General features: G+C 67.2%; 101 protein-coding genes and 1 pseudogene (1 of these 102 running past the window's edge). 70 read left to right on the top strand and 32 right to left on the bottom strand.

Translation table 11 applies throughout. The annotated features are described in order from the left end of the window. On the bottom strand, positions 1-590 hold the 5' portion of the coding sequence (locus tag WS89_RS21765; protein WP_059793475.1) for a sulfite exporter TauE/SafE family protein. 148 nt of this gene lie to the left of the window's left edge; only the first 590 of its 738 coding nucleotides appear in the window; the start codon lies at positions 588-590; its stop codon lies off the left edge, out of view. Between the two features lie 1136 nt (positions 591-1726). Between WS89_RS21765 and adhA the strand changes: the two genes are divergently transcribed. The 4 genes from adhA to WS89_RS21745 all read left to right on the top strand — a co-directional run bounded on the left by adhA (position 1727) and on the right by WS89_RS21745 (position 15690). Further along, positions 1727-10381 (top strand): cable pilus-associated adhesin AdhA, encoded by an 8655-nt coding sequence (gene adhA, locus WS89_RS21760; RefSeq protein ID WP_059793409.1) that lies wholly within the window; start codon positions 1727-1729, stop codon positions 10379-10381. Between the two features lie 143 nt (positions 10382-10524). After that, a complete protein-coding gene (locus tag WS89_RS21755) occupies positions 10525-12327 on the top strand; it encodes a TolC family protein (protein WP_156440597.1) in 1803 nt (600 codons plus the stop codon). Next, a complete protein-coding gene (locus tag WS89_RS21750) occupies positions 12320-14521 on the top strand; it encodes a type I secretion system permease/ATPase (protein ID WP_059793407.1) in 2202 nt (733 codons plus the stop codon). The genes WS89_RS21755 and WS89_RS21750 overlap by 8 nt, the downstream gene beginning before the upstream one ends. Beyond that, on the top strand, positions 14518-15690 hold the full coding sequence (locus WS89_RS21745) for an HlyD family efflux transporter periplasmic adaptor subunit (RefSeq protein ID WP_059502527.1): 1173 nt from the start codon (positions 14518-14520) through the stop codon (positions 15688-15690). Before WS89_RS21750 ends, WS89_RS21745 begins: the two co-directional genes overlap by 4 nt. Before the next feature lie 18 nt (positions 15691-15708). On the opposite strand, the gene WS89_RS21740 is transcribed toward WS89_RS21745, so the two are convergent. Further along, positions 15709-16269 (bottom strand): DUF488 domain-containing protein, encoded by a 561-nt coding sequence (locus tag WS89_RS21740; protein WP_059793405.1) that lies wholly within the window; start codon positions 16267-16269, stop codon positions 15709-15711. Further along, on the bottom strand, positions 16266-16493 hold the full coding sequence (locus WS89_RS21735; RefSeq protein WP_059502531.1) for a DUF2945 domain-containing protein: 228 nt from the start codon (positions 16491-16493) through the stop codon (positions 16266-16268). The genes WS89_RS21740 and WS89_RS21735 overlap by 4 nt, the downstream gene beginning before the upstream one ends. Before the next feature lie 271 nt (positions 16494-16764). Here WS89_RS21735 and WS89_RS21730 point away from each other — a divergent pair, with 271 nt between their 5' ends. From WS89_RS21730 to WS89_RS21720, 3 genes are all read left to right on the top strand, one after another. After that, on the top strand, positions 16765-18054 hold the full coding sequence (locus WS89_RS21730) for an NAD(P)/FAD-dependent oxidoreductase (protein WP_059793402.1): 1290 nt from the start codon (positions 16765-16767) through the stop codon (positions 18052-18054). Positions 18055-18071: 17 nt separating this feature from the next. Beyond that, positions 18072-18629 (top strand): helix-turn-helix domain-containing protein, encoded by a 558-nt coding sequence (locus tag WS89_RS21725; RefSeq protein WP_059793400.1) that lies wholly within the window; start codon positions 18072-18074, stop codon positions 18627-18629. A 145-nt stretch (positions 18630-18774) separates the two neighbouring features. Further along, positions 18775-20121, top strand: coding sequence for a glutamine synthetase family protein (locus WS89_RS21720; RefSeq protein WP_059793398.1), 1347 nt, complete (start codon positions 18775-18777; stop codon positions 20119-20121). A 25-nt stretch (positions 20122-20146) separates the two neighbouring features. On the opposite strand, the gene WS89_RS21715 is transcribed toward WS89_RS21720, so the two are convergent. The 4 genes from WS89_RS21715 to WS89_RS21700 form a co-directional block, all read right to left on the bottom strand. Next, positions 20147-20674 carry a GNAT family N-acetyltransferase gene (locus WS89_RS21715; protein WP_059502552.1) on the bottom strand — a complete coding sequence of 176 codons (528 nt, stop codon included), beginning with the start codon at positions 20672-20674 and terminating at the stop codon, positions 20147-20149. A 47-nt stretch (positions 20675-20721) separates the two neighbouring features. Beyond that, on the bottom strand, positions 20722-21108 hold the full coding sequence (locus tag WS89_RS21710) for a lysozyme inhibitor LprI family protein (protein WP_059793397.1): 387 nt from the start codon (positions 21106-21108) through the stop codon (positions 20722-20724). 54 nt (positions 21109-21162) lie between these two features. Then, positions 21163-21927, bottom strand: a complete 765-nt coding sequence (locus WS89_RS21705) for an N-acetylmuramoyl-L-alanine amidase family protein (protein ID WP_059793395.1) — start codon at positions 21925-21927, stop codon at positions 21163-21165. 243 nt (positions 21928-22170) lie between these two features. Then, positions 22171-22623 (bottom strand): type II toxin-antitoxin system RatA family toxin, encoded by a 453-nt coding sequence (locus tag WS89_RS21700; protein WP_059793394.1) that lies wholly within the window; start codon positions 22621-22623, stop codon positions 22171-22173. Positions 22624-22814: 191 nt separating this feature from the next. Here WS89_RS21700 and WS89_RS21695 point away from each other — a divergent pair, with 191 nt between their 5' ends. Together WS89_RS21695 and WS89_RS21690 are read left to right on the top strand one after the other, a co-directional pair. Then, entirely contained in the window at positions 22815-23855 is a 1041-nt protein-coding gene (locus WS89_RS21695) for a bifunctional nicotinamide-nucleotide adenylyltransferase/Nudix hydroxylase (RefSeq protein WP_059793393.1), read from the top strand. Positions 23856-23928: 73 nt separating this feature from the next. Further along, positions 23929-25362, top strand: coding sequence for a nicotinate phosphoribosyltransferase (locus WS89_RS21690; RefSeq protein WP_059793391.1), 1434 nt, complete (start codon positions 23929-23931; stop codon positions 25360-25362). Positions 25363-25404: 42 nt separating this feature from the next. Here the strand turns inward: WS89_RS21690 and WS89_RS21685 are convergent, their stop codons facing one another. Beyond that, positions 25405-26880: an aminotransferase-like domain-containing protein gene (locus WS89_RS21685; RefSeq protein ID WP_059793389.1), complete on the bottom strand. Its 1476-nt coding sequence runs from the start codon at positions 26878-26880 to the stop codon at positions 25405-25407. Between the two features lie 124 nt (positions 26881-27004). Between WS89_RS21685 and WS89_RS21680 the strand changes: the two genes are divergently transcribed. Beyond that, on the top strand, positions 27005-27892 hold the full coding sequence (locus tag WS89_RS21680) for a DMT family transporter (protein ID WP_059793472.1): 888 nt from the start codon (positions 27005-27007) through the stop codon (positions 27890-27892). Between the two features lie 174 nt (positions 27893-28066). On the opposite strand, the gene lysA is transcribed toward WS89_RS21680, so the two are convergent. Continuing rightward, complete coding sequence (gene lysA / locus WS89_RS21675) at positions 28067-29305, bottom strand: diaminopimelate decarboxylase (protein WP_059502564.1); 1239 nt, start codon at positions 29303-29305, stop codon at positions 28067-28069. Between the two features lie 108 nt (positions 29306-29413). On the opposite strand from lysA, the gene WS89_RS21670 reads away from it, so the two are divergent. Both WS89_RS21670 and WS89_RS21665 read left to right on the top strand, forming a co-directional pair. Then, positions 29414-30328 carry a LysR family transcriptional regulator gene (locus WS89_RS21670; RefSeq protein WP_059502566.1) on the top strand — a complete coding sequence of 305 codons (915 nt, stop codon included), beginning with the start codon at positions 29414-29416 and terminating at the stop codon, positions 30326-30328. 59 nt (positions 30329-30387) lie between these two features. Then, complete coding sequence (locus tag WS89_RS21665; protein WP_059793387.1) at positions 30388-30987, top strand: GNAT family N-acetyltransferase; 600 nt, start codon at positions 30388-30390, stop codon at positions 30985-30987. Between the two features lie 107 nt (positions 30988-31094). Here WS89_RS21665 and WS89_RS21660 read toward each other — a convergent pair whose 3' ends face one another. Together WS89_RS21660 and WS89_RS21655 are read right to left on the bottom strand one after the other, a co-directional pair. Continuing rightward, a complete protein-coding gene (locus tag WS89_RS21660) occupies positions 31095-31673 on the bottom strand; it encodes a DUF4142 domain-containing protein (protein WP_027781136.1) in 579 nt (192 codons plus the stop codon). Positions 31674-32087: 414 nt separating this feature from the next. Further along, complete coding sequence (locus tag WS89_RS21655) at positions 32088-32711, bottom strand: HAD hydrolase-like protein (RefSeq protein WP_059793386.1); 624 nt, start codon at positions 32709-32711, stop codon at positions 32088-32090. A 160-nt stretch (positions 32712-32871) separates the two neighbouring features. Between WS89_RS21655 and WS89_RS21650 the strand changes: the two genes are divergently transcribed. Both WS89_RS21650 and WS89_RS21645 read left to right on the top strand, forming a co-directional pair. Continuing rightward, entirely contained in the window at positions 32872-33315 is a 444-nt protein-coding gene (locus tag WS89_RS21650; RefSeq protein ID WP_059793384.1) for a GNAT family N-acetyltransferase, read from the top strand. Positions 33316-33371: 56 nt separating this feature from the next. Then, positions 33372-33590 (top strand): DUF1653 domain-containing protein, encoded by a 219-nt coding sequence (locus WS89_RS21645; protein ID WP_006480837.1) that lies wholly within the window; start codon positions 33372-33374, stop codon positions 33588-33590. 61 nt (positions 33591-33651) lie between these two features. On the opposite strand, the gene WS89_RS21640 is transcribed toward WS89_RS21645, so the two are convergent. Both WS89_RS21640 and WS89_RS21635 read right to left on the bottom strand, forming a co-directional pair. Then, positions 33652-34863, bottom strand: coding sequence for a winged helix-turn-helix domain-containing protein (locus tag WS89_RS21640; RefSeq protein WP_059793382.1), 1212 nt, complete (start codon positions 34861-34863; stop codon positions 33652-33654). A 368-nt stretch (positions 34864-35231) separates the two neighbouring features. After that, positions 35232-36620, bottom strand: coding sequence for an MFS transporter (locus WS89_RS21635; RefSeq protein WP_059502578.1), 1389 nt, complete (start codon positions 36618-36620; stop codon positions 35232-35234). A 405-nt stretch (positions 36621-37025) separates the two neighbouring features. Between WS89_RS21635 and WS89_RS21630 the strand changes: the two genes are divergently transcribed. Both WS89_RS21630 and treA read left to right on the top strand, forming a co-directional pair. After that, a complete protein-coding gene (locus tag WS89_RS21630) occupies positions 37026-37655 on the top strand; it encodes a TetR/AcrR family transcriptional regulator (protein ID WP_059793380.1) in 630 nt (209 codons plus the stop codon). 136 nt (positions 37656-37791) lie between these two features. Continuing rightward, the gene (gene treA, locus WS89_RS21625) at positions 37792-39510 is read left to right on the top strand and encodes an alpha,alpha-trehalase TreA (protein ID WP_059793378.1); all 1719 of its coding nucleotides are present in this window, start codon (positions 37792-37794) and stop codon (positions 39508-39510) included. A 109-nt stretch (positions 39511-39619) separates the two neighbouring features. Here treA and WS89_RS21620 read toward each other — a convergent pair whose 3' ends face one another. Together WS89_RS21620 and WS89_RS21615 are read right to left on the bottom strand one after the other, a co-directional pair. Continuing rightward, positions 39620-41104 carry a carbohydrate porin gene (locus WS89_RS21620; RefSeq protein ID WP_059793376.1) on the bottom strand — a complete coding sequence of 495 codons (1485 nt, stop codon included), beginning with the start codon at positions 41102-41104 and terminating at the stop codon, positions 39620-39622. Positions 41105-41195: 91 nt separating this feature from the next. Continuing rightward, positions 41196-41459 carry a hypothetical protein gene (locus WS89_RS21615; protein WP_059793374.1) on the bottom strand — a complete coding sequence of 88 codons (264 nt, stop codon included), beginning with the start codon at positions 41457-41459 and terminating at the stop codon, positions 41196-41198. 1081 nt (positions 41460-42540) lie between these two features. On the opposite strand from WS89_RS21615, the gene WS89_RS34285 reads away from it, so the two are divergent. Together WS89_RS34285 and WS89_RS21610 are read left to right on the top strand one after the other, a co-directional pair. Next, positions 42541-42678 (top strand): hypothetical protein, encoded by a 138-nt coding sequence (locus tag WS89_RS34285; protein ID WP_179949692.1) that lies wholly within the window; start codon positions 42541-42543, stop codon positions 42676-42678. A 117-nt stretch (positions 42679-42795) separates the two neighbouring features. Continuing rightward, the gene (locus WS89_RS21610; RefSeq protein ID WP_059502588.1) at positions 42796-44442 is read left to right on the top strand and encodes an Nramp family divalent metal transporter; all 1647 of its coding nucleotides are present in this window, start codon (positions 42796-42798) and stop codon (positions 44440-44442) included. Positions 44443-44572: 130 nt separating this feature from the next. On the opposite strand, the gene WS89_RS21605 is transcribed toward WS89_RS21610, so the two are convergent. After that, positions 44573-45481 (bottom strand): helix-turn-helix transcriptional regulator, encoded by a 909-nt coding sequence (locus WS89_RS21605; protein WP_059502801.1) that lies wholly within the window; start codon positions 45479-45481, stop codon positions 44573-44575. 284 nt (positions 45482-45765) lie between these two features. Here WS89_RS21605 and WS89_RS21600 point away from each other — a divergent pair, with 284 nt between their 5' ends. The 15 genes from WS89_RS21600 (at position 45766) to asnB (ending at position 62078) form a co-directional block, all read left to right on the top strand. After that, positions 45766-46599 (top strand): helix-turn-helix transcriptional regulator, encoded by an 834-nt coding sequence (locus WS89_RS21600; protein ID WP_059502591.1) that lies wholly within the window; start codon positions 45766-45768, stop codon positions 46597-46599. Positions 46600-46848: 249 nt separating this feature from the next. Next, complete coding sequence (gene sctV, locus WS89_RS21595) at positions 46849-49056, top strand: type III secretion system export apparatus subunit SctV (protein ID WP_059502593.1); 2208 nt, start codon at positions 46849-46851, stop codon at positions 49054-49056. Then, positions 49053-49331, top strand: a complete 279-nt coding sequence (gene sctS, locus WS89_RS21590; protein ID WP_006480854.1) for a type III secretion system export apparatus subunit SctS — start codon at positions 49053-49055, stop codon at positions 49329-49331. Before sctV ends, sctS begins: the two co-directional genes overlap by 4 nt. After that, entirely contained in the window at positions 49331-51367 is a 2037-nt protein-coding gene (sctC, locus tag WS89_RS21585) for a type III secretion system outer membrane ring subunit SctC (RefSeq protein WP_059793372.1), read from the top strand. Before sctS ends, sctC begins: the two co-directional genes overlap by 1 nt. Next, positions 51348-52706: a type III secretion system inner membrane ring subunit SctD gene (gene sctD / locus WS89_RS21580; protein WP_059793370.1), complete on the top strand. Its 1359-nt coding sequence runs from the start codon at positions 51348-51350 to the stop codon at positions 52704-52706. Before sctC ends, sctD begins: the two co-directional genes overlap by 20 nt. Positions 52707-52846: 140 nt before the next feature. Then, positions 52847-53059: a hypothetical protein gene (locus WS89_RS21575; RefSeq protein ID WP_006480857.1), complete on the top strand. Its 213-nt coding sequence runs from the start codon at positions 52847-52849 to the stop codon at positions 53057-53059. Between the two features lie 124 nt (positions 53060-53183). Further along, the gene (locus WS89_RS21570; protein ID WP_059793368.1) at positions 53184-53660 is read left to right on the top strand and encodes a hypothetical protein; all 477 of its coding nucleotides are present in this window, start codon (positions 53184-53186) and stop codon (positions 53658-53660) included. 50 nt (positions 53661-53710) lie between these two features. Then, complete coding sequence (sctJ, locus tag WS89_RS21565) at positions 53711-54598, top strand: type III secretion system inner membrane ring lipoprotein SctJ (RefSeq protein ID WP_034204428.1); 888 nt, start codon at positions 53711-53713, stop codon at positions 54596-54598. Then, positions 54595-55335, top strand: coding sequence for a SctK family type III secretion system sorting platform protein (locus tag WS89_RS21560; protein ID WP_059793365.1), 741 nt, complete (start codon positions 54595-54597; stop codon positions 55333-55335). Before sctJ ends, WS89_RS21560 begins: the two co-directional genes overlap by 4 nt. Continuing rightward, positions 55317-55946, top strand: coding sequence for a type III secretion system stator protein SctL (sctL, locus tag WS89_RS21555; RefSeq protein WP_059502604.1), 630 nt, complete (start codon positions 55317-55319; stop codon positions 55944-55946). Before WS89_RS21560 ends, sctL begins: the two co-directional genes overlap by 19 nt. Further along, complete coding sequence (gene sctN, locus WS89_RS21550) at positions 55943-57325, top strand: type III secretion system ATPase SctN (RefSeq protein WP_059793363.1); 1383 nt, start codon at positions 55943-55945, stop codon at positions 57323-57325. The genes sctL and sctN overlap by 4 nt, the downstream gene beginning before the upstream one ends. Continuing rightward, entirely contained in the window at positions 57318-57992 is a 675-nt protein-coding gene (locus WS89_RS21545) for a hypothetical protein (protein WP_059793362.1), read from the top strand. Before sctN ends, WS89_RS21545 begins: the two co-directional genes overlap by 8 nt. Further along, the gene (gene sctT / locus WS89_RS21540) at positions 57986-58795 is read left to right on the top strand and encodes a type III secretion system export apparatus subunit SctT (RefSeq protein ID WP_059502609.1); all 810 of its coding nucleotides are present in this window, start codon (positions 57986-57988) and stop codon (positions 58793-58795) included. The genes WS89_RS21545 and sctT overlap by 7 nt, the downstream gene beginning before the upstream one ends. 16 nt (positions 58796-58811) lie before the next feature. Then, positions 58812-59843 carry an EscU/YscU/HrcU family type III secretion system export apparatus switch protein gene (locus tag WS89_RS21535; RefSeq protein ID WP_059502611.1) on the top strand — a complete coding sequence of 344 codons (1032 nt, stop codon included), beginning with the start codon at positions 58812-58814 and terminating at the stop codon, positions 59841-59843. A 264-nt stretch (positions 59844-60107) separates the two neighbouring features. Next, positions 60108-62078: an asparagine synthase (glutamine-hydrolyzing) gene (asnB, locus tag WS89_RS21530; protein ID WP_059793360.1), complete on the top strand. Its 1971-nt coding sequence runs from the start codon at positions 60108-60110 to the stop codon at positions 62076-62078. A 45-nt stretch (positions 62079-62123) separates the two neighbouring features. Here asnB and WS89_RS34280 read toward each other — a convergent pair whose 3' ends face one another. The 5 genes from WS89_RS34280 to WS89_RS21505 form a co-directional block, all read right to left on the bottom strand. Further along, positions 62124-73517 (bottom strand): LWXIA domain-containing protein, encoded by an 11394-nt coding sequence (locus WS89_RS34280; protein WP_059793358.1) that lies wholly within the window; start codon positions 73515-73517, stop codon positions 62124-62126. Positions 73518-73712: 195 nt separating this feature from the next. Next, the gene (locus tag WS89_RS21520) at positions 73713-74501 is read right to left on the bottom strand and encodes a lytic transglycosylase domain-containing protein (RefSeq protein WP_059793356.1); all 789 of its coding nucleotides are present in this window, start codon (positions 74499-74501) and stop codon (positions 73713-73715) included. Continuing rightward, positions 74498-75172: a type III secretion system export apparatus subunit SctR gene (sctR, locus tag WS89_RS21515; RefSeq protein WP_006480865.1), complete on the bottom strand. Its 675-nt coding sequence runs from the start codon at positions 75170-75172 to the stop codon at positions 74498-74500. Before sctR ends, WS89_RS21520 begins: the two co-directional genes overlap by 4 nt. Before the next feature lie 3 nt (positions 75173-75175). Continuing rightward, positions 75176-76327, bottom strand: a complete 1152-nt coding sequence (gene sctQ / locus WS89_RS21510; RefSeq protein WP_059793354.1) for a type III secretion system cytoplasmic ring protein SctQ — start codon at positions 76325-76327, stop codon at positions 75176-75178. Positions 76328-76731: 404 nt separating this feature from the next. Beyond that, positions 76732-77130 (bottom strand): winged helix-turn-helix domain-containing protein, encoded by a 399-nt coding sequence (locus WS89_RS21505; protein ID WP_059793352.1) that lies wholly within the window; start codon positions 77128-77130, stop codon positions 76732-76734. Between the two features lie 411 nt (positions 77131-77541). On the opposite strand from WS89_RS21505, the gene WS89_RS21500 reads away from it, so the two are divergent. Continuing rightward, the gene (locus WS89_RS21500; RefSeq protein WP_059793350.1) at positions 77542-77727 is read left to right on the top strand and encodes a hypothetical protein; all 186 of its coding nucleotides are present in this window, start codon (positions 77542-77544) and stop codon (positions 77725-77727) included. A gap of 137 nt (positions 77728-77864) precedes the next feature. On the opposite strand, the gene WS89_RS21495 is transcribed toward WS89_RS21500, so the two are convergent. Together WS89_RS21495 and WS89_RS21490 are read right to left on the bottom strand one after the other, a co-directional pair. Next, on the bottom strand, positions 77865-80075 hold the full coding sequence (locus tag WS89_RS21495; RefSeq protein WP_059793348.1) for a xanthine dehydrogenase family protein molybdopterin-binding subunit: 2211 nt from the start codon (positions 80073-80075) through the stop codon (positions 77865-77867). Positions 80076-80077: 2 nt separating this feature from the next. Then, positions 80078-80539, bottom strand: a complete 462-nt coding sequence (locus WS89_RS21490; RefSeq protein ID WP_006480868.1) for a (2Fe-2S)-binding protein — start codon at positions 80537-80539, stop codon at positions 80078-80080. 180 nt (positions 80540-80719) lie between these two features. Here WS89_RS21490 and WS89_RS21485 point away from each other — a divergent pair, with 180 nt between their 5' ends. The 9 genes from WS89_RS21485 to WS89_RS21455 all read left to right on the top strand — a co-directional run bounded on the left by WS89_RS21485 (position 80720) and on the right by WS89_RS21455 (position 89440). Then, complete coding sequence (locus WS89_RS21485; protein ID WP_034204444.1) at positions 80720-81643, top strand: AraC family transcriptional regulator; 924 nt, start codon at positions 80720-80722, stop codon at positions 81641-81643. A 300-nt stretch (positions 81644-81943) separates the two neighbouring features. Then, a complete protein-coding gene (locus WS89_RS32915; protein ID WP_156440594.1) occupies positions 81944-82270 on the top strand; it encodes a hypothetical protein in 327 nt (108 codons plus the stop codon). Positions 82271-83488: 1218 nt separating this feature from the next. Then, the gene (locus WS89_RS21480; RefSeq protein WP_059793470.1) at positions 83489-83812 is read left to right on the top strand and encodes a hypothetical protein; all 324 of its coding nucleotides are present in this window, start codon (positions 83489-83491) and stop codon (positions 83810-83812) included. A gap of 111 nt (positions 83813-83923) precedes the next feature. Then, positions 83924-84514 carry a hypothetical protein gene (locus WS89_RS21475; protein ID WP_059793346.1) on the top strand — a complete coding sequence of 197 codons (591 nt, stop codon included), beginning with the start codon at positions 83924-83926 and terminating at the stop codon, positions 84512-84514. Between the two features lie 72 nt (positions 84515-84586). Further along, positions 84587-84868, top strand: a complete 282-nt coding sequence (locus WS89_RS32905; protein WP_060034697.1) for a hypothetical protein — start codon at positions 84587-84589, stop codon at positions 84866-84868. 44 nt (positions 84869-84912) lie between these two features. Next, positions 84913-86535 (top strand): hypothetical protein, encoded by a 1623-nt coding sequence (locus WS89_RS21470; protein ID WP_059793344.1) that lies wholly within the window; start codon positions 84913-84915, stop codon positions 86533-86535. A 155-nt stretch (positions 86536-86690) separates the two neighbouring features. After that, positions 86691-87275, top strand: coding sequence for a hypothetical protein (locus WS89_RS21465; protein WP_059793342.1), 585 nt, complete (start codon positions 86691-86693; stop codon positions 87273-87275). A 130-nt stretch (positions 87276-87405) separates the two neighbouring features. Further along, complete coding sequence (locus WS89_RS21460) at positions 87406-88803, top strand: sigma-54 dependent transcriptional regulator (protein WP_059793338.1); 1398 nt, start codon at positions 87406-87408, stop codon at positions 88801-88803. Between the two features lie 130 nt (positions 88804-88933). Then, positions 88934-89440, top strand: a complete 507-nt coding sequence (locus WS89_RS21455) for a hypothetical protein (RefSeq protein WP_059793336.1) — start codon at positions 88934-88936, stop codon at positions 89438-89440. An 8-nt stretch (positions 89441-89448) separates the two neighbouring features. Here WS89_RS21455 and WS89_RS21450 read toward each other — a convergent pair whose 3' ends face one another. Further along, positions 89449-89940, bottom strand: coding sequence for a hypothetical protein (locus tag WS89_RS21450; RefSeq protein WP_027781097.1), 492 nt, complete (start codon positions 89938-89940; stop codon positions 89449-89451). Between the two features lie 365 nt (positions 89941-90305). On the opposite strand from WS89_RS21450, the gene WS89_RS21445 reads away from it, so the two are divergent. Further along, a complete protein-coding gene (locus WS89_RS21445; RefSeq protein ID WP_059502805.1) occupies positions 90306-90983 on the top strand; it encodes a response regulator transcription factor in 678 nt (225 codons plus the stop codon). Positions 90984-91001: 18 nt separating this feature from the next. Here WS89_RS21445 and WS89_RS21440 read toward each other — a convergent pair whose 3' ends face one another. Continuing rightward, positions 91002-92555 (bottom strand): methyl-accepting chemotaxis protein, encoded by a 1554-nt coding sequence (locus tag WS89_RS21440; RefSeq protein WP_059793334.1) that lies wholly within the window; start codon positions 92553-92555, stop codon positions 91002-91004. A 250-nt stretch (positions 92556-92805) separates the two neighbouring features. Here WS89_RS21440 and panE point away from each other — a divergent pair, with 250 nt between their 5' ends. The 8 genes from panE (at position 92806) to WS89_RS21400 (ending at position 102074) form a co-directional block, all read left to right on the top strand. Then, entirely contained in the window at positions 92806-93753 is a 948-nt protein-coding gene (gene panE, locus WS89_RS21435; RefSeq protein ID WP_059793332.1) for a 2-dehydropantoate 2-reductase, read from the top strand. A 254-nt stretch (positions 93754-94007) separates the two neighbouring features. Further along, positions 94008-94967: an AraC family transcriptional regulator gene (locus tag WS89_RS21430; RefSeq protein WP_059793330.1), complete on the top strand. Its 960-nt coding sequence runs from the start codon at positions 94008-94010 to the stop codon at positions 94965-94967. A gap of 121 nt (positions 94968-95088) precedes the next feature. Then, on the top strand, positions 95089-96030 hold the full coding sequence (locus WS89_RS21425) for a substrate-binding domain-containing protein (protein WP_059502651.1): 942 nt from the start codon (positions 95089-95091) through the stop codon (positions 96028-96030). Continuing rightward, positions 95949-97613, top strand: a complete 1665-nt coding sequence (locus WS89_RS21420; RefSeq protein WP_373558394.1) for a sugar ABC transporter ATP-binding protein — start codon at positions 95949-95951, stop codon at positions 97611-97613. Before WS89_RS21425 ends, WS89_RS21420 begins: the two co-directional genes overlap by 82 nt. Beyond that, complete coding sequence (locus tag WS89_RS21415) at positions 97600-98607, top strand: ABC transporter permease (RefSeq protein WP_059793329.1); 1008 nt, start codon at positions 97600-97602, stop codon at positions 98605-98607. The genes WS89_RS21420 and WS89_RS21415 overlap by 14 nt, the downstream gene beginning before the upstream one ends. A gap of 46 nt (positions 98608-98653) precedes the next feature. Further along, complete coding sequence (locus WS89_RS21410; protein WP_059793326.1) at positions 98654-99742, top strand: alcohol dehydrogenase catalytic domain-containing protein; 1089 nt, start codon at positions 98654-98656, stop codon at positions 99740-99742. A 29-nt stretch (positions 99743-99771) separates the two neighbouring features. Next, positions 99772-101319 (top strand): FGGY-family carbohydrate kinase, encoded by a 1548-nt coding sequence (locus WS89_RS21405; RefSeq protein WP_059793324.1) that lies wholly within the window; start codon positions 99772-99774, stop codon positions 101317-101319. Next, a complete protein-coding gene (locus WS89_RS21400) occupies positions 101316-102074 on the top strand; it encodes an SDR family oxidoreductase (protein WP_059793323.1) in 759 nt (252 codons plus the stop codon). Before WS89_RS21405 ends, WS89_RS21400 begins: the two co-directional genes overlap by 4 nt. Before the next feature lie 48 nt (positions 102075-102122). On the opposite strand, the gene WS89_RS34275 is transcribed toward WS89_RS21400, so the two are convergent. The 5 genes and pseudogenes from WS89_RS34275 to WS89_RS21375 all read right to left on the bottom strand — a co-directional run. Then, positions 102123-102263 (bottom strand): hypothetical protein, encoded by a 141-nt coding sequence (locus tag WS89_RS34275; RefSeq protein ID WP_175888605.1) that lies wholly within the window; start codon positions 102261-102263, stop codon positions 102123-102125. A gap of 172 nt (positions 102264-102435) precedes the next feature. Continuing rightward, on the bottom strand, positions 102436-103020 hold the full coding sequence (locus tag WS89_RS21395) for a nucleotidyltransferase family protein (RefSeq protein ID WP_059793321.1): 585 nt from the start codon (positions 103018-103020) through the stop codon (positions 102436-102438). Positions 103021-103435: 415 nt separating this feature from the next. Then, positions 103436-103831 carry a type II toxin-antitoxin system VapC family toxin gene (locus tag WS89_RS21385; RefSeq protein WP_034206140.1) on the bottom strand — a complete coding sequence of 132 codons (396 nt, stop codon included), beginning with the start codon at positions 103829-103831 and terminating at the stop codon, positions 103436-103438. Further along, the gene (locus tag WS89_RS21380) at positions 103828-104067 is read right to left on the bottom strand and encodes a type II toxin-antitoxin system Phd/YefM family antitoxin (RefSeq protein WP_034204466.1); all 240 of its coding nucleotides are present in this window, start codon (positions 104065-104067) and stop codon (positions 103828-103830) included. Before WS89_RS21380 ends, WS89_RS21385 begins: the two co-directional genes overlap by 4 nt. Before the next feature lie 83 nt (positions 104068-104150). Beyond that, a pseudogene (locus WS89_RS21375) lies at positions 104151-104423 on the bottom strand (PKHD-type hydroxylase); the annotation flags it as partial. 121 nt (positions 104424-104544) lie between these two features. On the opposite strand from WS89_RS21375, the gene WS89_RS21370 reads away from it, so the two are divergent. After that, complete coding sequence (locus WS89_RS21370) at positions 104545-105024, top strand: hypothetical protein (RefSeq protein ID WP_156440593.1); 480 nt, start codon at positions 104545-104547, stop codon at positions 105022-105024. 470 nt (positions 105025-105494) lie between these two features. After that, a complete protein-coding gene (locus WS89_RS32895) occupies positions 105495-106721 on the top strand; it encodes a DUF6402 family protein (RefSeq protein WP_179949879.1) in 1227 nt (408 codons plus the stop codon). A 397-nt stretch (positions 106722-107118) separates the two neighbouring features. Here the strand turns inward: WS89_RS32895 and WS89_RS33920 are convergent, their stop codons facing one another. Continuing rightward, positions 107119-107409: a hypothetical protein gene (locus WS89_RS33920; RefSeq protein WP_156440592.1), complete on the bottom strand. Its 291-nt coding sequence runs from the start codon at positions 107407-107409 to the stop codon at positions 107119-107121. A 274-nt stretch (positions 107410-107683) separates the two neighbouring features. On the opposite strand from WS89_RS33920, the gene WS89_RS21360 reads away from it, so the two are divergent. The 16 genes from WS89_RS21360 to WS89_RS21285 all read left to right on the top strand — a co-directional run bounded on the left by WS89_RS21360 (position 107684) and on the right by WS89_RS21285 (position 114699). Next, positions 107684-108772 (top strand): hypothetical protein, encoded by a 1089-nt coding sequence (locus WS89_RS21360; RefSeq protein WP_156440591.1) that lies wholly within the window; start codon positions 107684-107686, stop codon positions 108770-108772. Between the two features lie 306 nt (positions 108773-109078). Continuing rightward, positions 109079-109729, top strand: coding sequence for a hypothetical protein (locus tag WS89_RS21355; protein WP_059793313.1), 651 nt, complete (start codon positions 109079-109081; stop codon positions 109727-109729). After that, positions 109726-110007: a hypothetical protein gene (locus WS89_RS21350; protein WP_059793312.1), complete on the top strand. Its 282-nt coding sequence runs from the start codon at positions 109726-109728 to the stop codon at positions 110005-110007. Before WS89_RS21355 ends, WS89_RS21350 begins: the two co-directional genes overlap by 4 nt. Further along, positions 110004-110243 carry a hypothetical protein gene (locus WS89_RS21345; protein ID WP_059793309.1) on the top strand — a complete coding sequence of 80 codons (240 nt, stop codon included), beginning with the start codon at positions 110004-110006 and terminating at the stop codon, positions 110241-110243. Before WS89_RS21350 ends, WS89_RS21345 begins: the two co-directional genes overlap by 4 nt. A gap of 254 nt (positions 110244-110497) precedes the next feature. Beyond that, entirely contained in the window at positions 110498-110908 is a 411-nt protein-coding gene (locus tag WS89_RS33915) for a hypothetical protein (RefSeq protein ID WP_156440590.1), read from the top strand. Between the two features lie 12 nt (positions 110909-110920). Then, positions 110921-111247 carry a hypothetical protein gene (locus tag WS89_RS21335; RefSeq protein ID WP_059793305.1) on the top strand — a complete coding sequence of 109 codons (327 nt, stop codon included), beginning with the start codon at positions 110921-110923 and terminating at the stop codon, positions 111245-111247. After that, complete coding sequence (locus tag WS89_RS21330; protein WP_059793303.1) at positions 111247-111609, top strand: hypothetical protein; 363 nt, start codon at positions 111247-111249, stop codon at positions 111607-111609. Before WS89_RS21335 ends, WS89_RS21330 begins: the two co-directional genes overlap by 1 nt. A 1-nt stretch (position 111610) precedes the next feature. Continuing rightward, positions 111611-111832, top strand: coding sequence for a hypothetical protein (locus WS89_RS21325; protein ID WP_059793301.1), 222 nt, complete (start codon positions 111611-111613; stop codon positions 111830-111832). Continuing rightward, positions 111823-112284 (top strand): hypothetical protein, encoded by a 462-nt coding sequence (locus tag WS89_RS21320; RefSeq protein ID WP_156440589.1) that lies wholly within the window; start codon positions 111823-111825, stop codon positions 112282-112284. The genes WS89_RS21325 and WS89_RS21320 overlap by 10 nt, the downstream gene beginning before the upstream one ends. Continuing rightward, positions 112265-112633, top strand: coding sequence for a hypothetical protein (locus WS89_RS33910; RefSeq protein ID WP_156440588.1), 369 nt, complete (start codon positions 112265-112267; stop codon positions 112631-112633). Before WS89_RS21320 ends, WS89_RS33910 begins: the two co-directional genes overlap by 20 nt. A gap of 28 nt (positions 112634-112661) precedes the next feature. Next, a complete protein-coding gene (locus WS89_RS21310) occupies positions 112662-112961 on the top strand; it encodes a hypothetical protein (RefSeq protein WP_156440587.1) in 300 nt (99 codons plus the stop codon). Next, positions 112958-113377 (top strand): hypothetical protein, encoded by a 420-nt coding sequence (locus tag WS89_RS21305; RefSeq protein WP_059793292.1) that lies wholly within the window; start codon positions 112958-112960, stop codon positions 113375-113377. The genes WS89_RS21310 and WS89_RS21305 overlap by 4 nt, the downstream gene beginning before the upstream one ends. 22 nt (positions 113378-113399) lie before the next feature. After that, positions 113400-113693 (top strand): hypothetical protein, encoded by a 294-nt coding sequence (locus WS89_RS21300; RefSeq protein ID WP_059793291.1) that lies wholly within the window; start codon positions 113400-113402, stop codon positions 113691-113693. 71 nt (positions 113694-113764) lie between these two features. Next, positions 113765-114025 carry a hypothetical protein gene (locus WS89_RS21295; protein WP_059793289.1) on the top strand — a complete coding sequence of 87 codons (261 nt, stop codon included), beginning with the start codon at positions 113765-113767 and terminating at the stop codon, positions 114023-114025. A gap of 3 nt (positions 114026-114028) precedes the next feature. Then, on the top strand, positions 114029-114310 hold the full coding sequence (locus WS89_RS21290) for a hypothetical protein (RefSeq protein ID WP_059793286.1): 282 nt from the start codon (positions 114029-114031) through the stop codon (positions 114308-114310). Next, a complete protein-coding gene (locus WS89_RS21285; protein ID WP_059793284.1) occupies positions 114307-114699 on the top strand; it encodes a hypothetical protein in 393 nt (130 codons plus the stop codon). The genes WS89_RS21290 and WS89_RS21285 overlap by 4 nt, the downstream gene beginning before the upstream one ends. 110 nt (positions 114700-114809) lie before the next feature. On the opposite strand, the gene WS89_RS21280 is transcribed toward WS89_RS21285, so the two are convergent. Beyond that, positions 114810-115235 carry a F0F1 ATP synthase subunit epsilon gene (locus WS89_RS21280; protein WP_059793281.1) on the bottom strand — a complete coding sequence of 142 codons (426 nt, stop codon included), beginning with the start codon at positions 115233-115235 and terminating at the stop codon, positions 114810-114812. Positions 115236-115343 lie beyond the last annotated feature (108 nt).

Below are 115343 nucleotides of genomic sequence, written 5' to 3'. Positions count from 1 at the left end.
CGCCAGTGCAGGTGCGGCGACGTGACGAACAGGACGACCGCCGACGCGTTCATCACGCCCGCCAGCGCGTTCTTGGTCGACGTCGCACGACGTGGCGGCAGGCCGGCCATCGTCAGCGCGGCCATCATCAGGAACCCGATGCCGCCGCCGAAGTAGCCGCCGTAGACCGCGATCAGGAACTGCGCGACCCCGGTCGCGACGGGGCCGAGATGTTGCGCGCCAGCGTCCGGTTTGCGGAAGAAACTGCCCCATGCGAACACGACCGTCGCGAACAGCACGAGCCACGGCACCAGCTGCGAGAAGATCGACGACGGCGTTTTCAGCAGCAGCAGGCCGCCGAGCGCGCCGCCGGCCACGCTGATCGCGAACAGTGCGCGAAACGGCAGCTTGCCCACGCCGCTCACCATGTTCCGGCTTGCCCAGCCCGTCGTGACCTGGCCGGGGAACAGTGCGACCGTCGACGTGATGTTGGCCGCGAGCGGCGACATTCCCGACACGATCAACGCGGGCAGCGTGACGAACGAACCGCCGCCCGCGAGGGCGTTCTGGAGGCCGGCCCACAGGCCGGCGACGATGATGAGAGCGAGCACGATCGATTGATCCGGGATATCCGACCTTGAACCGCCGACGGCCAAGCCCGCCGCGTGAGGATGCACGATGGTAATTCAGGACCGCCGTCCACGCACGCGTGTCCGCGCCATGCCGGCGATGGCCGGTGCGCGGACCGCATGCGCGTCGATTATTTGTATCGAGGATTCAATTCCGCCAAAACCCCATTATTTGTTTCCTTTTCGGATTCGCCGAATCGGTTCGGGGAGGCCGGTTTTCGATGTGAATGAATATCGTTACGACGAAGACTGAATTGGATGCCAGGGGCTCGGCAGAAATAGGTGTCGGGTTCGGAGGCGCCGTGGATGTATACGGGTTTTCCTGAAAATCCTTTTTGCCGACGAGGTTTATAGCTGGATGCGATGCGTCGGGATGCGCGATCTCAATACAGTTGCATACCGAAATCTGCTCTCGCGTTCATTCCGCTGAAGTCGACGCGGACCCAAGCGGGCCGGGCTTTTCGAGATAACCCTGTCGCGATGAATCATTGTCTTGGCAACGAATTCGTCGAATCAATCCTGAAAATTGTTCATCTTTTTATGGTGAGAGAAAAATATATGCACGAAAGACTGAAAATATTTGTAAAAGCTTCAGCGGAGTGCAATCATGTACGTGAAAGACCGGTGTAATCTAAATGCAGGCACGAGCGGTAACATAAAAGAGAGTGATGGTGCACCGCGACAATTCGCTCTGATCAAGCGAATCGTTGGTTATTCGCGATAAAAGGAAATAACTAATATGGCGAGGGCGGTAGAGATGCAGATCCAATATCAAACAAAAAATCGCCGTACGGAAAAAATCCGCGGCACGAGGGCCATCAAACACCTCCGTCCGGCGGGGTGGCGCACTGTGTCGGGCCGTTGCCTGGCCCGCAGGGCGAACGGCTGTTCCGGCCGTCTGGACTCGCCCCTGATTCCATAGCAGCCCCGGCTCCTTTCTTCCTTTTCCGTTATAGACCGCCTCGGGTGGGCTAGCGGCTCGTTGCGTCCCGCGTGAGCCGGATACCCGATTTGCAGCGGCGCGAAATCGCGTCGTGCCCCGTCGCGCCCGGTTGGTTGAACGTTTGCCCGTCAGCGACGGGCCAGGTTTGTCATCCCTATCTACAAGGAGTCGGGCAATGGTTTCCTCGTCGGTATTGAGCAATCACGTCGATGTTCCGGTCGCCAATGGTTCGCAGGTCGTCGCGTCGCCCGGTGGTCCAGCCAATTTCCTGCTGTCGGCTCACAAGGAGGACGTGGCCAACTACGCGCGTTCCGGGAACGACCTTATCGTCGAATTCAAGGACGGCCGAACGGTGCGCGTGCAGGCGTTCTTCGAAAACGGCGCGGATTATCACAATCTCGTCTTCGTCCAGGATGACGGGCGGTTTCTGGTGCAGTTCGGCCCCGGATTGCAGGCGACCGGCGACGGAATCGTCGATGCGGCGCTCGTCTATGCGCCGATCGGCGACGGGTTGTCGACCGGTGCCCTGCTCGGCATACTCGGCGGCGTCGCCGCGGCCGGCGGCATTGCGGCAGCCGCGGCCAGCGGCGGCGGCGGGGATGGTGGCGGTAGCGGCGGCGGAACGCCGACCGGATCGGCGCGACTGACGATCGATGGGCAGCCGATTGGCGGCAACGGCAATATCGTCACGGGTCGCACGTCGCCGACGATCGCGGGTTCGGGTGCTCAGCCGAACGCGACGGTGACGATCCAGGTCGATGGTCAGACGGTCGGTACGGTGACCGCGGACGCGAACGGGCACTGGTCGTACACGCCCGGTACGTTGCCCGACGGCGCCCATCAGATCACGGTGACGCAGACCGACAGTAGCGGCAATACGAGCGAACTGGGCACGGTCGGGATCGTGGTGGATACGGTCGTGCCGGAAGCGCCTGCGATTACGGCCGTCAACGACGATGCGCAACATCCGGTTGCGATCGGCGGTGCGACGAACGATACGACTCCGACGTTGAGCGGTACAGCGGAAGCGGGTAGCAGGGTGAGCGTCTATGACGGCACGACGTTGCTGGGCACGACGACGGCGGATTCGTCCGGGAAGTGGACCTTCACGCCGAGTTCGGGTTTGGGAGAGGGCGCGCACTCGATCACGGTGACTGCAACGGACACGGCGGGCAACGTGAGTGCGCCGAGTGCGGCATTCGGCTTGACGATCGATACGACGGCGCCGGCGGTGCCGACGGTGAACGCGACGGACGGTACGTCGTTGTCGGGTACGGCGGAAGCGGGCGCGACGGTCAACATCGATACGAACGGCGACGGTACGCCGGATGCAACCGTGACGGCCGACCCGAGTGGCGCGTGGACGTACACCCCCTCGACCCCGCTGCCGGTTGGCACGGTGATCGGCGTGACGGTCACCGACGCAGCAGGCAATACGGGGCCGTCTGCATCGGTAACGGTGTCGGGTGACACGACGGCGCCCGCGGTGCCGATCATCGGCACCGTGACGGACGACGTGGGCTCCGTTGTTGGTGCGATCGTTTCAGGCGGCAGTACGGATGATGCGACACCGACACTGAGCGGTACTGCGGAAGCAGGTAGCACGATCAATGTGTACGACGGCACGACGCTGCTGGGCACCACGACGGCAGATTCGTCCGGAAACTGGACATTCACGCCGCCGACGGCGCTGGGGGAAGGCGCACACAGCCTGACCGTCACCGCAACCGATGCCGCAGGCAACGTAAGCACGCCAAGCACGGCATTCAACCTGACGATCGATACGACGGCGCCTGCACTGCCGACGGTGAACGCGACGGATGGTACGTCGCTGTCGGGTACAGCCGAAGCGGGTGCAACGGTCAACATCGATACCAACGGCGACGGCACGCCGGACGCCACTGTGACGGCCGACCCGAGCGGCGCATGGACGTATACGCCGTCGACCCCGCTGCCAGTTGGCACGGTGATTGGCGTGACGGTCACCGATGCAGCAGGCAATACGGGGCCGTCTGCCTCGGTAACGGTGTCGGGGGATACGACGGCGCCGGCGGCCCCGGTCGTTGTTAGCGTCACGGATGACGTCGGTTCGATCGCCGGCGTGCTGACGATTGGCGCAACGACGGATGACACGACGCCGACGCTTGCCGGTACGGCGGAAGCAGGCAGCACGGTGAGCGTCTATGACGGCGCGACGTTGCTCGGCACGACGACGGCGGACCCGTCCGGAAACTGGACGTTCACGCCGCCGACGGCGCTGGGTGAAGGCGCACATAGCCTGACCGTCACTGCAACCGATGCCGCAGGCAACGTAAGCACGCCAAGCACGGCATTTAACCTGACGATCGATACGACGGCTCCTGCATTGCCGACGGTGAACGCGACGGACGGTACATCGCTGTCGGGTACAGCCGAAGCTGGCGCAACGGTCAACATCGATACCAACGGCGACGGCACGCCGGACGCAACCGTGACGGCGGACCCCAGTGGCGCATGGACGTATACGCCGTCGACCCCGCTGCCGGTTGGCACGGTGATTGGCGTGACGGTCACCGATGCAGCAGGCAATACGGGGCCGTCCGCCTCGGTGACGGTGACGGGCGATACGACGGCGCCTGCGGCACCGATCATCGGCACCGTGACGGACGACGTGGGCTCGGTTGTTGGAGCGATTACTTCTGGTGGTGCTACTGATGACGCAACGCCTACTCTTGCTGGCACGGCAGAAGCGGGCAGCACGGTGAGCGTCTACGACGGTACGACGCTGCTGGGTACCACGACAGCGGACCCGTCCGGAAACTGGACGTTCACGCCGAGCACGGCACTGGGTGAAGGCGCGCACAGCTTGACCGTCACTGCAACGGACACCGCGGGCAACGTCAGCGCACCGAGCGCGTCGTTCGCGATCACGATCGATACGACGGCGCCGGCGGTGCCGACGGTGAACGCGACAGACGGTACGTCGCTGTCGGGCACGGCGGAAGCGGGCGCAACGGTCAACATCGACACGAATGGCGACGGTACACCGGATGCAACCGTGACGGCGGACCCGAGTGGCGCGTGGACGTATACGCCATCAACCCCACTGCCGGTTGGCACGGTGATCGGCGTGACGGTCACCGATGCGGCGGGCAATACGGGTCCGTCTGCTTCGGTGACGGTGACGGGCGATACGACGGCACCGGCCGCACCGATCATCGGCACCGTGACGGACGACGTGGGCTCGGTTGTTAGAGCGATTACTTCTGGTGGTGCTACTGATGACGCAACGCCTACTCTTGCTGGCACGGCGGAAGCGGGCAGCACGGTGAGCGTCTACGACGGTACGACGCTGCTGGGTACCACGACAGCAGACCCATCCGGAAACTGGACGTTCACGCCGACCACGGCGCTGGGTGAAGGCGCGCACAGCTTGACCGTCACTGCAACGGACACCGCGGGCAACGTCAGCGCACCGAGCGCGTCGTTCGCGATCACGATCGATACGACGGCGCCGGCGGTGCCGACGGTGAACGCGACAGACGGTACGTCGCTGTCGGGCACGGCGGAAGCGGGTGCAACGGTCAACATCGACACGAATGGCGACGGCACGCCGGATGCCACCGTGACGGCGGACCCGAGTGGCGCATGGACGTATACGCCGTCGACCCCGCTGCCGGTTGGCACGGTGATCGGCGTGACGGTCACCGATGCGGCAGGCAATACGGGTCCGTCTGCCTCGGTGACGGTGACGGGCGATACGACGGCACCGGCCGCACCGATCATCGGCACCGTGACGGATGACGTGGGCTCCATTGTTGGTGCGATCGTTTCTGGTGGTGCTACTGATGATGCAACGCCGACATTGAGCGGTACTGCGGAAGCGGGTAGCACGATCAATGTTTACGACGGCACGACGCTGCTGGGCACGACGACGGCAGACCCGTCCGGAAACTGGACGTTCACGCCGACCACGGCGCTAGGTGAAGGCGCGCACAGCTTGACCGTCACCGCAACGGACACCGCGGGCAACGTCAGCGCACCGAGCGCATCGTTCGCGATCACGATCGATACGACGGCGCCTGCATTGCCGACGGTGAACGCGACGGACGGTACGTCGCTGTCGGGCACGGCGGAAGCGGGTGCAACGGTCAACATCGATACGAACGGCGACGGTACGCCGGACGCCACTGTGACGGCCGATCCGAGCGGCGCGTGGACGTACACCCCCTCGACCCCGCTGCCGATCGGCACGGTGATCGGTGTGACGGTCACCGATGCGGCAGGCAATACGGGGCCGTCTGCTTCGGTAACGGTGTCGGGGGATACGACGGCGCCTGCCGCACCGGTCGTTGTTAGCGTCACGGACGACGTGGGTTCCGTTGTTGGCGCGATCACTTCTGGTGGTGCTACTGATGATGCAACGCCGACATTGAGCGGTACTGCGGAAGCAGGTAGCACGATCAATGTGTACGACGGCACGACGCTGCTGGGTACCACGACGGCAGATCCGTCTGGAAACTGGACGTTCACGCCGACCACGGCACTGGGTGAAGGTGCACACAGCCTGACCGTCACCGCAACCGACACCGCAGGCAACGTCAGCGCACCGAGCGCATCGTTCGCGATCACGATCGATACGACGGCTCCGGCGGTGCCGACGGTGAACGCGACGGACGGTACATCGCTGTCGGGTACGGCCGAAGCGGGCGCAACAGTCAACATCGACACGAATGGCGACGGTACGCCGGATGCAACCGTGACCGCTGATCCGAGCGGCGCGTGGACGTACACCCCATCGACTCCGCTGCCGGCCGGCACGGTGATCGGTGTGACGGCCACCGACGCGGCAGGCAACACGGGGCCGTCGGCTTCGGTAACGGTGACGGGTGACACGACGGCACCGGCCGCACCGATCATCGGCACCGTGACGGACGACGTGGGTTCCGTTGTTGGCGCGATCGTTTCCGGCGGCAGTACGGATGACGCAACGCCTACTCTTGCTGGCACGGCAGAAGCAGGTAGCACGGTGAGCGTCTATGACGGCACGACGCTGCTGGGTACCACGACGGCAGACCCGTCCGGAAACTGGACCTTCACGCCGACCACCGCGCTGGGTGAAGGCGCACACAGCCTGACCGTCACTGCAACGGACACTGCGGGCAACGTCAGTGCACCGAGCGCGTCGTTCGCGATCACGGTTGATACGACGGCGCCGGCGATTCCGACGGTGAACGCGACGGACGGTACATCGCTGTCGGGAACGGCGGAGGCAGGGGCAACAATCAATATCGACACGAATGGCGACGGTACACCGGATGCAACCGTGACGGCGGACCCGAGCGGCGCGTGGACGTACACGCCATCGACCCCGTTGCCGATCGGCACGGTGATCGGCGTGACCGCCACGGACGCAGCAGGCAATACGGGTCCGTCTGCCTCGGTAACGGTGACGGGCGACACGACGGCACCTGCCGCACCGGTCGTTGTTAGCGTCACGGATGACGTGGGTTCCGTTGTCGGCGCGATCGTTTCCGGCGGCAGTACTGATGACGCAACGCCTACTCTTGCTGGCACGGCAGAAGCGGGCAGCACGGTGAGCGTCTATGACGGCACGACGCTGCTGGGCACGACGACGGCAGACCCCTCCGGAAACTGGACGTTCACGCCGAGCATGGCACTGGGTGAAGGCGCACATAGCCTGACCGTCACCGCAACGGACACCGCAGGCAACGTAAGCACGCCGAGCACGGCATTCAACCTGACGGTCGACACGACGGCGCCGGCGATTCCGACGGTGAACGCGACGGACGGTACGTCGTTGTCGGGCACGGCGGAAGCGGGTGCAACAGTCAACATCGATACGAATGGCGACGGTACGCCGGATGCCACTGTGACGGCGGACCCGAGCGGCGCATGGACATATACGCCGTCGACCCCGCTGCCGGTTGGCACGGTGATTGGTGTGACGGCCACCGACGCAGCAGGCAATACGGGTCCGTCTGCATCGGTAACGGTGACGGGCGACACGACAGCGCCTGCGGCACCGATCATCGGTACCGTGACGGACGATGTGGGTTCTGTTGTTGGCGCGGTCGTTTCCGGCGGCAGTACGGATGACGCAACGCCTACTTTTGCTGGCACGGCGGAAGCAGGCAGCACGGTGAGCGTCTACGACGGCACGACGCTGCTGGGTACCACGACGGCAGACCCGTCCGGAAACTGGACCTTCACGCCGACCACCGCGCTGGGTGAAGGCGCACACAGCCTGACCGTCACTGCAACGGACACTGCGGGCAACGTCAGTGCACCGAGCGCATCGTTCGCGATCACAGTCGATACGACAGCCCCGGCGATTCCGACGGTGAACGCGACGGACGGTACGTCGCTGTCAGGCACGGCGGAAGCGGGTGCAACGGTCAACATCGACACGAATGGCGACGGTACCCCGGACGCCACCGTGACGGCGGACCCGAGCGGCGCATGGACGTACACGCCATCGACCCCGCTGCCGGTCGGCACGGTGATCGGTGTGACGGCTACCGACGCGGCAGGCAATACGGGGCCGTCGGCTTCGGTCACGGTAACGGGCGACACGACGGCACCTTCGGCACCGATCGTCGTTAGCGTGACGGACGACGTGGGTTCGATTGCCGGCCTGCTGACGACTGGTGCAACGACGGACGACACGACGCCGACACTCGCTGGCACGGCAGAAGCGGGTAGTACGATCAATGTGTACGACGGCACGACATTGCTGGGTACCACAACGGCAGACCCCTCCGGAAACTGGACGTTCACGCCGAGCACGGCACTGGGTGAAGGCGCACACAGCCTGACCGTCACCGCAACGGACACCGCAGGCAACGTCAGCGCGCCGAGCACGGCATTCAACCTGACGGTCGACACGACGGCGCCGGCGATTCCGACGGTGAATGCGACGGACGGTACATCGCTGTCGGGCACTGCCGAAGCGGGCGCAACGGTCAACATCGACACGAACGGCGACGGCACCCCGGACGCCACTGTGACGGCCGACCCGAGTGGCGCGTGGACATACACGCCATCGACCCCGCTGCCGATCGGCACGGTGATCGGCGTGACCGCCACGGACGCGGCAGGTAACACCGGCCCGTCCGCATCGGTAACGGTTGCAGACCTGACGGCACCGGCCGCGCCGATCATCGCCACCATCACGGACGACGTCGGTTCGATCGTCGGCCTGCTGACGACCGGTGCAACGACCGACGACACGACCCCGACGCTTGCCGGTACGGCCGAAGCGGGCAGCACGGTGAGCGTCTACGACGGCACGACGCTGCTGGGCACCACGACGGCAGACCCATCCGGAAACTGGACGTTCACGCCGACTACGGGTTTGGGAGAGGGCGCACACGCAATCACGGTGACCGCAACGGACACGGCAGGCAACGTCAGCGCACCGAGCGCGTCGTTCGCGATCACGGTCGATACGATCGCCCCGACCGCGACGGCCACGCTCACGACCCTGACCGACAACACCGGCGTGCCCAACGACTGGATCACCGGCGACACGACCCCGACTCTGGGCGGCACGCTGAACGTGGCGCTCGGCGCGGGCGAGGTCGTCCAGGTCAGCCTCGACGGCGGCGCACACTGGACCAACGCGACCGTCAACGGCACGAACTGGACGTGGTATGCACCGGGCGTGTTGTCCGCGGCCGACTACACGGCGACGGTGCGCGTCGTCGATGCGGCGGGCAACCTCGGCCCGACGACCTCGCAGCTTTTCACGATCGATCCGAATGTCGCCCCGGTCGTATCGGCGCAGTCGTCGGGGAACCTGCTCGGGATCATCGGCGCGAATCTGCTCAACCTGATCGATTTCAGCACGCAGCAGGCGTTCGCTGCATCGGACTACAACAACAACCTCGATCACGTGACGCTGCACTACGGCGGATTGATCGGCCTCGGGGCGCTGCAGTTCAACGCGAACCAAGCGCTGGCGAACGAGTTGGGGCTGCACTTCAACGTCGTCAACAACCCCGGGATCCTCGGCTTGATCGGGCCGTCGTCCGACCTGACGATCACGGCGGCCGACGGCGGCACGATCGACAACCTGAAGCTCAACGAGTTTCTCGGTTCGATCACGCTGAACGGCGGGCTGATCAGCATCAGCGCGCTCGACAGCGTGACGATCTCCGCGACCGACAAGACGGGCCTGTCGGCGTCGGCCACGGCCGGTCAGTTGCTGAATGCGAACCTGCTCGGCTCGACGCAGTCGGCGTCGATCATCGAGGGTACGTCGGGCAGCGACACCGTCACCGGCACGTCGGGCAACGACCGCCTGTACGGCTACGGCGGCGACGACGTGCTGAACGGCGGCGACGGCAACGACCTGCTGCGCGGCGGTGCCGGCAACGACACGCTCAACGGCGGCAACGGCAACGACATCCTGATCGGCGGCGCCGGCAACGACACGTTGACGGGCGGCGCCGGCACCGACGTGTTCCTGTGGGAAGTCGTCGGCGCGGACAACACCGGCGGCAACGGCCAGGACGTCATCACCGACTTCCAACTGGCCAGCGGCCCGAACGATACGAGCGGCGACAAGATCGATCTGTCGAAGCTGCTGGTCGGTTACACGGCCGATGCGGACGGCCCCGCGCACAACGTGGACGGCGTGCCCACGATCGACGCGGGCGACACGATCGGGCAGTTCCTGTCGGTGACGAACGTCGGCGCCGATACGGTGATCAGTATCGACCGCGACGGCGCCGGGACGGCGTTCGGTTCCGAAACCCTCGTCACGCTGAACAACGTGACGACCAACCTGGAGACCCTGCTCGCGAACCAGCAGATCATCGTCTGACCGCAGCGCAACGGGGAGGCCGGCCTGCCTCTCCGACACGGCGAGCCCCGTCGCATCGCGACGCGGGCTTGCCCGACGCATATCCATCCCCGCGGCAAGCGGGGGTTTGCTTTGCCGGACGGCTCGCCGCCGGCGTCCCGATGATGCTCAAGACAACCGCTCGTTCCAGATACACCGTGCGTCGCGCCGTTTGCGCGGCGCGCGCCGTTTTCCATCCAGGCCATGTGTTGTTCGCGATCGCGCTGCTCGACACCGCAGCGGCGGCGTTCGCGTCGTCGTCGCCGCTGCCGAGCGGCCGACTGACCGATTCGTTCGAGACCGCGGCGCGCGTGCCGGCTGACGCGGTCCACGCGGCCGCGGCGCCGTCAGCGCATTCATCGCCGCCCGTGCCACCCGCTCCTCCCAGGCCGGCCGCTCCGCCAGTGCAGACGGCGATGGCGACGGCGTCGTTCGTGCCGCTGCCTGCCGGCATGCCCGTTGCCGCACCGCGCCGGCACGTGGCGCCGCCGTTGCCGCCCGCGGACCCGGCGCGGCGCATCGTCCTCGCGAACCTGTCCCGCGCGATGGCGCCGATCGATCCGCAAGCACCGGTTTCGCCGCTGCATGACGGGATGGCGACAGGGGTGACGACGATCACGCCGGACAGACCGGACGCGTTCGATGTCCCCGCTGCCGGCCGCGCCGAGGATGCCGAGGATGCCGCCGGCGACTCGGGCGAAACGCTGCGCATCGCGCTCGATCGTCTGACGCTGCGCGACGCGGTCGGTGTCGCGATCGCGCGCCATCCGGACATCGGCCGCGCCCATGCGGAAGTGGCGCAAAGCGTGTCGGAGGTCGAGGTCGCGAAGGCGGCCTGGTACCCGAAGATCGACTACGGCGTGCGTCCCGGCTATGGCGGCAGCTTCGGCAGCAACGGCAACCGTACCGGCACGCGCGCATCGATCGGCGTGTCGCAGTTGCTGTACGACTTCGGCCGCACGTCGGGCCGGATTTCCGCGGCGGACGCGACGCGCAGCCAGAAGCAGTACCAGCTGGCCGACACGATCGAGACGGTCGCGTACCAGACGGCGTCGACGTTCGTCGAACTGGCCGCCAGCCAGGACGTCGTCGCCGCCGCGCGGCGCCAGGTCGCCGCGCTGAGCGACACGCGCACGAAGATCCTCGATCGCGTGCGGGCCGGACTGTCGGTTTCGTCGGACCGCAATCTGGTCGAGCTGGCGATCCTGCATGCGCAGGCGGAAGTGCTGAAGGCCAATACGCGTTTCGACGTCGCCGCCGCGAAGCTCACCGAACTGATCGGCGCGCGCCCGCGGCGCGTGGCGAATCTCGGCGGCACGGTGGATTTCGTCGGCGATCTCGGGTATGCCGGCGGCGACATCGAGCGAACGCCGTCGGTGCTTGCCGCGGCGGCGGCCGTCGATGCGGCCGATGCGCGCGTGCGGGTCGCGCAGTCGGAGCGCTTCCCGTCGATCGGGATCGGCGCGAGCCGGTCGATATCGAGCGGCCGCCCCAACGCCACCAACGACACGTGGATCGGTTTCGCGGTGAGCGGCAATTACTCGCTGGGCGGCCTGGCGAAACACCAGATCGCGGCCGCCGAAGCCGAGCTGCGCGCGAACCGCGAAAGCCTCGAGAACCGGCGGCTCGTCACGCGCAGCGCGCTCAAGTCGGCGGAGATCGAAGCGTCGGGCGCCGCGGCGCGCCTGAACAGCTACGAGAAGGTGACCGCGCTGTCGCGGGCGTCGCGCGACCTGTACTGGCAGGAATACATCCTGAACAAGCGTACGTTGACCGATGTCGTGAATCCGGAGCGCGACATCTTCGAATCGGAAGTCGAGTCGATCAACGCGCTGGCCGACGGCGCGATTGCACGCATCAAGGCATACGTGGCAGTCGGCAAGTTCGTCGAATTGCTGCGCGAACACGAGGGGAGTCGTCATGAATGATGCGTTTCGCGCCGGCCGCGATGCCGGCGCCGACATCGCGCGCTGGGCCGACCCGCTGATTTTCGCGGCGCGGCATCTCGGCCTGGCCGTTTCGCCGGAGCAGGTGCGCGGTGCGGCATCGTGGGCGAGCGTCGCGGACCCGGACGCGGCCGTCGTCGAAGTCGCCGCGTCCGCAGGCCTGGCCGCGCAGTTCGTCGCATTGCCGCCGGCGCGGCTCACGCCGGCGATGCTGCCGGCGCTCGCCGTGTTCGACGATGCGCATGTCGGTGTGATCGTGTCGGTTGCGGCGGGGCGTGCGGTCGTTCAGTTCGTTTTCGACGGCAAGCCGCTCGAACGCGCGATCGATCTGGACGCGCCGGCGCCGGCGTGGCCGGCCCGCGTACTGATCGTCCACGAGCGGGTCGCGCGGCGTGACGAGCGCGTCGACGGCTACCTGTCCGCCAGACCCGACACCTGGCTGCACGATCTGTTCTCGGCGCAATGGAAGGTGTTGCTCGATCTCGGCGCCGGCTCGCTGTTTGGCAATCTGCTCGCGATCGCGACGTCGCTGTTCGCGATGCAGGTGTGGGACCGCGTGGTCCCGGCGCGGGCGACGCATACGCTGTGGGTGCTGGCGTCGGGTGTCGTGCTCGCGCTCGCGCTGGAACTGCTGCTGCGTACCGCGCGCGTGTCGATTGCCGATCATTTCGGCAAGCAGGCGGACCTCAAGCTGTCCGCGATGTTCTTCGCGCGCGTGCTCGACATCCGCAACGACGCGCGGCCGCGCTCGCCGGGCACGCTGGTCGCCCAGCTTCGGGACCTCGAACAGCTGCGCGAGCTGCTGACGTCGAGCACGATGGGCGTGCTGATCGACATCCCGTTCGTGGTCACGTTCCTGTTCATCATCTGGCTGCTCGGCGGGCCGCTCGCGTTCGTGCCGCTCGCGGCGATCCCGCTGCTGATCCTGCCGGGCGTGCTTGCACAGATCCCGCTGGCGAAGCTGTCGAACCGGGGGCTCGAGGAATCGGCGCTGCGCAACGCGATCCTGATGGAAGCCATCTATCGCGCCGAAGACATCAAGGCGTTGCAGGCGGAGCCGCGATTCCGGCAGCTGTGGGCGCATACGAATCGCGTGAATGCCGATATCGGCTTGCAGCAGCGCCGGCTGGCGGGCCTGCTGGTCAATCTCGCGCAGACGGTGCAGCAGCTTGCCTACGCCGGCGTGCTGGTCGCCGGCGTGTACGGCATCCTGGACTCGAGCCTGTCGTTCGGCGCCGTGCTCGCCTGTTCGATCCTGACGAGCCGCACGATCGCGCCGCTGGGGCAGATTCCCGCCGTGCTGTCGCGCATCCAGAACGTACGGGCGGGCAAGAAGGGGCTCGACAACCTGCTCGCGCTGCCGGTCGACCACGATCCGGCGGTCGATGCGTATCACAAGCCGGCGCTCGTCGGCCGATATCGCTTCGAGCAGGTCGGATACAGCTTCGATCCGCAGGAAAAGCCGGTGCTCAGTATTCCGAATCTGTCGATCGAGCCCGGCGAGCGGGTTGCGATTCTCGGCCGGGTCGGCGCGGGAAAGTCGACGCTGCTGAGGCTGTTCGGCGGGCTCGCGACGCCGGTGCAGGGGCGCATCCTGTTCAACGACACGCCGATGCCGCTGATCGACGTCGCCGATGTCCGCCGCGACGTCGGGATGCTGCTGCAGGAATCGAGCCTCTTCTACGGCACGCTGCGAGAGAACCTGCTGATCGCGAATCCGCTCGCCAGCGACGACGCGATGCTTGCCGCGATGAAGGTCGCGTGCGCGGACCAGTTGCTGCTGCGGCAGCCGCACGGCCTCGACATGAAGCTTCGCGAAAGCGGCCTTGGCCTGTCCGGCGGCCAGAAGCAGGCGCTGATGCTGGCCCGCGTGATTCTGCGCTCGCCGAACGTGTTGCTGCTCGACGAGCCGACCGCCTCGCTCGACGAGGCGACCGAGCGGGCAATCGTCGAGCGCCTGCAGCAATGGCTGGGCAATCGCACGTTGATCGTGGCGACGCATCGTTATCCGGTGCTGTCGATCGTCGATCGCATCATCGTGCTCGATGGCGGGCGCGTGGTGCGCGACGGTCCGAAAGACGAGGTGCTGGCCGCGTTGCGCGGCACCGGCACGCCGGCGCCGGCGGCCGGCGGCTCGCGTCCGTTGCCGGCACGGATGGCGGGAGAGATGCAATGAGCGATTTTCCGTGGTCGGCGCACCGCGTGCGCGAAGCGGCACCCGCCCGGCGGATGCTGTGGCTGATCGTCGCCGCGCTGGCGATCTTCCTGGTGTGGTCCGTGTTCGCGAACCTCGACGAAGTCGCGGTCGGCGAAGCCAAGGTCACGCCGGCATCGAAAGGGCAGGTCATCCAGAGTCTCGAAGGCGGCATCCTGCTGGAGCTGGCGGTGCGCGAGGGCGACGTCGTCGACGCGGGCCAGCGGCTCGCGACGCTCGATCCGGTGCTCGCGCGCGCGTCGATGGAGGAAACGCTGGAGCGGATCACCGCATTGCAGGGCCGCGCCGCGCGGCTGTATGCGGAGATGAACGACCTGCCCGGCATCGACTTCCCGGCGGAACTCGCGAACGAGAAGGCCGTGACCGCGCGCGAGCGTCAGCTGTTCGTCGCCAACCGGCGCGCGTTTCGCGAGAACGTCGCCAACCTGCGCGAACAGTTGCGACTCGCCGAGGACGAGCTCCGGATTGCGTTGCCGCTGCTGAAAACCGGCGCGACCAACGAGGTGGAGGTGCTCCGGCTGCGGCAGAAGGCCGCCGAATTCTCGACGAAGCTCGCGGCGGCGCAGAGCGAGTACTACGTCGCGCTGAAAGCCGACTACTCGAAGACGATGGCCGATCTCGAACCGCTGCTCAAGGTTCGCGAAGGCCGTGCCGATCAATTGCGACGAACCGTGATTCGCGCGCCGGCGCGCGGCATCGTGAAGGACATCCGCGTGTCGACGGTCGGCGGCGTGATTCCGCCGGGCGGCATGCTGATGGAAATCGTGCCGCTCGACGATCAGTTGCTGATCGAGGCGCGCCTCAGCCCTCGCGACATCGCGTTCGTTCATCCGGGGCAGGACGCGACCGTGAAGATCACGGCGTTCGAATCGTCGATCTACGGCTCGCTGCCGGCGAAGGTCGAGCGGATTTCGCCCGACACGATCGAAGACCAGGTCGATCGGCGCGTGTACTACTACCGCGTCTACGTGCTCACGCAGCATGCGTATCTGGAAACCCGCGACGGCAAGCGGCATCCGATCCTGCCGGGCATGGTCGCGACCGCCGAGATCCGCACCGGACGCCGCACCGTGTTCGACTACCTCGTCAAGCCGCTGAACCGGGCCGCCGAGGCGTTGCGCGAACGCTAGTGCGCCGGCGCGGCACGATCATGCGTGCGGTGCCGAATCGCCGCGTTCGGCATCCGGATAGACGATCGTGCCGTCGTCCCGGATCACGGCGCCGGCCGTGAGCCGCGCGGGTTCCACGCGGTTGCGGCCCATGATGTGCAGCACCGTTTCGCCGCGCGCGATCAGGTAGTCGGACACGATTCGCCGATGGCAGCGCCACCACACGGCTTCCGAGCACATGATCGCGCAGCGCTGCGCGTGCCCCCGTGCGATCAACCGGTCGAGGCCCGCTCGAAACTCCGGCGACAGCGCGTAATCCGCGTAGCGGTGAAAGCTGCGGTTCGTCCAGAAATCGTTGACGTCGTCGGGCACGCCGCGCGACTTGCCGCGCAGGCCGCCGAGTTCGGCTATGTGTTCGTACGCGATGTCGGCGGCGGCGAGTGCGTCTGGCAGCGTCGCTTCGTTGAATTGCGGATGAGTGCGCGAGCGGGGCATCTTGCGGATATCCGCGAGCAGCGCGATCTCGACCGCGTCGAGCAGGTCGACGAATTCGTCGAGCGTGCGGTTCGAATGGCCGATCGTGTAGAACGGGAGCGTCATGCGTCGTCCCTGCCGGCGATGCGTTCGAGCACGCGGCCGCGATGCGCGGCGACGTGGTCGGTGCGGTCGCTCTTGATCTCGTACTGCGGATCGTCGGGCGACGCGCGATGGCGATGGCCCTTGTAGTCGAAGTCGGCGGTGTGGATCGCGACGATCGTGCCGGTCACGTAGCCGGCCTCGGAATTCCAGCGGACGTGGTCGCCCAGTCTGAATGGGGTGGTCATGCCGCGGTACCTCCTTGTGTCGATGCGTGGCGGGCCGGCCTTCGCGACCGGGGCGGTGCGCGCCGGGAAGCCGCGGGCAAGAGCGCGCATGGATTCATTATCGGCCCGCACGCGGCGAAAGACGCGGACGTCGGCGGCGCCGTGCCGCGTGCGCAATCGGCGTGCCTTCCGTTTCCCCGCCGACATGAACGTCGATCCCCCGCTTGCCCGCATGAAATTGTCATGCTAGTTTTTCATGAAATTTTCATGTGGAATTTTCACGGGAGTCCGCATGTTCGTGCAGTCCGACCGCCACGTCGCAAGCTATTACGCCGGTACCTATCCGGCGCCGATCCCGCATCGGCCGGCGCTGGACGAACGCATCGACGCCGACGTGCTGATCGTGGGGGCGGGCTTCAGCGGGCTGCATACGGCGCTGCGGCTCGCGCTTGCCGGCAAGCGCGTCGTCGTGCTCGAAGCCAGCCGCGTCGCGTGGGCCGCATCGGGCCGCAACGGCGGACAGGCGCTGCTCGGCTGGTCGTGCGACATGCAGCCGCTCGAGGATGCGCTCGGCCGCGACGGCGCGCGCCTGCTGTGGGACAGCATGCGCTGGGCAGCGGCCGAGGTGCGCGAACTGCCGGCGCGGCACGGTTTCGACATCGACTACCGGCCCGGCAGCCTGTGGGCCGCGGTGCGGCCGCGGCGCGTCGCGATGCTGGCGCAAGCGCGCGACGAGGCGGCCGAGCGGTGGGGCTACGATCGGCTGCGCGTGATCGGGCGTGACGAGATGCCTGAGTGGATCGGCGGCACGCGCTATCTCGCCGCGCTCCACGATCCGGAGGCCGGCCACCTGAACCCGCTGAAGCTCGCGCTCGGCCTCGCGCTGACGATCGAGCGCGCGGGCGGCCGCATCTTCGAACGGAGCCGCGTGCTCGACTGTCGCGAGACGGCGGGCGGCCACGTCGCCCGCACGGCGTGTGGCGAAGTGCGTGCGGACGTGCTGGTGCTCGCCTGCAATGCGTACGTCGACCGGCTCGACCGCGACCTCGCGCGCCGGCTGCTGCCGGTCGGCACGTACCAGGTCGCGACGTCGCCGCTCGCTCCCGACGTCGCGCGTGCGCTGCTGCCGCGCAACAGCTGCGTGATCGACAACCAGTTCGTGCCCGACTATTTCCGCCTGAGCCCCGACAACCGGCTGCTGTTCGGCGGCGGCTGCACGTATCTCGGCGGCATCCCGGCCGATATCGCGGCGGCGACGCGCCCGCACCTCGAACGCGTGTTCCCGCAACTGGCCGGCGTGCCGCTCGACTACGCGTGGGGCGGTCACATCGACATCAGCATGCGCCGCACGCCGGATATCGGCTGCCACGGGCAGCGTTTCTGGCTGCAGGGCTTTTCAGGACACGGCGTGCTGCCGACGCTCGCCGGCGCGCGCGCGGTGGCCGACGCCGTGCTCGGCGACGCCCGCCTGCTCGCGCAGTACCAGCGCATCCGCAACCCGCGCTTCCCCGGCGGCGACCGGCTGGCCGCGCCGCTCGAAGCGATCGGCAAGGCCTGGTACCGTCTGCGCGATACCGTTTGATTGCACCGGAATCCATCATGAACGAACAGGAAGAGATAGAAAGTCTGGCGATCCTGATCCGCGACCTGCGCAAGCATCGCAAGGTCACGCTGAACGATCTCGCCGAACGGATCGGCCGCTCGGTCGGCTTTCTGTCGCAGGTCGAGCGCGGGCTGTCGCGTCCGACAGTCGCGGATCTCACCGCGATCGGCGAGGCGCTCGATGTACCGACCACGTATTTCTACAGCCTGAGCAAGCCGCGCAGCGTGCCGTGGGTCACGCGGCCCGACGAACGCCGCACCGTGTATTACGCGGCCGGCATTACCGACATCCTCGTGTCGCCGAACATGCGTTCGCGCTTCTCGATCCTCGAAAGCCATCTCGCGCCGGGCGCGAGCAGCGGCGAGCGGCCGGTCGACGACAGCGACGAGCAGGGCGGCTTCGTGCTCCAAGGAGAACTGACGATCTGGCTCGACGGCGACGACACGCCGGTCACGCTCGGCCCGAACGATGCATTTCAGCTTCCCGCGCACCAGCGCTTCCGGTATGCGAACCTGACCGATGCGCCGACCCGCGTGATCTGGGTGTTCACCTGAGTGGCCGGCGGGGCGGGCGAGGCCGTCGCGCCACGCAGCCTGTTTGCACTACTGATCGACCTGCGGCATGCGTTGCAACGTGCGCCGCATGAAACCGGTTCGCCGCGCTGCGGCGCCGCCGTACGAGACATGGAAAGGATGAGACATGGCTGACGTCGTTCCCGCGCTGGTCGGTGAAGTCCGCGCATTCCGGCAGGCGCATCCCGAGATCCGTTATGTCGACCTGATCTGCCTCGATCTCCCCGGGCATTTCTACGGCAAGCGCTATCCGATCGACGCGCTCGAGAAAATCGCGTCGGGCGCGCTGCTGAAGCTGCCGCAGAACTGCGTGCTGCTCGGCACGCAGGGCGGCCTCTACAAGATCGGCGATTACTGCTTCAACGACGGCGATCCCGATGCGCCGCGCCGCCTGATTCCCGGCACGCTGAAGCCGGTGCGCTGGGAACGGCAGCCGCTCGCGCAGATGCTGATCAGCTCCGACGGCACCGATTCCCCGATCGAATTCGAGCCGCGCGAGGTGCTCGCACGCGTGCTGCGGCGGTTCGCGGCGCGCGGCGTCCGGCCGGTCGTCGCCTTCGAGCTCGAGTTCTACCTGTTTGCCGCGCAGCTCGAGCAAGGCATGCCGCAGTATCCGCGCGATCGCCTGAGCGACGACCGCGACGATCAGCCGAACATGCATATCGAACGCCTGTCGCGCTTCTCCGACGTGCTGCACGAGATGGTCGACGCCGCGCGCGAGCAGGGCGTCGATGCGACGGTGATCACCGCGGAGCTCGGCCCCGGTCAGTTCGAGATCAATTTCGGGCATACCGACGACGGGCTGCGCGCGGCCGACTGGTCGGCGCTGTTCTGCCGCAGCACACGCGGCGTCGCGTTGCGGCATGGCTATCGCGCGAGCTTCATGGGCAAGCCGTACCTGCATGCGCCGGGCAGCGGAATGCACGTGCACGTGAGCCTGTACGACGAGGCGGGGCACAACCTGCTGGCGGCGGACGGACAGCGGCCGTTGCGGCATGCGGTGGCCGGCTGCCTCGCGCTGCTGCCGCATTGCATGCCCGTGTTCGCGCCGAATCACAATGCGTTCCGGCGCTACGGGTCGATGGTGAACGCGGCGAGCCGCGCGAGCTGGGGTTTCGAGGATCGCGACGCCTGCATCCGGGTTCCTGAGTCGGACGCACGCAATCTGCGGATCGAGCACCGGCTCGCGAGCGCGGATGCGAACCCGTACCTGGTGCTTGCTGCGATCCTCAGCGGGATGGAGTACGGGCTCGATGCGCGGCTCGAGCCGATCGCGCCGCTCAACGAGGATCGCGGCAGCGGCATCGATTTTCCGAAGGAGATGCTGTCGTCGGTGGCCGCGATGCAGGATCATCCGGCCGTGCGCGACAGGCTCGGCAGCGAGTTCGTGATGGTGTACTGCGAGAACAAGCGGCAAGAGGAGCTGGATTTTCGCAACGAGATTGGCGCGCGGGAGTATCGGTGGTTTCTGTGAGCGCCGCGCATGTCGACGAAGCTGGTCAAGGAAGTGCGCGCCAGTAGCGCACTTCTTCGATCGGCGTTCCGTCGATCTCGAAGGTCTTGACGTCGTCTTCGGAGACGAAGCCCTCGCGTTCATAGAACGCTCTTGCACGACGGTTTTCGACGAGTACCCAGAGCGATACCCATGCGTGACCCGCGGCGTGCAGCGATCGGCATGCATGCTCGACCAGCGCCGCTCCGATGCCTTGCCCGCAATGCGACGGATGCAGATAGATCGCTTCGATTTCACCCCACGCATGATCCTTGTCGGCATCGCGCGTCGGACCATAGGCGATCCAGCCTGCCGCGTCGTCGCCTGTGAACGCGAGCGCGACACGCGGGCGACCGGCGTCGAGCGCGCCGCGCCACAAGATCGTGCGTTTTTCGACCGAGAGACCGGCGAGGAACGGGGCCGGCATGATACCCGTGTAGGTGGCCTGCCACGATGCGACGTGGATGTCGGCGATGGTCGGTGCGTCGGCGGATGTGGCCGCGCGGATGTCGATCGTCGTCGTGTTCGGTGCCATGCGTGCCCCGTGTGATCGGTTGCAGTATGCCGTGTGACTGCCCGACCTTACTCGCCGAGCTTCGACGTCACGCACCCGGTGCTCGAGCATTCGCGCTCACGCTCGCGCAGGAACGACAGCCGCGACTGCGTCATGTCGTTCGCGCACTGGATATCGACGAGGTAGCTGCTGCCGCGCGCCTCGCTGCACTGCGCGTCGCGTTGTTTCAGCCACGCGAGCTGGCCGGCCTTCAGCGTCGCCTGTTGATCGCCGCTCAGTTGCTTGCGCAGCCGGCCGTATTCGTCGTTGAGATCTCGGTCGGACTGCGAGAACTGCGTGCTCGTGCAATACACCTGGTCGAACGCGCTGCGCGGCTTCCCGCAGCCGGCCGCGTGCGCGGCGAACGGAATGGCGAGCGCGAGCAATGCGGAGGATGCGAGCAGATTCTTCTTCATGGTGATGCTCCTGGCTGGATGAAAACCGTCGAATCCGACGGGCGATGACGTCGCTTATTCGGGCGTCGTACATGCGTCGATGCCGCCCGCGATCGCGGCGGACAGGCGCTGGATCGTCTCGCGCCGCGCGAGCCGTGCTTCTTCGTCCGGATTGACGATCACGCCGGCTTCGACGAGCACGGCCGGAATCGGCGCGGTACGCAGCACGACGAGATCGTCGAAGCGATGGATGCCGAGCGACGGATCGATCAGCGGGCGGTTCTCGCCGCGGATCGGCTGCGCGTGATACAGCGAAGGCCGTTCGCCGGCCGCGACCAGCCGCTGGGCGATCGCCTTCGCGCAACGCAGGCTCTGCGCGTAGTGCGGATTGCGCGCCGACACGAACACCGAGAAGCCGCGGAATTCGCGTTGCCGGCCCGCGTCGATGAACTGCTGCTGCATCGAGTCGTGATGGATCGACACGAACAGGTTCGCATCGGGCGCCTGCGTCGAGCGCCGATCGAGCGCGATCTCGCGGCCGTCCGCCGACGTGCGCAGCACGCGGTCGCCATGCGCGGCGAGTTTGTCGGCGACCGCGCCGGACAGGTCGAGGTTGTACAGGTATTCGACGCGGCCGCTCGCACCGGTGGAGCCCGGATGCGCCGGCGTATGACCGGTGTCGACGACGATATAGCGCCCGGTCGCGGGCCCGGTAGCCGGCGTGTCGATGGTGTCGGCCGCGTGCAGCGCCAGCGGTGCGCCGAGCAGCGGGGCGCACGCGAGCACATGCGCGGCGGCGCGCACGAGCGGGCGAAGGCGTCGGAGGGTTCGATGCGTCATTGTTGTTGTCGAGAAGGGCGTACGGCGCGTCGATCGGCGCGCCATCGTCGGCCTGCTCAATGCAGTCGGAATGTCGCGCGATTATAGCGGGTGGTGGTGCCGCTGCAATGACGACACGGCAGTTGTCGCACCGGCCGAAAGCCGACGCTCGGGCCGGTCGCGCGGGGCGGCGAGCATGGCGTCGACGGTGTCGTGCGTATGTCCGGATCGCACGTGCGCAGCCTGCGGCCGGCGGTGCGCCGGTCAGCGCGGCAGCGCTTCGGCTTCGGCCCAGCGCTTGAACGAATCGAGGCGCCGGCGCGTCTGCACGAGATAGAACGCGCCGATCAGCGGTTCGAGCAGCCAGCGCAGCCAGGATGGCTGCGCACGGAAGTGGTACGTGAACGTCACCTCGGTCGATCCGGGCGTGTGCTCGGTGAAGTTCCAACTGCCGCTGAAGCGTTCGAGCACCTTCGGCCCTTCGACCATTTCGACGGCGGCGACCTGCGGCGGACGGTACGAGATGTAGCGCGACACCATCGTCGCGCCCGACTGGCTGCGACAGAACGCGTCGACGCCGACATCGGCGGTCGTTCCATCGAGCAGATACGCATCGATGAGAAAGTTGTCCCACACGAGCCGCCGTCCGTAATCCTGCGACCACGTGAACAGGCGCCTGCGATCGACCCCGACGGTCCGGCTGACTGAGATCCTCATGAGGGGGGCGCCAGCGGCGCGGATTGGGATGCGATCGAGTGTACTGCGCCAAAAACACGTGTTTCGTCAGACTTCGTCAAGTCGAGCGTGTGCTCGAATACGCCAGATTGACGCACCTCGGGAATTACCCTAGGATTCATTCCAACCCTTCGGGACAGACCCGGAGCGTTTCAATCTCTTGAGGGAGCCTCATGAGTACGCAACAGAACCGGCGCTTCGACGCGCTCGTTTTCATTGGTCGTTTCCAGCCTCCGCATCGCGGTCACCTGAACGTGCTGAAGTCGGCACTGAGCCGGGCCGAGCGCGTGTGCGTGCTGATCGGGTCGACCGACAAGCCCCGCACCATCAAGGATCCGTTCTCGTTCGACGAGCGCCGCCAGATGCTGGCTTCGCTGCTCGACGCGTCCGAGCGCGATCGCGTGACGATCGCGCCGCTGCAGGATTCGACCTACAACGACGGCGACTGGGTGCGCTGGGTGCAGGAGGCCGTCGCGTCTACACTCGGCGACATCGCGCAGCGCAAGGTCGGGCTCATCGGCCACGAGAAGGACGCCACGTCGTATTACCTGCGGATGTTCCCGCAATGGGAGCTCGTCGACGTCGACGCGACGGAAGACATTTCCGCCACCGAGATCCGCGACCAGTATTTCGCCGAACGAACCAACAGCTTCGTGCAGTGGGCCGTGCCGGAACCCGTGTTCGGCTGGCTCGAGCGTTTCCGTACGCAGCCGGAGTTCGCGCAACTGAAGTCCGAGGCGGAATTCATCGCCGCGTACCGCAAGGCTTGGGCCGCTGCGCCGTATCCCGTCACGTTCGTGACGGTGGATGCGGTGGTCGTGCACTCCGGGCATATCCTGCTCGTGCGCCGCCGCAGCGAACCGGGCCGCGGCCTGTGGGCGCTGCCGGGCGGATTCGTGAACCAGGACGAGCGGCTCGATGCCGCATGCATCCGCGAGCTACGCGAGGAAACCGGCCTCAAGCTGCCGGAGCCCGTGCTGCGCGGCTCGATCAAGGATCGGCAGGTGTTCGATCACCCGACGCGTTCGCTGCGTGGCCGCACGATTACGCATGCGTGCCTGTTCAACTTTCCGACCGGCGAGCTGCCGCGCGTGAAGGGCAGCGACGACGCCGACAAGGCGCGCTGGGTTCCGCTCAACGAATTCGCGCAGATGCGCAACGTGATGTTCGAGGATCACTTCGACATCGCGTATCACTTCCTGGGGAAGCTGTGACGCGCTGATTCCCCGCATTCGGTCCGCCGCGACAGACGCGGCGGCACTTCAACGGCCTAGAGGAGCTCTAGCCATGCAAAACGATCCCGGCGGCTTTGCCGCGGTTCTTTCCAATCCGATTCTCAATACGGATTCGTACAAGGCTTCCCACTTCCTGCAATATCCGCCGGACGCATCGGCGATGTTCTCGTACGTCGAATCGCGCGGCGGCCGATACGACCGCACGCTGTTCTTCGGCCTCCAGATGCTGCTGAAGGAATATCTGTGCAAGCCGGTCACGCACGCGATGATCGACGACGCGCGCGATTTCTTCGCCGTGCACGGCGAGCCGTTCGACGAAGCGGGATGGCGCCATATCGTCGAGCACTACGACGGCTACCTGCCGGTGAAGATCCGCGCGGTGCCGGAGGGTTCGATCGTGCCGGTGCACAACGTGCTGATGACGGTCGAATGCGAGGATCCGCAGGTGTTCTGGCTCGCGTCGTATCTCGAGACGATGCTGTTGCGCATCTGGTATCCGGTGACGGTGGCGACCCGCAGCTGGCATGTGCGCCAAACGATTCGCCGCTTCCTCGAAAGGACCGACGACGATCTCGCGCAACTGCCGTTCAAGCTGCACGACTTCGGCGCGCGCGGCGTGTCGAGCGCGGAATCGGCCGCGATCGGCGGCGCCGCGCACCTCGTGAGCTTCATGGGTTCGGACACGGTGCTCGGCGTGCTGGCCGCGAACCGCTTCTATCGCGAGCCGATGGCCGCCTATTCGGTGCCGGCGGCCGAGCACAGCACGATCACGTCGTGGGGGCGCGAAGGCGAGGCCGATGCGTACCGCAACATGATCGGCCGCTTCGGGTTGCCGGGCGCGATCGTATCGGTCGTGTCGGACTCCTACGATCTGTTTGCCGCACTCGATCTGTGGGGCGGCGAACTTCGGCAGTCGGTGATCGATTCGGGCGCGACGCTCGTCGTGCGCCCCGATTCCGGCGACCCGGTGACGATCGTGCTGCAGACGGTGCGGGCGCTCGATGCGTCGTTCGGCTCGACCGTGAACGGCAAGGGGCGGCGCGTGCTGAACCGCGTGCGCGTGATCCAGGGCGACGGCGTCGACGAGCAGTCGATCGAAGCGATCCTCGTCGCGCTCGACGAGGCGGGCTACGCGGCCGGCAACGTCGTATTCGGCATGGGCGGCGCGTTGTTGCAGCGCGTGAACCGCGATACGCAGCGCTTTGCGATGAAGTGTTCGGCCGTGCGGCGCGGCGGTGTGTGGCACGACGTCCGCAAGGACCCGGTCACCGATCGGGGCAAGCGCTCCAAGGCGGGACAGCTCACGCTGCTGCGCAATCGCCGCACCGGCGAGTATCGGACGGTGACGCTGCCGGTTGCGTGGGACGATCGTGCGCTGGAAGGCGAATGGGACGAGGCGCTCGAGACGGTGTTCGACACCGGGCGTTTGCTCGTCGATACGTCGTTCGCCGAGGTGCGGGCGAGGGCGCACGCGGGGGAGGCGTGACGCAGGCGGCGGGGCATCCCGCCGCGGCACGGCCGGTTCGCGTCACTTGCCGGCCAGCACCCGGCCGCCGGCATCCGCCGGCGCGCCGCCGCGTTCCACCCCACGCGCCGCGTCCATTGCCCGCGCAAGCGCATCGAACACGGCGGGCCCCTTGCAGCGCGACACGTTGAAGCGCATGTACGACGTCGCGCTGCGCGACACGCTGAATACGTCGCCGGGCGCGAGCACCACGTCGCGGTCCAGCGCGTGGCGCGCGACGCGCGCGGCGTCGAGCCCGTCCGGCAATTGCGCCCACACGAACAACCCGCCGCGCGGCTCCGTCCAGATCGCGAGGCCGGCTCGCGCGAGGCGCCGGATCGTTTCGCCCATCGCATCCGCGAGACGCGCGCGCAGGCTGTCGAGATGGCGTCGGTACGTGCCGTCGATCAGCAGCCGGTGCACGACGTTCGCGCCGATCTGCGCGTTGCCGAACGATGTCGCGAGTTTCAGGTCGACGAGCGCGTCGATCCATTCCGGGCGCGCGGCGACATAGCCGCAGCGGATCGCGGCCGACAGCGTCTTCGAGAAGCTGCCGATCGACACGACGCGCGACAGTCCGTCGAACGCCGCGAGGCGCGGCGCGGGCGTGCTCTCGAAATCCGCGAAGATGTCGTCCTCGACGATCAGCAGCCCGTGCTGGGCCGCGAGCGTCAGCAGCCGGTGCGCGACGGGCGGCGCGAGCGTCGCGCCGGTGGGGTTGTGCAGTGCCGCGTTGGTGATGTACAGGCGCGGCCGGTGCTCGGCGAGTACTTGCTCGAAGCGCACGAGATCGGGGCCGTTCGGCGTGAACGGTACGCTGACGATCCGCGCGCGGTGCGCGCGCAGCAGCGCCTGGAAGTTGAAGTAGCACGGATCGTCGAGCACGACGGTATCGCCGGGTTCCAGCAGCAGGCGGCACACGAGGTCGAGCGCGTGCGTGCCGCCGTCGGTCAGCATGATCTGCGCGGGTTCCGCGTGCACGCCGTGCTGCGCGAGCCGCCATGCAAGCTGCTGGCGCAGCGCGGGCAGGCCGAGCGGCGTCGCATAGTCGGTCAGCGCATCGGATTCGTCGCGCGACACGGCGCGCAGCGCGCGACGCAGGCTTTCGTCGGGCAGCCACGACGACGGCAACCATCCGCAGCCGGGCTTCACCGACGTCGGCGCCGCTTCGAGCGACTGGCGCGACAGCCACAGCGGATCGAGCTCGCGATCGAGGCGGGGGCCCAGCTCGGCGAGCGCGAGCGGCTGGGCGTGGCCCGACACGTAGAAGCCCGAACCGCGCCGCGCGACGAGCACGCCTTCGCTCGCGAGCCGCTCATACGCATCGACGACCGTCGATTTCGACACGCCGAGGGCGTCGGCCATCATCCGGATCGACGGCACGCGCGCACCGGGCATCAGCGCGCGGCTCGCGATTCGCGCACGCAGGGTATCCATGACGGTTTCCACACGCGTACGCGACGGCGCGGGCGGAGCGGGAATCGGGGTGGAATGGCTCATGGCGAACGATGAACTGTACGGCCGGTTGTTCAGTACAGTTTGTCTGAATTGTATTGGGCTGTAGCTTACGCCGTTTTTGCCGACGGCGGATCATCGGTCATCCATCTTCCATTCAGGGTTGACCGTGCAAAAGACGACCGACGGATGGCTCAGCGGCATGCTGGGCGTCATCATCTTCAGTGGCTCGCTGCCCGCGACGCGTGTCGCGGTGCAAGGGCTCGACCCGCTGTTCCTCACGTTCGCGCGCGCGACGATCGCCGGTGCGCTCGGCCTGCTGCTGCTCGTCGTGCTGAAGCAGAAGCGGCCGTCGCATGCCGAGGCCGTGTCGCTGGCCGTCGTCGCGCTCGGTGTCGTGGTCGGATTCCCGTTGCTGACGGCGCTTGCGCTGAAGCACGTGACGTCGGCGCATGCGATCGTGTTCGTCGGGCTGCTGCCGCTTGCGACCGCGCTGTTCGGCGTGTGGCGCGGCGGCGAACGGCCGCGGCTGCCGTTCTGGATCTTCTCGATCGTCGGCAGCGGCGCGGTGGCCGCGTTCGCGCTGCGCAACGGCGGGCAGGCGTCGGTGCTCGGCGATGCGCTGATGCTGGCCGCGATCGTCGCGTGCGGGCTCGGTTATGCGGAAGGCGCGCGGCTGTCGCGCCAGCTCGGCGGCTGGCAGGTGATCTCGTGGGCGCTGGTGCTGTCGCTGCCGCTGATGTTGCCGCTCACGTGGCTGACTTGGCCCGCGTCGTTCGACGGCGTCGACGCCGCCGCGCTGTGGGGGCTCGCGTACGTGTCGCTGTTCAGCATGTTGATCGGCTTCGTGTTCTGGTATCGCGGGCTTGCACTCGGCGGGATCGCGGGCGTCGGCCAGTTGCAGTTGCTGCAGCCGTTCTTCGGCTTGCTGCTCGCGGCGGGGCTGCTGCACGAGACGGTGCCGCCGTCGATGGTCGTCGTGACGGTCGTGGTGGTCGGCTGCGTGGCGGGTGCGAAGTACTTCTCGAAGATGGCGCCCGTGCAGCGCGCGGGGTGAGGCAGGCGCCGCGGCGTGCCGCGCATCGGGCCGACGTTACCCGATGCGAGGCCGGCGGCAACGCGATGGCTGCCGATGCGCACGATCGCGATCGTGAACCCGGCCCGAAGCAAAACGGCCAGGCTGCCGGTAGCGGCAAGCCTGGCCGTTGGCGTTCGTCACGCCGTACGCGTGTTACTCGAACGTCTCCAGCGCGAGCAATTCGCCGATCGTCTGCCGGCGGCGGATCAGTCGCGGCGTACCGCGATCGACCAGCACTTCCGGCGCGAGCGGCCGGCTGTTGTAGTTCGAGGACATCGACGCGCCATACGCACCCGCGTCGTGCAGGAACAGCAGGTCGCCGATCTGCGGCTGCGCGAGCTTGCGGTGCGTGACCACCCCGCCGGCATCCTGCGTGAACACGTCGCCCGATTCGCACAGCGGCCCGGCGATCGCGAGATCGACGAGCGGCCGGCCGGCGGGCAGCGCGCCGTCGTGCGCGTGCACCGATACCGCGTGATAGCTGCCGTACATCGACGGGCGCATCAGGTCGTTGAAGCCCGCGTCGATCAGCACGAAATCGTGTTTCGGCCGACGGTTGACGGCCTGTACTTCGGTGACGAGCGTGCCGGCTTCGGCGACGAGAAAGCGGCCCGGTTCGATCTCGATGCGCACCGGATGGCCGAGATGCCGTTCGATCCGCTTGCGCGCGGCGTCCCACTGGCTGAAGTAGTGATCGACGTCGACACGCGGCTCGCCGTCGCGATACGGAATCGACAGGCCGCCGCCGGCCGAGATCGCGTCGATGTCGTGGCCGAGCGACGTGACGAGATCGACCATCGCGTCGCACACCTGCGACAGGTGGCCGTAGTCGACGCCCGAACCGATGTGCATGTGGATGCCGACCAGCTTCAGCCCGTACTGGCGCACGATCTCGATCGCGCGCGGCACGTCGTCGATCCAGATGCCGTGCTTGCTCTGCGGGCCGCCGGTGTTGGTCTTGTTGCTGTGGCCGTGGCCGAAACCGGGATTGACGCGCAGCCACACGCGGTGGCCGGGCGCATGCTCGCCGATGCGCGCGAGCATGTCGAGCGAACCGGCGTTCACGGTCACGCCATGCTTGAGCACCGCCGCGAGCGTCGGGCGATCGATCAGGTCGGCCGTGAACACGACGCCTTCCGGCTCGCCGCCCGGGCTGAAACCGGCCGCGAGGCTGCGTTCGATCTCGCCGAGCGACACGGCGTCGACACACGCGCCTTCCTCGCGCATCAGCTTCAGGATATGGACGTTCGAATTCGCCTTCTGCGCATAGCGGATCACGTCGAACTGGCGCAGTTGGGCAATGCGGTTGCGGATGACGTCGGCGTCGTACACCCACAGCGGGGTGCCGTATTGCTGCGCGAGCGTCGCGAGCTGGCGGGAATCGAGGGACATGGCGGATGAATCGGATCGAATGAACGGATAACCGGATGATGCGCCTGATTGGCTATACGGTAAAATGCTTATCTATCGATACTCGATTCATTTTTGATATATACGATCATGCTGACGCACCGTCATATCGAGGTTTTTCGCGCGCTGATGGTCACCGGCAGCACGACGCGCGCAGCCGAAATGCTGTACACGTCGCAGCCGACCGTCAGCCGCGAGCTGGCGCGGATGGAGCAGGTCGTCGGCTTTACGTTGTTCGAGCGCGCGCACGGCCGGTTGCGGCCGACGATGGCCGCGCTCACGCTGTTCGACGACGTGCGGCTCGCGTATGTGGGGCTCGAACGCGTCGCGGCGACGGCCGCGCGCCTGCGCGAGTTTCGCGACGGGCAACTGTCGGTGATCGCGTTGCCGGCGTTCTCGCACGCGATCCTGCCCGGTGCGTGCCGGCGCTTTCACGGGGCGCATGCGGGCGTCAGCGTGTCGGTCGCGACGCAGGAGTCGCCGGTGCTGGAGGAGTGGCTCACGGCCCAACGTTACGACCTCGGGTTGACCGAGCGCGACGTCGCGCCGGCCGGCACCGTACTCACGCCGCTGCTCGAAGTCGACGAGGTGTGCGTGCTGCCCGACGGCCACCCGCTGCTCGCGCAGGACGCGATCGACCTGCCGGATCTCGCCGACCGCCCGTTCGTGAGCTTGTCGCTGAACGATCCGTACCGCATCCTGATCGACGAGGCATTCGCGCAGCTCGGCGTCGCGCCGCGTTCGGTGGTCGACACCCCGTCGGCGGTGTCGGTGTGTGCGTTCGTGCGGCAAGGGCTCGGGGCTGCGATCGTCAACCCGCTCACGGCGCTCGATTTCGTCGGGCGCGACCTGCACGTGCGGCCGCTGACGCGCTCGTTTCCGTACCGGGTCAGCGTGGTCGTGCCCGAGCACCGGCCGAAGAGCCTGCTCGTCGATGCGTTCGCCGATGCGCTGCGCGGCGAAGCGAAGGCGATCCGCCGCCGGCTGGCCGCACTCCTCGGCTAGCGGCGCCGCCGTATGATGGTCGTTTCGCCGCCATCGTCCTCGTTTTCCGGAATCCCGTCATGACCGACGCATCGTCTTTCCTCGAGCAACCGACCCTCGCCGGTGAGCGTGTCGTCCTCCGCCCGCTCGACGTATCCGACCGGCAGGCGCTGCTGGACGCCGCGGCCGACGGCGAGTTGTGGAATCTCACGGTCACGGTCGTGCCGGGCGCGCAGACGGTCGACGCGTACATCGACACGGCGTTGCAGGGGAGAGCGGCCGGCACCGTGATGCCGTTCGTGATCGTCGATCGCGCGTCGGGCCGTGCAATCGGCAGTACGCGCTTCTGGAAAATCGATCGCAAGAATCGCAAGCTCGAGATCGGTCATACGTGGCTGAGCGAATCGGCGCAGCGTACGCGCGCGAATACCGAAGCGAAGTGGTTGCTGCTGGCTTATGCGTTCGACACGCTGCAATGCGTGCGCGTGCAGTTCACGACGGACGAGCTGAACGAGAAATCGCGCGCGGCGATCCTGCGGCTCGGTGCGAAACAGGAGGGCATCGTGCGCCACGAACGGATCATGCCGGATGGCCGCAAGCGCAACTCGGTGCGCTTCAGCATCATCGACGACGAATGGCCGGAAGTGCGTGCGCGACTCGAGGCGAAGCTGGCGACGTAACCCGTGACGCGGGACGCTCGACGTGCGTCGCGCCGCCGGCAGGGGAGGCGGCAGCGCGACGGCGGAGGAAACGGTGCGCCGCGCACGATGCGCGGCGCTGCATCGCCTTACTGCGCCGATGCGAGGTGATGACGCTGCGCGAGCTTCTGCGCGTCCGCGTAGTGCGCCTGCAGGATCGGCAGCGCCTGGCGTGCGACTTCCTTCAGCTTGGTGTCGCGGCCCGACGCGATTTCGGCCTGGAACGCCGAGATCGCCTTCTGCTGGCCGGCGAGCGCGACCTGTTCGATATAGGCCTTGTCGAACTCGGCGCCGCGCAGGCTCTTGATGCTGTTCAGCACGGTCGTGTCCGGGTCGTTGGCCGGTACGTCGACGCCGCGCGGGCTTGCCGCGCGCATCGCCTGGATGATCTTTGCATCGTCGGTCGACACGCGTTGCGCGAACGCCTTGACCTGGCTGTCCGACGTGCGCGAATCGGCGATGCGTGCCGCGTCGTGCTGGGTCGACACGGTCTTCGTGCCGTCCGTGATGAAGGCCTGGTCGGCTTCGTGAATGCGCGTCGCGGTCGCGGCCGGCGCAGCGGACGCGCCGGGCGCCGGTTGCGCGGTTTGCGCGGTCGCCGTCACGGCGACGAGAAGCAGGCCAGCGGCAGACAAGGCAAGGCGCGAAATATGGGGAAAGCGGTTCATGGGACCTCCTTTCGATCGGGGCTCTGGTTGAAAAACGGATCGTGCGATCCGTCGCTGTGCGAGAGACCGGGCGCGCCCGGGCCGGAGTCGACCGCCGCTCTGCCGCGGCGCCGGTCGAAGTGGGTTGTCCGGCCCGACTGATTCTAGGAGAGCGCTCGGGTAGCAGGTGCAACCGTGCTGTGGTTTGTGTAACGGTTGGTAAGACGAATCGAGGGGCATGCGTGCAGCCCGGTAGCGAGTACCTGATGCGCATGCGGCGATGGCAGTTTTTGCGCGCGCGTGGCGCATGCAATGCATGAGATGCGCGTGCGTGTCATCTGCAATTCATCGGTGTGATGGCGTCGCAGCCGTGCCCGACGCGATGGCCGCGCATCGGGCGAGTGGGCTGCGTGAGGGCGTGGCATGCGTGAAGCGTTACACGCGATCGAGCAGCGCATCGAGGCGCGGCAGCAACGGCGTCGCGCAATGTGCCTGCAACGCGTCGGGCGCCGTGTAGCCCCACGCGACACCCTGAAAGGCGATACGTGCATGCCGTGCCGCGTCTGCGTCGCGGATTTCGTCGCCGACGTACAGCACTTCGTCGGCGCGCACGCCGGCCTCGCGAACGAGCGCGCGCAGACGGCGCGCCTTGCCGAACAGCGGAATGCCGCAGGCGAAATGGTCGACGCGCGCGCCGGCGCGCGGGCCGAGCCGGTCACGCACGATCTCCTCGGTATTCGACGTGGCGATCGCGATGCGGATGCCGCGCGCGGCGAGCGCGTCGAACGTTTCGTCGACCCCGGGGAACAGCCGCACGTGCGCGACGCGCGGCCGCATCAGGCGGCGCATGTCGATCGTCACGCGCGGCACTTTCCACATCGGCACCTCGAGCGCGCGGACGATGTCGCGCGCCGACATGCCGCGCAGCGCCGGGCGCAGTTCGGGCGTGGCGTCGCGAAAGCCGTGCAGGCGCGACGCCTCCGACAGCGCGGCGAGAAAACTGTCGAGCGAATCGGCGAGCGTGCCATCGAAGTCGAAGGCGACGAGGCGGTAGGTCATGAAGCAGCGTCTCGGTTTATCGGCGGATGCCATTGTCGCCGAATCGAGGATGAGCAGTGCGGCTGTTCGTCCACGGCGGACACTGGTGCCCCTTGTTCCGCACCCCACGGCGCGGTATCGTCGATGCTCCGCCTTCCGCCCCTCGCACCGGAGAACAGACGTGCCCGCTGCCACCCCCGCCACGCTCAGATTTTCCACCGACAAGCGCGAACTCGACATCGACGCGATCTTCGAATTCCTGCATCGCGACGCGTACTGGTCGCAGGGCATTCCGCGCGACGTGGTCGAGCGGGCGATCGAGGGCTCGCTGTGCTTCGGCGCGTACGTCGGCGACCGGCTCGTCGGGTTCGCGCGGCTCGTTACCGATCACGCGACGTTCGCGTATCTGTGCGACGTGTTCGTGTTGCCGGCCGAACGCGGCAACGGCTACGGCCGCGCACTGATCGACCATGTATTCGCGCAGGAGACGGTGCAGCGGCTGCGCCGCATCATGCTCGTCACGACCGACGCGCACGAACTCTATCGGCCGGTCGGTTTCGGTCCGCCCGCGAATCCCGAGCGGCTGATGGAGATCCGCCGCCCCGACATCTACACGAAACGCTGACGGGCGGCGCAGCGCATACAATACGCGCTTTCCGTTTTTGCCGAAGAGAAGCCACCATGACCGAACAGGAAGCCGAACAGCTCGCGACGCACCGCCACTACAAGGGCGGCCTGTACCGCTACATCGGCGTTGCGCGCCACTCCGAAACCGAGGAATCGGTGGTCGTCTACGAGCATCTGTGGCCGCATGCGCGCGGGCTGTGGGTGCGGCCGGAAGCGATGTTCAACGGCAATCTCGAAGACGGCACGCCGCGTTTTCGCAAGCTGCGCGACTGATATCCGCGGCCGGCGGCGCGCGCCGCAAGGTAGGCCGGTTGCGTGAGCGAGCGTACGCGCGTTACGTACCGGCGAGGGCCTTCACCAGTTCCGGCGGTGCGTGCCTGACCGTCACCTCCGGCGTGCCGTGCCACGCCGCGAGTTTCTTCACGGCCTTTGCAACATCGGCCGCGAGCCCGGTGCCGAACCGCACGCCCGGCTCGACGTGCACGGCTTTCAGCTTGAACGTGCCGAGCGTGCGATGCGCTTTCGCGTCGACGCGGCCCACCAGCCGGCCGCGATGCAGCACGGGCAGGCAGAAATAGCCGTAGCGCCGCTTGTGCGCGGGCGTATAGCACTCGATCGTGTAATCGAAACCGAACAGCGTCGACGCGCGCCGGCGATCCCACACGACCGGGTCGAACGGCGACAGCAGCGTCGTAACCGTCGAGCGCAGCGTATCGGCCGCCGCCGCCGGCAGCAGCGCATCGAGCGAGCGATGTACGTAGGCCGGCTCCTTCCAGTCGTCGATCTGCACCGGAATCAGGTCGCCGGCCTCGGCGAGCCGCTCGAGTTCCGCGCGGTACGAACGGCGCGGCAGCCGATAGTAGTCGGCCACCCAGTCCGCGCGCACGACGCCGAGCGCGCGACACGTGTAGTCGAGCAGCGCAGGCAGTACGGCCTCGCGCGGCGGCAGGTCGCGCATATCGTCCCAGTCCGGCAGCACGCGTTCGCGCACGTCGTACACGCGCTGGAAATTGCGGCGCTCCGACACCATCAGCTCGCCCGTCGTGAACAGCACTTCCAGGTGACGCTTTTCCGGCTTGCGATCCCACCAGCCGTTGCCCTTCACGCCGTCCTCGCGCGCGAAATCGGCTGACCGCACCGGGCCTTCCTCGCGAATCCGCGCAAGCAGCCGTTCGATTTCCGGACGATTCTGCGCGTGCCATTCGGCCGCATATTTCCAGCCCATCCCCGACGGATCGAGCATCTTGTAGCGCATCAGCCCGAATTGCTCGATCGGCAGGAAACACGCTTCGTGCGACCAGTATTCGAACAGGCGCGCCTCGGCGAGATGTTCGTCGAGCCAGTGCGGCGAGAAATCGCCGAGACGGCTGAACAGCACGAGATAAGGGCTGCGCGCGACGACGTGGATGGTGTCGATCTGCAACTGCGCCATCCGGCGGATCGTGTCGAGCACGTCGGACTTGGTCGCCTTGCGGCGCGGCGGCGTGAGCAGGCCCTGGGCGGCGAGATGCAGTGCGCGGGCGGCGGCGGGCGAGAGCGTGAGCATCGGAAGGACGGTCGAGGGTGGCGATCGGGAACCACTTTAGCGCGAAAGCGGCGCGCGCGTGCGACGCGCGGCCGCAACGCGTCTGACAATGGTTGACAGATGCGTTTTGCAAGTTTCCCTATAGTGCAGTTCATGGCGCGACGACAAATGCGCGCAACGATTCCGCTTCCGACGCACATATGTCCATGGCACGCAGGAAGCGAATCCGGGATTCCCAACCCCCATCGGGAGCCCCGGAGCCCTGAGCGGACATCCATGCGGCTGTGCACCGGCCCCGTGTGGATGTCCGCTGATTTTTTTTGTTTTTCCGGTTTGGCGTCCGTTGCTGCGCGACAGGTCATGCCGCCGCGTCGGCCGCTTGATGCCGCTTATTGCCGCTTGCCGCGCGCGACTTCGTCGCCGGCGCCGGGCGGCAGCCGCCGCGTGATCGGAATCGACGCGAACGAGCACAGCCCGACCACCAGGAACGCGGGCCAGAAATCCGACCACACCATCGCCTGATGGCCCTGGAGCCAGTGCGACACGTGCAGTACGAGGCCGGCCACCGTCACGCCGAGGCCGAGCGACATCTGCTGCACGACGCTGCCGAGGCTCGTCGCGCGGCCCGCGTCGCGCGGCGAGATGTCCGCGTAGATCATCGAATTCAGGCTCGTGAACTGCAGCGCGGGGAAGATGCCGCCGACGAGCACGATCAGCCAGATCGCCCACGTCGCCATGCCGGGATGGAACACGCCGTACGCGGCGATCGCCAGGCCCGCGAATGCCGCGTTGTAGATCAGCACCGTGCGAAAACCGAAGCGGCGCAGCGTATGCGTGGCGGTCGAGCGGCTGACCGCGCCGCCGAGCGCGGACGCGCACGTGATGAGCCCCGAGTGGAACGCGCTCATGCCGAGCCCTTCCTGCAGCGCGAGCGGCAGCAGGAACGGCACCGCGCCGAGCCCGATGCGGAACAGCGAGCCGCCCACGACGCTCGCGTGATACGTCGGGATCTTCAGGAAACTGAGGTCGAGCACCGGGCGCTCCTTGCGGCGCGCGTACGGCACGTACAGCGCGAGCATCGCGGCGCCGGCCGCGCACATGGCGATGGCGTTCGAGCGCGACGTGAGCGAACCGTCGATCAACGTGAGGCCCATCAGCAGCAGCGCGGCGCCGCTCGCCGACAGCAGGAAGCCGAACCAGTCGAGCGGGCCCGGGTCGGGCTCGTGCGTGTTCGCGATGTGCTTGCTCGCGAGGTAGATCCCGTAGAGGCCGATCGGCACGTTGATGAAGAAGATCATCCGCCAGTGCAGGTAGGTCGTGATGAAGCCGCCGACGAGCGGCCCGACCGTGGGCCCGAACAGCGCGGGAATCGCGAGGTAGTTCATCGCGCGCACGAGATCGGAGCGCGGCACCGCGCGGAAGATGATGATGCGGCCGACCGGCACCATCATCGCGCCGCCGACGCCCTGTATGAAGCGTGCGAACGTGAGCACGCCGAGGGAGTTGGACGCCGCGCACATCAGCGAGCCGACGACGAAGATGCCGATCGCGGTGCGGAACACGGCGCGCGCGCTGAAGCGGTCGGCGAGCCAGCCGCAGATCGGAATGAACACGCCGAGACCGACCACGTAGGCCGTGATCGCGATGTTCAGGGTGACGGGGTTGTGCCCGAAGTCCCTCGCCATCGCAGGCAGTGCGGTGACGATGATGTTCGCGTCGACGCTTTCCATGAACAACGCACAGGCAACGATGAGCGGTGCTAGAAAGACGGGCGACATGGGCTGGGCGCGCGGTAAAGGCGTCATTATGCCCACAATGTGACCGCTGCGTCACGTGCGACAACAGTTGTTCCGCATGTTGCAACAGTCGTCTTTTCCGGAGGATGGCAGCGAAGGGACGACTGCGCATGTGCGAGCGATGCGTTGCCGGTGCGTGCCGCATGCGCTGCCTGGCACGAACAACGCAGTGTCGCCGCAGCGGAGCGTGGGCGCATTTTCGATGCCGGGCTGGACGTCGACGCAGTGATCGCCGAACGGTGTGTCGCACGGCGCGTCGACCGCGCGTCGGCGCTCGAATGCGACGAGCGGATCGACGTCGGCCGGCCGGATCGATGCCTTTTTGACGGAGCGGCAGGACGTTCCTAAAATATGAGCGATTGCTCATATTCAAGCCCGCCTCCCGCCATGTCCGAATCGTCGTCGCGCATTCCGCTTTCGCCGCGCAAGGCGCCGCGCCAGCGCCGCTCGGTGGCCACCGTCGATGCGATCGTCGAGGCTGCCGCTCGCATTCTCGAGCGCGACGGCTTCGACGGTTACACGACGAACGCCGTCGCCGCGCTGGCCGGCGTGAGTATCGGCTCGCTCTACCAATATTTCCCGAACCGCGATGCGCTGACCGCTGCGCTCGTCGAGCGCGAGAGCGCGCATCTGCTCGACGACGTCGAGCGGGCGGCCGCGCTGTCGTCCTGCGACGACGTGCTGCGCATGCTGGTGCGTGGAGCCGTCGCGCACCAGATGCGCCGGCCGGCGCTCGCGCGGCTGATCGATTTCGAGGAGGCGCGGTTGCCGCTCGGCGCGCGCACCGCGCGCGTCGCGGACCGCATCCACGCGACGTTGCTGCATGCGCTCGGGTTGCGGGATGCGCCGCGCGTCGCCGCGCCCGACGTCGTCGCGCACGATCTGCTCGCGATCGTGAAAGGCATCGTCGACGCGGCGGGCGCGCGCGGCGAGACCGATGCGGATGCGCTCGACGCGCGCGCGTGGCGGGCGGTGCGCGGCTATCTCCGGGAGTCGCGCGAATCGAAACTTGCTTGATATGCATGTTTCGTGCGACAGTCGCACCCATTCGCTCCACAACATGACGCGTATCGATCGAAGGCCATCGAGACGAACGCGCGCGCGAACGAGACCTCGTGCCGATCCACTCACCATCGAAAGGAGGGGACACGCCATGACGTCACGTCGTGCCGCACCGCTTGCATCTCGCTTCCCGTCGCGCCAGTCACCGCCCGCGCCGCGTCTGCGCTGGGCTGCCGCACTGGCCATCGCCTATCTCGCCGTCGCCGGTTGCGCCGCGCAGGCCGACAATGCGAACCAGGCCGCCGCGCAAGCGGCCAGCCGGTCCGCGATGCCTGCCGCCACCGCAGCCGCTCCCGCTCCCGCGTCGGGCACGTTGCTGCCGCCGCCGAGCCAGCTCTACGGCGACCTGTTCGTCGCGGTGCAGACCGCGCAGCTCTACCCCGACCAGAAGACCTTCGTCGACGCCACGCCCGATACCGATCCCGCGACGATCGTGCAGTTGTATCAGCAACAGAAATCGCAGTCGGGCTTCTCGCTGAAGGCGTTCGTCGACCAGCATTTCACGCCGCCCCCGGAAGGCGGCGTGACGCCGCCGCCGAATCAGACGCTGCGCCAGCATATCGACTGGTTGTGGCCGCAGCTCACGCGCACGAGCGTCACGGCGCCCCCGTACAGTTCGCTGATTCCCATGCCGAAGCCGTACGTCGTGCCGGGTGGCCGTTTCCGCGAAGGCTACTACTGGGATACCTATTTCACGATGCTCGGGCTGCAGGTGTCGGGGCGCGAGGATCTCGTCGACGACATGCTCGACAACTTCGCATATCTGATCGATACGATCGGGCACATCCCGAACGGCAACCGCACGTACTACGCGAGCCGTTCGCAGCCGCCGTTCTTCGCGTACATGGTCACGCTCGCCGCGCAGGCCGAAGGCGACAAGGTCTACCAGAAATACCTGCCGGCGCTGCGCAAGGAGTATGCGTACTGGATGCAGGGCGAAACCACGACGCCGCGCGGGCAGGCGGCGCGCAACGTGGTCGCGATGCCCGACGGCGCCGTGCTGAACCGCTACTGGGATGCGAGCGACACGCCGCGCGACGAGTCGTATCTCGAGGACGTGACCACCGCGAAATCGGTGCCGTCCCGTCCGGCGAACGAGGTGTACCGCGACCTGCGCGCGGGCGCCGAAAGCGGCTGGGACTACAGCTCGCGCTGGTTCGGCGACGGCAAGACGCTCGCGACGATCCGCACGACCTCGATCGTTCCGGTCGACCTGAACAGCCTGATGTTCCATCTCGAGACGACGATCGTGAAGGGCTGCGCGATCACGCGCGACATCGCCTGCGTGGCCGATTTTTCAGGGCGCGCGGCGCGGCGTGCGGCCGCGATCAATCGTTACCTGTGGAACCGTCGCGGCTATTACGGCGACTATGACTGGCAGTTGCGCAAGCCGCGCGACGGGGTGACGGCGGCCGCGCTGTATCCGCTGTTCGCGGGCGTCGCGTGGCCGGAGCGCGCGAAGGCGACCGCGCGCGAAGTGCGCAAGACGCTGCTGCAGCCGGGCGGCCTCGCGACGACGACCGAGAACACGGGCCAGCAGTGGGATGCGCCGAACGGCTGGGCGCCGCTGCAGTGGATCGCGATCGACGGGCTGCGCCGTTACGGCGAGCCGGCGCTCGCGAAGGACATCGGCACGCGTTTCCTGTCCGACGTGAAGCACGTGTACGCGACCGAAGGCAAGCTCGTCGAGAAATACGTGGTCGAGGGCACCGGCACGGGCGGCGGCGGGGGCGGCGAATATCCGTTGCAGGACGGCTTCGGCTGGACCAACGGCGTCACGCTGAAGCTGCTGGGGCTGTACGGCGAGTAATGCACCGCGGGTAAGCCGCGGGCGGGCCGTGTGCTTGCACGGCAGGCAACCGCACGGGCCGGACCGTCGCGCAAGCGGCCGTCCGGCCCGTGTTTTCATGCGGCGGGCGTCAGAACGTGATCGTCGTGCGCACGCCGACCACCGTTTCGTCGCCGATGCGCGCGCCGGCCGCGTTCGGGTTCGGGATGCCGCCGCCCGGGCGGAAGAAGTGCTGCAGGTCGGCCTGCACTTGCCACCATGGAGCGACCTGGTACTGGTAGGTCGCCTCGACGACCGTCTCCGCGCGGCGCACCGGATAGCCGGGCGTCGTGTACGCGCCGGTGTCGCCGTCGAGGCCGCGCGCATGCGAGCCGATCTTCGCGTAGCCGATCGCGATGCCGGCGACGTCGTTGTCGCGTCCGGCGAACGGCGCCTTCAGCGTCACGCCGGCGTTGGCGGCGAAATCGACGACATTGCGATCGCCCGGCGAGCCCATCACGCGCGCGAACACGCCGACCGAGCGCGGGCTGTCGGCGGACGGCCGCCACACCATCTGATCCGCGACCGCATAAAAGCCGTAGTTGCCGCGATGCGTGGCAGGGGTGCCGTTGCTCGCCGGATCGGCGAGCGACAACCCGTCGGCGCCGTAGCGCGGATCGTTCGCATGCTGCGAGTGATACCAGAAGCCGAGTTTGTACGTGCCGGGCAGGCCCGCCGGTTGCGGGGCCTTCGGATCGGCGGGCGGCGCGTTCAGCGCGTACTGCACTTCGCCGATCACGAATGCGCCGCTGCGCAGGTTGAAGTTGGTGCCATGCGCGTTCAGCACCTGCGCGTCGCCGTCGGCGCGGCCGGCCGGGTTGCCGTCGAACAGGCCGACCATCGCGGTCCACGCGTCGGCCGGTTTCACGCGCAGCCGCACGCCGAGCGACGACAGCGGATACGCGGGGCCGCCGGACGGCAGGTCGGTGGACGGCAGCACGGGCCAGCCGAACGTCGCGTTCATGAACGTCGCCGCATTCTGGCTCACCATGAATTCCTGGTCGACGCTCTGCTGGCCGACTTTCACGTCGACCTTGCCGTCGAGCAGCGACTGCTGGTACCAGAGTTCCCACAGGCGGGTGGTCGAATTGGCCTCGATGCCGGTCGCGGTCTGCAACGTCTGCAGGTAGCGCTGCGTGAGATTGGTGCCGTGGATCTGCAGCCCCGACACGTTGAACGTGCCGCCCGGCAGGCCGATCGCCTTGCCGGTATCGACGTCGAAACCGAATTGCGTGAGCCCCTGGTACGCGCCGCCGCGACCCGTGCCGCCGGACGTGTTGTACAGATACTCGCTGGTTTCCTGCAGGCTCAGCGTGACGCCGTGCTCGTCGAGCACGTCACGCAGGCCGCCCATGTTGCCGAGCAGGTTCGAGCGTTCCCAGAGGCCGGTGGGCGCGGGCGCGGCAGCATCGGCGGCCTGTTGCGTGGGGGCGGTAGCGTCGCCCGCGCCGGCCGCCGGTTCGGCGGCGGCGGACGCTGCTTGTGCGAATGCGGAGGTGGCGGCGAGCGACAGCAGCAGCGCAGCGAGCGCATCGGCGCGAAGCTTGCGCGGGATGGGTGAGAGCGGGTTCTTCATTTGGGTTCCGTTGGCAGTTTGATTAGTTAAGCTGAGGAAACGGGAACGGGATGCGGGGGCATGCGACGAGACGGCCCGCGCGGAGAAGGGCTTACGGCAGCCAGCCGCCGACGCGCCACACGTGCGCGAAGCCGACGCGGGGCGCGACCGAGCACAGCAGCGCGGCGAGCGCGACCGCGGTCGCCGTCGCGGCGATGAGCAGGCAGTCGAGCGGGCGCGGCGCCGGTGCATGGGCGAGCGCCCGGCCGCGCCAGTGGCCGAATGCCCGGGCGAACGATGCGCGGCCGGAAAACGAGCGGTTGCACGCGACGCGCACGATGCGCTTGAGTCTGACCGCGAACGATTGAAAGAACATGACGCTGCCTCCGTTGCGTCCGGCGAACGCCGGGCGACGTGATCGAGCGCGGGTGCGTGACGCGGCCTGCGATCGGAGGATGGAACATGGCGGAGCGTGCGACTGACGAACCGGCGATGGCCGGCCCGGCTGGAGGCGCGCTAACCCGACGAGTGCGAGCTAGCGGCAAAAGACATGCGTCTGGCTGCTATCTCGCGATGGCTTGGCCGGCCTGGACCGGCATCGAACTACAACTAGAGCATGTGTCCACGGAGGGTCTCCCGTGATGAATTGGGGCGGATTGTAGTCGCGACTTTTGCTGCGGCGCAAGTAAAAAACGCACGAAAGATGCGCTGTGTGGTGCGAGCGTGGCGGCGCAGCGGCGCCGCCGCGCGGCCGCCCGCCGATGGCGAAAAGGATGCGCGGCGGGGTGCCGGGCCGTTGCTCGCACGCATCGGCGCGTGGCCGCCTCATGACGGCACTGAAAGGTTTCGGAACGTTATTTCAGGGCGAAATCTTTCAATCGCGGCGGGCGGGAAATTTATTTCGAAAAATGGGGTTTCGAGGGGTTGACTTCACTTTCGGGCGGTCCATAGAATCCGCCATCTTCACTCTTGGGGCCGCCGCCTTGGACGCCTGCAGTAGTCGATCTTCGAACGAAATTTCCGCCTGAGCGACCGACGTCCGCGCCTCATCGAAGCCGCCGTTTGTCTCCCGGGCAAACGGTGCGCGCAGCAGTACTTCGCAGCCACTCCCTACGTGCACCCTGATTCGCGCCGGTTAGCGTGATGCGTTTTCGCATGCGTTGCCCGGTTTCACCGCCGCCCGGCAGGCGGCCGCGTTCGCGCATCCGTTCTCCGGGCGCGCGAATGCCGGCCCGCAAGCCGGACGGCGGTCAACCGTGTTCCCCGGAACACCGCACAGGAGCCGCCATGAACGACAGTGACAGTTGTCCCTTATGCCCGTTGCATACGCAGACCCTTTCGAACCCGGGTCGCGGGGACAATCCGGCCGACTAGCCTGACACGTCGTTCAGGCCCCGGACTGGCCCCGCGCCCACGACGCGGCCGGCACGCCTGCCGTCGCCGCACGGAGCCAGACCATGAACTTCGGCCTTCTGCTGTCGAACTTTCCGCACGTCACGGAATCGCGCCACCACTACGACGCGATGCTGACGCTCGATGCCCGTCCGCGGGTGTTCGCCCGCCTGCTGAACCAGCTGAAATCGTTGATCCACTGAGAAGAAACGCCGAGCGCGCCTCGGCATGCGCACGCGCAGCCGCCCGAGGGCGGGCGCCGCGTGCGCATTCCAAGGTCACACGCTTATCGAACAACCCTTAGCCGTACGGAATACATCATGTCCACGCCATCCAACGTCTCTCCACCGATCGCGGCCGATCGCGGCGCCGTGCTCGACGAAGCCCATCTGGGCGACATTCGCGGTGCGCTCGGCACGATCGCGCACCACGACACCGGCGCGCGCGGCACGTGGTGGGCGCGCCTGCGCACGCTGCTCGCGATCATCGGCCCGGGCCTGATCGTGATGGTCGGCGACAACGACGCCGGCGCATTCGGCACCTATACGCAGGCCGGCCAGAACTACGGCACGACGCTGCTGTGGACCCTGCTGCTGCTCGTGCCGGTGCTCTACGTGAACCAGGAAATGGTGCTGCGCCTCGGCGCGGTCACGGGCGTTGGCCATGCGCGCCTGATCTTCGAGCGCTTCGGCAAGTTCTGGGGCGCGTTCAGCGTGATCGACCTGTTCCTCCTCAACGCGCTGACCATCGTCACCGAGTTCATCGGCATCACGTTCGTGCTGGATTTCTTCGGATTGCCGAAGGTGGCCGGCGTGTGTGTCGCCGCCGCGCTGACGATGGCCGCGGTCAGTACCGGCGATTTCCGGCGCTTCGAGCGGTTCGCGATCGGGCTGTGCGTGCTGAGCCTGCTGCTCGTGCCGGTGCTCGTCTCGATCCACCCGCCCGTCGCGCAGATGACGCGCGATTTCTTCGTGCCGAACTGGCCCGCGCACGCGAAGCTGTCCGACGTGATGCTGCTCGTGATCGGCATCGTCGGCACGACGGTCGCGCCATGGCAATTGTTCTTCCAGCAGAGCTACGTGATCGACAAGCGCATCACGCCGCGCTTCATGAAATATGAAAAGGCCGACTTGTGGATCGGCATCGCGTTCGTGCTGGTGGGCGCGGTCGCGATGATCGGCTTCAGCTCGGCGCTGTTCGGCGGCCATCCGGAAGCCGGCAACTTCACCGACGCGGGCGGCGTCATCGCGGGCCTCGAGAAGTATGCGGGCCGCACGAGCGCGACGCTGTTCGCGGTCGCCTTGCTCGACGCATGCATCATCGGCGCGGCGGCCGTGTCGCTGTCGACCGCGTACGCGATCGGCGACGTGTTCAAGATCCGCCACTCGCTGCATCGCGGCGTGACCGACGCGAAGGGCTTCTATCTCGTCTATTTCGGCATCGTCGCGGCCGCGGCCACGCTCGTGCTGATTCCGGGCAGCCCGCTCGGGCTGCTGACCGAAGCCGTGCAGACGCTGGCCGGTGTGTTGCTGCCGAGCGCGACGGTGTTCCTGCTGGTGCTGTGCAACGATCGCCAGGTGCTGGGGCCGTGGGTCAACTCGACGAAGCTCAACGTGTTCACGGGCGCGGTGATCTGGGTGCTGGTGCTGCTGTCGATCATCCTGACCGCGTCGGTGATGTATCCGGACATCAGCGGGGAAGCGATCGTCGACGTGCTGGTGGGCGGCACCGTGCTCGCCATCGCCGGCTATCTCGCGACGGTGCTGATTCGCCGCCACAAGCGCGTCGTCGAGCCAGCCGTCGACCGTTCGCTGCGCGACACGTGGCGCATGCCCCCGCTCGACACGTTGGAGCCGCAGAACATGACGCTCGTGACGCGGATCTGGATGGCCGTGTTGCGTGGCTATCTGGTGATCGCGGTCGGTCTCGTGATCGTGAAGGTCGTTCAGATGACGTTGCTGAAGTAATGCTGCCCGTCTGACAGGACGCGGCGCCGGACCCGGCGCCGCGCCGCAACCCATGCATGCCGGCCCGCGAGGCCGGCATGTGCGTATGTGCGCCCGGTTTCGCGAAGCGGCGCCCGCGCCGCGCCCGTGCTCAGATCAGCTCGAGCTTCGACGTCAGGTACGTGAGCTGGATCCGGTTCGCGACGCCGAAGCGCTTGCGCAGCTTGCGCAGGTGATAGTCGACGTTGTGCGCGCTGGTGTCGAGACGCCGGCCGATTTCCTTGTCGGACGCACCTTCGGCGATGCCGAGCAGCAGCTCCTGCTCGAACGGCGTGAGCCCGTTGACCGCGCGCTCGCGCGACGTCGAGATCAGTTGAGGCGACGCGAACTTGTGTACCGACAGCCCGATCGACAGCGCCTGCTCGATCGTTGCCGGCGTGATCCATTCGCGCGTGCGGCGCGGCGCGGTGAAGCTCATGAACGCGTGCAGCCGCGTGCCCGGCACGGCCATCGAATACATGATGCCGCTGCACATCCCGTCGTCCTGCATCGTCTGCAGGAAGCCGTCGAGCGCGGCCGGGCTCACGCACGGCGCGTCGTCGCGCTCGCGGTGTTCGCGGCGCAATTGCTGCAGGTCCCACACGATCGGCATGTTGCACACGCGCGCGCCGAGCGTGCGCGGATCGACGTCGTGATGGTTGTGACGCACGTAGTCGCCGCGATAGGTGGCCGGCGTGAACGCTTCGTGCAGGTAAAGACTTTCGACGCGCTCGCGCGTGAATTCGAGCGCGAAGTACGCGAACGTCGAGAAGCCCGTCAGATGCAGCAGGCTCGCGACGATCCGGTTGCGCTCGGCCGTGCTCTGCGCGTGCGCGAGCGTATCGGCAACGCCGAGCTTCGGCGCGTGCGGCTGCGCGACGTCGCCGCCTTTCACGTCGTCGCACCAGACGACCTGCACGGGGCGCTCGCGCAGCGCGTCCGCGCTTGCGTGCGATCCGCGCGACGAGCGGGACAAGGTGGTTGGGGCGACCGCTTCTTCATGCAATGCAATATCGGACATGAGCCATCCCTCGGAATCGACGCGCATCGCCTGGCGGCGGCCGTATCGTGTACGGCATTCGCGGCGGTGCGACCGAGCATCGTTGTGATATGCGCCGATCGTCATCCCTGACGAAACGCGGGGGCATTGTACAAAAATGCCGGTGTGTGCGTAATATGCCGTAATACGAATGGCGGCGAAAGGTTCATATTCGCACGCCTATGGCGACGACCAGAAAATCATAAAGAAAAGACCAGATCGTGACGGGGCGCAGTTTCACATATTGGGAAAGGGGCGGGCTCCTCATGACATATGCTGACGGCGCACCACGCGTCGAGTGGTTCTCACAAGCCGATATAGCGGCCGCTGCCGCTTATTCGAACGAATATCATGCAATCGAGCGCGACGTTTTTACCGGTATTCAAATAACGTCCGGTAAAAGCGACCTCGCGTCATTCGATTTCGCGCAATGCCATGCGCGATTGCGGCAAATCGGATTCAGTACGCTCGGTTACGGCGCGTACGAAATGATCGGGCGGCGCATTCTGCGCGCGCATCTGCTGCGCGACCTCGCGCCGGCGACGTTCATGCAGCCGTTCATCGAGGGGATGCTGTACGAAAGCGATCCGCGCTTCGCGCAGGTGCGGCAGAGCGGCTTCCCGGTCGCGTGGCGGCTCGACGAGATCGAAGCAGCCGCGCAGGGCAGCGGCGACCGCAAGGTGCTCGCGCTCGCCGGCCATCTGCGCGCGCATGCGATGAACAGCGGCGTGATCTTCAGCCTGTCGGCGCCGCACCTCGACCTGCGCGTCGCGGTGAACGTGACGTCGGAAACGCACGGCACCGACTGGATCGACGATCGCGTGATCGGCGGCGCGCTGTCGGTCAGTCTTGCCGTGCATCGCGTCGCGCTGCCGTTCCTCGAGGCGCGGGTCGCGCGCATGCGCGGCTTCGCGCTCGGCGACGAGCAGCAGCAGGTGCTCGACCGGCTCGTGCACGGGCTGTCCGACCAGGAGATCGCGAGCGCGCTGCGTACGTCGCTGCACAAGGTCGGGCACCACATTCGCTCGCTGGAAAAGCTCTTCAACGTGCAGAACCGCGCGCAGCTCGCGTACCTCGCCGCGCGGCGGCTGCCGTCCTGATCCGACGCCCGTCGCAGGCGCGCGCCGGCCCCCGGCGCGCGATGGAAGCGGTTCCGGCGGCGCGTGTCCGAGCGGGCCGCCGGGTTTCGTAGTCCGATTCGATCGTCTGAGGAAAACGCGCTTTCGCGCTACGAGGCGCGCTTCTTTTTCCGCCGTTTCCCGTCGCTACACTCGTCCCATTCAACGGTCCGCGCAGCACGGGGAAGGGTTGCCCGTGCCAGCCGGCGACAACGACAGGACAACGGCACGATGGCTGAACCGAAGGCGCTCTCCCGCGACTGGCAGCGGTGGTTTTCCGCCGGCCGCGGCGTGTCCGGACGGCGCCTCGGAGGCGCCTCGCCGCGCGCCGACCTGTTTCTCGCGACTTTCATCGTCGCGGTCGTCGCGTTGTTCATCCTGCCGCTGCCGCAGGCCGCGCTCGACGGGATGATCTCGCTGAATCTCGCGGCGAGCGTCGTGTTGCTGACGGTGTCGACCTACGTGCCGTCCGCGGTCAGCTTCTCGTCGTTTCCCGCGCTGCTGCTGTTTACGACGCTGTTCCGGCTCGCGCTGAACATCGCGTCGTGCAAGCTGATCCTGCTGCACGCGAACGCCGGCCACGTGATCGATGCGTTCGGGCGGCTGGTGGTCGGCAACAACGTGGTGGTGGGCGGCGTGGTGTTCCTCGTGATCGCGGTCGTGCAGTTCATCGTGATCGCGAAAGGGTCGGAGCGGGTGGCCGAAGTCGGCGCGCGCTTCTCGCTCGACGCGATGCCGGGCAAGCAGATGAGCATCGACGCCGACCTGCGCGCGGGCATCATCAGCGCCGACGAAGCCCGCGAGCGCCGCGAGAAGCTGGAGCAGGAATCGCAGATGCACGGCGCGATGGACGGCGCGATGAAGTTCGTGAAGGGCGACGCGATCGCGGGCCTCGTGATCGCGTTCATCAACATCGTCGCGGGGATCGCGGTCGGTACGCTGATGCACGGGATGGACATCGGCGAGGCGCTGCAGCGTTACGCGATCCTGACGGTCGGCGACGGGATGGCGTCGCAGATTCCGTCGCTGCTCGTGTCGATCGCGGCGGGCATCGTGACGACGCGCGTCGCGACGCGCGATGCGCGGCAGCGCCAGCTCGGCGAACAGCTCGGCGAGCAATTGGGCGCGCACCCGCGTGCGTTGCTGATCGCCGCGTTCGTGCTGACCGGTTTTCTCGTCGTGCCCGGTTTTCCGAAATGGTCGTTCGCGCTGATCGCGCTCGGCCTCGGCGTCTTCGCGTTCTCGCAGCTCAAGCGCAAGACGTCCTCGCCGAGCTTCAACCTGATTCACGTCGCGGGGCGCGTCGGCGCGGCCGACGACGGCCAGCCCGCGAAGGTGTCGCATGCAGCGGGTGTCACGTCGCTGATCGCGGTGTCGCTGTCCGATGACCTGCGCACGGGCCTGAACCTCGCGCAACTGCAGGCGGCGTTGTCGAGCGCGAAAGCGCGCGTCGACGCGGACATCGGCACGGTGTTTCCGCGCATCACGCTGAACGACGACGAGGGGGCGCCGGCCGGCACGTACCGGATCTACCTGCAGGACGTGCTCGTCGCGCACGGCGCGCTGAAGCCGGGCTGGCTGCTGTGGGACGGCGTCGCGCCGCTGCCCGAGCGCGCGGAGCGCCAGCCGGCCGAGGCGTTCGGCCCGTTCGCGACCGCGCTGTGGATCAAGCCGGACGGCGCGGCGCCGGACGGCAAATGGCTGTCGAGCGAGGGCGCGCTGGCCGCGCACGTCGAGCAGATCGTGCGCCAGCATGCGGACGAACTGCTCGGCATCCAGGAGACGCAGGCGCTCGTGCATCTGGTGCGCCGTGATCATCCGGAACTCGTGGGCGAACTGACGCGGCTCGTGCCGCTGCAGCGCGTGACCGAGGTGCTGCGCCGGCTGCTCGCCGAGCAGGTGCCGATCCGCAATTTGCGCGTGATTTTCGAGAGCCTGATCACGTGGGCGCCGAACGAGCCCGACGACGTGATCGCGCTGGTCGAACTCGTGCGCGTCGACCTGCGCCGGATGATCACCGATCGTCACGCGGGCACGGCGCGCCAGTTGCGGGTCGTGCTGTTCGAGCAGAACCTGCAGGAACGGATCGAGAGCGCGGTGATGCGCACCAAGCAGGGTAATTTCCTCGCGCTGTCGAGCGCGGTCAAGCAGGACATCGGCGAGCAGGTGCGCGCGATCGTGCAGGCCGCGCAGGCGGCCGGCCCCGGCAGCCACGGCAACGCGCCGGGCGCCGCGCGGCTCGCGGTGATGGTCGCGCTCGGCGCGCGCCGCTACGTGAAGACGATCCTGCAGCCGGTGCTGCCCGAACTCGCGGTGCTGTCGTACCAGGAAGTCGAGGAGGACGTGCAGTTGCATACGGTCGGCTGGGTGAAGAACCCGCCGGACGACGGCACGGTCGGCGCGGGCGCCGACGTGCGCGCGCCGGGGGCCGTGCAATGACGAGCTCGACGATCCTCGACCTGACGCGCCAGGCGCTGATGCTGGTGCTGCTGCTGTCGCTGCCGATCGTGCTGATCGCGACCGTCACGGGCCTCGTCGTCGCGATCCTGCAGGCCGTCACGCAGGTGCAGGACGCCAATATCGGCATCGCGGTGCGGCTGATCGCCGTGATGGTCGCGCTCGTGCTGCTGTCGGGCTGGCTCGGCGGCGAAGTGCTGCGCTTCGCGCAGCAGGCGCTGGAACGCATGTTCGTTTCTTCCACAGGAGTCCTTTGATGCGTCGACGCGTCGCCTCGATCCGGTTTCAACCGCGCAGCCTGCAACGGGCCGCGCTCGCCGTGTGCGCGACCGCGCTGCTCACGGCGTCGCTGTGCATGGCGCCCGCGCAGCATGCGCGCGCCGCGGACCTGCGCTGGCGCAACAAGCCGTTCACGATCGTCGCGAACGGCAAGAAGATCGGCGACTTCATCCGCGAGCTCGCGTCGTCGCAGGGGGTGACGGCGGTGGTCGACCCGAAGGTCGACGGCGTGATCAGCGGCCGCTTCTCCGGCACGCCGCAGCAGACGCTCGACACGATCTGCTCGACCTACGGGCTCACGTGGTACTACGACGGCTCGTTCCTGTACGTCGATCCGGCCGACCAATCGCAGACGCAGATGATCCCGATCCCGCCGAACGCATCCGGCGAAATCGGCCGCGCGCTGCAGGCGATGCAGATTCCGGACAAGCGCTACACGCTGGTGATCAACGACCGTGCGAACAGCGTGTACGTGGCCGGCCCGCGCCGCTATGTCGAGCTGGTGCGACAGGCGGTCGGCTCGGTCGGCGATCCGTCGGCGAACGGCGCGCATGCGGACATTCGCGCGTTCCGGCTGAAATACGGCTGGGCGTCGGACTTCACGATCAACCGCTCGGGCAAGGAGGTGACGGTGCCGGGCGTCGCGACGATCCTGCGCAGGCTGTTCGGCAAGAGCGGCGGCACGACCGCGGCGCCGTCGAGCACGCCGCTCGGGCAGGCCGCGCGGCAGGTGAAGCTCGGCTCGGGGCTGACGATCGCGGTGCCGCGGCTCGATTTCCCCGATATTTCCGGCGGCCCGCGGCAGGGCGGTTATGGCGGTGCGGACAGCAGCCTGGGCGGCGGATTCTCGCCGTTCTCGAACAACGGCGGCGGCGACACGCTGCCGCAGATCGTCGCCGATCCGGCGATCAACGCGGTGATCGTGCGCGACCTGCCGGAGAACATGTACCGCTACCAGTCGCTGATCGGCCAGCTCGACGAGCGGCCGCGCATCGTCGAGATCAACGTGACGATCATCGACATCAACGAGGATTCGCTCGACAGCCTCGGGATCGACTGGCGCCTGCATACGACGCACGGCGACGTGCAGATCGGCAACGGCGCGAACCCGTTGAACGGCAACACGCAGTACAACGGCGCCGGCAATCCGCCGCTCACGTTCGGCGTCGGCGCGTCCGAAACGGGGTCGACCGGCACCTTCATGCCGACCGGCATCGCGCTGACCGCGTCGATCGGCGGCTCGCTGCGCAATTACCTGCTCACGCGCGTGAACGCGCTCGCGCAGAAAGGCCAGGCGCAGCTGCGTTCGAAGCCGAAGGTGCTCGCGCTCGACAACACCGAGGCGATCCTCGAGAACCTCACGCAGTTCTACGTGCAGGTGCCGGGCTACCAGGATTCGTCGCTGTACAGCGTGACGACCGGCACGAGCATCAAGGTGACGCCGATGATCGTCGACGAGGCGATCCGCAATGCGGCGGCCGTCTCGGGCAATCCGCAGAGCGTGATGATGTCGATCGACATCCAGGACGGCAATATCGTGCCGGGACAGGCGGTGTCGAACGTGCCGGTGATCCAGCAGCGCAACATCGTCACCAAGACGATGATCGACGAAGGCAAGAGCCTCTTGATCGCCGGTTTCAACGACGACGAGGTGCGGCTGAACAAGAGCGGCGTGCCGTGGCTGTCCGACATCCCGCTGATCGGCAACCTGTTCAAGTACACCGACAAGTCGGGCAATCACATGGAGCGGTTCTATCTGCTGACGCCGCGCGTGGTGACGACCGCGTCGATGTATGCACCGGACGGCGCGCCCGTGAACCCCGGCGTCGACGGTCCGGCGAACCAGGAAGGGATGTCGATGTATCGCCCGCCGGACAACGACATCGCCGTTCCGCTGACGCCGAAGCCGCTGCCCGGCACGAAGTTCGGTCCGCCCGCGTTGCCGCCGCCGGATGCGGCGGCGCAGCCGGCGACGACCGCAGGAGTGGTCACGCATGTCGACGAGCATCATTGAACCGCACGGCGAAGGCGCATTGCCCGGCGGCGCGGGAGGCGCAGGGGCCGGCCCGGCCGCGCTCGCGTCGCCGTGGAATCTGTGCTTCCTGAGCGGGCCGATGTACGGCCGCACGATGTCGCTCGCGCGCGGCGCGAACTGGGTCGGCACGGCGGCCGATTGCGAAGTGATCCTGCCCGATCGCGAGATCGGCGCGAAACAGGTGTGCCTGCAGGTCGGCGCGCTCGCGGTGACGGTGCAGAACCATGGCGGCGACACCGGCGCGCCGGTGCTGTTCAACGACGAGCCGCTCGGCACCGGGCGCCGCTCGCTGACGCCGAACGACGTCGTGACGGTCGGCTCGATCCGGCTCGGCATCGCGCGGCATGCGCAGGCGAGCGTCGCGGTGCCCGACGAAACCGATGCGCCGGACGCCGCGCGCGAGGCCGCGTGGCTCGGCTGGCTCACGGGCGGGCTGCGCCGCCTCGGCAGCAGGCGGCTCGTGATCGCGCTGGTCGCGCTGTGGCTGGGCGTGCTGCTCGGCGCGCTCGGCTACGGCTTCGTCGCGTGGTCGGGGCGGCTGCCGTGGCAGCACGAATCGGTGCTCGCGCGCACGCACCGGCTGCAGCAACTGCTGCACGCGTATCCGGAGCTGGCCGTCGCGCCGCGCGACGACGGCGTGATCGTGTCGGGCTACGTGAGCGACCCGGCCGCGCGCGAGCGCGTCGCGCAGATCGTCGCGGGCGTCGACAACGCAGCGCTGGGCAACATCTACGTGGTCAGCGATCTCGTGGCGACCGCGCAGACCTATTTCAGCGACACGGCGCTGACGGTCACGTATCTCGGCCGCGGGCGGATCGAGCTGACGGGCACGGCCGCGCGCGCGCAGATCGAGCCGCGCATCCGCAACTACATGAAGGACGCCCGCCCGGCGCTCGAGGTGGTCGATCACGTGCGCGATGCCGATGCGGCCGCGCCGCGCACGGCGACGACGCTCGGCGGCACGGCCGGCATTCCGGAGATCACGACCGTGTTCGCCGGCGACGGCGACCAGCGCTACATCGAGACGGTCGACGGCAGCCGCTATTTCGAAGGCGCACGACTGAAGGAGGGGGCGACCGTCGTATCGATCGGGCCGGACGCCGTGGTGTTCGAGCGCAACGGCCAGCGCATCACGATGCCGCTCGGCGGCGCGTCGGCGAGCGCGCCCGAGCAGGCGCCGGCGCCGCCCGTCGCACCGCTCGCGAGCGGCGCGGCGGCGGGCGTCGCGCAGCCGGTGCCGGGGCCGACGCTGTTGCCCGATGCGCCGGCGACGCCGGCCGTCGCGGCGGCCGGCGCATCGAACGGCGCGACGCACTAGGGTCGCGACAGGATCGGCGCATCGCGTCGCGCGATGCGCGCATTACGCGACACGCCGCGCGCATGCGGCGCGTCACGTCGCCGGCGGGGCATGGGGCCGCCGCCGGAATGTGGAGTGTGGTTCACGTAAAGGAGCGAAGCATGGGTACCTCGGCAGCAGGTGGTGTGACCAACACGGGCGACGTGCAGAAGCAGGCCGACGACCTGACCAAGACGCAGCTCGAACTGACGAAGATCAACTTCCAGGTTCAGCAATCGACTGCGACGTTCGAAACCAGCAACGCAGTGACCGCGCAGGAGGGGACGGCGAATGCCCAGGTTGCGCAACACCTGAGTTCCGCCGGCCGCGCGTGACGCCGGTCGCCGGCCGTGCCGCGCGACGCCGGATGCCGGGGCCGCCCGTGACGGGCGCCCGGTGTGGCGTGGGTGCGTGCCGGCCGGCCCGTTCCCGGCTCTGCCGGTCAAGGAGGACACGATCATGTCGGTAACAGGCGTAGGCGCGGCGCCGCCGGGCGCAGCCGCGCTCGCGAGCGCCGCGCAGCAAACGGGTGCGACGTCCGATCCGGCGCAGGTGCGCCAGTTCGATGCGCTGATGCAGCCCGGCGCGTCGCCGGCCACCGCACCGTCTTCGTCGGGCGTCGCGATGTCGCGCGCGCCGGTGGATGCGGCGCCGGCCGTGCAGATGACGCCCGCGCAGGCGAACCAGTCATCGCTCGTCGAGCGGTTGCGCACGTACGGCAACGATCTCGACGCGCGATACGCGAACATCGACAAGCACCGCAGCGAGATGCTGACGTCGATGGCGGACAGCCGCAGCGATCCGCTGATGACGATGGTGAAGGCGATGGATTTCCAGTGGACGGCAACCACCACGATTTCGGAATACCAGTTGAGCCTGTCGGTTGCGCAGGCGGCGAACGGCTTCACGCATACGGTGCTGAAGACGCAGGAGTGAAAGCGCGCGTGGCGGCCATGCGCCTTCACGCGCCCTGAAGCGGACAAACGATGACGACGATCGATTCGACGCCGCGCACGCATGCGTGGCGCAGCCGGGCGGCGCGCGCGCTGCTCGCGGGGCTGCTCGTGCTGTTGGCCGGGTGCCAGAAGGAGCTGTACTCGGGCCTGTCGGAGCGCGACGCGAACCAGATGGTCGCGGTGCTCGGCGACGCGGGCATCAGCGCGTCGAAGGACAACGACGCGCGCGACACGTCGGACCGCAACGCGTGGCTCGTGAGCGTCGCGGACGGCGACATGCAGGCGGCGCTCACGGTATTGCAGGCGAACGGGCTGCCGAAGCCGAGCTACGCGAGCCTCGGCGAGCTGTTCCAGAAGCAGGGTCTCGTATCGACGCCGGCCGAGGAGCGCGTGCGCTACCTGTACGGCGTGTCGCAGGATCTGTCGCGCACGCTGCAGGACATCGAGGGCGTGGTGGTCGCGCGCGTGCAGGTCGTGATTCCGGAGAACGATCCGCTCGCGGACAAGATCAAGCCGTCGTCGGCCGCGGTGTACATCCGTTACCGGCAGGGCGTCGATCTGCGCGCGATGGCGCCGATGGTCAAGGATCTCGTCGCGCACAGCATCGAGGGGCTGCAGTACGACAACGTGTCGCTGTTCCTGCAGCCGGCCGCCGCACGTGCGACGCGCGTGGACGGAATCGGCAGCGCGGTGTCGGACATCCTGCGATTGCGCTCGCCGCTCGGCTGGCTCGTGTTCGCGCTGATCCTGCTGACCTGCGCGGTGATCGCGCTGTCGGCCGCCCGGCGCGGGATGTTCGGTGCGCGGCTCGCGGGCCTGCTCGGCGCGCCGCGCGGCGCGAACGGGGGCGGCGGCGCGGCCGCGCAGCAGGCAGGCGGCGGGCTGCGTACGCCGGACGGCGCGCGCGACGGCGCATGAGCGATCCGCACGCGCTGGCGTCAGGCGATGCGGCCGAGGCGGCGCTGCTGCCGTGGCTGCAGCCGCTTGCGCCGCCGCCCGCCGCGCGCGCTGCCGCGTTTCATGCGCTGGTCTGCGACTTCAACCTGCGGCCCGACCGCTATCTGCACGTGACGCGCGTGCCGGCCGAGTGGCCCGCGCGCTACCGTTCGCCGGACGCGTTCGGCGCGGCCGGCCGCAAGCTGCTGGCGCGCCATCTGCTCGACATCAACGGCGTGGCCGACCGCCACGACTTCGCCGTAGCGAATCCGTGCGCGCGGCTCGCGCTGCTGCCGGGCGCGGCGCTCGAGCAACTGGCCGCGTATGCGGGGCTGCTGCTGCATCGCGCATGGCTGCGCGACGCGCTGGCCGGGCGGCGCATCCGCGCGGAAGTCGCGGCGCGGCTCGGCGGCGATGCGCTCGAACTCGCGCTCGAACGCGCGCCGGAATTCGGCGCGCTCGCCGAAACGCTCGAACCGTGGCGTGCCGATCCCGCCGCGCTGCCGGCCGTGATCCGCGCGCGCGGCGGCCGGCTGCTCGCGGATTTCATCGGCGTGGCCGGCGACGCGGTGGCGCGGCGCGTGCGCCTGAAATTCAACCGCGCGATCGACGACGAAGCGCCGTACTGGCTGAACCGCGCGCAGCGCGACCAGTTCGGCGAACTGATGTTCCTGTTTCTGATTCCCGAGAGGCTCGCGTCATGGGACTGGCTTTTCTGATCACGAGCGACAACCTGCAACTGCTGTCGGAGCGCAAGGTGCTCAAGGAGCGCGAATACGCGGCGCTGCTCGACGCGTCGGCGGTGATCGCGACCGCGCATGAAGAGGCGGCGCGCATCGTCGCCGACGCGCAGCGCGAATTCGACAAGCGCCAGGCGGCCGGCTACGACGAAGGCATGCGCCGCGCGCAGCGCGAGCAGGCCGCGCAGGCGTACACGCAGGCGCTCGCCGCCACGCGCACGATGGAGACGATGAAGGACGCGATGGCCGATATCGTCGTGAAAGCCGTGCGCGCGATCGTCGGCGAGATGAGCACGCAGAAGCTGTACGAGGCCGCGCTCGCGCGGATCGCGCCGCTCGTGCGCGACGAGGCGTTCCTGATCGTGCGCGTCGCGCCCGGCCGCACGGAGGAGATGCGCGACGCGCTCGGCGGCGCATTCGCGGGGCAGTCGAACCGGCAGAAGATCCGCATCGTCGAGGACGCGCAGCTCGAACGCCACGCATGCACGGTCGAGACGCCGTCCGGGCGCATCGACGCGAGCCTCGACCTGCAGATCGACGCGTTGCGTCAGGCGATCCGCCGCGACGCGCTGAAGGGCGCCGCGCGATGAACGCGCCGCTCGACGATACGCAGCCGTTCGGCAGCGGCGACGACGACGGCGTGCCGTTCGATCGCGGCCGCCTCGTCGGCGAGCTCGACGCGGGGCTCGCGTTTTTCTCGCCGGTGTCGGTGCAGGGCCGCGTCAATCACGCGGTCGGGCAGATATTGAATGCGACGGGCATTCGAGCGCGGCTCGGCGAAATCTGCGAGCTGCGCACGCCGAACCAGCCGACGCTGCTCGCGGAGGTGGTCGGCTTCTCGCGGCAGACGACGCTGCTGACGCCGCTCGGCGACGTGGCGGGACTGTCGCCGGAGACGACCGTCGTGCCGTCCGGGCGCGAGCATGTATTTCCGGTGGGCGAAGGGCTGTTCGGCCGCGTGCTCGACGGACTCGGCCGGCCGCTCGACGATCGCGGGCCGGTGACGGGTGCCGCGTGGGTGTCGACGCAGCAGGATCCGCCGAACCCGCTCGCGCGCAAGATGATCGACACGCCGTTTCCGACCGGCGTGCGCGTGATCGACGGCCTGATGACGCTCGGCATCGGGCAGCGCGTCGGCATCTTCGCGCCGTCGGGCGTGGGCAAGAGCACGCTGCTCGGGATGATCGCGCGCGGCGCGCAGGCCGACGTGAACGTGATCGCGCTGGTCGGCGAACGCGGCCGCGAGGTGCGCGAATTCATCGAGCACAGCCTGTCGCCCGAGGTGCGCGCGCGATCGATCGTCGTCGTGTCGACGTCGGATCGCCCGGCGATGGAGCGCGTGAAATCCGCGCTGGTCGCGACCGCGATCGCCGAGCACTTCCGCGATGCGGGCAAGCGCGTGCTGCTGCTGGTCGATTCGCTGACGCGATTCGCACGCGCGCAGCGCGAGGTCGGCCTCGCGAGCGGCGAGCCGCCGACGCGGCGCAGCTTTCCGCCGTCGACCTTCGCGGTGCTGCCGCGCCTGCTCGAACGCGCGGGGCAGGGCGCGCACGGATCGATCACCGCGCTCTATACGGTGCTCGTCGAAGGCGACGAGGAGTCGGACCCGATCGCCGAGGAAGTGCGCTCGATCCTCGACGGCCATATCGTGCTGTCGCGCAAGATCGCGCTCGCGAACCGCTATCCGGCGATCGACGTGCTCGCGAGCCTGTCGCGCGTGATGCCGCTCGTCGCGAGCCGCGCGCACCAGCATGCGGCCGCGCGCGTGCGCGAGCTGATCGCGACGTACCAGGAAATCGAGCTGCTCGTGCAGATCGGCGAGTATCGCGAAGGCAGCGACCGGCTTGGCGATCTCGCGCTGCGCGCACGCGATGCGATCGGCGCGTTCTGCGCGCAGGCGTCGGACGAGGACGTGCGCTTCGACACGCTGCTCGCGAAGCTGACGAAGCTGGCGAACGATCATGTCTGAAGCCGACGACCGCCTCGTGCTCGCGACGCTCGCCCGCCTCAAGCGCGTGCGCGAGATGCGCAGCCAGATCGCGCGCGTCGCGGCCGCGCGCCAGCAGGGCATTGCCGCGCAGAGCCGGCGCGCGCTGGCGGCCGCGCAGGCGCAGCTCGCGCAGCAGGTCGCGGCGAAGGCGGCGATCCAGGCGCGCCTGGCCGACGACGTGCGCGAAGCGCGTGCGTTGCAGAACGCGGCGGCCGATACGCGCACGTTCGACCGCCATATCGGCACCGCGAGCGCGTCGGTGAGCGAGGCCGCGCACGTGCATCGCGGTCACGAGGCGACGCTCGCCGACCTGCAGCGCGCCGCGCGCAAGGCGAAGGCCGCCGAGGACAAGCTGGAGAAGGCCGGCGAGAAGGCGCTGCACGCGCGCGCCGCGCGGGTCGAGCGCGACGCCGATGAAGTCGCGGACGGCTACGCGGTGCGGCGCTTCGCGACGGGCGGCACCTGGGTGGCCGGCGCGGGCGATGCGTCGGGCCATGCGTCCACGCCGCCGGAGGCTGCCGCCGCGTTCGATGCGGCAATGACCGAAACGGAAACGGGCGCCGATAGCGCCGCAGAAGCCGACGCCGAAGCGGGCGCCGCGCCCGACGATCCCGCCCCGCCCGCCGCCGCGGAGCGCCGATGCTAGACCAGGCCGCGGGCTTCAACGACGTCGCCGGCATGCTGCGGCCGCTGCTCTACGTGATGCCGCGCCTGCTGCCGATCATGTTCGTCGTGCCGGTGTTCAACGAACAGATCGTCACGGGCCTCGTGCGCAACGGGATCGCGGTCGTGATCGCGGCGTTCGTCGCGCCGACGATCGATGCCGCGCAGGTGGCCGCGCTGCCGTTCCTGATGTGGTGCGTGCTCGTCGCGAAGGAGGCGATGGTCGGCATGCTGCTCGCGGGCGCGTTCAGCGCGGTGCTGTTCGCGATCCAGGGCGTCGGCTACCTGATCGACTTCCAGACCGGCAGCGGCAGCGCCGCCTTCTTCGATCCGATGGGCGGGCACGAGGGCGGCCCGACCTCGGGATTCCTGAATTTCGTCGCGATCGCGCTGTTCGTCACGGCGGGCGGGTTGCAGGTGCTCGTGCAACTGTTCGCGCAGTCGTACGCATGGTGGCCGATCGGCTCGCTCGGCCCCGATTTCTCGTCGATGCTGCAGACCTTCATCGTGCGGCAGACCGACACGATCTTCGAATGGATGGTGAAGCTCGCCGCGCCGGTCACGATCGTGCTGGTGCTCGTCGAGCTCGGCATCGGCCTGGTCGGCCGCGCGGTGCCGCAGCTCAACATCTTCGTGTTCTCTCAGCCGCTGAAGAGCGCGCTCGCGGTGCTGATGATGATCCTGTTCCTGCCGGTGGTGTACGCGTCGCTGCATTCGCTGCTGAGCCCCGACAGCGGATTGATGGCGTTGCTGCGCGCGCTGTTCGCCGCGCACGGCGGCGGCTGAGCGCGCCGGAGCCGACATGGCCGAAAAGGACCAGAAACCGACCGCGAAACGCTTGCGCGAGGCGCGCGAGAAAGGCGACGTGCCGAAGAGCGCGGAAACGGTTTCGTCCGCGTTCTTCGTCGGCGTGTGCGTGGCACTCGCGGTGGGCATCGGCTCGCTGTTCGCGCGATTGCAGGCGCTGTTCCGGCTCGTGTTCGACGCGGTCGGCGCGGCCGATCCGTCCGCGCGGCTCGCGGTGCTGATCGATGGCGCCGCGCGCGACTGGGCGACGCTGTCCGCGCAGATCGCCGCCGCCGGCCTGCTGGCCGGATTGCTCGCGGGCTTCGTGCAGGTGGGCGGCGTGATGGCGTGGAGCCGCCTCGTGCCGCAATTGTCGCGGCTCAATCCGGCCGAGGGGATGAAGAACCTGTGGTCGCTGCGCAATCTCGTCAACCTCGCGAAGATGCTGCTGAAGACGGCGCTGCTCGTCGCGACGCTCGGCTGGCTGATCGTCGAGTCGCTCGACCCGTCCGTGCAGTCGGGCTTCACGCGGCCGGTCTCGATCCTCGCGCTGATCGTGAAGCTGCTGATGCTGCTGTTCGGCTGGGCGGCGCTGATCTACATCGTGATGGCGCTGATCGACATCGTGCACCAGCGGCACGAGTTCAACCAGAAGATGAAGATGTCGATCGACGAAGTGCGGCGCGAGCACAAGGAGGACGAAGGCGATCCGCACATCCAGGCGAAGCGCCGCCAGCTCGCGCGCGAAGTGCAGTTCGCGTCGCTGCCCGACCGGATCGGCTATGCATCGGTGGTCGTCTATTCGCCGCGTGTCGCGGTCGCGCTCTACTACGGCGGGATCGGCTCGCTGCCATGGGTGCTCGCGCGCGGCGAGGGCGACGCGGCCGAGCGGATCGTGCGGCTGGCCCGCGACGCGCTGCGCCCGACGCTCGCGAACGTCGGGCTCGCGCAGGCGCTGTACGAGACGACGCCCGAGAACGGCACGATCCAGCCGCAGCATTTCCGCGAGGTCGCTCAGTTGCTGAAATGGGCGACCGGCGCGGGTTGACGCAGGGCAGCATCCCCGTCGGCATGCGGCCCTTTTTTCGATTCGCCAGTATCCCCCGGGCGACCGGCCGATTCGATATGGCCCCGTCGCGCCGCCATGTGCACACGGCGCTTGACGCCTATTTTTTTCCGAATTCCGCCAACATTCACTGGTGAATTATTGCTGATTTATTTCTTCGTAATATGGCTCGACCGTCATGCCCGACGGCGGGCCGCGAGGTTGCGCCGCGCGTGACGGAACAGGTCAACAGGGGCAGACAAATCAATGTGCGGAATCGACGGCTTTCTGAATAGCGTCGCCTTCGATGAGGAGACAGCGCGCGACACGCTCGCGCGAATGACGGCGAGCCTCGCGCATCGCGGGCCGGACGGGCAGGGCATCTGGGTCGACCCGGAAGCCGGCATCGCGCTCGGCCACCGGCGGCTCGCGATCGTCGATCTGTCGGTGCACGGCCGGCAGCCGATGGCTTCCGCGTGCGGCCGCTATGTCCTCGTCTTCAACGGCGAAATCTACAACCATCGCGAACTGCGCGCGGAGCTCGAGCGCGCGGGGCGCGCACCGGCGTGGCGCGGCCACTCCGACAGCGAGGTGCTGATCGCGGCGATCGTCGCGTGGGGCGTCGAGGCCACGTTGCGGCGCGCGACCGGCATGTTCGCGTTCGCGCTGTGGAATCGCGCGTCGCGGGTGCTGACGCTCGCACGCGACCGGATCGGCGAGAAGCCGCTCTACTACGGCCGGGTCGGCGACGCGCTCGTGTTCGCGTCCGAGCTGAAGGCGCTGCGCGGCTATCCGGGCTTCGACGGCGCGGTCGACCGCGACGCGCTGTGCCTGTACTTGCGCCAGTCGAGCGTGCCCGCGCCTTACACGATCTATCGCGGCATCCGCAAGCTGCCGCCCGGCACGTACATCCAGTTCGAACATGCGCGAGACACGCCGCGCGTGCGGGCGTACTGGACGCTCGAACAGGCGATCGAGGCGGGCCGCGCGCAGCCGTTCGAGGGCAGCCCCGACGAAGCCGTCGGCGAGCTCGACACGGTCCTGCGCCAGGCCGTCGCGCGGCAGATGGAAGCCGACGTGCCGCTCGGCGCGTTCCTGTCGGGCGGCATCGATTCGTCGACGATCGTCGCGCTGATGCAGGCGCAATCGGCGACGCCGGTCGACACGTTCACGATCGGCTTTCACGAGGCCGGCTATGACGAAGCCGGTTACGCGAAGGCCGTCGCGCGCCATCTCGGCACGCGCCATACCGAGCTTTACGTGACGGCCGACCATGCGCTCGGCGTCGTGCCGAAGCTGCCGTCGATCTACGACGAGCCGTTCTCCGATGCGTCGCAGATCCCGACCTTTCTCGTCTCCGAACTGACGCGCCGGCACGTGACGGTGAGCCTGTCCGGCGACGGCGGCGACGAGCTGTTCGGCGGCTATACGCGCTACTTCCTCACGCCGCGCCTGTGGCGCAAGCTGCATCGCGTGCCGGCCGTCGTGCGCGCGCGGATCGCCGCCGCGTTGCATGCGCTGCGGCCCGATCATGCGGACCAGCTCGCGGCCGTCGCGCAGGGCGCGTGGGGCGGCGGCGTGGAGGCGCGCGAATCGTCGTCGCGCATCGGCGATCGCCTGCACAAGCTCGGCCATGTGATGACGGCGGAGAGCCGCATCGGGCTGTACCGGCTGCTGATGTCGTCGGTGCATCATCCCGAGCGTATCGCGTTGGCGGGGCAGGAGCCGCCGACGCCGCTCGACACGGTGTCCGCGTGGCCGGCGCACCTGAGCTTCGCCGAGCAGGCGATGGCGATCGACACGCTCACGTACCTGCCGACCGACATTCTCGCGAAGGTCGATCGCGCGGCGATGGCCGTGAGCCTCGAGACGCGCATGCCGTTCCTCGACCATCACGTCGTCGAATTCGCGTGGCGCGTGCCGGCATCGGTGCGCTTGCCGGAAGGGCAGTCGAAGGCGCTGCTGCGCCGGCTGCTCGACCGGTACGTGCCGTCCGCGCTGATCGACCGGCCGAAGCAGGGCTTCTGCGCGCCCGTCGACCATTGGCTGCGCGGCGCGCTGCGCGACTGGGCCGAGGCGCTGCTGCGGCCGTCGCGCTTGCGCGACGAAGGCTTCTTCGATGCGGCGGCGATCGAGCGGCTGTGGCGCCAGCACCAGACGGGCCGGATGAACTGGCAGCACCCGTTGTGGACGGTGCTGATGTTCCAGGCGTGGCTGGAGGCGCAGCGCGCGGGGTGACGGCAGGGTCGCGCCCGCCGCACGTGACGCGCGGCGGGCCGGCCCTCATCCGACCACCAGCGGCGTGCCGATCGGCAGGTGCGCGGGATCGCGCGCGGCCGACGGATTGAGCTGCAGGATCTCGTTGAGCGCACGCGCATCCTGCTCGCCGCGCGTCATCGCCTGCTGGTCGGCGCGCGACACGTGCGCGGCATCGAGCAGCGACTGGCGATGCTGGTCCGCGATCACCCACAGCGAATCGCCGTCGACGACGATATAGGGCTGCGCGGCGTTCGACGGCGAAGGCGGGTTCGACGGCGTGCCTGGCGGCGACGGTTGCGGTTGGGACGGCGTGGCGCTCGCCGACGGCGATGGCGGGGCACTCGGCTGCGGCGCATGCGTGACGGGCGCTGGCTGCCCCGGCGTGGCGGACGGCGACGGCGCGACGGCGTGCTGGGTCGAGCCGCCGCCCGGCTGCTGCGTGCCGGATGGCGGCGGCTTGCCGTCGTCGTCCTCGAACGCGGTGTAGATCCACTTGCCGACGTAGATCAGAATCGGCGCGATCATGAGCGAAGTCGGGATCGAGCCGGTGAGCCGCTTCGGCAGGTTCGGGAAGTGCGTATCGATACGCGCGAGTGCGAGCAGCGTCGCGGACGACAGCGACGAAATCGCGATCGGCAAGTCCGAGTGGATCGCGGGATGCGGGCCGACGAACGGCGCGATCGCGCCGCCGGCGATGCTCGCGAGATCCGACATCAGGTCGATGCCGCGCACGACGCGGCTGCGCCGCTCGATGCTCAGGTGTGCGAAAGCACTGCCCTGCACGAGGCCGGTGTACGTGATGCCGAGCAGCGCGCCGGCCGCGCCCAGCGCGGGCACCACCGACGGATTCTGCAGCAGCGCATGCAGCGACAGCTCGCCGAGGCTCGCATAGCCGGCGATCGCGGCGGCCCGTCCGGCCTTGCCCATGAAGCGGCGCGGATTCCCGTAATGCAGCTGCTGGATCGAGGTGCCCGCGAGCACGCCCTGCATCTGCTGGAGCATGTCGTTGGCGATCATCTTCGTGTACTCGAGCGTCTTGTCCGCGGGCAGCGATGCGGCCTTGTGCAATGCCAGCTGGAGATGGATCTTCGCGCGCGCGCTTTCCGCGAGCAGGATCAGCGACGCGTTGCGTTGCTCGGCATGCATCTGGTGTGCATCGAGCTGATTGTTCAGGCCGTCGACGAAGCGGTCGATCACGCGGTCGAATAGCCGCGGGTCGCCGCTTTGCAGCGCGCGCACGGTGTCCTGGTGCACGGCCTGCACGAGCCGGCCGGTCCGCACGCCGACGAACGCCGCGTTCGCGGCCTGCTTGAATTTGTCCGGCGTCAGGCCGAAGTGATGGACCGCGAAGCCGGCCGCCGCGCCGATGGCGATCGACATCAGGTTCTTGCCGTTCAGCAGCGCGGCGATCCAGCTGTCCGGCTGATGCAGGCGCAGCGCATGCAGTTCCGCGGCCGCGGCGAGCGGATCGTCGGGACGCATCGGTTCGTTCGTCTGCGCGCTGACGAGCCGGCTTTCGCTGATCGGTTGCGTATCGGCGGCGACGAGGGCCGGCGCGAGGACGGCTTCGCGCCAGGCCTGCAGGGGCTCGACGCCGGTGCCGCCGCCGTCCGTCGTGACGAGCTGTTCGGGCGCCGCGAGCCGCGCGCCGACGTCGGCGAGCCACCGTTCGGTGAACATCCGGGCGGCATCGCTGGCCGCGGGCGCACGGCGCGGGTCGGCGGCCCATTGGTCGACCGCGAAGCGCGACGTCGCATAGCGGGCGCGATGCAGCAGTTGCGAGGTGTTGCCTTCGTACAGTTGCTGGCGCAACGCCGCGATCCGCGCAGGCGACATGCCGCGCGCCCGGCCGATGCGGTCGACTTCCGCGAGCAGCAGGCTGTGCTGGTTCATCAGCGTCGTGCGGTCGACGCGATCGTACACGCGTGTCAGCGCGTCGGCACCGTGCAGCCGTGCGAGCGTCGGGTCGTTCGCCCGGGCGCGCTCGACGAGCAGCGTCGCGAGCGCGGTCGTCAGCTCCTGGTTCGCGACGAAGTCCGAGCCATGCGTCGCGTACGACAGCCCGACATGAACCCACGGCAGCGCCGGATGGTCGAGCAGCGATTTCGCGAGCTCCAGATGGCTCGCGCCGGATGCGGGCTCCGGCACGGTGTCCCAGCCGTGGAACGTCACCATCACGTGCGGCGCCGGCTGGCCGAGGTGCTTCCGGTTCCACGATTCGAGCAGCGCGCCGAGCCGCGCGTGGTCGTGATAGCCGGTGTTGGGGCCGGGCTGGTGCCGGTGGTCGACGGACGACACCAGCGCCCGCGCCGGCGCCATTTCGAAGCGCAGCAGGAAACCGGCCTTCGACGACGCGTCGAGCCAGTCGTGCACGTATTTCTCGGCCAGATCGTCGATACGCATCGACTTGCCGTTCGCGCCGGCGATCGTGCCGGTCCAGTAGTCGATCGTCGCGTCCCGGTGGTCGCCGATCGACTTCGCGTCGTGCACGACGGCGGGGTCGTGCTTCGCGCCGCGCGTGGCCGCGAGCGTGTGCGGATCGATCACGACCGTCACGGCCGCCATCACGCCGCCGTGCCGTTCGATCTGCGCGACGAACGTCGCGGGATCGTCGGAAAGCCGGAACGCGCGGCTCATCGGCACGACGCGCTGCTGGTACGCGGGATCGGCGGCGAGGAGCCGGCGGCGCAGCGCGCGATCGGTCGCGAGCGCGGTGCTGAAACGGCTCAGCACCTTTTTTCTGAGCGGAATCGGCGCATAGCGCGAGCCGCCGCCCGACCAGTCTCGCGCGACGTACAGCGGCATGCCGGTGTCGCGCAACGCCTGTGCGTCGGCCATGATCGCCGGCGGTACGCCGTCGACCGCATCGTCCACTTCGAGCGGCGAGGCGCGCGGATCGCGCGCGTGCTGCACGAGCGCATCGATCCGGTCGTAGTGCGCGAGCAGGGCCGACGCGTTGCCGTCGCCATAGCGCTGCAGCGATTCGACCTGCGTCGTGCTGACGAGCGACGGTTGATAGGTCCGCACGTCGAGCACCGGATGGGCCGATGCCGCCTGCCCGTTGCGCGCGGCCGCGGCGTTCGCGCGGCGGATCGCCTGCAGCGCCGCGTTGCGTTGCGACCGCAGCCGCCGCGCCTCGGCCGCGCCCCAGTTGCGCCGCGCGTCGGACGTTTCCGGCGACGGGTCCTTGGCGAGTGCGTCGACGTCCGCGAGGCGGGTCTCGAGCGTCTTGAGCCGCGTGCCGCGCGCGTGTTCCGCCAGCGCATCCGGCGCGAGTTCGGTCAGCAGCAGATGGGTGTCGCCGCCGTACGGGCCGCCGCCGATCGGCGACGCTTCGAGCGGTACGCCCGGGCTGTCCGGTTTGCGCCAGTTGTCGTGCCACGTCAGTTCGCCTTCCGCGTTGGCCGTGATCACCGCGCGCGGCTTGCCGAGCCGGTACGCGATGCGGTCGCCGCCGCCATACACGTAGATGAAATGCTTGCCGGGCACGAGGCCGCGCGCTTTCGCGAGACCGAGCAGGTGCACGATGTTGTGGCCGCTGAAATCCAGCGCATGACCGGACGCCGAGGGCAGCAGGCCGGCTTCGAACGTGCGGGGCGCCGGCGCCAGCGCGGTGGTCGGGCGCGTGCCGCCGGCCGGTAGCGGGCGCGTCGCGGGCGACGCGCGGCCGAGCGTCGCGATCGCGCGGGCGCGGCGCAGCGCGATCGCGGCGCCCGCCCCGGTCAGCGACGCGAAGCGGCGCCGCAGGCCGTGCACGCCGCTGATCGCGACATGGCCGCCGTATTGAAGGCCGCGGCGCGGCAGGACTTCGGTCTTGTCCTTCTTCGGTGGCCGCGGCGCGTCGAAGCGGTCGCCGACCCGCGCCAGCATGGCCGGCTCGACGCTGCTGACGAAGAACGTCATCCCACGCGTGCGTGCGCGCGTGAGCGGCACGCTGTGCAGCTTGCCGTTCGGCCGCAACCGGATGCGTCCGCGTTGCGGGTATGCGGCGGCGAGCGGACGCTCCTTCACATGGGTCTGCGCGTGCGGTGCGTTTTCCTGGTATTGCCAGACGCCGGTGGCCGAGTCGTAGCGCGCATGACCGGCGATCTTGCCGGTCGCCTTGTCGACGACGTAGATCGTATCGGCGTGGCCGGCCGTCGCGACGGCCTGCTTCGCGCGTGCGAAATGCCGCGCCTTCGACAGCGCGTCGATCGCATCGACGTACGCATCGCGCACGCGGCCGTTGCGCGTGAATTCGACCGTCTCGCCTTCGCGCGCGGGTTTGATCTTCGCCGGGCCGCCGAGCGCGGCCAGTTCGCGATGCGTGACGGGCGACGCATGGAAATCGAACGCGCGGCGCGCGGCGGCGGTGCCGGTCGGATCGCTGCGTTCCATCGCGCTCGACAGCGCCAGCTTCAGCGCCTGCCGTTCCTCGGCGTTCAGCGCGTTGCCGAGAAAGCGCAGGCGGAGGATCGCGCCGTTCGCATCGACGTGCGCCGTCGCGACGAACGTCGGTGGCGCGTCGGGCGTCGGCTTGCCGGCGCGCGCGATCAGCAGGGCCGTGTCGGTGCCGGTCTGCTGCACCAGGTGCCCGAGCGTGGGCGCGTGCCGGCCTTCGGCGCGCGTCAGCGTGCGCATGTCGCGCTCGTCGAGCCACGCGCGCGCGTGCTTCATCGCGTCGCCGTCGACCGCATGGCGGCCGCGCGCCGGCGCGGCGAGCCGTGCCGCGACGGGGCGGCCGGCGGCCGAGCGAACCTGTGCGCCGTAGTAGTCGCGATAGGTCGGATTGCCGGGCGTCGACGTGTGCACGTCGCCGAACGTATCCGCGAGGGCGTCGAGCGCGGCCGGGTCGCGGCTCGTCAGCGCATGCTCGGTCGCCCGGGCGAGCGCGTCGGGCAGCTTCGCGTGGGCCGCGATGTCGGGCCCGCCGGCGGCGAGGATTTCGTTGCGTATCGTGTACGCGTTGACCTCCGCGCGCGCATCCGACTTCAGCAGCGCGGCCACCGCGGCTTCGGGGCTGGCGTGTTCGGCGGCCAGCGCGCCGGTCGCGAGATCGACGCTGTGCTGCAGTTCGTGGCCCCACACGAACACGAGCGTGCCGGCGCGGCGCGTATTCCCGTCGAGCACGATCGTGCGTGTCTGCGCATCGGCGTAATGGCCGCCGCCCGGCGTGCCGACGCGGATCGTCCAGCCGTCGCTGCGGGCCAGCCGCATCTGCGCGCGGAAGGTCGGCGACTGCCGCGCGATCGCATGCGCGCGCATCAGCAGCACGCGGCCGCGGAACCGCTGCACGACGCGCCCGAGCATGCCCGGGCGTTGTGCGTACGCACCGCTTTCGGCATACGCGGGATGGGCGAGGCGAATGCGGCCCGTCGCGATGCCACGCTGGATCGTGTCGATGACCCCGTCGATCCGCTCGACGACGTCGCCTTCCGGGTCCGCCTTGTGCATGACCTGGCCGGGATCGTGCAGCAGCACTTCGCCATGACGGCCGAACAGCACCTGGAAGTCGTACAGCAACCCGTGCTGTTGCGTGACGTTGCGAATGTTCACCAGATCGCCGAGACCGCTGCGCCGGACCACGCCGGGCAGGCCGAGCCCTTTCTCCATCGCGGCGCTGCTCAGAAGGGCGGCCGGCTTGTACACGACACCGACCCGGCCCAGGTGCGAGAACGGGCCGTCGACCGTGCTGACGGGCAGGCCGAGCCGTTTCAGTTCGCGCAGGCCGCCCTGTTCGGCGCCGATTTCCTCATGCGCGACTTCCACGCCGTCCGGCGACGTGTCGCGGAAGAAGCCGATGGCCTGGCCCGTGCCGCCGTCGAATACCGTCTTGTAGAGCCCGGAGCCGACGAGCGGGCCGAGATGGTCGGCGGGGTCGACGGGGCGCGCCGGGTCGCCGGCGACGTGCAGCCGGCCGCCGGTGACCGACAGCTCGCCGAGCGCCGGTTGCGTGTAAGCGGCCGGCACGTAGCGATTCATGCCCGACAGATCGGTCAGGCTGCCGCCTGCGCCGACGGCGTCCGGATGCACCGCGTAGACGGGGCGTTGCCACAGATTCGCCAGTTGCGCGGCCGCGCCTTCGTTCGCGTGCCGTGCGGCCAGGATCACCACGCGCTGGCCCGCGTACGGCGCGTCCGACAGCAGCGAGAAGCCGTGCGGATCGATCGGCCGGCCGTCGGGGCCGAGCAGCGTGCCGTCGGGCTGCGTGTCGGCGTGGACGATCGCGAGACGGTCGGCTTCATCCATCGACACGAGGCCGCGCCGCCTGAGCCCCAGCGCATCGAGCGCCGGCGTCGCGGCGCCGAACGGCGACGCGTTGCGCTCGACATGCGCACGCGACCACGCGACGCGCTGGGCCTGGATCTCGCGCATCGAGCGCGGTGCATCGTCGCGCGGCTTGTCGCGGCCCCCACGGTCGTGCGGCGGATCGCCCGCATCGCGCGGCGGCGCATCGCCGCGATTGCCGAGGTCGACATCGTAGCGGGCCTCGAACGAATTGAGCTGCCGGCTCGCCTCGGCTTCGAGCGCCTTGCGCGTATAGCGGCCGCCGGGACGCTTGCCGGCGGCGTTCGCGCGCGAACGGTCGCCGCCGAGCAGGCGCATCTGCTGGGCGAGCGTGCCCGACTGTTCGGCGAGCGCGCTGACCTGGTTCGGCAGCGGCGTGCCGCCGGCACGCATCTGCACGTCCGGGCGCTCGAGCTTCACGTCGCCGCGCTCGATCCCGCGCTCGAGCAGCGTGATCTGATCGTCGACGTCCGCCAGGGTCTGACGATACGCGTCGCTGTTGGTCTCGATCGGGCCGGGATCCGCGAGCAGCAGCCGGCCGTCGCGATACACGCCTTGCGGATCGAAATAGAGCCGGTCCTGCTGAATCGCGTCGCGCAGCGTGCGCAAGGTCTGCAGCGAATCGGGGTCGAGCGTCGTCGGCAGCAGCCCGCGCCCGGCATCGCCGGTATGCAGCCCGCCGCGCGGCTGGTACAGCACCGCGACGCGACCGGCGTGCGAAAACGGGCCGTCCATCGCGACGGTCGGGAGATCGTAGCGACGCCGCAGCAACGCGAGCGCCGCGCGCTCGGCGTCGGCACTGGCCCGCTGTTGGGCGCGCGTGCTGAAATCCTCGTAGAGGGCGACGACCGCGTCCCGGCCGAGCGCGAAGCCGCCCTTGTGCGCACCGAAGCCGAGCAGCGCGCCGAGATGCTCGTTCAGGTCCACGGGCTTGCCGCTGTCCGCGTGGAATACCTGCAGGCCGTCCGCCCGCAGTGGCCCGAGCGTGACGTCCGGATGCGGCGCGGGATCGAAGCGCAGGAAGCCGCTGGTCGCGCGGATCGTGCCGTCCGCCGCGAGCGCGCCGCGCGGTGCGACGAAAACCGGGCGGTTCCAGACGTTCGCGAGTTCGGGCGCGAGCCCGGCCTCCGCACCTTCCGCGACGAGCACGATCGGCTCGTCGAGCCGGGACGGCGCCGGCAGGCCGTGGCGCGTGTCGAGCGCGAGTTCGTGGCCGGACAACGGCGTGCCGTCCGGGCGCGTCAGGGGCGCATCCGCGCGGCCGTTGCGCACGACGAACAGCGTGCGTCCGCCGTAGCTGTGCTGCTCGACGCGCGGGCCGCCGGGCGCCACCGCGACGTCCGCATCGCGTGCGGCGAAGCCCGGCGCGAGCGGGGGCGATTCGATCGCATGGAGGACGGTCCAGGCGACGCGCTGGCGAAACGTCAGCGGTTCGAGCGGGCCGCCCGCGCCGGCTTCGGCCGGATCGGCGACCCGCCGGTACTGGATCGTCCGTGCGTCGCCGCTGCGGCGATCCGCGCGCGATGCGGTGCGCGCATCCTGGTCGTTCTCGGCGGCGCGTTCGCGTACCTGCGCGGATGAGCGGCCCGCCTGCGCGGTCGCGCGCGACGTCGCGGCGGCCGGCTCGGCGACGGCCGCCGTCGGGTCCGCTGCCGCGCGCAGCGCGGACGGGGTCGCGCGGGCCGCATTCGTGCGCGCGCCGTCGTCGTGCGGCGGCGCGGCCGGCGTCGGCGTCGCGGGTGCGGGTGTCGCGCCGCGCGGCGTGCCGACCTGGCTCGGCGCGCGCAGCTCGATGCCGTCGGACAGCGTCAGGCTGCCGTCCCGGCCGGCCGTGATGCGGCCGTCGGTGTCGTAGCGGTTGAAGCGCGTGCGCTCGAGGGTGCGCCACGAGCCGTCGACGCGCTCCGCGATCGTGATGCGGCCTTCGTGGTCGACGAACGCGGTGGTGTCGGTTTTGCCGCGTGCGCCGGTATTCACCGCATTCGCGCGGCTCAATACGCGGATCGGCACGCCTTCGTAGGTCAGCACGCGCTTGCCGACCATCAGCGTGCCGTCGCCGGCCACGGTCACGCTGCGGCCGTCGATGGTCGCGCGCGTGCGGCCGAGCCGCAGCGTGTTGGTCGCCGTGTAGCGGCTCTGGCCGATGCGCACGGTCTGGTCGCCGATCTGCACGGCCTGATTGTTCAGGTCGCGGCCGCCGAAGCCGCCGGTGCGCCGCACGATGCCGGTCGTCACGGCCTTGAGCTTCTGATGGCCTTGCGCGAGGCCGAGATTCAGGATGAACGACGACGCATCGCCGGCGAGCCGGTCCGTGTGGCCCGTCAGCGCATCGTGCACGAACTGCACGCCGGCTTCCGCCGCGCCCCCGAGACCGGTGACCGTCGTCGCGCGCCGCACGAAAGTGGCGAGCCCCTTCGAGTCGTTCAGCAGCGTGGCGATCTTGCCGACGCCGCCGACGCCGGCCGGCACCAGGTTCAGGTAATCGGCGCGCGCTTCCGCATCGAGCGGACTGATGGTGCGATCGTGCTGGATGCGATTGGCGAGGTCGTAGCCGGAGTTCGCGACGGCCGCCGCCGCCGACGTGTAGATCAGCCCGGTGCCGGCCGCATTGAGCGCGACGCCGAGCGGCGCGCCGAACACGGTCGCATCGAGCAGGCCGCCGCCGACTTCGAGCGCGATCCCGCCGAGCAGCATCCCGAGGTTCACGTCGCCGGCGCCGAACGTGTGCATCACGCTTTCCCACCAGCTGTCGTCGTGCGCGGTGTCGTGCCGGTCGATCCGTGCGGCGCCGTTCGCGTCGTAGCCGGTCGCGATGTCGAGCGTGCCGTCCGACGACAGCGAGTTGTCGTCGATGAAGTTGTCGATGCTCGAATATTTCGCGCCCTGATCGTCGACGTAATGCGTGTCGCCGTTCTCGTTCGTGACCTTGAAGATCGCGCTCGTGACGAGGCCGGCGTCCTTCGACGCATAGACGATCGGCATCACGTTGACGCGCGTGCCGGCGCCGCCGCCCACTTTCAGCAGCTCGTCGCGCACCTTGTCGATCGATTCGAGCTTCTTGCCGTCGCTGAACTGCACGGCGTGCGGGTCGTCGGTCGCGTGGTCCGGCGACAGCCCGAGCGCGACGCCGACGAGATTGCGCTGCTGCGTGTCGTCGAGCTTGCCGAAGTCGATCGTCGCGCCGTGCCGGGTGGCTTCGCCGGCCTTGTCGAGCAGCGACTGCGACAGCTCGCTGCGGTGCGCGCCGAAGAAGTCGGACAGCGCCTTCGCGTAGTCCTTCTGATCGGATTCGGTCTTCGGATTGCGCAACCGCTCGTCCAGATGCGCGTCGAATTCGTTGAACAGCACCTGCTGATGCAGCGTTTCGCCGAGCAGTTGCGCGCGCTGGACATCCTGGTTCGCCCGATCGAGTTCCGCGAGCGCATCGGCAAGCGGCTTTGCGTATTGATTGACGACGAACGGCACCGGCGCCGTCAACGGAATGTTCTTCGGGGTGCCCTGCGGCTTCGCGATGGAGAACACGCTCGGCGTCGGGCCGATGCCGTGATCGCGGTTCCACTGGTCGTACTGGGCCTGCAGCCCGTCGACCTTGATCTTCAGCTCCTGCTGCTTCGCCTGCGCATCGGCGAGCGTCTGCTTCGTCGCCCGCTCGTTGACGGACACGGTCATCCGGTCGTCGGCCTGATGCAGCGCGGACGCGATCGTTTTCAGGCCCTTGATCTCGAGCGGCGTCGGATCGTTCGCGATGCACATCGTCCGGTGGTCGTACCGATCCTGCACGCCGGCGGCGAGATCGTCGTAGTGGATCGCGAGCGCGTTGCCGTAAGCGGCGACATAGCCGTCGTGTGCGAGGCTCGCGGCATCCTTCGCCTTCCACAGCTGCGTGGCGGCGTCTTCGACGCCGAGATCGGCGCGCGGATCCATCAGCTTGATGCCGGGATGGTCGCGGCGCCATTGCGTCGCGCTCTTTTGCGTGGCGTCGTAGTGCTTCTGCTGTTCGTCGACCTGGCGATTCGCATACAGCATCTGCAAATAGCCGCCGCTCACGCGCGCGCTCGCCTGCGCGTGATTCAGCAGGTCTTTTTGCGCGGCGACCGTCGTGCTCATCACGGTCGGCCCGTACTTGCCGGACACCGCGTTGTACGTGCCCTGGATGTCGGCGACCTTCGCCGCGTCGGTGGCCGCATTCAGGCACGCGTTCGCATAGTTCGCGTCGTCGGCGCTCTGCGTCAGTTGCGTCCGCGCCTCGTCGGGCTTCAGCGCCGGCGGCACGTCGATCACGCGCTCGAGCGGCGCGAGCTGCTTGTTGATCCGCGCGATGCCGGCGTCCATCGCATCCGCGTAATCGCCGTCCGACGCATACGACTGCAACTGGGCGAGCGCGAGATTCGAGTTCGCGATGTCGGCGTTGTGCAGCGCCTTCGCTTCGGACAGCTTCGCGTCCGCCTGCTGCCACGCGTCGTAGGCCTGCTTCTGCTGCGGCGTCCAGTTGTCCTGCGACGCCTGGGTCGGATCGTCGCCGATGCCGGGAACCGCCGCTTTCAGCCGGTCGAGCGCCGCATTCGCGTCGGATTGCGCGGAGCCGGCGCGTGTCGGATCGAGCGCTTCGTTGTCGTGATCGGCCTGCTGCGCATACGCGATCATGTAGCCGGCGTCGGTCGTGACGTCGAGCTCCTTTTCCGCCTTCGCGGTGGCCTGGTGCGCGTTGTCGTAGGCGGTTTGCGCGCGGGCCAGCGCGTCCTTCGTCGTGGACGGATCGTTCTTCGCGTTCGTCAGCGCGGTCTGCTTGTCCTGCTCGTCCTGCAGCGCGTTGTCGTATTGCGTCTGCGCGCCCTGGATCGCGGTCTGCGCGGCTTTGGTCAGCGGATCGTCGACCGTGATGTCGGGCGGCTTGGGCCGGTACTGTTCGGCGAGACTCCGGATCAGCGCGGTCGCGGACGCGATTTCGGCATTGGTCGGCTTCGACGGGTCCGTATCGGGCGTGACCTGCACCGTGATCGGCGGCGGCGGGGGCGTGGCGGTCTGCTGTTTCGACGGATCGCCCGATTGCCGCGCGGCTTCGGCCGCCGCTTGCGCGCGTTCGGCTTCGAGCGTGCGCTCGAGAAACGCCATCCAGTTGGCGCCCATGCCGACGCCGTCGATATCCAGCATCAAACTCCTCCCGGTCGCGCCGTGCTCTCGACGGGGCGCGCATTACGATGCCATTACGGTCAAGCTTGGAGTGTAGAAAGGCATGCACTGCGATGACGCAGCGCGTTTCGTAGCGCGACGCCGATGCGCGCGCGCCGCCGGGGCGTCGCTACGAACGGCGGCGAAGTGGAGCGGGCGCGGTGGGGGCGGGCCGACTTACTGATCGAGACACCGCACGCAGAGCCGCTTCGCCTGGTTCGCCGGCAGCCCGCGGCACATCATCAGCACCGGGCGCGCATGGCACGACGGCGCATCCGCGGACGCGGCGGCCGACGGCAGGCGGCGCGCGCGTTCGGGCGGCGTCGCGGCGGCCGCGGCCATGCGCCGCTGGCGCGCCGGCGGCGGCGTGTCGGTCACGACGGGAATCGGTTCAACGCCGCCTTCGCGCGCATTGCGCTGCGCGCTCGCGACAACGCGGCTCACGTAGCCGCTCGAGAAGCCGGTCGTGAAGTTGCCGCTGTAGTAGCACGACAGCGCCGCGCGCAACGCGGCCTGCGTGGCGCGGCCGGCGCCCGACGAGCGCGCGAAGCATTCGGTCAGGATCGCGCCGCCGGCCTGCAGGTTGCGGCACGGCTCGAACATCGTCGCTTCGTCGAGCCCGTATTTCGCGAAATTGCGTTCGTTCACCTGCGCGAGGCCCACGCTGTAGCTGAAGCCGCGCGACGACAGTTCGCGCGCGGTCGCGCGCGCCTCGTCGAGCGACGTGGGCTGGCGCGTCAGGTGCCCGCCGACCACGCCGATCGCATACGGATTGAAACCCGACTCGGTGCGCACGAGTGCGGCGAGCGTCGCGGGATCGACGTTCGGCGCGCAGGCGCGCGCCAGTTGCGCGAAACCGGCGCCGCCGCCGGCCGCCTGCGCGACGCGCGCCGGCAGGCACGCGAGCGCGAGCATGGCCAGCGCGCACAGGCATGCGGCGACGGTTCGCAGGCGGCGCGCGTTCATCCCGCCCCCGCCACGCGATACGACAGCACGAGCCCGTGCACGAGCAGCGACCAGCCGTCGAGCGCGACGAACAGCAGCAGCTTGAACGGCACCGAGATCGTCGTCGGCGAGATCATCTGCATCCCGAGCGCCAGCAGGATGTTCGCGACCAGCAGATCGACGACGATGAACACGATGTAGATCACGAAGCCGATCTGGAACGCCTTCGTCAGTTCGGCGAGCGTGAAGCTCGGCACCAGCACGAGCAGATCGTCGTCCTTGATGCCGTCCGCGCGATTCTTCGGCCAGACCGACGTCGCGGTCCGCACGAAGAATTCGCGGTCGCGCTGCCGCGTATGCGATACCAGGAAATCCTTGATCGGCGGTAGCGCCGCATCGGCGAGCGCGCCGATGTCCGAGGTCGACAATTGCCCCGACGCATCGAAGTGGCGCGCCTGCAGCGCGTCGCGGATCGACATCCCGACGGGCGCCATGATGAACAGCGACAGGATCAGCGCGATGCCGTTCAGCACGAGGTTCGGCGGCACCTGCTGGATCCCGAGCGCGGAGCGCAGCAGGCCGAGCACGACCACCAGCTTCGTGTAGCTCGTCACCATCAACGCCGCGAACGGCGCGATGCCGAGCGCGGCGATCACCGCGATCAGCGCGACCGGATTCGGCAGATTGCCCATCGTTCAGCGCTCGCGCGGCGCGGGTTGCGTCAGCGTGACGACGCGCACGCCGAGCTTCTGGCCGACCGCGATCAGATGGCCGGTGCCGATCAGCATCCCGTTCGCGACGAGATGGATCACGCTCTGGTTGATCCCTTGCTGCAGCTCGATCACGGCGCCCGGCTGCAGCGCGCTCAGCTCGCCCAGCGGCATCGACGTGGGCGGCAGCTCGAAGCGCAGGTCGACGGCGAGGCCGTCGAGCGAGCGCGGCGCGTCGGCGGGCGGCGCGTCGTGCGTCGTCGGCGGCGAGTCGGTGCGGGTCGGTTCCAAAGGCATCTCCCTGATTCGTTCGACGGTCAGCCGGTTGCCCGACGGCCGTCCGGTGATCTCCCACGCCGGCGCGGCCGGCAGACGCGCGACGCACAGCAGGTTCTGCTCGTGCGCCTGCCAGCGCTCGATCGCGATGATGTCGCCGCCGACGACATCGGCCAGCTCGGCCGTCGTCAGCTCGGTACGGCCGATCTCGAACACGAGCGGCACGGGCAGGCTCGCGTAGGCCGCGCGCGCGTCGGCGAGCGCGGCCGGGGCGGCCGCGAAGAACACGGCCAGCGCATCCGGCGCGTCGAACAGCAGCGCGCCGTGGCAGCGCCACGCGGCGTCGGCGCGCCGCAGCTCGAACCGCAGCGCGGCCGGCGATGCGTGCGAGGCCGGCGCGCCGGCCGGCGGCGGCAGCAGTTCCACGCGCTGCCGCGTCGCGGCCTGCAGCACCGCCGCGAGCGGCGCGCACAGGTCGGCGAGCAGTGCCGCGCGGATCACGGCCGGGACCGCCGGGTCGGCTGCATCGCCGAGCCATTCGGTTTCCGCGATCGGGTCGATCCACAGCGTGCCGGCCGCCGGGCCGACGACGAAGCGGTACGCATGCGCATCGGCGGCCGGCTCGGCGTCGACGCGCCAGCGTACCTCGTACGCGTGCTCGCCGAGCGTGACCGGGACGGCGCCGGTCGCACAGTACGCATGCGACAGCCCGCGCGCGGCGGCGGCGGACAGGCGCGGCAGGTAGGGCGACGCGTCGAGCGCGACCGCGGCCGGCGCGGCGGCGGGCGGCGGGGAAGCGGCGGGCATGGCCCGGTTCGCGGCGTCGCCGGCGTCGGCATTCGTCAGGAACAGCGCAGGCACGGCGGGATCGGGGCGGATTCGGCGTTGGTTCGACGGATTGTTCTGGGGCCGGCGGCGCCGAGGGGCGCGCGGCTGCTGCGTCGATTGTAGGGACGGCGCTGGCCGCGTGCCGCGCCGGAATCCGTAGTCGCGACCGTTGCGTGGAGACGGCGGGAGCGGAGCGCTACGAAGCGCGATGAACGACGGCGAAGGGCGGTGGCGCGCGATGAAGCGGGGCGCTGCCACGGCGGGCGGTCAAAAGCAACCGCCGCCCGGAGGCGGCGGTTGGAGTGCGGCTGGCTGGCGGGCCGGGCGGCGTGCAGGCCGCGTCCGGCCGGCCGGTTGCGAGGTGCTGCGAATCCGCGCAGCGCGGTGGGGGGAAGCGTTGCCGGCGCGCCGCGATCGGGCGGCGCGCGGGTGACGCGTTACGCGTAGTCGGTGGCCATCGACGGTTGCGGCGCCGTGCGCTGCATCGGCGCCGCGTCATGACGCTCGACGTGCGTCATCGCCGCACCGAACAGCACCAGGCGATAGCCGACCGCGTAGATCGGGATGATCCGCAGATTCTTGTCGTGTTCGAGCTGCAGCTTCGAACGGATCCGCGAGATATGGGTGTCGAGCGTGCGCGACGACACGCCGAGCTCGCGGCCCCACACGGCCTCCTGGATTGCCTGCCGCGGCACGATCTTGTTCATGTTGTCGAGCAGGAATTCGACGACGTCGAATTCGCGCGGCGTCACGTCGACGACCTTGTTGTCGATTTCGATCGTGCGGCGCACGAAGTTGATTTTTATATTGTCGATGTACAGGTATTTGCAATCCATGGTGGCCCTCGCATGTCCGTAAAGGAGTGTTTGCGAGCCTTGTGCTGCAACTTCCGGGCCAGGGGCGGATCGTCAGATGGTAATAACGGGCGATCGCGGCGCGGACGGCGCGGCAGCCTTGAATTTACAAGAATTTTTAACGGGAAGCCGCCGGGCGACCGATGAAAGGGTCGGACTGGCGCTGAAGGATTGTTACGTAGCATCGCGTCGCTACGTTACGGGGCGTTACGTCCGACGTAACGTGGGGAGGCCGGTAACACGCGCTCGACCGAGGTTGGCGGCAGGCTTCGGAAACCCTGCCTGGAACCCTACATCGGACCCGACATGTGTCAATGAAAACTCAATATGAATCAGTGACATACGCGATTCAATCGCCGACATCGAACCCTACATGGAACCGTACGAGGAAGCATGACGGCCGTCGCTACCTTCGAACCGTCGTTTCCCGAAGATAGCGTACTCGATCCGCTGCTCGGGCACGCCGCCGAGCGGGTCGATGCTTCGCGGCGGTGGCTTGCCGTCAGCGATACCCCGCTGGCCACCGCGCTCGTGCCGCAATTGCGTGCGATGAATTGTGTTTCCGAGGCTTTGGCCTGAAGTCGACCAAGCGTGAGCGACGCCGAGCCGCCCCATGTCATGCGGACTTTGGCCCGGATAAGCGGGGTGTTCTCGCGATGCATTGAAAAACGCCGGCTCCGGGGCATGCGTCGCCCGGCAGCCGGCGTCCCCGCATATCAGGCCTTCGCGCTATCCGCCGAATCGAACGGCAGCACGTAATGCCGTTTGCCGGTCGCCGCGAAGATCGCGTTCGCCACGGCCGGCCCGACCGGCGCGACGCCCGGCTCGCCGACCCCGGTCGGCGCTTCTGCCGACGGCACGATATGCACTTCGACCTTCGGCATCTCCGCCATCCGCAGCACGTGGTAGCCGTCGAAGTTGCGCTGCTCGACCTGGCCGTCCTTCAGCGTGATCGCGCTGTGCATCGCCGCGCCGAGCCCGAAACCGATGCCGCCCTCCATCTGCGCGGCGACGATGTCGGGATTGATCGCGATCCCGCAGTCGACCGCGCACACCACGCGCTCGACCTTCACCTTGCCGTCCGCATCGACCGACACCTCGACCACCTGCGCGACATAGCTCTTGAACGCCTCGGCCACCGCGATCCCGCGCCCGCGCCCCTTGGGCAGCGGCTTGGCCGGATCCCAGCCTGCCTTCTGCGCGGCCAGATCCAGCACCGCGCGCATGCGCGGCTCCTTCGCGAGCAGGTCGCGGCGGAACGCATACGGGTCCTTGCCGGCCGCGTGCGCGGCTTCGTCGATGAACGCCTCGACCGCGTAGGCCGTGTGCGAGCTGCCGACCACGCGCCACCACAGCACCGGCAGGCCGACCTGGGTCGTGGTGAGTTCGACCGACACGTTCGGCACCGCGTACGGCAGGTTCGCCGCGCCCTCGACCGACGTCGCGTCGATGCCGTTCTTGACCATGAACGCTTCGAACGGCGTGCCGGCGAGGATCGACTGGCCGACGATCCGGTGGCGCCAGCCCACCAGCCGGCCGTCCGCGGTCAGGCCCGCATCGAGCTTGTGGAAGTACATCGGCCGGTAGAAGCCGCCCTGGATGTCGTCCTCGCGCGTCCATTGCAGCTTGACGGGCTTGCCGTCCGCGCCGAGCGCCTTCGCGATCGACACGGCCTCGACCACGTAGTCCGACCACGCATTCGCGCGCCGGCCGAAGCTGCCGCCCGCATACAGCGTGTGAATCCGCACCTGTTCGGGTTTCAGCCCGGCCGTCCTGGCTGCGTTGCCCTGGTCGACCGTCTGGAACTGATCGCCGGCCCAGATCTCGCAGCTGTCCGCCGTCAGCTTGACGACCGCGTCGAGCGGCTCCATCGGCGCATGCGCGAGATACGGGAATTCGTACGTCGCGGCGATCTTGCGCGCCGCGCCGGCGATCGCCGCATCGGCATCGCCGTCCTTGCGCGCCGACGTGCCCGGCTTCTCGGCGAGTTGCCGGTATTCGCGCATGAGCTCGTCCGAGCCGCGCTTTTCCGCCTTCGTTTCGTCCCATTCGACCTTCAGCGCATCGCGGCCCTGTTTCGCGGCCCAGAAGCCGGTCGCGACGACCGCGACGCCGCCCGGCACCTGCACGACCGACACGACGCCCGGCACGGCCTTCGCGGCCGTCGCGTCGAACGATTTCACTGTCGCGCCGAAGCGCGGCGGCCGCTGCAGCAGCGCGACGCGCATGCCGGGGAACGTCGTGTCGAGCGTGAAATGCGCGGTGCCGTTCGATTTCGACGACGCGTCGACGCGTGGAATCCGGTGCCCGATCAGCTTGAAATCGGCCGGCTGCTTCAGCGTGACCTTGTCGGGCACGGGCAGCTTCGACGCATCGGCGACGAGCGTGCCGTACGCGGCCGTCTTGCCGCTCTTCGCGTGCGTGACGACGCCGTCGGCGGTGGTCAGCTCGGCGGCCGGCACCTTCCAGCGGGCTGCCGCGGCCGACACGAGCATCGCGCGCGCCTTGCCGCCCGCTTCGCGCAGTTGCTGCCACGAGTTCGACATGGCCGAACTGCCGCCCGTGCCCTGCATCGTGCCGAACGCGAGGTTCGCGTAGCGCTTCGCATCGGCCGGCGCGCTTTCGACGCGCACGCTCGACCAGTCGGCGTCGAGCTCCTCGGCGACGATCGTCGCGATGCCCGTATACGCGCCCTGGCCCATTTCGACGTGCTTCGCGATCACCGTGACGGCGCCGTCGGGCGTGATGCGCAGGAATGCGTTCGGCGCGAATTCGCCGGCCGGCGCGGTCGCGGCGAGCGCGCGGCGGCCGAGGCCGGCCCAGTCGAAGCCGATGGTCAGGCTGACGGCGGCGGCTGCTCCCGCGGCCTTCAGGAACGTGCGGCGCGACGGGCGCACCGAATCGGTGTGGTCGAGTTCGATCGTCATGGTCAGGCTCCCAGCGTCGCGGCTGCGTCGTGGATCGCTGCCCGGATGCGGGCGTAGGTCGCACAGCGGCAGAGGTTGCCGTTCATCGCGGCGTCGATGTCCGCGTCGGTCGGCTTCGGATTCTGTTCGAGCAAGGCGGTGGCCGACATGATCTGGCCGGACTGGCAATAGCCGCATTGCGGCACCTGCAGCTTGACCCACGCGGCCTGCACGGCCTGCGCGGGCTTGCTCTGCAGGCCTTCGATCGTCGTGACGTGCTTGCCCGCGATGCCGGCGAGCGGCAGCACGCACGAGCGGACGGCCTGGCCTTCGAGATGCACGGTGCACGCGCCGCACTGCGCCATGCCGCAGCCGAATTTCGTGCCGGTCAGTCCCGCGTGTTCGCGAATCGCCCAGAGGACGGGCATCGACGGATCGGCGTCGAGCGTGACGTTCTTGCCGTTCAGGACAAACGAGGTAGGCATTTTTGATTGTCTCCGTGGGGAAAACCCGGCGTGGGCCGGATTAGCGCGAGTGTGCGCGAGCAGCCGGTTTTTGCGTCTACCCAATCCTGCAAATTTATTGAACAATCCTGCAAATCCCCTGCACGCCGCGAGCCGTTTCGCTATGCTCGCGCGACACGGGAAATCATTCGAGGATGCGTCATGGACATGACCGATATCGTGGCGTCGCGCGAATCCGGGCGGCGCGAGCTGGCGTCGCTGATCGGCCGTTTCGCGCCGGCGGACGGCTCGCACTCGACGGCCGTGCCGGGCCTGATGCTGCATCGGCACACGCGGCCGGTCGATCTCGGCTGCGGCGTGTCGCGCGCCGCGCTGGTGATCGCCGCGCAGGGCGCGAAGCGCGTGATCGTGGCCGGCCACGCCTACGAATACGACGCGCACAATTGCCTGATTACGTCGATCGACTTGCCGATCCTCTCGCGCGTGACGCGCGCGTCGGCGGAAGAGCCGTACTTGTGCCTGTCGCTGACGCTCGATCCGCAGCGCATCGTCGAACTGGCGGCCGAGATGCGGCTGCCCGAGCCCGACGCGGGCCCGGAAGGCGAAGGGATCGCGCTCGCGGAGCTGACGCCGCCGCTGCTCGATGCGGCGTTGCGGCTGCTGCGGCTGCTCGATACACCGGCCGACATCGCGGTCGTCGCGCCGCTGATCGAGAAGGAAGTGCTGTACCGGCTGATGACGAGCGGACAGGGCACGCGGCTGCGGCACATGGCGATCGCCGGCAGCCAGACGCACCGGATCGCGCGTGCGATCGAATGGATCCGCGATCACTTCGCGGAGCCGATGCGCGTCGAGTCGCTCGCGCAGGCGGTCAACATGAGCGTGTCGTCGCTGCACCATCATTTCAAGCACGTGACGACGCTGAGCCCGCTGCAGTACCAGAAGCAGTTGCGACTGCACGAGGCGCGACGGCTGTTGTTGCGGCAGGGCGGCGACGTCGGGTCGGTGGCGGCCGTCGTCGGCTACGAAAGCGCGTCGCAGTTCAGCCGCGAATACAGCCGGCTGTTCGGCGCGCCGCCGATGCGCGACGTCGTGCATCTGCGCAAGAAGGAACTGCTCGGCTGACGGGCGGCCGGCCGGTCATCGATCGGCATGTCGCGATGACGGCGCGTTGCGGTCGAGGATATCGGCGCGACGCGCTGCGGACCGCGCCGCAATGGCCGGACGAGAGAGCGTCGTATGCGACACGGCTCGTGTTCCGCTTTCGCGAGCGTCTTGCACGGATGGCTGCCGATATAGCCCGTTCCCCCTGTCGCGAGCACCTTCATGCGACCGCGCCGGCGATGTCGACGAAGCGTCGCGACAGGCGCTCCGGTTTCGCCGACAACCCCGTTGATGCCTGTACGACGCAAGCATCGATCGATAGTGGTCTTCATCGCCTTTGTTTCAGTGATGAGAATCCTGCGGATAAATGCTCGAAAACGTTTCTTCAATGAGTCGCCGCCAATTGCTGGTCGACTGGAAATGAAAAATGATGGCCCGTTTTTATCGGGATCGAGCGTTTACATTTGTTTTAATTATTACGCCCACAGCGTGCCGGATGGCAAAGGTTTTTCACCGCATGATCGTGTGGGTATTTTCACGGATGAATCAAATTCGTTTCGTATTTCGGACGGAACCCGTGTTCCGGCCGTGTCGCCAGCCGCGCGGCGCGGGGCATCGAGCGGCCGGCCCGCCATTCGCCGGGGGTAATGGACGGTTGCCGGCCTGCCGCAACACACGGTTCGTCAGCAGAAACGCGCGAAACGCGGGCCATGCATCGAGAGCGGGCTCTCAAATTTGCAACAACCGTCCGCAGGGACGTCCGGCGAGCCTCGGTGCGCCGGATTCGTCCGTCAAATCAAGGCATTGCGTCGCGGTGTTCAATGATCGCCGCAGTGCGGGTGCCGTTATCGCGATACATTCGTGAAACGAAAAATGCCGTTCCTGGCGAAATGGGCGGGGCTGGCGGCCGCATGCCGCGCGCAATGCGCAGTGGAATATCGCATGGCATGCGGCTTGCGAGATTGGATGCACCGGCGAGCGGTCGACACGATGCAACAATGATGTGGGGGCGGCCAGTTCGTCACGAGCCAGTCGGGGAAGCGGCGATGAACACTATAAGCAGTGGCTTGATCCGCGCGTTTCTCGCGCACCATAGGGGTAGTCGGATCGATGGGGGTAGCGCTTGCGACGCAGTGCCAGCGTCGGTGGTTGCGCCTTGCCGATTTCCCGCCCTCCGCGCGCGTCGCGTGCTGGAGCGGTTGCCGTTTCGCGCGACAACCCGGCGACAGCGATGCTCGACTTCATTCGGTGTTTCCGGATGGGGTGCGCTGTTCGTGCCGGACAGCGTGGCGCCGATTCCTCTTCAACCGTGCAGAGCCGTTTCGATCGCGCCGGGCCAGTGCCGGCGCGGGCCGGACTAGATCGAATGCGCGTCGGCCGGGTTATCCGGAAGGCCTTTCTCCGTCAGCTCAGGGAGCGGACATGCCGTCTGGTTGCAATGCAGGCCCGTCGTCGCCTGGCTGAAGGGCGCGTGCCGAGCGGGCGCTGCAATTTTCGGTAGTCGATACGTTCGCTAATTTTCAATTCCGGAAATGGGTGCCGGTGCCGGTATCTGTTTTACACAAGGTATTGAAAATCGCAATCCGGAAAGATGTGCGCGTCATTTAGGTAAATTTAATCAATGGTGTTTTGAGTTAATCTCAATGTTCATAAAAATAATTGAAAACACCTACTCTTAAATTTTGGACAACTTAAAAACATAAAACTAGACTTCGGCTGGCCAAAAAATAAAAAGAAAATTTTACGAGCCTGAAATAATTTCTCTATTCGATAGCAATCCTTATTTTTAAGGATTGCTCGAGGCGGGAAGGTCGATGGCGTGCGATCTTCCATGCTCATTCTCTCCACGCCGTTATGGAGTCGACCATGAAGAAGCTTCTGATTGCAGCAGCAGTTCTGGCGGTTTCGGGTGCAGCGTTTGCAGCGAGCGGCACGATCTCGAGCAGCAACTCGTCGAGCGGTGGCCAGACGATGGCCGGGGTCGCCGGGTTCGGCCACTTCACCGCAACCGATTCCGGCTCGGCACTCGGCGCAGCCGGCGCAATGGCCGGTGGCGGCAGCAGCGGTTCGGTCTCGTACACGAACCACACGCAAACGTCGACGGTCGGCGGCTTCGGCTTCGGCGGCGCACAAGCAGGCGGCAGCAGCGGCGCGAACGCGGGCTCGACCGGCTGGACGTATCACCACTAAGCCGCGACGCGTAGCGTTCGTCATTGGCTGGCGGCACGGATGCCGGGTTTCGTCCCGCAAGGGCAGGCCCGGCTCCGCCACCGTCGAACTTCCTCACAGCAAGGAATTGCTATGAAAGCCAAAGTCATGTTAGCGACAGCGCTCACCGTCATTTCGTCCGCTGCGTTGGCGGCCGGATCGTCCACGACCAACCAGACGCAGTCCGTTGCGGCGGGTGTTTCCGGTTCGGTGCTGGTCGGCTCCGGCAGCTATACCAGCAATTCGACCTCGACGGCCGGCGCGAATGCAGGCAGCACCGTGACACCCGCCGGCTCCGCCGGCACGGCGTCCGCTTTTCACAACTCGACTTCGACGGCCAGCGGTTCGGGCACGAACGGGGGCGCGTTCGCGGCAGGCGGCGGTATCGGCGCCGCGGGCTCGTTCGCCGGAAACGGCAGCACGAACGAGAACGCGAATGCGCTGTCGGGAGGGGTGACCGCCACGATCGTACTCGGTGCGAACCACTACACGGCCACGGGCGCGAACGACCACGGCATTGCCAACGCGGGTGCCGCGGGGTGGACGGGCGGTGGCGGGGCGGGCGCCATCGCGGGCTCGAATCACTACAACTCGTCGAGCGTGTGGAGTACCGGGCCGGCCGGTTCGCCGTCCGCGTCGGGCGGAAGCCAGGGCGACTCGAGCGCGACCGGGAGCAGTCATTAGTCAGGTGTGGGGGGACCAGTTTCCCAGCGACGCTGGTCTCTTTTCCGCATCGTTGTCACGTAAGGAGTTGGCATGAAGCAGAACCTGATTGCCGCCGCTCTGATGCTCGCGTCTCTGACGGCGTATGGCGCTGACCGTGCTGCCGATGGTGGGCAATCGAATATGCAGACGTCAAACAACCCTTCTCAGACAACCAAACCGTCAGAACAACAAACGCTTTCGTCGGGCAGTGCCATCGGCGGACCGGACACCCGGCAATGGCAGGGCATGTCGGCCGGCTCGTGGTCCCAGCTGGGCAGCGGCTGGAAGCAGTTCGGGGAAGCAGCGAAAACTGAAGGCATTCAGGGGAATTAGTACGGTTGCCTGGGTGGGAGGTCAAACCTCGTCCGGAGAGTGAAATGAACAGCAACAGGATCAAGGTGGCATGTGCGGCGATGTTCGCGATGACCACGATCGGCGCCCACGCGCAAACCGCCGATTCGACGTCGAGCGCGCAATCGTCGACCTCGTCGACGGCGATCAGCCAGGGCGGCGGCTCGAGCATGAACACGAATACGACGAGTTCGCGCGGGGGGAATGCCACCAGCTCCAGCGGGGTGCGCGGCAGCGGCAATTCGAGCGTGAACGTCAACGTGACGCTGCCGTCCGGCACGGCCGGCGGCAACGTCACGCCGCAGAGCGTGAACTCGCTGCAGTCGTCCGGCGCGCCCGGCACCAACCCGTACAACACCCAGATCTCGGAAAACGTCAATTACTCGGGCACGCAGACGATCAAGACGAATCCGTCGATCCAGGCGCCCGGCCTCACGACCACGCTGTCCGATACCTGCATGGGCTCGGTGAGCGTCGGCGTGTCGTTTCCGGGGTTCGGCGCGACGGGCGGCACGACGCTGGTCGACCAGGCCTGCGTGCGGCGTCTCGATGCGCGCGAATTCCGTGCGATGGGTCTGACCGACGTGGCGCTCGCGCTGCTGTGCCAGAGCGATGCGAACCGGCGCGCGGTGGAGGCGACCGGGCATCTGTGCCCGGGCACGACCGCGCCGCTCGCGCGTTCGAACGTGGCGCCCAGCGTCGAAGCGACCGTCGCGGACGACATCAAGTATCGCGATCCGATCGTGCGCGACCGGATGGGCCTGCCGCCGCTCGGCTCGGCCGCGCCAGTGGCCGCGCCGACGCGCCCGATCGAGACGACGTCGATGCGCGCCGCGCCGGTTTCGGTGCCGGTCCCGGTGCCGGCGATGGCGCCTGTCGCCGCCGCTCCGGCAGTTGCGACGCCGGCCGTTGCCGCCGCAGTCCCGGCGCCCGCGGCGGCTGCCGCGCCTGCCGTCGCCGCCACCGCGCCCGCAGCGTCGGTCGTACCGGCTGCCGTCATGGCCACCGTGCCGGCAGCGGCCGTCATCGCCGCACCGGCCGCGGCGGACAAGGCATCGCCAGCGCCTGCCGCGCCGGTCGCCGATACGAAGGCGCCGGAGCCCGCGCGGCCGGTCGCCGACAAAGCGTCCGAGCCCGCCACGGCAGTTGTCGACAAGGTGTCCGCACCCGCCCCGGCAGTTGCCGACAAGGCGTCCGAGCCAGTGCCGGCCGTCGCGGACAAGACGCCCGAGCCTGCACAGCCCGTCACCGCCAACGCACCGGAGCCGATTCCGGCCGCGATCGACCCGGTGCAGGCTGTAGGCGAGCCGGTTGCTGAACCGATGCCGGCGGCAACCGTCGCCGTGGCGCCGGCCGCCGATGCGAAGGCCGCCGAGCCGGCGCCGCAGGCAGCCGCCGAAGCGCCGGCCCCGGAGGCCACGCCGCCTGCCGTCGCGGCGGCGCCCGCCGACATGCGGGCAGCCGACGCGAAAGTGCCGGACGCGGTCGAATCCGCAGCTGCAGCTGCAGCGGCTGCGCCGCCCGCCGACGTGCCGGCGTTGACCGATCCGGCGCAAGCGTTGTCGCCGGCCACGGTCGACCGGCAGGCCGCACCGGCTGCACCGATCGCGCCGGCGCCGACCGTCATCTCGACGAGTACCTCGTCGTAGGCACGCGGGCCGGTTTGCCGTGCGACCGGAGCACGTGTCGCACGGCATGCGTTCGCCCCAATGCCCGACGGTCTTTTCCGGTTTGACGGGTGTTGTTCCCCTCCCCGAGGTCAACACCTCTTTTTGCGTGACGACGATGCGAGGAGGCCTCAATCATGAGGATCTTTTTGGTCGCTTTGCTGCTGGCCAGCGTACAAGCCGCTGCACAGTCGCTTTTCCAGAATCCCGCGGTCTTCGTCATCCTGAACGAGCAGACCCTCGCGACCGCCGCGAGCGTCCAGCAGGCGCTGTCGACGCTCGGCCGTCCCGACAACACCGCATGCGCGCCGATGGTGATGATCGGCGACCCGCAGATGGTCTACATGATGCCGGAGGCGGGCCATGCGCTGTCGTGGCAAGCGCCGGTATACGGCCGCGGTGCGCCGTTCGACGCGCACGACGGGCCGAAGTCGGCCGGCAAGACGGTCGGCGCGACGCAGCACACCGAGGCGATGCAGACGCAACCGTGGGGCGACGGCAGCGCGATCACGCAGAAGATCGCGGGCGAGTCGAGCGTCGCGGCCGCGGACCGGGTGAACGAATGGCGGTACACCGGGCTCGACAGGATCGAGACGGCCCGCGCGTCGGACGTGACGGTGAACGGCAAGACCTACCGCGCCTATCGCGACGATCTCAACGGCGCGGCGAAGCCTGTCGTCGAGCCGCAGATCTACACGCAGCGCGTCGTGTTCTGCCGATAGCGCGGCGTAGTTCGAGGACGGAGCGGCGCCGCGCCGCGGACCCACGGGCCCGCCACGCGATCGGCAACGGCCGTTTCGATATACAACCTTATGCGGCGAGGCAATCGTGAACCATTGTTGTCAGCTCGGCATGCCGGGCCCGCACGATGTCGAACGGCAGGCGAGCACGCTGCCGTTCGTCGCGGTCCGGCGCAGTCCCGTCGCGCCGTCGCGGCCGCTCGTCTACCTGTCGCGGCAACACGATGCCGCGCTCGTCGATTCGCTCGCGTCGCGCGGCTGGGAGGTGTGGTGCGCCAAAACCGTGGCGGACGCGCAGAATCTCGCCAAGGCGAACCGTCCGCATGCGGGCATCGTCGATTTCGGCAGCTTCGCGTCGCCGGACGTCGCGTCGTTCGAGGCGCTGCTGCGTGACCCGCGCGTCGGCTGGGTCGCGCTCGCCGACGGCGAGCGGCTGCGCAACATCACGATCGCGCGCCTGATCCGCCGCTGCTGCTTCGACTACGTGCGCCATGCGACGGCCTACACGACGATCGGCTATCTCGTCGGCCATGCATACGGGATGCTGGAGCTCGCGGACGGCGACCCGGCCGCGGAAGCGCCGCCGCCGGGCGGCGCGATGATCGGCGCGTGCGACGCGATGCGCCGGCTGTTCGCGACGATCCGCAAGGTCGCGAACACCGAGGCGACCGTGTTCATCGCCGGCGAATCCGGCACCGGCAAGGAGCTGACGGCGGCGGCGATCCACCGGCAGTCGTCGCGTGCCGACGCGCCGTTCGTTGCCGTGAACTGCGCGGCCATCCCGACGATGCTGGTGCAGGCCGAACTGTTCGGGCACGAGCGCGGCGCATTCACCGGCGCGCACCAGCGCAAGATCGGCCGCATCGAGGCTGCGCACGGCGGCACGCTGTTTCTCGACGAAATCGGCGACATGCCGTTCGAGAGCCAGGCGAGCCTGCTGCGGTTCCTGCAGGAGGGCAGGATCGAGCGGCTCGGCGGGCATGCGTCGATTCCGGTCGACGTGCGGATCGTGTCGGCCACCCACGTCGATCTCGAAGCCGCGATGCAGGCCGGGCGATTCCGCGCCGACCTCTACTACCGCCTGTGCGTGCTGCGTATCGACGAGCCGCCACTGCGCATGCGCGGCCGCGACATCATGCTGCTCGCCGATGACGTGCTGCGGCGCTATCGCGGCGACGGCGCGTACCGGATTCGCGGCTTCACGCCGTGCGCGATCGAGGCGATCCACAACTATTCGTGGCCCGGCAACGTGCGCGAGCTGATCAACCGGATCCGCTTCGCGGTCGTGATGACGAACGGCCCGCTGATCTCGGCCGCCGATCTCGAGCTGCGTCCGTACACGTCGCTGCGGCCGCCGACGCTCGCGCAGGCGCGCCGGCAGGCCGAGCGGCACGCGATCGAGGCAACGCTGCTGCGTCACCGCCACCAGCATGCGGACGTCGCGGCGGAGCTGGGCATCTCGCGTGCGACGCTGTACCGCCTGATGACCGCGCACGGGCTGCATGGCTGACGCGCCGCTGCGCGCGTGCGCTCAAGACCTCGCGGCGGCGGCCGTTAAAACATGAAACGGCCGGGCGGGAACGCGTGCATCGACGTGCGCGCAACCGGCACGCGGCGCATCACGCTTATCCGAGGTCATCGTGGCAGAGTGCAGTCAGTGCGGCAGGACGTTCCTGGTCGGCGGGCGGTCGATCGACGGCCGCCGCTATTGCGGCCCGGTGTGCGCACAGGCGCATCCGGTCGTCGTCGAGGCCGAACGGGTGCCCGACGCGAAGGTCCGGCAGTACGTCGACGACTGGCGCTACGGGCCATGTCCGATCTGCCTGCGCGAAGGGCAACCGGTCGACGTCCACGCGTCGCATCGCGTCGTGTCGCTCGTATTCGTCACGCGCTGGGCCACGCGGCGCCACGTGTGCTGCCGCCGCTGCGGCCGCCGGAAGCAGGCGATCGCGCTGCTCGCGTCGGCCGCGCTCGGCTGGTGGGGGCTGCCGTGGGGCATCGTGCTGACGCCGATCCAGCTCGCGCGCAATTTGCTGGGCCTGGCCGCGCGCGATCCCGAGGCCGCGACGCCGCAGTTCGAGGCGCTCGTGCGGCGCAAGCTGGCCGCCCGCCGGCTCGCGCGCGCGGAGCGGGGCGCCGGCGCCTGATCGCGCCCTCAGGCCGGCCGGTCGAAGCCCGATGCGGCCCAGCGCTCGGCGCTGGCCTTGTTGAGCTTGAACCCGGCCGACACCTTCGCTTCGGCCAGCAGCTCGCCATACGGATCGAACGCCTTGAGCTGCGCATACGGCTCGAACTCGTCGGGCACGATGTCGAGCGTCACCGACACGTCCTGTCCGGCTTCGTCCTGCACCGTCACTTCCTTGTGCAGCATCGCGCGCCGCTGCTGTTCGTGACGCATCAGCACTTCGGTCGCGGTCTTCACGAGCGTGCGGAACGCGTTCGCATCCATCGGCTTCGGGTTCTTCTTGTCACGGCCCATGGTCCACGGCCCGACGAGCGCGGGCTCGGACTCGCCGTCCTTGACCATCTCGACGGCCCAGCCGTCGTCGTCTTCGTTCTTGATGATGCGGGCCGTCCAACCGTTGTCGCGCCAGAGGCCGTCTTCGTGGATGGAGGTGTCGTCGGATTGCAGGTCGGAATCGGTCATGAGGAAAGCGGGAGGTCGGGCAAGCCGGCGGCGCGCGGCCGGCATCGGCGCGTCGCTCGCCACCGGCGGGCCGGGGTGGCATGCAAACGCGCAATTTTACCCGCTGGCCGGCCGCGCGGCGCGCCACGCCGGCCATCGGGCCGATGCCGCGACGGTCGTCCGCCGGCCGCCGGGCGTTGAACCGGCGCAAATATCAAACCCGTATTACGTCTTCGGCAGCCAATTCGTACGCCGTCCGATATCGCGCGCGTGCATACGTTCATAGAATCGACGTCCAGGCTAAAAATCGCCTGAATGTCCTTTCAACGCCCAACCGGGCGCGCGCGTTCCGCGTGGCGCGGCCGGTGAACCACCAGGAACTCCGCATGAGGAAATTCAATGTTCGCATCGTCTTCGCGTACGACTGGCCATTGACGCTGGCCGGTATCGAGCAGATCGCGGGCGGCGCCTGCGCGATCGAGCTCGCCGCGGTCTACCGGAGCGCGGCCGAACTGGTCGCATCGCTCGGCGGTATCGATTGCGACGTCGTGCTGGTCGACTATGCGATTCGCGGCGACGAGCAGATGGATGGCCTCGCGCTGTTCGACTGGCTGCGCCGCACGCGGCCGAACGTCGGGATCGTCGTGCTGGTCGCGAACGAGAACCCGCTGATCTTCCGGTCGATCTTCGCGATCGGCGGCGTGAGCGTCGTCAGCAAGCTCGACGAGGTCGGCCATATCGTCACGGCGATTCATTCGAGCTACAGCGGCGCGACCTACCTGTCGCCGTCCGTGCGTCGCGCGGTCGATGCGCTCGGCACGCGCGGCGACACGCCCGTGAAGCTGTCGGCGCGCGAAATCGAGGTGATTCGCCTGTATCTGTCGGGCGTGCCGATCAAGACGATCGCGCAGCGCCTGAGCAAGGGCAAGCAGACGGTCAGCGCGCAGAAGATCAGCGCGATGAAGAAGCTCGGCGCGAGCAACGACGTCGAGCTGATCCAGCGCGCGGCGGGGCTGGGGCTCGGTAGCGGCGAGGCCGCGCTGCGGGCGGGCAGCGCGGCGTGAGGGTGGGGCGGCGCGCCGTCAAGCCGGCAGCGCGAACCGCGTCACCGCGTCGCGCAGCGCCTCGGCCTGATCGCGCAGCGAATGCGCGGCTGCCGCGGCCTGTTCGACGAGTGCCGCGTTCTGCTGCGTGACCTGATCCATCTCGCCCACCGCGCGGTTGACCTGCTCGATCCCGGCGCTCTGCTCGCGCGATGCGTGGCTGATTTCGTCGAGGATCTCGTTCACGCGCCGTACCGACTGCACGATCTCGGCCATCGTCTCGCCCGCATGCGTGACGAGCGTCGCGCCGTGCTGGACCGTCTCGTTCGACGACACGATCAGCGACTTGATCTCCTTGGCCGCCGTCGCCGAGCGTTGCGCGAGCGAGCGCACTTCGGCCGCGACCACCGCGAAGCCGCGGCCCTGTTCGCCCGCGCGCGCCGCTTCCACTGCCGCGTTCAGCGCGAGGATGTTGGTCTGGAACGCGATCCCGTCGATCACGCCGATGATGTCGCCGATCTTGTGCGAGCGGTCGGTGATCTCGTTCATCGTGCGCACGACGTCGTCGACCACCGCACTGCCGCGCGTCGCGACCTGCGCGGCCTGGCCCGCGAGCGACGCGGCCTGCTCGGCGCTGTCCGCGTTCTGCTTCACGTTCGCGGTCATCTCGTCCATGCTCGACGCGGTCTGCACGAGCGCGGCCGCCTGTTGCTCGGTGCGCTGCGACAGGTCCGTGTTGCCGGATGCGATCTCGCTCGCGCCGACGTTGATGTTCTCGGTGCCCGACCGGACGCGCGACACCATGTCGATCAGCCCGCCCTGCATCGTGTGCAACGCATGCAACAGGCTGCCGCGATCGTCGTGCTTCACGCTCACGCGGGCAGTCAGGTCGCCCTGCGCGATGCGCCGAGCGGCGTCGAGCGCCGCTTCCAGCTCGCCGCCGAGGCTCGCGCGCACGCTTTTCAGCACCAGTACCATCACGGCCGTCGCGATCGCGCCGAGCACGGCCGTCATCGCGAGCCAGCGGCCGATGCTCGCAAGCACCGCCGAGCGCACGTCGTTCATGTACATGCCGGTCACCAGATACCAGTCCCACGGCGCGAAGCGCTGCACGGCGCTGGTCTTCTCCTGCGGCTTGTCCGCACCCGGTTTCGGCCACAGATATTCGACGAAGCCCTTGCCGCCTTCCGCGTTGCCGGCCTTCACGATTTCGACGAACAGGTGCTTGCCGTTCGGATCGGTGAAATTCGACACGTCCTTGCCGTTGAGCTCGGCCTTGATCGGATGCATCACGATCACCGGCTTCGAATCGTTGACCGAGATATAGCCGTCGGCGCCGTAGCGCATCGCGGCAATCGCCTCGAGCGCCTTCTGCTTCGCATCGGTTTCCGGCATCGCGTTCTGCTGCGACAGCTTGTAGTAATGGTCGGTCACGCTCGCGGCCTGTGCGACCAGCGATGCAAGCTGGTCGCGGCGGTCGGCGATCATCGACGCGCGGGTCTGCCATGCGCCCAGCCCGGCGATCACGAGCAGGCCGAGCCACAGGATGACGATCATCGAGGCGAGTTTCTGATTCAGGGAAAGATTGCGCATGGTATGAGGTCGGTCAGTCGAGGAAGCTCGCCGGGACGGCGTGACGGGGTAAGTGTCTTGACGGCGCGCGATGTGCGGCGCTGTAGGCGGGAAATCCCTTAGAAGCGGCTCGTTTCCCGATGCCCGCGACGCGGGCGCGGGCATCTATGCATATGCATAAAAGTGGCCGCTATACTGTCGGGCGATGGTGTATGCGCCACGCCCGCACGGGCCGCGGTGCGACACCGAACCAAACCAAAAGGAGGCAACGATGCGGATTCTGGTGGTAGGAGCCGGCGCGGTCGGCGGATACTTCGGCGGCCGGCTGGCCGCGGCGGGGCGCGACGTGACGTTCCTGGTGCGCGACGGCCGCGCGGCTGCGCTTGCACGCGACGGGCTGCTGATCCGCAGCCCGCGCGGCGACCTGACGCTCGCGAACGTGCAGACCGTGCGCGCGGGCGATGCAGGCGCCGGCGTCGCGCCGTTCGACCTCGTGCTGCTGAGCTGCAAGGCGTACAGCCTCGACGACGCGATTGCGTCGTTCGCGCCGTTTGTCGGCCCGCAGACGCTGATCCTGCCGATGCTCAACGGGATGCGCCACCTCGACGTGCTGCACGAGCGCTTCGGCGCCGCGCAGGTGCTCGGCGGGCTGTGCGTGATCGCGGCGACGCTCGATCGCGAGCAGCGCATCGTACACCTGAACGACACGCACGGCGTGACGTTCGGCGAGCTTGCCGGCGGCGAATCGCCCCGCGTGCGCGCGGTGGCCGACGTGCTCGGCGGCGCGGGCTTCGACGCGACGCTCAGCGACGATATCGTCGCGCGGATGTGGGAGAAGTGGGTGTTCCTCGCGACGCTTGCCGCGAGCACGTCGCTGTTTCGCGGTTCGATCGGCGACATTCTCGCGGCGCCGGACGGCCGCCGCCTGCTCGAAACGATGCTCGCCGAATGCAGCGCGATCGCCGAACACAACGGCCACCGGCCCGACTCGTCGGCCAGCGAGCGGATGCAGCGGATGGTGCTGACGCCGTCGCCGTTGACCGCGTCGATGCTGCGCGATGTCGAGAATCATGCGCGCGTCGAAGCCGATCACGTGATCGGCGACCTGCTCGCGCGGCGCGACCCGCAGGCGGCCGATGCGTTGTCGCTGCTGCGGATCGCGTACAACCACCTGAAGACGTACGAGGCGCGCACGGCGCGCGAGCACGCGGCGGCGTAAGCCGGCGCGGGCGGCCAGCGCGGGCGGCCGTCCGCGCGATTCCGCGCCGCAACAAATTTGCCGTCCGGCGCCGTTTGCGGCCGGATCGTGCAAAAAAGTATCGGAAATCAGGCGTAAAGTTGGTGGAGCCGCGCGCTCGATCGACCTACATTGCTTCCCATGCGACCGGTCCGCATCGTCGCGCGAAACCGCAGGCGGACACGCGAACGAGCCGAACAGGCCGGCCAGCGATACATGGGAATGGAGACGCCAACATGATGCACCCCGATCTCGAAGTGGTCGAAGTGCGACGCGACGAGTCGTTCAAGGTCTGGTCGCACGGCTATCCGTATCGCACGATCCGCTGGCATTTCCATCCCGAATTCGAGCTGCACCTGATCGTCGCGACGCACGGCAAGTATTTCGTCGGCGATCACATCGGCTCGTTCGGCCCCGGCCATCTCGTGCTGCTCGGCCCGAACCTGCCGCACAACTGGGTCAGCGACATGGCCGAAGGCGAAACCGTCGAGCGGCGCAATCTCGTGATCCAGTTCGATCCGTCTTTCGTGCGCCGCTGCATGGACGCGTTTCCCGAATGCCGCGACGCGCAGACGCTGCTCGACGATGCGCGGCGCGGGGTCGGCTTCGACGCGGCGACGAGCGCCGCGATCGCCCCGCTGTTCGACGCGTTGCTGACCGCGCGCGGCATGCACCGCATCGCGCTGTTCATGACGATCCTCGAGCGGCTGTGCGGCGCGGCCGAGCGCACGCTGCTCGCGAGCCCCGCATACGACCAGACCGACGTCACGCCGACGCGGCTCAGTCACGCGCTGTCGTATATCGGCAAGAACCTCGCATCCGAGCTGCGCGAATCCGATCTCGCGCAACTGACCGGGCAGAGCGTCAGCGCGTTCTCGCGTGCGTTCCATCGCCACACGGGCATGCCGTTCGTCCAGTACGTGAATCGTCTGCGGATCGAATCCGCATGCCAGATGCTGCTCGCCGACGACGCGAGCATCACCGACGTCTGTTTCCAGGCCGGCTTCAACAACGTGTCGAACTTCAACCGCCAGTTCCGCGCGGTGAAGGGGATGGCGCCGTCCGAATTCCGTGCGCTGCAGCGCCTGAACGCGCGCAGCCGCGAGCTGGCGCTGCATGCGGCGCCCACCGGTAACCCGCTGCCGCCGCGCGTGCTGACACCCGGCGCACCCGAGCTCGCGCCGCAGCCCGGATGATCGCCGGGCCGCCGCCCGCCCCGAGTTTGCTCCGTCGTTTTACCCAGCCGATCGCGTCGCTCACGTCGCGAGGGGCGCATTCATCCACGAAAAAGCCGCACACAATTCAGGAGACACCGTCATGACGCACGCATCGCCCGCTTCATCCTCCCGTCGCGCCGCCCGCCTGGCGGCCGTTGCCGCGCTCGCCGTCGCGGCCCTGCTGCCCGCCGCCGCCCACGCGGCGCCACTGCGGATCGGCATGACGTTCCAGGAGCTGAACAACCCGTATTTCGTGACGATGCAGAAGGCGCTGAACGACGCGGCCGCGTCGATCGGCGCGCAGGTCGTCGTCACCGACGCGCATCACGACGTCAGCAAGCAGGTGAGCGACGTCGAGGACATGCTGCAGAAGAAGATCGACATCCTGCTCGTGAACCCGACCGATTCGACCGGCATCCAGTCGGCGATCACGCAAGCGAAGAAGGCGGGCGCGGTGGTCGTGGCCGTCGATGCGAACGCGAACGGCCCGGTCGATTCGTTCGTAGGTTCGAAGAATTACGACGCGGGCGTGATGTCGTGCGAATACCTTGCGAAGGCGATCGGCGGCAGCGGCGAGGTCGCGATCCTCGACGGCATTCCGGTCGTGCCGATTCTCGAGCGCGTGCGCGGCTGCAAGGCCGGGCTCGCGAAATTCCCGAACGTGAAACTCGTCGACACGCAGAACGGCAAGCAGGAGCGCGCGACCGCGCTGTCGGTCACCGAAAACATGATTTCCGCGCATCCGAACCTGAAGGGCATCTTCAGCGTGAACGACGGCGGCTCGATGGGCGCGCTCGCCGCGATCGAGGGGTCCGGCAAGGACATCAAGCTGACGAGCGTCGATGGCGCGCCCGAGGCGATCGCCGCGATCCAGAAGCCGAATTCGAAGTTCGTCGAGACGACTGCGCAGTTCCCGGCCGACCAGGTGCGCATCGCGCTCGGCATCGCGATCGCGCGCAAGTGGGGCGCGACGGTGCCGAAGGCGATTCCTGTCGACGTGAAGGTCGTCGATCGCGGCAACGCGAAGGGTTTCAGCTGGTGAACGACGTGCGATGCGACGCGAAGGGCGGCGGCGTGGCCGACGCCCTTCGCACGGAGAAGCCGATGGATACGATACTCAGGCTCGGCCACATCACGAAAAGCTTTCCCGGTGTGAAGGCGCTGTCCGACATCGATCTGGAGATTGCGCGCGGCGAGATCCATGCGCTGCTCGGCGAGAACGGCGCCGGAAAATCGACGCTGATGAAGATCCTGTGCGGCATCCACCAGCCGGATGCCGGCACGATCGAGATCGACGGCGCCGCGTGCCATTTCGCGGACTATCACGACGCGGTCGCGGCCGGCGTCGGCATCGTGTTCCAGGAATTCAGCCTGATTCCGCACCTCGATGCCGTCGACAACCTGTTCCTCGGCCGCGAGTTGCGCACGCGCTGGGGGGCGCGCGATCGCAAGCGGATGCGCGCGGCGGCGGCGGCCATCTTCGCGCGGCTCGGCGTGGCGATCGATCTCGATGCGCCGATCCGTGCGCTGTCGGTCGCGCAGCAGCAGTTCGTCGAGATCGGCAAGGCGCTGTCGCTCGACGCGCGCATCCTGATCCTCGACGAACCGACCGCGACGCTCACGCCGGCCGAGGCCGAGCACCTGTTCGCGATCATGCGCGAGCTGAAGCGGCAGGGCGTCGCGATGATCTTCATCTCGCATCATCTCGACGAAATTTTCGCGGTGTGCGACCGTATCACGGTGCTGCGCGACGGCCAGTACGTCGCGACGACCGACGTCGCGCGCACCGATGTCGAGCAACTGGTGCGGATGATGGTCGGCCGCCGGATCGAAAGCAGCTTTCCGCCGAAGCCGGCGCTGCCGGCCGACGCGCCGGTCGTGCTCGACGTCCATGCGCTGCAGATCGAGCGCGACGGCCCGGTGAACAGCTTCGCGCTTCGCGCCGGCGAGATCCTCGGCTTCGCGGGGCTGGTCGGCTCGGGCCGCACGGAAACGGCGCTCGCGGTGATCGGCGCGACACGCGCGCATCGCAAGGAACTGCGCGTACGCGGCGCGGCGGCGAAGCTCGCCGATCCGGCGGACGCACTGCGCGCGGGCATCGGCCTCCTGCCGGAAAGCCGCAAGACGGAAGGGCTCGTCACGTCGTTCTCGATTCGCGACAACATCTCGCTGAACAATCTCGGCAAGTACCGGTCGATGCGCTGGCTGATCGACCGGCGCGGCGAGGCGCGTACGACGCACGACGTGATGCGGCGCGTCGGCGTGAAGGCGCCGTCGATCCACACCGAGGTCGCGACGCTGTCCGGCGGCAATCAGCAGAAGGTCGTGATCGCGCGCTGGCTGAACCATCACACGTCGGTGCTGATCTTCGACGAGCCGACGCGCGGCATCGACGTCGGCGCGAAAGCCGAAATCTACGGGCTGATGCGCGAACTCACCGCGCGCGGCTACGCCATCATCATGATCTCGTCCGAATTGCCGGAAATCGTCGGCATGTGCGATCGCGTCGCCGTGTTCCGGCAGGGCCGCATCGAGGCGACGCTCGCCGGCGACGAGATCGATCCCGACACGGTCATGACCTATGCCACGGCCGGCACGCGAGGAGCGACCCATGAACCTGCCTGATTCCTCTTCCACGCCTTCCACGACGCTCGCGGCCACGGCCGCCGATGCGCCGCCGCCCCGCGCGATGTGGGCCCGGTTGCGCCGCTCGACGCTGTTCTATCCGCTCGTGGGCCTCGTCGTCGTGTGCATCGCGATGATGGTCGCGAGCCCGAGCTTCCTGTCCGCCGCGAACCTCGAAAACGTGCTGCGCCAGGTCTCGATCAACGCGATCATCGCGGTCGGCATGACCTGCGTGATCCTGACGGGCGGCATCGACCTGTCGGTCGGATCGGTGATGGCGCTGTCGGGCACGCTCGCGGCCGGGCTGATGGTCGCGGGCGTCAACGCGGCCGCTGCGCTGGCGATCGGCATCGCGGTCGGCTTGGGCTTCGGCTTCCTGAACGGCGTGTTCGTCGCGTTCGCGGGGATGCCGCCGATCATCGTCACGCTCGCGACGATGGGCATCGCGCGCGGCCTCGCGCTGATCTACACGGGCGGCTATCCGATCGACGGGCTGCCCGACTGGGTCGCGTTCTTCGGCAGCGGCAAGGTGCTCGGCATCCAGACGCCGGTGCTGATCATGCTGGCGATCTATGCGATCGCGTGGCTGTTGCTCGACCGGATGCCGTTCGGCCGCTACGTGTACGCGATCGGCGGCAACGAGCAGGCGACGCGGCTCACCGGCGTGCGGGTCGCGCGCGTGAAGCTGATCGTCTACACGCTGGCCGGCGTCACGTCGGCACTCGCCGCGATCGTGCTGACCGGGCGTCTGATGAGCGGGCAGCCGAACGCCGGCGTGGGCTTCGAGCTCGACGCGATCGCGGCCGTCGTGATGGGCGGCACGTCGATCTCCGGCGGGCGCGGCGCGATCCTCGGCACGCTCGTCGGGGCGCTGCTGCTCGGCGTGCTCAACAACGGGCTCAACATGATCGGCGTGAACCCGTACGTGCAGAACGTGATCAAGGGCGGAATCATCCTGCTCGCGATCTACATCAGCCGCGAGCGATCGCGGTAACGATCGATCCATCGGTTATCCGAATCAATTGAAAAAGAGACAACTCATGACGACACCCGAAGCCCAGCCGCGCATGACCGCGGTCGTCTGCCACGGCCCCGAGGACTATCGCGTCGAACAGGTCGCGAAGCCGCACCCCGGGACGAACGAGCTCGTGATCCGCATCGCCGCTTGCGGCATCTGCGCGAGCGACTGCAAGTGCTATACCGGCGCCAAGATGTTCTGGGGCGGACCGAGCCCGTGGGTGAAGGCGCCGGTGATCCCCGGCCACGAATTCTTCGGCCATGTCGAAGCGCTCGGCGACGGCGCGGCCGAGCATTTCGGCGTGGCGATGGGCGATCGCGTGATCGCCGAGCAGATCGTGCCGTGCGGCAAGTGTCGCTATTGCAAGTCGGGCCAGTACTGGATGTGCGAGGTGCACAACATCTTCGGCTTCCAGCGCGAAGTCGCCGACGGCGGAATGGCCGAGTACATGCGCATTCCGCCGACCGCGATCGTCCACAAGATCCCGCTTGGCGTATCGCTCGAGGATGCGGCGATCATCGAGCCGCTGTCGTGCGCGATCCATACGGTGAACCGCGGCGACGTCCAGCTCGACGACGTCGTCGTGATCGCGGGCGCGGGCCCGCTCGGGCTGATGATGACGCAGGTCGCGCACCTGAAGACGCCGAAGAAGCTCGTCGTGATCGACCTGATCGACGAACGGCTCGAACTCGCGCGGCAGTACGGCGCCGACGTGACGATCAACCCGCGGCGCGACGATGCGCGCGAGATCGTCCGCGGTCTCACCGACGGCTACGGGTGCGACGTCTACATCGAGACGACCGGCGCGCCGGTCGGCGTGAACCAGGGGCTCGACCTGATCCGCAAGCTCGGCCGCTTCGTCGAATTCAGCGTGTTCGGCGAGGATGCGACCGTCGACTGGTCGATCATCGGCGATCGCAAGGAGCTCGACGTGCGCGGTGCGCATCTCGGGCCATACTGCTATCCGGTCGCGATCGACCTGCTCGCGCGCGGGCTCGTCACGTCGAAGGGCATCGTCACGCACGGCTTCGCGCTTGAGGACTGGGACGATGCGATCCGCGTCGCGAAATCGCCCGAATCGATCAAGGTGCTGCTGAAGCCGGCCCGCTGACGGCCGGCGCGCGCCTCACCGGAGACATCATGGAATACGTCATAGGCGTCGACATCGGCACGCAGAGCACCAAGGCGCTGGTGGTCGACCGGCGCGGCACGATCGTCGCGCGGCGCTCGGCCGGCTACCAGCCCGATACGCCGCGCCCGCTGTGGGCCGAGCAGTGGCCGCAGGTGTGGTTCGACGCGGTGCTCGACTGCATCGCCGGCTGCGTGAGCGATGCGCGTGCGCAGGGCGTGCCGGCCGATGCGATCCGTGCGGTGTGCGTGAGCAGCCTGTACGGCGGCTCGGGCATCCCGGTCGACATCGACATGCGGCCGTTGCATCCGTGCCTGATCTGGATGGACCGGCGTGCGACCGCGGAAGTCGACTGGGTCAACGAGCACGTGAATGTCGAGCGGCTGCGCGTGATCACCGGCAACGGCGTCGACAGCTACTACGGGTTCACCAAGATGCTGTGGCTGCGCGACCGGCGGCCGGACGTATGGGCGAACGTGCGCTACTTCCTGCCGCCGAACGCGTACGTGATCTACCTGCTGACCGGCGAAGTGGCGGTCGATCACAGTTCGGCCGGCAATATCGGCGGCGTGTACGACGTCGCACGCCGCGAATGGTCCGACGACGCGCTCGACATGCTCGGCATTCCGGCGACGATGATGCCGGAACGGCTGGTCGATTCGACGGACATCGTCGGCGGTCTGCTGTCGCAATGGACCGCGCAACTCGGGCTGCCGGCCGGCACGCCCGTCGTCGCGGGCGGCGTCGATGCGGCGGTGGCGACCTTCGCGGCCGGCGCGACGCGTGCCGGGCAGCACGTCGCGATGATCGGCACCAGCATGTGCTGGGGCTACGTGAACCGGCACGTCGATGCGCGGCATGGCCTCGTCAGCATGCCGCACGTGTTCGACGGGCAGCGCGACCTGTACGTGTTCGGCGGTGCGATCGCGGCCGGCGCGTCGGTGGCGTGGTTTCGCGATCAGTTCTGCCATGCGGAAGTCGATGCGGCGCGCCTGCTGCCGCACGGCGATCCGCATGCGCTGCTCGAGGAAGCGGCCGAATGTGTGCCGGCCGGCGCCGACGGCGTGCTGTTCCTGCCGTATCTGATGGGCGAGCGCAGCCCGGTGTGGGATGCGAAGGCGAGCGGCGCGTTCGTCGGGCTGAGTCTCGCGCATACGCGTGCGCATCTTTATCGTGCGGTGCTCGAAGGCGTCGCGTTCGCGTTGCGCCACAACATCGAGGCTGGCCGCCGTGGCGCGGTGACGCTGGACGATCGATTGATCGTCGTCGGCGGCGCCGCGCATTCGGCGCTGTGGATGCAGATCATCGCGGACGTGACGGGTTTCCCGGTATGGACGATCGAGCAGGACGTCGAAGCGGCGATGGGGGCTGCGCTGCTTGCGGGTGTCGGAGCAGGGCTCGTGTCGCGCGACGACGCGCAGGGCGGCTGGGTCACGCTCGTCGAGCGCGCACGGCCCGATGCCGACCGCGCGAAAACGTACGACGCGCGTTTTTCGCTGTATACGGCGCTGTATCCGGCACTCAAGCCGATCATGCACAGGCTGGGCACACCATCATGAACACACGATTCGATTTCGGCGGGTCAACGGTGCTCGTCACGGGCGCATCGAGCGGAATCGGCCGCGCGTGCGCGGTCGCGCTGGCGCACGCCGGCGCGCGCGTCGTCGCGGCGGGGCGCGACATGGCCGCGCTCGACATGCTCGCCGGCGAGATTGCGTGCGAGACGTTGCGCATGGATGTCGGCGAGGACGAACGCGCGATCGATGCCGCACTCGCTGCATACGACGCGTTCGACGGCCTGGTCAATTGCGCGGGGATCGCGTCGCTCGAACCGGCGCTCGATGTCGGCGCCGCGCATTTCGATCGCGTGATGGCCGTCAATGCGCGCGGCGCGGCGCTCGTCGCGCGGGCCGTGGCCCGAAAGATGATCGAGCGCGACGCACGCGGCGCGGCGCACGCCCGGGGCAGCATCGTCAACGTGTCGAGTCAGGCCGCGCTCGTCGGCCTGCCCGCGCATCTGAGCTATTGCGCGTCGAAGGCGGCGATGGACGCGATCACGCGCGTGCTGTGCATCGAGCTCGGGCCGCACGGCATTCGTGTGAACAGCGTGAACCCCACCGTCACGCTCACGCCGATGGCGCAGTTCGCATGGAGCGACCCGGAGAAGCGCGCGCCGATGCTGGCCGCGATTCCGCTCGGCCGATTCGCGGAGCCGGACGAAATCGTCGAACCGATCCTGTTTTTGCTGAGCGATGCGGCGTCGATGATCAGCGGCGTGTCGCTGCCGATCGACGGCGGCTATACGGCACGCTAGACCGCAGTCGCGCGAGGAGCGGGTCGCGTTCGCAAAGCGGCCGGCGCGCTAGACCGGATCCTTGCTCGGCGGTTCGTCCGGCTGCTGCGGGTTGTCGTGATGACCGGGCGGCGACGAGAACGGATCGTTTTCCGGATCGCGGTTCGGGTCGGCCGGTGGCTCGGGCGTCGGGGTCGTGTGATCGCTCATGGAGAACTCGCGCGGTGCGTGACGGCGGTGGCGCGGCGGATGCGCCTCGTCTCCGTTATAGCCAATCGGGCGCGGGTTTGCAGCGGGATTCTTGCGGCGGGTGGTCGATCGTCGCGGAAATCCGCCGATCGGCGGGGTTCGTGCGGGAACGTGCGGGCCTGCGCAATCGACGTCAGCGCAAATCCGCGGGTGTATCGACGTCGCGCAGGATGCCGGGGTCGTCGACGTCGAGCAATGTCACCGGTGCACTGGCGAGCAGCGCGCGGGCGCCCGTGTCGCCGTCGAGGGCGGCGAGCGCATCGAAATGGTGCGCGGCGAAACCGACCGGATGGCCGCGCACGCCGCGATGCGCGGGCGCGACGATCGACGCGTGGTCGGCTTCGAGCGCGCGTGCAACCGTTTCGTAAGTGGACGCCGCGATCCATGGCATGTCGCCGAGCGCGACGAGCCAGCCGCTCGCGTCGGGCGTGGTGCGGACGCCGGCCGCGAGGCTCGCGCCCATGCCGCGCAACGCGTCGGGTGCATAAACGACCTGGCAGCCGGCTTCGTTCAGCAAAATCGCAAGCTTTTCGGCGCCGGGACGCACGACGGCGATCACGTCGGCGGTGGCGGCCGCGAGACGGCGGGCGGCCGCCACCGCCACCGGCGTGCCGTCGGGAAGCCGAGCGAGCAGCTTGCTGTGCAGGCCGCTCGGGTCGAAGCGTTGACCAAGGCCGCCGGCGAGCAGGACGCCGGTGGCGAGTGACGCATAGGACATCGGCGCGAGGGGAGTGAGGCAGGTGCTGCGATTGTGCGGGAGCACACGCGGATCGGCAAGTGAGGATGTTACCGGGTCACGCGTGTCGGATCGGGAAAACCGTCATCGCGACGATACGTCGAGCATGCTTGCGTCGACAGGAGCGTAAATTGCGTGCGATTCGTTCTGCATGACAGCCCAATGGCGATCGCCGAACGAGAGATCGACGAACCGTTCGTGCGACGCCCGCAGGGCGATCGACCGGACGGCGGCATCGGAGAGCGGTATCACGGTAGCGGGCCAATGGCACGAGGACGGTTGCGGCCACGCACCGATATCGAGAGGGGCGGCCGCGGTCGTTTGGTCAGACGAATCGCCAATATGCTGGAGTCTGGCGGAAGGTGCGCCGCGGTTCGACCCACGGGGCGGGCAACGCTCACCAGAGCGTCTTGACGTGCGCGTACGCGCGGATTTTTTCGTCGCGGGTGACGAGCGGCGCGCCGAGCCGCCGCGCGGTCGCGACGATCATGCGATCGGCCGGATCCTTGTGGAACGTGCCGGGTAGATCGGTGGATTTCGCGGCGATGTCGGCATCGACCGGCACGAAGCGCATGCCGTCGATCTGCGCGACGGTGGCGAGCCATGCGTCGACATCCATCGTCAGTGCGAGGCGGTCGTTGCGCACCAGCATCGCAATTTCCCACGCGGAGATGGCGGATGCGGCGAGCGCGCCTTCGCTCCGTGCACGATCGATCGCGCTTCGCGCCTTCCTGCTGAGCGCCGGGTCGCCCGCTACCCACCACACCAATGCATGTGTATCCAGCACGATCACCGCGACGCCTCCCAATCATCTTCCGCAATCGGATCGAGAGGATTGTCGTAGCGCATGACCGAACCGCGCAATATGTCCAACGGTTGAGTTTCGCGCGAGCGATACGGCCGGATCTCGAGCGTCGGTTTGCCGTGGTCGGTGACGATCAGGCTCTCGCCCGACGCCTCGACGAGCCGGAAGTATTCGAGTGCGCGAGCCTTGAATTCGGATTTCGATACGGGAGCGTGCGGCATCATGATATGAGCATGGTCATTTGACGATGGTCATTTTAGACCCGCTTTTCGACGCGGCGCAAGCGCCGGGGCGTGACCGGCTCGTGCTACGCGTCCGCCCACTTCCTCAACAGGTTGTGATAAATCCCGGTCAATGAAATGACCACCGGATCCTTCGCCCCTTTTTCGGCGGAAAGCGCCTGAATCTGCGTATCGAGCTGAAACAGCAGCGTGCGGTCGCCATCGTCGCGCACCATGCTCTGGATCCAGAAGAACGACGCGACGCGTTCACCTCGCGTCACCGGCGTCACGTGATGCAGGCTCGACGCCGGATACAGCACGAGATCGCCCGCCGGCAGCTTCGCGCGATGCACGCCGTAGCACCTGAATTCACCAAAAACCTACGCCAAAACCTACGCCAATTATAGACAGCTAAGGGCCAGATTCGCGTGACTATAATTGATAAGCGAATGGTTAATTTTCTTGAGTTGAGGTGTAGTAATGGCAACAACATACATGCGCCGTGATCGTCTTCCGATCACGGCGGCGGACTGGAAGACTCTCCGCTCGGATCGAGAATACGCGATCGTCCGTGAGTTCGAGAACGAGCGGATCAATGTCACGGCCGAGTGGTCCGGCGCGATCAAGAACGGCGGGAGCATTCCCAAGCAGCACTGGAAGCCGTTTGTGTTGTCGGTGGTCAACATCGTCACGACCGACGGAGAAGGGCGGCTGCTGGAAAAACCATTGCGCACGCCAGATCCGACGGCGTCCCGCGAGTTCCGTAGCGAGCAAGAACTGATCGACGCCTACGAGGACATCCTGGTGCGCTACGCCGGCTGCGAATGGCTTCCATCGTCGGACGGTCAGGGTGGCCGCCGGTTCGTTGAGCGTGGGAATCTTCTGGTCCCGCCACCACCCGACGCTGTCGATGTGCGAGGCATGGATGACGAGGTCGCAGACATTGCCGGCAGCTGGTAATGCTGGTTAGGCACCAGGTCCGCCAACTGACCGAGGAGGCGGAAGCAGAGCGTCACGAATTCGAGAGAGACTGCGCCACTCGGGGCTGCACCTGCTTTCTCTCGCCACCGTGCTCATTCTGCACGCACCCCGGCAACCCGATGAACCAGAATGAGGACGAGGAGTGCTGGGAGGACGTGGAATACGAAGTATTTATCGATCCACGGGAAGGCAGTTGGTGATCGGTTCATTTTGATATAAGACCTCGTAATTCTGCGAGGTAAGCCCGGAAGGTGAATGTTACATTTGGTCAAGTCAGCATGAATTCCTCGACAACCGACGCCATGTCGGGTAATAGTCAGTGCGATATGTTGACGGGGCAGCCGAATGGATGGGAATTTTCTCAGCGTCGGCAAGCGACCGCTTGCTGAGAGTATTATTGATCGTTGCGTGAATCGAAATAGTTAATTGATTTTCAATCGAATGTATCTATGGCTGATGTAAAGAAAACTCCTTACTACAAACCGCAAAAGGGTTTGCTCAAGTCAGAATTGAAGGAGTATAAAGGCGCTCAAGGGTGCATTCCTCTTGATACTCAGAAGACTGTATCTATTGACAGGTTGGCACCTGGAGAAAAGCCGCTTCCGCCGCCTCCGCCGCCTCCCAAACCAGTTATCAAAGCACCAGAGACGCCGAAGCAGCCTCCTGCGCCGAAACAGGCTCCAAAAGCTGCCCCATCTAAAGCCGATGTTCCGCCTAAGCAGGCCGAAGCAGAGGTGTGCGAGAATCCGCCACCTTTTGATCTTCAGGATGTGCCAATTGCGATGGACAAATTGGGATGGAAGGTGTCTGCCAAACTGGCGCGCATCTGGTTCGCTAGTCCTGAGCACATTTATAACGACGATCCAAAGTCGATTCAGCCAATTGACGATAGTGACGTTACCCTCGATTGGACACTGAAGTTCGGAAGCGTTCGTCAAAAATATGATAAATTTTTGAGCGAGGATATCTATAGTGAGCGGTCGGTAGCTATAGCGAAAGAAAAGATTGCGCCATTTGTCTCGAAGCTTTTTAATGACAGAAATTCGTCGTTCAGCTTCAACACGGCGCCATTTGTGAAAAATTTACTCAAATTCCACACAGATTGGCAATTTCAATATTTGCCAATCGGCAATTGGGATACGCTCGAAAATCTCGCCCCAAATGATCTGACGGGGGCGCTGGCAAATTTCAATATCTATGCGGCCGTTGGGAATGTTGAAATATCGGCTGAAAAATATTTCAAATATGAAAAAACAACCAATTTGTATTGTCTTAATGCTGTGGCGAAAATCACGCACATATACGTCTATGTGAAGGATAATTATTCGTTTAACGGTAAGCAGTATTTGGGGCACTGGAATAAGCATGGGGTAATTATCGCGCCCGGATCGGTGCTTTTTGACTTCAGTTCGCTGAAGCGAGATTCTGATGTTGATATCTGGATGAAGGCGCTCGATAAGCCCGTGGACATACGAAAGAGTTTAATCGGGAAGTTCAAGGAGTCTGATGTTTATTTCCCAGTTCACAACGCCGATTACAACCGGTGGCGCGAGAAGCATCATCGTGGTGGCGATTTTATGATATATTCGAAGCCGGTCTATTTGAAATTGAAAAAGCCGATCGAAATTAAACTTGGTGAAATATGCAGAGTAGAGCCTTCAAACTCATTGGCATAGTCTTGGTCTTGTATATTGGGGCTGGGCTGTTCGTTCACTTTACTCGACCTGCCTTCGGGCGATGCGATTTTTATAATCGACCGGATACGTTAAATGGAGGGGTAAAAAGCATTAACGGTGTCACTTATCGTTTTCAAATGTGCGGGACGGGCGGGAACGATCAGGATGGGACGGACGATAAAATCGAGCTAAAGGTATTTGGTGGCGATGGCGAACTTTTGGCGAGAAGGTATTTTTCTGTAAATTGGTATGCTGGCAGTGCCTTTCACGAGCCCTTGGAGTATGAGGGGGATTCGGTTCGATATATTGATGTAAGCGATCAATCGAGTTACGAAAAGCACTTGACCATCCCTCCATCCAAATGGGATTGGATTCGAGCTAGGTTGCCTATTTTTAATTAAATTTTACCCTTGGATTCCAGATCGGAAATCGTAGCTTGCAATACGACGATAGCCTGACGTAGGGCGTTAAGCTGGACGGCATTTACTGATTCGCCGCTTGCTGCAAAGTGCAGTGTTGCTTGAATTCGATCTGGCCCGAGATTATGTCTGTTCGGAGGTAACCGGTCCCGACTTACCTCTACGGTGACTCGCTCGAAAATGTCACTGGTGCTTCCGCGCTCAATCTTGCATGAAGTTACGATTCCCGGTGCGGGAACATATTCGAAGACCTCGGCATTGTTCGTCATAATTCGCTCCTGACGGTTGGACGCTCAGACATTGTGCCTCGCCTGCCTTCCGATTGCTACTCACGCACGCGCATTCTCAATCAGCAATACGCAGCCTACCACGCAGGACTCGCGCCAATACTTGCTCTCTAACCTTGTCTCTGTCGCAGCGAACAGCGCGACGAAGACCGGGCAGAGAAAGCATCCTGCGCTGCGCATTACGCGCCTCTACCCGATCAGCACAATTGAACCATGACGCGAGCGCGTCACCAATTTACTGACTCAGGAGAGCACCATGCAAGCCACCCGCATCCGCCGTTCGAACAAGAAGGCCGCCCCGCAATCGATCCAACTCGATATGTTGGGTTCGGTTGACGCGTCCGCAGCAGGGATGGATCCGCAACTTGCCGAACTGCTGACGGCACTCGACGTCACCAACGTCGCCAGCCCGAGCGCTGCGCTGGTCGAGGAGGCGGCCGAGCCGATGGTCGAGGAAATCGAGGATGAGCCGGCTCTGGTTGCTGACGCAGGCGAAGTCATCGAACTTCCGGAGGCGGCCGGTTCGTCTGCCCATGCGGACGCCGAGCTGGGCGCGCTGCTCGCGGCGATCGAGCCGCCGGCTGCTGTCCAGGCCGACGCGATTCCGCTCGCAGAGATCGTTGCTCAGGTGGAGACACAGGAGCACTACGCGATGGTCGCGCCCGATGCGCCGGCGCTGCCTGCGATGACGGACGAAGAGGCTGCAAAGGAACGCTTGATCGCGGAAGAGGCGCTTGCCGATGATCTGAAGGCGCAGGTCGCCGAGAACACCGCCGATCCCGACGCGGCTGCAGCGAAGCGGGAGCGCACCCCGCGCGTCCACTACGCGAACAAGCTCGATCGGATCAAGGCCCGGCACGGTGACAACCTCGGGAACTATCTCGTGCTGGAAGTGGCCGATGCCGAGCTCGAGGGCGACGCTCTCAAGGCGAAGCAGGACGAGACGCTGGCGATCATCGACGGGATGGGCATGAAGGTGAAGAACCGTGCATCGCTCCTGATCGATTGGGTGTCGGGCAAGGCCGCGAAGCCGAACGAGATCCTGAAGCGAGCGCTCGATGTGCTGGTGGCCGACGGCAAGATCACGACCGGGGAGAACGGGAACCTCCACAAGAACCTGATCGCTAAGCCGTATTCGGTCAGCGCGGCGCGCTCGATGGGGCGCAACACGGTCACGCTGATGGAGAAGCTGAAGATGCTCATGCCGTCGGGCGAGAAGGGGGCGTTCTCGCCGAACCCGGAATCGCTGCTTCTGATGGCGGCGCTCGCGAAGCACGGCGGCTCGGGCGTGGCGCCCGAAGTTGCAGCCGCAGAGCCGGCTGGTGAAACGACCTTGGCAGAGTAAGTAAACAACAGGTGGGCTTCGGCCCCCCTGTTTCGCGCAGAACAGACGCCACGGCGCGCTGCGCCGCGAGCGGGCCACCAGCCCGCACTCATCCCATACCTGTCTACCTTCACGACGAAATAGCCCGTCGCCAACGCTACTCCGAGCGTGTCTCTACGATCCGAGTGTGCAACTTCTTGCGTCAATCCCGTAAAAACTTGCGGAAAGTCCGTCGTGCCTCACTACAATGGATATATTAGCGATGACTTACTAGCGCCGCATGCGCGTCACGACAATTCATTCATCGCAACACAACACCGAATCGAAATGACCACGACCGATTACACGAGCCAAGCGCAGGCGATTGCTGAAGCGCTCGTCGGCGTAGCTACGCCGACGAGCCTGAATTGCCCGAACGACAATTTCTACGTCTCCTTGCCTGGGCGAGATCCCGATGCCCAGATCCTGCTGCGCTTTTCTCCGTATCGCGCGAAAGACAGGCTTGTCGTAACGCCGTCGTTCAATCAGTTGGGCCAAAGCAGGCGCGGCCACATCGCTGCCGCCGGAAGCTACCTGCAAAAGAGCCAGCTTGAGCAGATCGGCTACGTCTCCGAGATTACGATCGCCCTCACCAAGTCTGCGGGGCAGGTGGCCGCCGATATCGCGCGCAGACTGCTGCCGGGCTACCTGTCGGCACTTAGCCTCGTCCGCGCTGAGCTGAAGAAGGAAGCCGACGAAGAGGCGCAGCGCGACGCCGCGATGCAGAAGTTTGCGGGCATCGTAGGCGAATGCTGGACGCCCGACAGTCGTGATAATAGGCGGCTGCATTTGCGTCGCATGAACACGCCGGCCGGCTACTCCGCGACCCTCGAGCTCCACACGAACCGAGAGTGCAGCCTCGACATTCGCTGGGTCAGTGCCGAACTGGCCGAGAAAATCCTGACGGTGCTCGCGCAGCACGGAGAGGCAAAAGAATGACTGAGCTGACGAAGGAAGCGCTCGAGCGCCAGCAGGAAATTCTCGCGGACATCGCCTTCGAGGCGGGGAATCGTTGGGCGCGCACCGACTCGACATTGTGCGGAAAGGTAATCGACGCACTGAACGGATCGCGCGGCCTGATGGACGAGTTCATCGATTGGGCGAACGAATTCGACCTGTTGTGGGAGGCAGACGAACTGGATCGAGAGGATTACATCGGCGAGCTTTGCCGATTCGCCGATCGCAAACTGACCGAACTGTTCCGAGAACACGCATGAAGAAGCTCAATGAACCGATGCGGGTCGTGGCGTGCAACGCCTGGGGTAGAGTCGCTGCCGCACTTCATCAGGAATTTGAGGTTGAGGTGTGCGACATCGGTAGGACACGGCCGCACTACCTCGGACACAACCATCGCAGCTACGTGTTCGCGCTCGCGGATGTCGGCCGGGTGATCGTCAATATGACCGACGGCACCGGCTGGTCCTGCTGGGCGTTCAAGGCAGGTTCCGCATGAGCCAACTCCCACTTGCTGCCGCTGGACTCAGGAGCTACCGCTGTAAGGGCAGATTCGGCTGGATCATGATCGGAGCGACCGACGTCGATGATGCCATGCGAGAGGCGCGCCGCAGCTGCACTGATGCGAAGGTCGCCGACCTCGAGGAGTGGAACGGAGAGCGCTACGTGCCCGTTTCGTTCGCAGACGTCCTGAAGAGCGCCATCGCTAGGTCGGGACAATAGACACATCGAAACACAACGCGGGATATACCGATGAAAGCTGCAGTTACCAGGATCCGCCTGCGTCGCGCGGAGGGGCTCACTTCGTTCCAATGGGTCGAGGTTAACTCGTGGGCCGCTGCTGATTCGCAGCTTCGGACGTGGGCGAACACGGCACCCGATTGTGGCGCCTACGACAAGTGCGACTTCGAAGTGGAGTGGGAGAACGGCGCGCAGTATGCCGGCCGCTACGACCTGAAGCACTGGAACGTCGAAAGCCCCGATCTGGCCGGCCACGTTCGCGGCAACGCCTACTTCTACACCGCGCGTCACCAGCCGTCGCACATGACGCGGGCCGGCTATGCAGCGTTCCTGGCGGGTCACCCGTCGATCGCCGAGAAATACGAACGCCTGCTGCAGTGGTGCGATCTCGGCGCTGGCGCGCACCCGGCCAAACTGTTCTGAGAGGAAGACACGATGTTCTGGATCGTTACGAAAGACCACTTCGGAGACGGGCAGGTTGGCACTGGTCGATACACAACCATGGATTCGATCGTTGCCATCCGCGACCCGAAGCTTCGACAGGAAGCGACGGATCGCTTTGTTGCTGAGCACCCTGAATTCAACGACGAGTTCCAACTGCTCGACGATGACCGCAACGTTTGCTACACGGGCCGCTGTTTGGCACTCGATGACGCCGATCAGGATGCGGCATTTGAACCGCTCGATTGGGCGATGCCGCACGCGGGCTGCACGATCATGCAATACCGTAAGGTAGGCGCGACCAAATGGGAGGATCTGTAATGCGAGTCCTCAACGCACTGCGCGACTACCTGGCGCAGTCCAAAAGCATCGCGATCCTCCAAGACGCCCAACCCGCAGCCGATGAGCTGAAGGCTGCCTATCTGGAATTGCAGTTCGCGGACGACAAGCTGCTCCATGCCGCGCGCAGGGCCTACACCGACGATAGCGACGACATCGAAATCAACGATGGCGCGATCGTCTCGCCAGCACCCGATGGCAAATGGATCCAGGCATGGGTCTGGATGCCGAACGATGACGACGCATGCAGAGAGTGCGGCGAGGACAGCACGGGCGGAGAAGGATACGACGGGCTGTGCGGCAACTGTGCAGATCGCGCATTCGGCGAGAACGGGGCCGACTGACATGGCGTGCCTCACCAATTACGCGATTCAGTGCCGCGATATCACGAGCGGCGAGACGGGCGACTTCCTGTTCGACACCGACCACTGGCAGCGCACGGGCGAATTCAAAGCGATCTCCCCGGTGTTCAAGGGGCTCGCCGAGTTGTTCGAATGGGACGACCAGAATGGCCGGCGCCGCGGGCCGTGCTATCTCGAGCAGATCGAGGAGGGGGCATGCGATTGAAGAAATGCCGGAAAGGACATCGCATGGTGCCGCGCGTGCGACTTCATCAGGACGGGCGAGTCACGCTGTCAGGGATTCAGTGGAGTGATTTTCGCTCGCTTATGACGGCTGCAAGCCTTCACCACTACGACACCGAAAAGGACATCGCGAGCCAGGCTGCAGATGTGGAGAAACGCGCACAGGCGGACGTCCAGTTCGGGGAAGTGATCCGGGCAAACCACGCGGACAACGTGATGTGGGCATCGCGCATTCGCGGGGTCATCAAGATGGTCGAAGACGAGATTGCGCGGAATTGCGGTGCGCCGCGGGAGCCGATCAAGCCCATCACACAGCTTGCCCCGTGGGAGGTCGCGCAGCGCCGCAAGAAGGCCGAGAGCGACGCCAAGTTCCGGAAGTGGTTGAACGAGAAATTCAAGAATCGAAGAGAGCCAAATGCACCTGACCAAACGTGAGCGCCAGTTGCTCAACAGCCGTATCTCCGCGAGGCAGAGGGTGTCGATCGCGCGGAATCACGACGCCTTAAAGGGCGCGTATTACGAGATTCGCGGTAATCGCCCTGTCGTAGTGTTGCGTGACGAAGTGGATCAGCACGGCAAAGGGCTGTTCAAGGGAAAGTGCAATCGCAGCGCATGCGACGCGCGCGGGGAAGGCATCGTCTGGTGGAACCGGTCGACGCGTGCCTACTACTGCGAATGGTGCAAGCGTGCCATCGACGCATGGGTCGACAGGGACTATGGCCCGTGCTTCGAGAAGTATCCGCACGTCGCTGATGGTGTTCCGCAGGCCGATCCCGAGAATTGACCATGTCGCAACGAACACGAACAGCACAATGAAAGCAATCCTCGTCAAACCAAACGGACCTAAGCCGACGCCGGCTGGCGAGCGGACATTTGGCTCGCATGTCGAACCGAATTTCGATATGGCGTCGTTCCTCGAGAACGAATTCAACAGTCATGGCTTCGAGGCCGTCATATCCACGTTACCTGATGAATCGGTCGAAAGCCTTACGCGCCGGTTTGTTGAGCTTCAACGCGCATGCGTCTCAGTTGTCCGCGCCCAACAGCGACAGGAGTTAGACGCCGCCGTTCGAGAACTTGGCAGGCTGATCAATAAAGGGGCAACGACGTGAAGACGGAAGACATCAGTGTGACGGCGAACGAGGTTCGCGCGGGCGATCGGATCATCATGCGCCCGACATGGCCGGATGGCCGTCTTGTGGTCGATGTGTCGCACGGGACGCGCGACCATCAGCTCCGCATCACATTCGAGGGCGACGACGAAGCGACCGCGTTCTACAGCGTGGCCGAGCATGTCGTCGTCCGACGTGTTATCGGCGGCGAAGTCACGGTGCCCGAGGGATTCCGCGTTGTCACGAAGGAAGAGTTTTTCGCGGCGCTCTACGCTGATCCGCGCGACATCATGCCGTGCATCCAGCACAGCCCCTTCTACACCACGTGGGAATTCAGAAGCCGCGAAGTATGGGGCTGGTCGGCGCCTGGCTGGAAGAACCCGCGCGACGAGAGCATTTTCGCGCTCAAGCAATAGCACTGCAATCAAAGGAAGAAGGATGGCGAACCACCCCGAATTCGATTTGACTCAGGCGCCCGCTGGCCGCGTCGTGGCAATCCAAATTCTGCCGGTCACCTTGAAAGGCGATAGCGCGGAGGGGCAGAGTGAAGGCGCAGACCACAGCACCGACCTGTATGGCGTCTATTACCGCATTGAAGATCGCACGGCTCAATGGTGCCTTGATTGTCCGACCGAGCGGGAGGCGGCGGCATTGGCGCGTAGCCTCTGCAAGAAATACGGCGTGCCGCTCGAACCCTACCCGTGGCAGGCGCGACTGCTCGCCGCAGCGTGAGAGAAGTATCCGCGATCGGTCCAGGTGACGATCGCGAGAATAGAACCATCGAAACACAACGAGATTGAACCATGAGCGTCATTCAAGCCGCGCTGCGGGAAGCCGACAAGCCCATCCACTCGGGAGCGGGGTTCCTGTTCCGCATCGAGACGAAGACCGGAAAGTCGTATCGCGCCGGCGTCTACAGTGACGAGAAGTCGGTGAAGGAATCGGGTGTCGTTCGCCTCGATTTGTGGCCGCTCGAGCCTGTGGAAGGTAAGGACGACGGCCCGATCGGCCGCCAACTCTTCCTCGCAGAGGACGCGATCGAATCTGTCGAAATTGAGTGGTGAGCCATGAACGAGAACATTACCGAGTTCAACAACGCGCAAGCAGATGGCGAGGGGTGGGGCATTTTCGACTGCGTGGGTAGTGATAACGGCCGGTGGCAGCTCCAGAGAATCGACGAGGACGAGGTGTTCCTGGACGACGACTCTGCGTGGAAATTCGTAACCGACAAGGCCCGCGAGGGAAGTGCCTATCACCGATCCGCAATCGAGTTCGTGCGGGACAACAACCCGGACGAGTATCAAGCGATCCGCACAGCAACGGGCTTTGAACTGGAGGCAGTAGCATGACCGAGAGCATTCTCACCATCCGTCGCACGCTCGAGCGAATCCGCGTCCTCGCGCTGAACAATGAGTTCTCCGGGCAGCCGGCGTATGAGGTCGTCGTTGACGGCAAGCCCTGCCACTGCGCGGTAGGAGCGCTGCTGCATCCCGAAACGCTTTACGACATCGTGCGGATCGGCTCGAACCACGAATATATCGGAGAAGTCCTCTCGAAACTGAAGGTGGCCGATCCGATCGAACTGACAGGTCTGGATCTTCACCGACTGGCGCCGCTCCAGAGTCGACATGACTATCATCATTCGGTCCGAAAGGATATCGACGACGCCGAAGTTCGCGAGCTAGCCAATCGTGACGTATTGCAGTGGGTAACACACGAACTTGCCACGCTGTTCTAAAGAAAAAGGGGAGCCGACTGGCTCCCCTTTTTGTTGCTGCGCGCTTCCACGGCGATGCTGGCGCACGATAGGCGAAGCGACTGCCTACCGTGTGCACTATCGACGTATGGTCAGTGCTTGCTGCGAATCTTTGCGAGGCGCTGAATCGCTTCAAGCTGGGCCATCGCGGTCGCAAGCTCAGACTGTGCTTTCGCGAGGTCGAGATCCGACTTCGCGTTCTGCAGCGTTTCCTCGGCACGCTTGCGCGCTTCCTCGGCTTTCGCCGCATCGAGGTCCTTGCCGCGGATCGCGGTATCGGCGAGCACCGTCACGGCGCCCGGCTGCACTTCGAGAATGCCGCCCGCGACGAACACGAATTCGTCGTTGCCGCCCTCGACTTCGATGCGCACCGCACCCGGACGAATCCGGGTGATGAGCGGCGTGTGGCCCGGCAGAATGCCCAGCTCACCCGTTTCGCCCGGCAGCGCGACGAATTTCGCCTCGCCCGAGAAGATCTGCTCTTCCGCGCTGACGACGTCTACTTTGATGGTTGCCATATCAGCCCCTTACTGGATCTTCTTGGCCTTCTCGAAGGCTTCGTCGATCGTGCCGACCATGTAGAACGCCTGTTCCGGCAGGTGGTCGCACTCGCCGTCGACGATCAT

It is taken from the genome of Burkholderia sp. MSMB1072 (assembly GCF_001524725.1).
Classification (GTDB): Bacteria; Pseudomonadota; Gammaproteobacteria; order Burkholderiales; family Burkholderiaceae; genus Burkholderia.
The sequence above is the reverse complement of the archived record's forward strand: the minus strand, read 5'-3'. Positions and strand labels throughout refer to the sequence as shown.

Coding starts and splice junctions, on each gene's coding strand:
- adhA (WP_059793409.1), top strand. CDS start 1,727: ATGGTTTCCTCGTCGGTATTGAGCAATCACGTCGATGTTCCGGTCGCC.
- WS89_RS21755 (WP_156440597.1), top strand. CDS start 10,525: ATGCTCAAGACAACCGCTCGTTCCAGATACACCGTGCGTCGCGCCGTT.
- WS89_RS21750 (WP_059793407.1), top strand. CDS start 12,320: ATGAATGATGCGTTTCGCGCCGGCCGCGATGCCGGCGCCGACATCGCG.
- WS89_RS21745 (WP_059502527.1), top strand. CDS start 14,518: ATGAGCGATTTTCCGTGGTCGGCGCACCGCGTGCGCGAAGCGGCACCC.
- WS89_RS21740 (WP_059793405.1), bottom strand. CDS start 16,269: ATGACGCTCCCGTTCTACACGATCGGCCATTCGAACCGCACGCTCGAC.
- WS89_RS21735 (WP_059502531.1), bottom strand. CDS start 16,493: ATGACCACCCCATTCAGACTGGGCGACCACGTCCGCTGGAATTCCGAG.
- WS89_RS21730 (WP_059793402.1), top strand. CDS start 16,765: ATGTTCGTGCAGTCCGACCGCCACGTCGCAAGCTATTACGCCGGTACC.
- WS89_RS21725 (WP_059793400.1), top strand. CDS start 18,072: ATGAACGAACAGGAAGAGATAGAAAGTCTGGCGATCCTGATCCGCGAC.
- WS89_RS21720 (WP_059793398.1), top strand. CDS start 18,775: ATGGCTGACGTCGTTCCCGCGCTGGTCGGTGAAGTCCGCGCATTCCGG.
- WS89_RS21715 (WP_059502552.1), bottom strand. CDS start 20,674: ATGGCACCGAACACGACGACGATCGACATCCGCGCGGCCACATCCGCC.
- WS89_RS21710 (WP_059793397.1), bottom strand. CDS start 21,108: ATGAAGAAGAATCTGCTCGCATCCTCCGCATTGCTCGCGCTCGCCATT.
- WS89_RS21705 (WP_059793395.1), bottom strand. CDS start 21,927: ATGACGCATCGAACCCTCCGACGCCTTCGCCCGCTCGTGCGCGCCGCC.
- WS89_RS21700 (WP_059793394.1), bottom strand. CDS start 22,623: ATGAGGATCTCAGTCAGCCGGACCGTCGGGGTCGATCGCAGGCGCCTG.
- WS89_RS21695 (WP_059793393.1), top strand. CDS start 22,815: ATGAGTACGCAACAGAACCGGCGCTTCGACGCGCTCGTTTTCATTGGT.
- WS89_RS21690 (WP_059793391.1), top strand. CDS start 23,929: ATGCAAAACGATCCCGGCGGCTTTGCCGCGGTTCTTTCCAATCCGATT.
- WS89_RS21685 (WP_059793389.1), bottom strand. CDS start 26,880: ATGAGCCATTCCACCCCGATTCCCGCTCCGCCCGCGCCGTCGCGTACG.
- lysA (WP_059502564.1), bottom strand. CDS start 29,305: ATGTCCCTCGATTCCCGCCAGCTCGCGACGCTCGCGCAGCAATACGGC.
- WS89_RS21670 (WP_059502566.1), top strand. CDS start 29,414: ATGCTGACGCACCGTCATATCGAGGTTTTTCGCGCGCTGATGGTCACC.
- WS89_RS21665 (WP_059793387.1), top strand. CDS start 30,388: ATGACCGACGCATCGTCTTTCCTCGAGCAACCGACCCTCGCCGGTGAG.
- WS89_RS21660 (WP_027781136.1), bottom strand. CDS start 31,673: ATGAACCGCTTTCCCCATATTTCGCGCCTTGCCTTGTCTGCCGCTGGC.
- WS89_RS21655 (WP_059793386.1), bottom strand. CDS start 32,711: ATGACCTACCGCCTCGTCGCCTTCGACTTCGATGGCACGCTCGCCGAT.
- WS89_RS21645 (WP_006480837.1), top strand. CDS start 33,372: ATGACCGAACAGGAAGCCGAACAGCTCGCGACGCACCGCCACTACAAG.
- WS89_RS21640 (WP_059793382.1), bottom strand. CDS start 34,863: ATGCTCACGCTCTCGCCCGCCGCCGCCCGCGCACTGCATCTCGCCGCC.
- WS89_RS21635 (WP_059502578.1), bottom strand. CDS start 36,620: ATGTCGCCCGTCTTTCTAGCACCGCTCATCGTTGCCTGTGCGTTGTTC.
- WS89_RS21630 (WP_059793380.1), top strand. CDS start 37,026: ATGTCCGAATCGTCGTCGCGCATTCCGCTTTCGCCGCGCAAGGCGCCG.
- treA (WP_059793378.1), top strand. CDS start 37,792: ATGACGTCACGTCGTGCCGCACCGCTTGCATCTCGCTTCCCGTCGCGC.
- WS89_RS21620 (WP_059793376.1), bottom strand. CDS start 41,104: ATGAAGAACCCGCTCTCACCCATCCCGCGCAAGCTTCGCGCCGATGCG.
- WS89_RS21615 (WP_059793374.1), bottom strand. CDS start 41,459: ATGTTCTTTCAATCGTTCGCGGTCAGACTCAAGCGCATCGTGCGCGTC.
- WS89_RS34285 (WP_179949692.1), top strand. CDS start 42,541: ATGAACTTCGGCCTTCTGCTGTCGAACTTTCCGCACGTCACGGAATCG.
- WS89_RS21610 (WP_059502588.1), top strand. CDS start 42,796: ATGTCCACGCCATCCAACGTCTCTCCACCGATCGCGGCCGATCGCGGC.
- WS89_RS21605 (WP_059502801.1), bottom strand. CDS start 45,481: ATGTCCGATATTGCATTGCATGAAGAAGCGGTCGCCCCAACCACCTTG.
- WS89_RS21600 (WP_059502591.1), top strand. CDS start 45,766: ATGACATATGCTGACGGCGCACCACGCGTCGAGTGGTTCTCACAAGCC.
- sctV (WP_059502593.1), top strand. CDS start 46,849: ATGGCTGAACCGAAGGCGCTCTCCCGCGACTGGCAGCGGTGGTTTTCC.
- sctS (WP_006480854.1), top strand. CDS start 49,053: ATGACGAGCTCGACGATCCTCGACCTGACGCGCCAGGCGCTGATGCTG.
- sctC (WP_059793372.1), top strand. CDS start 49,331: ATGCGTCGACGCGTCGCCTCGATCCGGTTTCAACCGCGCAGCCTGCAA.
- sctD (WP_059793370.1), top strand. CDS start 51,348: ATGTCGACGAGCATCATTGAACCGCACGGCGAAGGCGCATTGCCCGGC.
- WS89_RS21575 (WP_006480857.1), top strand. CDS start 52,847: ATGGGTACCTCGGCAGCAGGTGGTGTGACCAACACGGGCGACGTGCAG.
- WS89_RS21570 (WP_059793368.1), top strand. CDS start 53,184: ATGTCGGTAACAGGCGTAGGCGCGGCGCCGCCGGGCGCAGCCGCGCTC.
- sctJ (WP_034204428.1), top strand. CDS start 53,711: ATGACGACGATCGATTCGACGCCGCGCACGCATGCGTGGCGCAGCCGG.
- WS89_RS21560 (WP_059793365.1), top strand. CDS start 54,595: ATGAGCGATCCGCACGCGCTGGCGTCAGGCGATGCGGCCGAGGCGGCG.
- sctL (WP_059502604.1), top strand. CDS start 55,317: ATGGGACTGGCTTTTCTGATCACGAGCGACAACCTGCAACTGCTGTCG.
- sctN (WP_059793363.1), top strand. CDS start 55,943: ATGAACGCGCCGCTCGACGATACGCAGCCGTTCGGCAGCGGCGACGAC.
- WS89_RS21545 (WP_059793362.1), top strand. CDS start 57,318: ATGTCTGAAGCCGACGACCGCCTCGTGCTCGCGACGCTCGCCCGCCTC.
- sctT (WP_059502609.1), top strand. CDS start 57,986: ATGCTAGACCAGGCCGCGGGCTTCAACGACGTCGCCGGCATGCTGCGG.
- WS89_RS21535 (WP_059502611.1), top strand. CDS start 58,812: ATGGCCGAAAAGGACCAGAAACCGACCGCGAAACGCTTGCGCGAGGCG.
- asnB (WP_059793360.1), top strand. CDS start 60,108: ATGTGCGGAATCGACGGCTTTCTGAATAGCGTCGCCTTCGATGAGGAG.
- WS89_RS34280 (WP_059793358.1), bottom strand. CDS start 73,517: ATGCTGGATATCGACGGCGTCGGCATGGGCGCCAACTGGATGGCGTTT.
- WS89_RS21520 (WP_059793356.1), bottom strand. CDS start 74,501: ATGAACGCGCGCCGCCTGCGAACCGTCGCCGCATGCCTGTGCGCGCTG.
- sctR (WP_006480865.1), bottom strand. CDS start 75,172: ATGGGCAATCTGCCGAATCCGGTCGCGCTGATCGCGGTGATCGCCGCG.
- WS89_RS21505 (WP_059793352.1), bottom strand. CDS start 77,130: ATGGATTGCAAATACCTGTACATCGACAATATAAAAATCAACTTCGTG.
- WS89_RS21500 (WP_059793350.1), top strand. CDS start 77,542: ATGACGGCCGTCGCTACCTTCGAACCGTCGTTTCCCGAAGATAGCGTA.
- WS89_RS21495 (WP_059793348.1), bottom strand. CDS start 80,075: ATGACGATCGAACTCGACCACACCGATTCGGTGCGCCCGTCGCGCCGC.
- WS89_RS21490 (WP_006480868.1), bottom strand. CDS start 80,539: ATGCCTACCTCGTTTGTCCTGAACGGCAAGAACGTCACGCTCGACGCC.
- WS89_RS21485 (WP_034204444.1), top strand. CDS start 80,720: ATGGACATGACCGATATCGTGGCGTCGCGCGAATCCGGGCGGCGCGAG.
- WS89_RS21480 (WP_059793470.1), top strand. CDS start 83,489: ATGAAGAAGCTTCTGATTGCAGCAGCAGTTCTGGCGGTTTCGGGTGCA.
- WS89_RS21475 (WP_059793346.1), top strand. CDS start 83,924: ATGAAAGCCAAAGTCATGTTAGCGACAGCGCTCACCGTCATTTCGTCC.
- WS89_RS32905 (WP_060034697.1), top strand. CDS start 84,587: ATGAAGCAGAACCTGATTGCCGCCGCTCTGATGCTCGCGTCTCTGACG.
- WS89_RS21470 (WP_059793344.1), top strand. CDS start 84,913: ATGAACAGCAACAGGATCAAGGTGGCATGTGCGGCGATGTTCGCGATG.
- WS89_RS21465 (WP_059793342.1), top strand. CDS start 86,691: ATGAGGATCTTTTTGGTCGCTTTGCTGCTGGCCAGCGTACAAGCCGCT.
- WS89_RS21460 (WP_059793338.1), top strand. CDS start 87,406: ATGCCGGGCCCGCACGATGTCGAACGGCAGGCGAGCACGCTGCCGTTC.
- WS89_RS21450 (WP_027781097.1), bottom strand. CDS start 89,940: ATGACCGATTCCGACCTGCAATCCGACGACACCTCCATCCACGAAGAC.
- WS89_RS21445 (WP_059502805.1), top strand. CDS start 90,306: ATGAGGAAATTCAATGTTCGCATCGTCTTCGCGTACGACTGGCCATTG.
- WS89_RS21440 (WP_059793334.1), bottom strand. CDS start 92,555: ATGCGCAATCTTTCCCTGAATCAGAAACTCGCCTCGATGATCGTCATC.
- panE (WP_059793332.1), top strand. CDS start 92,806: ATGCGGATTCTGGTGGTAGGAGCCGGCGCGGTCGGCGGATACTTCGGC.
- WS89_RS21430 (WP_059793330.1), top strand. CDS start 94,008: ATGATGCACCCCGATCTCGAAGTGGTCGAAGTGCGACGCGACGAGTCG.
- WS89_RS21425 (WP_059502651.1), top strand. CDS start 95,089: ATGACGCACGCATCGCCCGCTTCATCCTCCCGTCGCGCCGCCCGCCTG.
- WS89_RS21415 (WP_059793329.1), top strand. CDS start 97,600: ATGAACCTGCCTGATTCCTCTTCCACGCCTTCCACGACGCTCGCGGCC.
- WS89_RS21410 (WP_059793326.1), top strand. CDS start 98,654: ATGACGACACCCGAAGCCCAGCCGCGCATGACCGCGGTCGTCTGCCAC.
- WS89_RS21405 (WP_059793324.1), top strand. CDS start 99,772: ATGGAATACGTCATAGGCGTCGACATCGGCACGCAGAGCACCAAGGCG.
- WS89_RS21400 (WP_059793323.1), top strand. CDS start 101,316: ATGAACACACGATTCGATTTCGGCGGGTCAACGGTGCTCGTCACGGGC.
- WS89_RS34275 (WP_175888605.1), bottom strand. CDS start 102,263: ATGAGCGATCACACGACCCCGACGCCCGAGCCACCGGCCGACCCGAAC.
- WS89_RS21395 (WP_059793321.1), bottom strand. CDS start 103,020: ATGTCCTATGCGTCACTCGCCACCGGCGTCCTGCTCGCCGGCGGCCTT.
- WS89_RS21380 (WP_034204466.1), bottom strand. CDS start 104,067: ATGATGCCGCACGCTCCCGTATCGAAATCCGAATTCAAGGCTCGCGCA.
- WS89_RS21370 (WP_156440593.1), top strand. CDS start 104,545: ATGGCAACAACATACATGCGCCGTGATCGTCTTCCGATCACGGCGGCG.
- WS89_RS32895 (WP_179949879.1), top strand. CDS start 105,495: ATGGCTGATGTAAAGAAAACTCCTTACTACAAACCGCAAAAGGGTTTG.
- WS89_RS33920 (WP_156440592.1), bottom strand. CDS start 107,409: ATGACGAACAATGCCGAGGTCTTCGAATATGTTCCCGCACCGGGAATC.
- WS89_RS21360 (WP_156440591.1), top strand. CDS start 107,684: ATGCAAGCCACCCGCATCCGCCGTTCGAACAAGAAGGCCGCCCCGCAA.
- WS89_RS21355 (WP_059793313.1), top strand. CDS start 109,079: ATGACCACGACCGATTACACGAGCCAAGCGCAGGCGATTGCTGAAGCG.
- WS89_RS21350 (WP_059793312.1), top strand. CDS start 109,726: ATGACTGAGCTGACGAAGGAAGCGCTCGAGCGCCAGCAGGAAATTCTC.
- WS89_RS21345 (WP_059793309.1), top strand. CDS start 110,004: ATGAAGAAGCTCAATGAACCGATGCGGGTCGTGGCGTGCAACGCCTGG.
- WS89_RS33915 (WP_156440590.1), top strand. CDS start 110,498: ATGAAAGCTGCAGTTACCAGGATCCGCCTGCGTCGCGCGGAGGGGCTC.
- WS89_RS21335 (WP_059793305.1), top strand. CDS start 110,921: ATGTTCTGGATCGTTACGAAAGACCACTTCGGAGACGGGCAGGTTGGC.
- WS89_RS21330 (WP_059793303.1), top strand. CDS start 111,247: ATGCGAGTCCTCAACGCACTGCGCGACTACCTGGCGCAGTCCAAAAGC.
- WS89_RS21325 (WP_059793301.1), top strand. CDS start 111,611: ATGGCGTGCCTCACCAATTACGCGATTCAGTGCCGCGATATCACGAGC.
- WS89_RS21320 (WP_156440589.1), top strand. CDS start 111,823: ATGCGATTGAAGAAATGCCGGAAAGGACATCGCATGGTGCCGCGCGTG.
- WS89_RS33910 (WP_156440588.1), top strand. CDS start 112,265: ATGCACCTGACCAAACGTGAGCGCCAGTTGCTCAACAGCCGTATCTCC.
- WS89_RS21310 (WP_156440587.1), top strand. CDS start 112,662: ATGAAAGCAATCCTCGTCAAACCAAACGGACCTAAGCCGACGCCGGCT.
- WS89_RS21300 (WP_059793291.1), top strand. CDS start 113,400: ATGGCGAACCACCCCGAATTCGATTTGACTCAGGCGCCCGCTGGCCGC.
- WS89_RS21295 (WP_059793289.1), top strand. CDS start 113,765: ATGAGCGTCATTCAAGCCGCGCTGCGGGAAGCCGACAAGCCCATCCAC.
- WS89_RS21290 (WP_059793286.1), top strand. CDS start 114,029: ATGAACGAGAACATTACCGAGTTCAACAACGCGCAAGCAGATGGCGAG.
- WS89_RS21285 (WP_059793284.1), top strand. CDS start 114,307: ATGACCGAGAGCATTCTCACCATCCGTCGCACGCTCGAGCGAATCCGC.
- WS89_RS21280 (WP_059793281.1), bottom strand. CDS start 115,235: ATGGCAACCATCAAAGTAGACGTCGTCAGCGCGGAAGAGCAGATCTTC.